General features: G+C 52.0%; 111 protein-coding genes, 1 tRNA gene, 2 pseudogenes and 1 other annotated feature (1 of these 115 running past the window's edge). Of the genes and pseudogenes, 71 read left to right on the forward strand and 43 right to left on the reverse strand.

From position 1 onward, the window contains the following. From dnaA to G8S19_RS00045, 9 genes are all read left to right on the forward strand, one after another. On the forward strand, positions 1-1,404 hold the full coding sequence (gene dnaA / locus G8S19_RS00005; protein WP_101742128.1) for a chromosomal replication initiator protein DnaA: 1,404 nt from the start codon (positions 1-3) through the stop codon (positions 1,402-1,404). 4 nt (positions 1,405-1,408) lie between these two features. Beyond that, entirely contained in the window at positions 1,409-2,509 is a 1,101-nt protein-coding gene (gene dnaN / locus G8S19_RS00010; protein WP_005121477.1) for a DNA polymerase III subunit beta, read from the forward strand. Then, positions 2,509-3,582 carry a DNA replication/repair protein RecF gene (gene recF, locus G8S19_RS00015; protein WP_048213772.1) on the forward strand — a complete coding sequence of 358 codons (1,074 nt, stop codon included), beginning with the start codon at positions 2,509-2,511 and terminating at the stop codon, positions 3,580-3,582. Before dnaN ends, recF begins: the two co-directional genes overlap by 1 nt. A 28-nt stretch (positions 3,583-3,610) precedes the next feature. Further along, positions 3,611-6,025 (forward strand): DNA topoisomerase (ATP-hydrolyzing) subunit B, encoded by a 2,415-nt coding sequence (gene gyrB / locus G8S19_RS00020; protein WP_048213771.1) that lies wholly within the window; start codon positions 3,611-3,613, stop codon positions 6,023-6,025. 213 nt (positions 6,026-6,238) lie between these two features. Next, positions 6,239-7,051, forward strand: a complete 813-nt coding sequence (gene yidA, locus G8S19_RS00025) for a sugar-phosphatase (RefSeq protein ID WP_048213770.1) — start codon at positions 6,239-6,241, stop codon at positions 7,049-7,051. 174 nt (positions 7,052-7,225) lie between these two features. Further along, positions 7,226-8,236 carry a hypothetical protein gene (locus G8S19_RS00030; protein WP_124021884.1) on the forward strand — a complete coding sequence of 337 codons (1,011 nt, stop codon included), beginning with the start codon at positions 7,226-7,228 and terminating at the stop codon, positions 8,234-8,236. Positions 8,237-8,241: 5 nt separating this feature from the next. Beyond that, complete coding sequence (locus G8S19_RS00035; RefSeq protein ID WP_253686656.1) at positions 8,242-9,363, forward strand: BamA/TamA family outer membrane protein; 1,122 nt, start codon at positions 8,242-8,244, stop codon at positions 9,361-9,363. Continuing rightward, positions 9,360-10,484: a DUF4056 domain-containing protein gene (locus G8S19_RS00040; protein WP_371925568.1), complete on the forward strand. Its 1,125-nt coding sequence runs from the start codon at positions 9,360-9,362 to the stop codon at positions 10,482-10,484. Before G8S19_RS00035 ends, G8S19_RS00040 begins: the two co-directional genes overlap by 4 nt. 64 nt (positions 10,485-10,548) lie before the next feature. Beyond that, on the forward strand, positions 10,549-11,775 hold the full coding sequence (locus G8S19_RS00045; protein WP_199969542.1) for a DUF3748 domain-containing protein: 1,227 nt from the start codon (positions 10,549-10,551) through the stop codon (positions 11,773-11,775). Position 11,776: 1 nt separating this feature from the next. Here G8S19_RS00045 and G8S19_RS00050 read toward each other — a convergent pair whose 3' ends face one another. Further along, the gene (locus tag G8S19_RS00050) at positions 11,777-12,109 is read right to left on the reverse strand and encodes a YceK/YidQ family lipoprotein (protein WP_162873168.1); all 333 of its coding nucleotides are present in this window, start codon (positions 12,107-12,109) and stop codon (positions 11,777-11,779) included. Between the two features lie 239 nt (positions 12,110-12,348). Beyond that, positions 12,349-12,421 (forward strand) — a sequence feature (ROSE (Repression Of Heat Shock gene Expression) occurs in the 5'-region of heat shock genes and acts as an RNA thermometer to modulate expression.). Between G8S19_RS00050 and ibpA the strand changes: the two genes are divergently transcribed. The 6 genes from ibpA to G8S19_RS00080 all read left to right on the forward strand — a co-directional run bounded on the left by ibpA (position 12,415) and on the right by G8S19_RS00080 (position 16,593). Next, the gene (ibpA, locus tag G8S19_RS00055) at positions 12,415-12,828 is read left to right on the forward strand and encodes a small heat shock chaperone IbpA (protein WP_040231504.1); all 414 of its coding nucleotides are present in this window, start codon (positions 12,415-12,417) and stop codon (positions 12,826-12,828) included. It overlaps the preceding feature by 7 nt. A 94-nt stretch (positions 12,829-12,922) precedes the next feature. Then, entirely contained in the window at positions 12,923-13,351 is a 429-nt protein-coding gene (gene ibpB, locus G8S19_RS00060) for a small heat shock chaperone IbpB (RefSeq protein WP_005121488.1), read from the forward strand. 124 nt (positions 13,352-13,475) lie between these two features. Next, complete coding sequence (locus G8S19_RS00065) at positions 13,476-15,137, forward strand: putative transporter (protein ID WP_048213765.1); 1,662 nt, start codon at positions 13,476-13,478, stop codon at positions 15,135-15,137. A 229-nt stretch (positions 15,138-15,366) separates the two neighbouring features. Then, a complete protein-coding gene (locus G8S19_RS00070) occupies positions 15,367-15,714 on the forward strand; it encodes a YidH family protein (RefSeq protein ID WP_005121491.1) in 348 nt (115 codons plus the stop codon). Then, positions 15,704-16,066: a DUF202 domain-containing protein gene (locus tag G8S19_RS00075; RefSeq protein WP_048213764.1), complete on the forward strand. Its 363-nt coding sequence runs from the start codon at positions 15,704-15,706 to the stop codon at positions 16,064-16,066. The genes G8S19_RS00070 and G8S19_RS00075 overlap by 11 nt, the downstream gene beginning before the upstream one ends. After that, positions 16,063-16,593 carry a radical SAM protein gene (locus G8S19_RS00080; protein WP_048213763.1) on the forward strand — a complete coding sequence of 177 codons (531 nt, stop codon included), beginning with the start codon at positions 16,063-16,065 and terminating at the stop codon, positions 16,591-16,593. The genes G8S19_RS00075 and G8S19_RS00080 overlap by 4 nt, the downstream gene beginning before the upstream one ends. A 12-nt stretch (positions 16,594-16,605) precedes the next feature. Here G8S19_RS00080 and dsdA read toward each other — a convergent pair whose 3' ends face one another. Both dsdA and dsdX read right to left on the reverse strand, forming a co-directional pair. Next, on the reverse strand, positions 16,606-17,928 hold the full coding sequence (dsdA, locus tag G8S19_RS00085; protein WP_253685893.1) for a D-serine ammonia-lyase: 1,323 nt from the start codon (positions 17,926-17,928) through the stop codon (positions 16,606-16,608). 17 nt (positions 17,929-17,945) lie between these two features. Next, positions 17,946-19,283 (reverse strand): D-serine transporter DsdX, encoded by a 1,338-nt coding sequence (gene dsdX, locus G8S19_RS00090; protein WP_115601261.1) that lies wholly within the window; start codon positions 19,281-19,283, stop codon positions 17,946-17,948. 228 nt (positions 19,284-19,511) lie between these two features. Between dsdX and dsdC the strand changes: the two genes are divergently transcribed. Together dsdC and G8S19_RS00100 are read left to right on the forward strand one after the other, a co-directional pair. After that, a complete protein-coding gene (dsdC, locus tag G8S19_RS00095) occupies positions 19,512-20,438 on the forward strand; it encodes a DNA-binding transcriptional regulator DsdC (RefSeq protein WP_126320222.1) in 927 nt (308 codons plus the stop codon). 78 nt (positions 20,439-20,516) lie between these two features. Beyond that, the gene (locus tag G8S19_RS00100) at positions 20,517-21,599 is read left to right on the forward strand and encodes a cellulase family glycosylhydrolase (RefSeq protein WP_048213760.1); all 1,083 of its coding nucleotides are present in this window, start codon (positions 20,517-20,519) and stop codon (positions 21,597-21,599) included. On the opposite strand, the gene emrD is transcribed toward G8S19_RS00100, so the two are convergent. The 3 genes from emrD to tisB form a co-directional block, all read right to left on the reverse strand. Then, positions 21,526-22,710 (reverse strand): multidrug efflux MFS transporter EmrD, encoded by a 1,185-nt coding sequence (gene emrD / locus G8S19_RS00105; protein WP_124021887.1) that lies wholly within the window; start codon positions 22,708-22,710, stop codon positions 21,526-21,528. The genes G8S19_RS00100 and emrD overlap by 74 nt on opposite strands. 193 nt (positions 22,711-22,903) lie before the next feature. Then, complete coding sequence (locus tag G8S19_RS00110; protein WP_253685895.1) at positions 22,904-23,737, reverse strand: DMT family transporter; 834 nt, start codon at positions 23,735-23,737, stop codon at positions 22,904-22,906. Positions 23,738-23,860: 123 nt separating this feature from the next. Further along, positions 23,861-23,950, reverse strand: a complete 90-nt coding sequence (tisB, locus tag G8S19_RS00115; RefSeq protein ID WP_003023909.1) for a type I toxin-antitoxin system toxin TisB — start codon at positions 23,948-23,950, stop codon at positions 23,861-23,863. 520 nt (positions 23,951-24,470) lie between these two features. Between tisB and ivbL the strand changes: the two genes are divergently transcribed. From ivbL to ilvN, 3 genes are all read left to right on the forward strand, one after another. Continuing rightward, a complete protein-coding gene (ivbL, locus tag G8S19_RS00120) occupies positions 24,471-24,569 on the forward strand; it encodes an ilvB operon leader peptide IvbL (protein WP_124021888.1) in 99 nt (32 codons plus the stop codon). Positions 24,570-24,676: 107 nt separating this feature from the next. Further along, a complete protein-coding gene (ilvB, locus tag G8S19_RS00125) occupies positions 24,677-26,365 on the forward strand; it encodes an acetolactate synthase large subunit (RefSeq protein ID WP_124021889.1) in 1,689 nt (562 codons plus the stop codon). A gap of 3 nt (positions 26,366-26,368) precedes the next feature. After that, entirely contained in the window at positions 26,369-26,659 is a 291-nt protein-coding gene (ilvN, locus tag G8S19_RS00130; protein ID WP_003023914.1) for an acetolactate synthase small subunit, read from the forward strand. A gap of 36 nt (positions 26,660-26,695) precedes the next feature. On the opposite strand, the pseudogene G8S19_RS22440 reads toward ilvN, so the two are convergent. Further along, positions 26,696-26,788, reverse strand: a pseudogene (locus G8S19_RS22440) (hypothetical protein); the annotation flags it as partial. A 26-nt stretch (positions 26,789-26,814) separates the two neighbouring features. Here G8S19_RS22440 and uhpA point away from each other — a divergent pair. The 4 genes from uhpA to uhpT all read left to right on the forward strand — a co-directional run bounded on the left by uhpA (position 26,815) and on the right by uhpT (position 31,779). Then, the gene (uhpA, locus tag G8S19_RS00135; RefSeq protein WP_005121502.1) at positions 26,815-27,408 is read left to right on the forward strand and encodes a transcriptional regulator UhpA; all 594 of its coding nucleotides are present in this window, start codon (positions 26,815-26,817) and stop codon (positions 27,406-27,408) included. After that, positions 27,405-28,907, forward strand: coding sequence for a signal transduction histidine-protein kinase/phosphatase UhpB (gene uhpB, locus G8S19_RS00140; protein WP_048213755.1), 1,503 nt, complete (start codon positions 27,405-27,407; stop codon positions 28,905-28,907). The genes uhpA and uhpB overlap by 4 nt, the downstream gene beginning before the upstream one ends. A 9-nt stretch (positions 28,908-28,916) precedes the next feature. Then, positions 28,917-30,245 (forward strand): MFS transporter, encoded by a 1,329-nt coding sequence (locus tag G8S19_RS00145; RefSeq protein WP_253685897.1) that lies wholly within the window; start codon positions 28,917-28,919, stop codon positions 30,243-30,245. Positions 30,246-30,387: 142 nt separating this feature from the next. Beyond that, positions 30,388-31,779 (forward strand): hexose-6-phosphate:phosphate antiporter, encoded by a 1,392-nt coding sequence (uhpT, locus tag G8S19_RS00150; RefSeq protein ID WP_003023929.1) that lies wholly within the window; start codon positions 30,388-30,390, stop codon positions 31,777-31,779. A gap of 47 nt (positions 31,780-31,826) precedes the next feature. Here the strand turns inward: uhpT and G8S19_RS00155 are convergent, their stop codons facing one another. Then, entirely contained in the window at positions 31,827-32,732 is a 906-nt protein-coding gene (locus G8S19_RS00155; RefSeq protein WP_106107931.1) for a LysR family transcriptional regulator, read from the reverse strand. Positions 32,733-32,837: 105 nt separating this feature from the next. Here G8S19_RS00155 and G8S19_RS00160 point away from each other — a divergent pair, with 105 nt between their 5' ends. The 3 genes from G8S19_RS00160 (at position 32,838) to nepI (ending at position 35,249) form a co-directional block, all read left to right on the forward strand. Beyond that, on the forward strand, positions 32,838-33,290 hold the full coding sequence (locus G8S19_RS00160) for a DUF1198 family protein (RefSeq protein WP_003827141.1): 453 nt from the start codon (positions 32,838-32,840) through the stop codon (positions 33,288-33,290). A gap of 99 nt (positions 33,291-33,389) precedes the next feature. Further along, positions 33,390-33,926 carry an SRPBCC domain-containing protein gene (locus G8S19_RS00165; RefSeq protein ID WP_124021890.1) on the forward strand — a complete coding sequence of 179 codons (537 nt, stop codon included), beginning with the start codon at positions 33,390-33,392 and terminating at the stop codon, positions 33,924-33,926. 129 nt (positions 33,927-34,055) lie between these two features. After that, positions 34,056-35,249, forward strand: a complete 1,194-nt coding sequence (gene nepI, locus G8S19_RS00170) for a purine ribonucleoside efflux pump NepI (protein ID WP_116360319.1) — start codon at positions 34,056-34,058, stop codon at positions 35,247-35,249. Positions 35,250-35,295: 46 nt separating this feature from the next. On the opposite strand, the gene G8S19_RS00175 is transcribed toward nepI, so the two are convergent. Together G8S19_RS00175 and G8S19_RS00180 are read right to left on the reverse strand one after the other, a co-directional pair. Beyond that, a complete protein-coding gene (locus G8S19_RS00175) occupies positions 35,296-36,678 on the reverse strand; it encodes a glycoside hydrolase family 1 protein (protein WP_124021891.1) in 1,383 nt (460 codons plus the stop codon). Positions 36,679-36,772: 94 nt separating this feature from the next. Continuing rightward, positions 36,773-37,066 carry a YicS family protein gene (locus tag G8S19_RS00180; protein WP_124021892.1) on the reverse strand — a complete coding sequence of 98 codons (294 nt, stop codon included), beginning with the start codon at positions 37,064-37,066 and terminating at the stop codon, positions 36,773-36,775. A 130-nt stretch (positions 37,067-37,196) separates the two neighbouring features. Between G8S19_RS00180 and G8S19_RS00185 the strand changes: the two genes are divergently transcribed. The 10 genes from G8S19_RS00185 to nlpA all read left to right on the forward strand — a co-directional run bounded on the left by G8S19_RS00185 (position 37,197) and on the right by nlpA (position 47,112). Further along, positions 37,197-37,613, forward strand: a complete 417-nt coding sequence (locus G8S19_RS00185) for a GNAT family N-acetyltransferase (RefSeq protein ID WP_003023951.1) — start codon at positions 37,197-37,199, stop codon at positions 37,611-37,613. 90 nt (positions 37,614-37,703) lie between these two features. Beyond that, a complete protein-coding gene (gene dagR, locus G8S19_RS00190) occupies positions 37,704-40,502 on the forward strand; it encodes a transcriptional regulator DagR (protein ID WP_124021893.1) in 2,799 nt (932 codons plus the stop codon). 120 nt (positions 40,503-40,622) lie between these two features. Beyond that, entirely contained in the window at positions 40,623-41,048 is a 426-nt protein-coding gene (locus tag G8S19_RS00195; protein WP_040231533.1) for a PTS sugar transporter subunit IIA, read from the forward strand. 12 nt (positions 41,049-41,060) lie between these two features. Beyond that, entirely contained in the window at positions 41,061-41,546 is a 486-nt protein-coding gene (locus tag G8S19_RS00200; RefSeq protein WP_003023959.1) for a PTS system mannose/fructose/N-acetylgalactosamine-transporter subunit IIB, read from the forward strand. A gap of 25 nt (positions 41,547-41,571) precedes the next feature. After that, positions 41,572-42,321, forward strand: a complete 750-nt coding sequence (locus G8S19_RS00205) for a PTS sugar transporter subunit IIC (protein WP_003023960.1) — start codon at positions 41,572-41,574, stop codon at positions 42,319-42,321. Next, positions 42,318-43,178: a PTS system mannose/fructose/sorbose family transporter subunit IID gene (locus G8S19_RS00210; protein ID WP_005121522.1), complete on the forward strand. Its 861-nt coding sequence runs from the start codon at positions 42,318-42,320 to the stop codon at positions 43,176-43,178. Before G8S19_RS00205 ends, G8S19_RS00210 begins: the two co-directional genes overlap by 4 nt. A 3-nt stretch (positions 43,179-43,181) precedes the next feature. After that, positions 43,182-44,291: a D-glucosaminate-6-phosphate ammonia lyase gene (gene dgaE / locus G8S19_RS00215; protein WP_253685899.1), complete on the forward strand. Its 1,110-nt coding sequence runs from the start codon at positions 43,182-43,184 to the stop codon at positions 44,289-44,291. Further along, positions 44,278-45,021, forward strand: a complete 744-nt coding sequence (locus G8S19_RS00220) for a 2-dehydro-3-deoxy-phosphogluconate aldolase (protein ID WP_253685901.1) — start codon at positions 44,278-44,280, stop codon at positions 45,019-45,021. The genes dgaE and G8S19_RS00220 overlap by 14 nt, the downstream gene beginning before the upstream one ends. Positions 45,022-45,231: 210 nt before the next feature. After that, a complete protein-coding gene (locus G8S19_RS00225) occupies positions 45,232-46,170 on the forward strand; it encodes an Rpn family recombination-promoting nuclease/putative transposase (protein ID WP_137364198.1) in 939 nt (312 codons plus the stop codon). A 123-nt stretch (positions 46,171-46,293) separates the two neighbouring features. Next, on the forward strand, positions 46,294-47,112 hold the full coding sequence (gene nlpA / locus G8S19_RS00230; RefSeq protein WP_061066874.1) for a lipoprotein NlpA: 819 nt from the start codon (positions 46,294-46,296) through the stop codon (positions 47,110-47,112). A 28-nt stretch (positions 47,113-47,140) separates the two neighbouring features. On the opposite strand, the gene G8S19_RS00235 is transcribed toward nlpA, so the two are convergent. From G8S19_RS00235 to G8S19_RS00245, 3 genes are all read right to left on the reverse strand, one after another. Continuing rightward, positions 47,141-48,043 carry a carboxylate/amino acid/amine transporter gene (locus G8S19_RS00235; RefSeq protein WP_003827166.1) on the reverse strand — a complete coding sequence of 301 codons (903 nt, stop codon included), beginning with the start codon at positions 48,041-48,043 and terminating at the stop codon, positions 47,141-47,143. Between the two features lie 118 nt (positions 48,044-48,161). Beyond that, on the reverse strand, positions 48,162-48,467 hold the full coding sequence (locus G8S19_RS00240) for a putative quinol monooxygenase (protein ID WP_124021897.1): 306 nt from the start codon (positions 48,465-48,467) through the stop codon (positions 48,162-48,164). A 1-nt stretch (position 48,468) separates the two neighbouring features. Further along, positions 48,469-49,476 (reverse strand): zinc-binding alcohol dehydrogenase family protein, encoded by a 1,008-nt coding sequence (locus G8S19_RS00245; protein ID WP_124021898.1) that lies wholly within the window; start codon positions 49,474-49,476, stop codon positions 48,469-48,471. Between the two features lie 104 nt (positions 49,477-49,580). Here G8S19_RS00245 and G8S19_RS00250 point away from each other — a divergent pair, with 104 nt between their 5' ends. Beyond that, the gene (locus G8S19_RS00250; protein WP_124021899.1) at positions 49,581-50,483 is read left to right on the forward strand and encodes a LysR family transcriptional regulator; all 903 of its coding nucleotides are present in this window, start codon (positions 49,581-49,583) and stop codon (positions 50,481-50,483) included. Positions 50,484-50,519: 36 nt separating this feature from the next. On the opposite strand, the gene G8S19_RS00255 is transcribed toward G8S19_RS00250, so the two are convergent. The 3 genes from G8S19_RS00255 to G8S19_RS00265 form a co-directional block, all read right to left on the reverse strand. Beyond that, on the reverse strand, positions 50,520-52,016 hold the full coding sequence (locus G8S19_RS00255) for a C69 family dipeptidase (RefSeq protein ID WP_005121531.1): 1,497 nt from the start codon (positions 52,014-52,016) through the stop codon (positions 50,520-50,522). 342 nt (positions 52,017-52,358) lie between these two features. After that, complete coding sequence (locus tag G8S19_RS00260) at positions 52,359-52,823, reverse strand: hypothetical protein (protein WP_061066869.1); 465 nt, start codon at positions 52,821-52,823, stop codon at positions 52,359-52,361. After that, complete coding sequence (locus tag G8S19_RS00265; protein WP_061068783.1) at positions 52,820-53,593, reverse strand: winged helix-turn-helix domain-containing protein; 774 nt, start codon at positions 53,591-53,593, stop codon at positions 52,820-52,822. Before G8S19_RS00265 ends, G8S19_RS00260 begins: the two co-directional genes overlap by 4 nt. 573 nt (positions 53,594-54,166) lie before the next feature. Between G8S19_RS00265 and G8S19_RS00270 the strand changes: the two genes are divergently transcribed. Both G8S19_RS00270 and misL read left to right on the forward strand, forming a co-directional pair. Further along, complete coding sequence (locus G8S19_RS00270) at positions 54,167-54,784, forward strand: transcriptional regulator (RefSeq protein ID WP_048213740.1); 618 nt, start codon at positions 54,167-54,169, stop codon at positions 54,782-54,784. Between the two features lie 74 nt (positions 54,785-54,858). Next, positions 54,859-57,660: an intestinal colonization autotransporter adhesin MisL gene (misL, locus tag G8S19_RS00275; protein ID WP_124021900.1), complete on the forward strand. Its 2,802-nt coding sequence runs from the start codon at positions 54,859-54,861 to the stop codon at positions 57,658-57,660. Positions 57,661-57,775: 115 nt separating this feature from the next. Here misL and G8S19_RS00280 read toward each other — a convergent pair whose 3' ends face one another. From G8S19_RS00280 to G8S19_RS00290, 3 genes are all read right to left on the reverse strand, one after another. Continuing rightward, entirely contained in the window at positions 57,776-58,150 is a 375-nt protein-coding gene (locus tag G8S19_RS00280) for a Rap1a/Tai family immunity protein (RefSeq protein WP_016151201.1), read from the reverse strand. A 405-nt stretch (positions 58,151-58,555) separates the two neighbouring features. Continuing rightward, a complete protein-coding gene (locus G8S19_RS00285; RefSeq protein WP_044700470.1) occupies positions 58,556-58,732 on the reverse strand; it encodes a hypothetical protein in 177 nt (58 codons plus the stop codon). Between the two features lie 117 nt (positions 58,733-58,849). Then, complete coding sequence (locus G8S19_RS00290) at positions 58,850-59,140, reverse strand: SymE family type I addiction module toxin (RefSeq protein ID WP_044700468.1); 291 nt, start codon at positions 59,138-59,140, stop codon at positions 58,850-58,852. Positions 59,141-59,276: 136 nt separating this feature from the next. On the opposite strand from G8S19_RS00290, the gene G8S19_RS00295 reads away from it, so the two are divergent. Beyond that, positions 59,277-59,471: a toxin-antitoxin system HicB family antitoxin gene (locus tag G8S19_RS00295; protein ID WP_124021901.1), complete on the forward strand. Its 195-nt coding sequence runs from the start codon at positions 59,277-59,279 to the stop codon at positions 59,469-59,471. 8 nt (positions 59,472-59,479) lie between these two features. On the opposite strand, the pseudogene G8S19_RS22445 reads toward G8S19_RS00295, so the two are convergent. Further along, positions 59,480-59,991: pseudogene (locus G8S19_RS22445) on the reverse strand (DUF6680 family protein). Between the two features lie 145 nt (positions 59,992-60,136). After that, positions 60,137-60,231 (reverse strand) — tRNA-Sec (locus G8S19_RS00305). 291 nt (positions 60,232-60,522) lie between these two features. Between G8S19_RS00305 and G8S19_RS00310 the strand changes: the two genes are divergently transcribed. The 9 genes from G8S19_RS00310 (at position 60,523) to G8S19_RS00350 (ending at position 70,720) form a co-directional block, all read left to right on the forward strand. Beyond that, positions 60,523-61,905, forward strand: coding sequence for a glycoside-pentoside-hexuronide family transporter (locus G8S19_RS00310; protein ID WP_101742524.1), 1,383 nt, complete (start codon positions 60,523-60,525; stop codon positions 61,903-61,905). A gap of 10 nt (positions 61,906-61,915) precedes the next feature. After that, positions 61,916-64,234 (forward strand): alpha-xylosidase, encoded by a 2,319-nt coding sequence (gene yicI / locus G8S19_RS00315; RefSeq protein ID WP_253685903.1) that lies wholly within the window; start codon positions 61,916-61,918, stop codon positions 64,232-64,234. Positions 64,235-64,680: 446 nt separating this feature from the next. Next, the gene (locus G8S19_RS00320) at positions 64,681-66,234 is read left to right on the forward strand and encodes a transcription antiterminator (protein WP_124021903.1); all 1,554 of its coding nucleotides are present in this window, start codon (positions 64,681-64,683) and stop codon (positions 66,232-66,234) included. Positions 66,235-66,260: 26 nt separating this feature from the next. Further along, positions 66,261-66,731: a PTS sugar transporter subunit IIA gene (locus tag G8S19_RS00325; protein WP_003024008.1), complete on the forward strand. Its 471-nt coding sequence runs from the start codon at positions 66,261-66,263 to the stop codon at positions 66,729-66,731. 19 nt (positions 66,732-66,750) lie between these two features. Next, positions 66,751-67,071, forward strand: a complete 321-nt coding sequence (locus tag G8S19_RS00330; RefSeq protein WP_003844521.1) for a PTS fructose transporter subunit IIB — start codon at positions 66,751-66,753, stop codon at positions 67,069-67,071. Positions 67,072-67,097: 26 nt separating this feature from the next. Continuing rightward, positions 67,098-68,189, forward strand: coding sequence for a PTS fructose transporter subunit IIC (locus G8S19_RS00335; RefSeq protein ID WP_003837581.1), 1,092 nt, complete (start codon positions 67,098-67,100; stop codon positions 68,187-68,189). An 11-nt stretch (positions 68,190-68,200) separates the two neighbouring features. Continuing rightward, positions 68,201-69,052, forward strand: a complete 852-nt coding sequence (locus tag G8S19_RS00340) for a class II fructose-bisphosphate aldolase (protein WP_253685905.1) — start codon at positions 68,201-68,203, stop codon at positions 69,050-69,052. Positions 69,053-69,132: 80 nt separating this feature from the next. Then, on the forward strand, positions 69,133-69,993 hold the full coding sequence (locus G8S19_RS00345; RefSeq protein ID WP_253685907.1) for a ketose-bisphosphate aldolase: 861 nt from the start codon (positions 69,133-69,135) through the stop codon (positions 69,991-69,993). A gap of 49 nt (positions 69,994-70,042) precedes the next feature. Further along, positions 70,043-70,720 carry a D-lyxose/D-mannose family sugar isomerase gene (locus G8S19_RS00350; RefSeq protein ID WP_253685909.1) on the forward strand — a complete coding sequence of 226 codons (678 nt, stop codon included), beginning with the start codon at positions 70,043-70,045 and terminating at the stop codon, positions 70,718-70,720. 42 nt (positions 70,721-70,762) lie between these two features. Here G8S19_RS00350 and G8S19_RS00355 read toward each other — a convergent pair whose 3' ends face one another. Both G8S19_RS00355 and xanP read right to left on the reverse strand, forming a co-directional pair. Further along, the gene (locus tag G8S19_RS00355) at positions 70,763-72,472 is read right to left on the reverse strand and encodes an AsmA family protein (RefSeq protein ID WP_253685911.1); all 1,710 of its coding nucleotides are present in this window, start codon (positions 72,470-72,472) and stop codon (positions 70,763-70,765) included. Positions 72,473-72,593: 121 nt separating this feature from the next. Further along, a complete protein-coding gene (xanP, locus tag G8S19_RS00360) occupies positions 72,594-73,985 on the reverse strand; it encodes a xanthine/proton symporter XanP (protein ID WP_003024026.1) in 1,392 nt (463 codons plus the stop codon). A gap of 225 nt (positions 73,986-74,210) precedes the next feature. Between xanP and gltS the strand changes: the two genes are divergently transcribed. Continuing rightward, on the forward strand, positions 74,211-75,416 hold the full coding sequence (gene gltS / locus G8S19_RS00365; protein ID WP_003024029.1) for a sodium/glutamate symporter: 1,206 nt from the start codon (positions 74,211-74,213) through the stop codon (positions 75,414-75,416). 42 nt (positions 75,417-75,458) lie between these two features. Here the strand turns inward: gltS and recG are convergent, their stop codons facing one another. From recG to gmk, 5 genes are all read right to left on the reverse strand, one after another. Beyond that, the gene (gene recG, locus G8S19_RS00370) at positions 75,459-77,540 is read right to left on the reverse strand and encodes an ATP-dependent DNA helicase RecG (RefSeq protein WP_003837591.1); all 2,082 of its coding nucleotides are present in this window, start codon (positions 77,538-77,540) and stop codon (positions 75,459-75,461) included. Positions 77,541-77,545: 5 nt separating this feature from the next. Continuing rightward, positions 77,546-78,235 (reverse strand): tRNA (guanosine(18)-2'-O)-methyltransferase TrmH, encoded by a 690-nt coding sequence (gene trmH, locus G8S19_RS00375; RefSeq protein WP_061066857.1) that lies wholly within the window; start codon positions 78,233-78,235, stop codon positions 77,546-77,548. Between the two features lie 129 nt (positions 78,236-78,364). Continuing rightward, the gene (gene spoT / locus G8S19_RS00380; protein ID WP_003024038.1) at positions 78,365-80,479 is read right to left on the reverse strand and encodes a bifunctional GTP diphosphokinase/guanosine-3',5'-bis pyrophosphate 3'-pyrophosphohydrolase; all 2,115 of its coding nucleotides are present in this window, start codon (positions 80,477-80,479) and stop codon (positions 78,365-78,367) included. A gap of 18 nt (positions 80,480-80,497) precedes the next feature. Continuing rightward, entirely contained in the window at positions 80,498-80,773 is a 276-nt protein-coding gene (rpoZ, locus tag G8S19_RS00385; protein WP_000135058.1) for a DNA-directed RNA polymerase subunit omega, read from the reverse strand. A gap of 54 nt (positions 80,774-80,827) precedes the next feature. Then, positions 80,828-81,451 carry a guanylate kinase gene (gene gmk / locus G8S19_RS00390; protein WP_124021907.1) on the reverse strand — a complete coding sequence of 208 codons (624 nt, stop codon included), beginning with the start codon at positions 81,449-81,451 and terminating at the stop codon, positions 80,828-80,830. A gap of 261 nt (positions 81,452-81,712) precedes the next feature. Here gmk and ligB point away from each other — a divergent pair, with 261 nt between their 5' ends. Beyond that, positions 81,713-83,392 carry an NAD-dependent DNA ligase LigB gene (ligB, locus tag G8S19_RS00395; protein ID WP_124021908.1) on the forward strand — a complete coding sequence of 560 codons (1,680 nt, stop codon included), beginning with the start codon at positions 81,713-81,715 and terminating at the stop codon, positions 83,390-83,392. Here ligB and G8S19_RS00400 read toward each other — a convergent pair. Then, complete coding sequence (locus G8S19_RS00400; protein ID WP_003024049.1) at positions 83,389-84,006, reverse strand: trimeric intracellular cation channel family protein; 618 nt, start codon at positions 84,004-84,006, stop codon at positions 83,389-83,391. The genes ligB and G8S19_RS00400 overlap by 4 nt on opposite strands. A 258-nt stretch (positions 84,007-84,264) precedes the next feature. Next, the gene (locus G8S19_RS00405) at positions 84,265-85,128 is read right to left on the reverse strand and encodes a YicC/YloC family endoribonuclease (protein ID WP_005122606.1); all 864 of its coding nucleotides are present in this window, start codon (positions 85,126-85,128) and stop codon (positions 84,265-84,267) included. A gap of 125 nt (positions 85,129-85,253) precedes the next feature. Between G8S19_RS00405 and rph the strand changes: the two genes are divergently transcribed. Continuing rightward, complete coding sequence (gene rph, locus G8S19_RS00410; protein ID WP_003024054.1) at positions 85,254-85,970, forward strand: ribonuclease PH; 717 nt, start codon at positions 85,254-85,256, stop codon at positions 85,968-85,970. A gap of 65 nt (positions 85,971-86,035) precedes the next feature. Beyond that, the gene (gene pyrE, locus G8S19_RS00415; RefSeq protein WP_061066836.1) at positions 86,036-86,677 is read left to right on the forward strand and encodes an orotate phosphoribosyltransferase; all 642 of its coding nucleotides are present in this window, start codon (positions 86,036-86,038) and stop codon (positions 86,675-86,677) included. 82 nt (positions 86,678-86,759) lie between these two features. On the opposite strand, the gene slmA is transcribed toward pyrE, so the two are convergent. The 3 genes from slmA to coaBC all read right to left on the reverse strand — a co-directional run bounded on the left by slmA (position 86,760) and on the right by coaBC (position 89,129). Further along, positions 86,760-87,356 (reverse strand): nucleoid occlusion factor SlmA, encoded by a 597-nt coding sequence (gene slmA, locus G8S19_RS00420; RefSeq protein WP_048213722.1) that lies wholly within the window; start codon positions 87,354-87,356, stop codon positions 86,760-86,762. 116 nt (positions 87,357-87,472) lie between these two features. Continuing rightward, the gene (gene dut / locus G8S19_RS00425) at positions 87,473-87,931 is read right to left on the reverse strand and encodes a dUTP diphosphatase (RefSeq protein WP_061066835.1); all 459 of its coding nucleotides are present in this window, start codon (positions 87,929-87,931) and stop codon (positions 87,473-87,475) included. Further along, entirely contained in the window at positions 87,909-89,129 is a 1,221-nt protein-coding gene (gene coaBC / locus G8S19_RS00430; protein WP_253686658.1) for a bifunctional phosphopantothenoylcysteine decarboxylase/phosphopantothenate--cysteine ligase CoaBC, read from the reverse strand. The genes dut and coaBC overlap by 23 nt, the downstream gene beginning before the upstream one ends. A 171-nt stretch (positions 89,130-89,300) precedes the next feature. On the opposite strand from coaBC, the gene radC reads away from it, so the two are divergent. From radC to mutM, 4 genes are all read left to right on the forward strand, one after another. Beyond that, positions 89,301-89,966 carry a DNA repair protein RadC gene (gene radC, locus G8S19_RS00435; protein WP_124021909.1) on the forward strand — a complete coding sequence of 222 codons (666 nt, stop codon included), beginning with the start codon at positions 89,301-89,303 and terminating at the stop codon, positions 89,964-89,966. A gap of 218 nt (positions 89,967-90,184) precedes the next feature. Then, on the forward strand, positions 90,185-90,421 hold the full coding sequence (rpmB, locus tag G8S19_RS00440) for a 50S ribosomal protein L28 (RefSeq protein WP_002436699.1): 237 nt from the start codon (positions 90,185-90,187) through the stop codon (positions 90,419-90,421). A gap of 22 nt (positions 90,422-90,443) precedes the next feature. Then, on the forward strand, positions 90,444-90,611 hold the full coding sequence (gene rpmG / locus G8S19_RS00445; RefSeq protein ID WP_003024094.1) for a 50S ribosomal protein L33: 168 nt from the start codon (positions 90,444-90,446) through the stop codon (positions 90,609-90,611). Positions 90,612-90,709: 98 nt separating this feature from the next. After that, positions 90,710-91,519, forward strand: coding sequence for a bifunctional DNA-formamidopyrimidine glycosylase/DNA-(apurinic or apyrimidinic site) lyase (gene mutM, locus G8S19_RS00450; protein ID WP_061066832.1), 810 nt, complete (start codon positions 90,710-90,712; stop codon positions 91,517-91,519). Between the two features lie 49 nt (positions 91,520-91,568). Here mutM and coaD read toward each other — a convergent pair whose 3' ends face one another. The 3 genes from coaD to G8S19_RS00465 all read right to left on the reverse strand — a co-directional run bounded on the left by coaD (position 91,569) and on the right by G8S19_RS00465 (position 94,569). Next, entirely contained in the window at positions 91,569-92,048 is a 480-nt protein-coding gene (coaD, locus tag G8S19_RS00455) for a pantetheine-phosphate adenylyltransferase (protein WP_048213718.1), read from the reverse strand. Between the two features lie 8 nt (positions 92,049-92,056). Beyond that, a complete protein-coding gene (gene waaA, locus G8S19_RS00460; protein WP_048213717.1) occupies positions 92,057-93,334 on the reverse strand; it encodes a lipid IV(A) 3-deoxy-D-manno-octulosonic acid transferase in 1,278 nt (425 codons plus the stop codon). A 245-nt stretch (positions 93,335-93,579) separates the two neighbouring features. Next, positions 93,580-94,569 (reverse strand): glycosyltransferase, encoded by a 990-nt coding sequence (locus tag G8S19_RS00465; RefSeq protein ID WP_115601294.1) that lies wholly within the window; start codon positions 94,567-94,569, stop codon positions 93,580-93,582. A 310-nt stretch (positions 94,570-94,879) separates the two neighbouring features. On the opposite strand from G8S19_RS00465, the gene G8S19_RS00470 reads away from it, so the two are divergent. The 5 genes from G8S19_RS00470 (at position 94,880) to G8S19_RS00490 (ending at position 100,249) form a co-directional block, all read left to right on the forward strand. Beyond that, entirely contained in the window at positions 94,880-96,130 is a 1,251-nt protein-coding gene (locus tag G8S19_RS00470; protein WP_253685913.1) for an O-antigen ligase, read from the forward strand. Positions 96,131-96,410: 280 nt separating this feature from the next. Then, entirely contained in the window at positions 96,411-97,415 is a 1,005-nt protein-coding gene (rfaQ, locus tag G8S19_RS00475; RefSeq protein WP_253686660.1) for a lipopolysaccharide core heptosyltransferase RfaQ, read from the forward strand. 21 nt (positions 97,416-97,436) lie between these two features. Further along, positions 97,437-98,561 carry a glycosyltransferase family 4 protein gene (locus G8S19_RS00480; protein WP_199969567.1) on the forward strand — a complete coding sequence of 375 codons (1,125 nt, stop codon included), beginning with the start codon at positions 97,437-97,439 and terminating at the stop codon, positions 98,559-98,561. Then, positions 98,554-99,351, forward strand: coding sequence for a lipopolysaccharide core heptose(I) kinase RfaP (gene rfaP / locus G8S19_RS00485; RefSeq protein WP_048213714.1), 798 nt, complete (start codon positions 98,554-98,556; stop codon positions 99,349-99,351). Before G8S19_RS00480 ends, rfaP begins: the two co-directional genes overlap by 8 nt. 127 nt (positions 99,352-99,478) lie before the next feature. Next, on the forward strand, positions 99,479-100,249 hold the full coding sequence (locus tag G8S19_RS00490) for a glycosyltransferase family 25 protein (RefSeq protein ID WP_048213713.1): 771 nt from the start codon (positions 99,479-99,481) through the stop codon (positions 100,247-100,249). 128 nt (positions 100,250-100,377) lie between these two features. On the opposite strand, the gene rfaC is transcribed toward G8S19_RS00490, so the two are convergent. Genes rfaC through rfaD form a run of 3 tightly spaced genes read right to left on the reverse strand, consistent with a single transcriptional unit; the run spans position 100,378 to position 103,332 of the window. Next, positions 100,378-101,337, reverse strand: coding sequence for a lipopolysaccharide heptosyltransferase RfaC (gene rfaC / locus G8S19_RS00495; protein WP_253685915.1), 960 nt, complete (start codon positions 101,335-101,337; stop codon positions 100,378-100,380). A gap of 3 nt (positions 101,338-101,340) precedes the next feature. Continuing rightward, positions 101,341-102,387, reverse strand: a complete 1,047-nt coding sequence (gene rfaF / locus G8S19_RS00500) for an ADP-heptose--LPS heptosyltransferase RfaF (RefSeq protein WP_253685917.1) — start codon at positions 102,385-102,387, stop codon at positions 101,341-101,343. A gap of 12 nt (positions 102,388-102,399) precedes the next feature. Continuing rightward, positions 102,400-103,332 carry an ADP-glyceromanno-heptose 6-epimerase gene (rfaD, locus tag G8S19_RS00505; RefSeq protein WP_003827312.1) on the reverse strand — a complete coding sequence of 311 codons (933 nt, stop codon included), beginning with the start codon at positions 103,330-103,332 and terminating at the stop codon, positions 102,400-102,402. 297 nt (positions 103,333-103,629) lie between these two features. Between rfaD and G8S19_RS00510 the strand changes: the two genes are divergently transcribed. The 3 genes from G8S19_RS00510 (at position 103,630) to tdh (ending at position 107,166) form a co-directional block, all read left to right on the forward strand. Beyond that, the gene (locus G8S19_RS00510) at positions 103,630-104,781 is read left to right on the forward strand and encodes a glycosyltransferase (protein ID WP_115601299.1); all 1,152 of its coding nucleotides are present in this window, start codon (positions 103,630-103,632) and stop codon (positions 104,779-104,781) included. Between the two features lie 153 nt (positions 104,782-104,934). Then, positions 104,935-106,131, forward strand: coding sequence for a glycine C-acetyltransferase (kbl, locus tag G8S19_RS00515; RefSeq protein ID WP_101742506.1), 1,197 nt, complete (start codon positions 104,935-104,937; stop codon positions 106,129-106,131). Positions 106,132-106,140: 9 nt separating this feature from the next. Then, entirely contained in the window at positions 106,141-107,166 is a 1,026-nt protein-coding gene (gene tdh / locus G8S19_RS00520) for an L-threonine 3-dehydrogenase (protein WP_005120462.1), read from the forward strand. Positions 107,167-107,233: 67 nt separating this feature from the next. On the opposite strand, the gene rfaY is transcribed toward tdh, so the two are convergent. Continuing rightward, on the reverse strand, positions 107,234-107,920 hold the full coding sequence (gene rfaY, locus G8S19_RS00525; RefSeq protein ID WP_061066826.1) for a lipopolysaccharide core heptose(II) kinase RfaY: 687 nt from the start codon (positions 107,918-107,920) through the stop codon (positions 107,234-107,236). A gap of 247 nt (positions 107,921-108,167) precedes the next feature. Between rfaY and G8S19_RS00530 the strand changes: the two genes are divergently transcribed. Beyond that, positions 108,168-109,202, forward strand: coding sequence for a glycosyltransferase (locus G8S19_RS00530; RefSeq protein WP_124021915.1), 1,035 nt, complete (start codon positions 108,168-108,170; stop codon positions 109,200-109,202). Here G8S19_RS00530 and G8S19_RS00535 read toward each other — a convergent pair. The 3 genes from G8S19_RS00535 to gpmM are packed head-to-tail and all read right to left on the reverse strand — an operon-like array spanning position 109,189 to position 113,001. Then, positions 109,189-110,160 carry a divergent polysaccharide deacetylase family protein gene (locus G8S19_RS00535; RefSeq protein WP_124021916.1) on the reverse strand — a complete coding sequence of 324 codons (972 nt, stop codon included), beginning with the start codon at positions 110,158-110,160 and terminating at the stop codon, positions 109,189-109,191. The two genes, G8S19_RS00530 and G8S19_RS00535, sit on opposite strands and share 14 nt — an antisense overlap. 3 nt (positions 110,161-110,163) lie before the next feature. After that, positions 110,164-111,423, reverse strand: coding sequence for a murein hydrolase activator EnvC (gene envC / locus G8S19_RS00540; protein ID WP_232034726.1), 1,260 nt, complete (start codon positions 111,421-111,423; stop codon positions 110,164-110,166). A gap of 33 nt (positions 111,424-111,456) precedes the next feature. Then, positions 111,457-113,001, reverse strand: a complete 1,545-nt coding sequence (gene gpmM / locus G8S19_RS00545) for a 2,3-bisphosphoglycerate-independent phosphoglycerate mutase (RefSeq protein WP_061068778.1) — start codon at positions 112,999-113,001, stop codon at positions 111,457-111,459. Positions 113,002-113,250: 249 nt separating this feature from the next. On the opposite strand from gpmM, the gene G8S19_RS00550 reads away from it, so the two are divergent. The 4 genes in view from G8S19_RS00550 to gpsA are tightly spaced (at most 51 nt apart) and all read left to right on the forward strand, a layout consistent with a single transcriptional unit that may run on beyond the window. Further along, entirely contained in the window at positions 113,251-113,682 is a 432-nt protein-coding gene (locus tag G8S19_RS00550; protein ID WP_005120473.1) for a rhodanese-like domain-containing protein, read from the forward strand. A gap of 51 nt (positions 113,683-113,733) precedes the next feature. Continuing rightward, positions 113,734-113,985, forward strand: a complete 252-nt coding sequence (gene grxC / locus G8S19_RS00555) for a glutaredoxin 3 (protein ID WP_003024152.1) — start codon at positions 113,734-113,736, stop codon at positions 113,983-113,985. Between the two features lie 47 nt (positions 113,986-114,032). Continuing rightward, positions 114,033-114,500, forward strand: coding sequence for a protein-export chaperone SecB (gene secB, locus G8S19_RS00560; protein ID WP_003024155.1), 468 nt, complete (start codon positions 114,033-114,035; stop codon positions 114,498-114,500). After that, positions 114,500-115,343, forward strand: the 5' portion of a protein-coding gene (gpsA, locus tag G8S19_RS00565; RefSeq protein ID WP_061066824.1) for an NAD(P)H-dependent glycerol-3-phosphate dehydrogenase. 176 nt of this gene lie beyond the right edge of the window; 844 of the gene's 1,020 nt are visible here — the first part of the coding sequence; it begins with the start codon at positions 114,500-114,502; the stop codon falls past the right edge of the window. The genes secB and gpsA overlap by 1 nt, the downstream gene beginning before the upstream one ends.

A 115,343-nucleotide genomic window follows, 5' to 3' on the forward strand; every position in this document is an offset into this window, starting at 1 on the left:
GTGTCACTTTCGCTTTGGCAGCAGTGTCTTGCCCGATTGCAGGATGAGTTACCAGCCACAGAATTCAGTATGTGGATACGCCCATTGCAGGCGGAACTGAGCGATAACACGCTGGCTTTGTATGCGCCAAACCGTTTCGTGCTCGATTGGGTAAGGGATAAATACCTTAATAATATTAATGGATTACTCAATAATTTTTGCGGAGCGGATGCCCCACAGCTGCGTTTTGAGGTTGGCACTAAACCCGTTACGCAAACGCTGAAAACGCCGGTCAACAACGTTGTGGCGCCCGCCCAAGTGGCTCAGCAAGTGCAACCGCAACGTACCGTACCGGCAGCGCGCCCTGGCTGGGATAACGTCCCGGCTCCGGCTGAACCTACCTATCGCTCTAACGTCAACGTCAAACATACGTTTGATAACTTCGTTGAAGGTAAATCTAACCAACTGGCGCGCGCGGCGGCACGTCAGGTGGCGGACAATCCAGGCGGCGCCTACAATCCGTTATTCCTTTATGGCGGTACGGGTCTGGGTAAAACCCACCTGCTGCACGCTGTCGGTAACGGCATTATGGCGCGTAAGCCGAACGCAAAAGTGGTGTATATGCACTCCGAGCGTTTTGTGCAGGACATGGTTAAAGCCCTGCAAAACAATGCGATCGAAGAGTTTAAACGCTATTACCGTTCCGTTGATGCGCTGCTGATTGACGATATTCAATTCTTTGCTAATAAAGAACGTTCACAGGAAGAATTTTTCCACACCTTTAATGCCCTGCTGGAAGGTAATCAGCAGATCATCCTGACCTCGGATCGCTATCCGAAGGAGATCAACGGCGTTGAAGATCGTCTGAAATCTCGCTTCGGCTGGGGACTGACTGTCGCGATCGAGCCGCCTGAGCTGGAAACACGCGTCGCGATCCTGATGAAAAAGGCTGACGAAAACGACATTCGTCTGCCGGGTGAAGTGGCGTTCTTTATCGCCAAGCGTCTACGCTCTAACGTGCGTGAACTGGAAGGCGCACTGAACCGCGTGATCGCTAACGCCAATTTTACCGGCCGGGCAATTACTATCGATTTCGTGCGTGAAGCGCTGCGCGATTTGCTGGCTTTGCAGGAAAAGCTGGTCACCATCGACAATATTCAAAAGACGGTGGCAGAGTATTACAAAATCAAAATTGCGGATCTGCTTTCTAAGCGTCGATCTCGTTCGGTAGCACGTCCGCGTCAGATGGCGATGGCGCTGGCAAAAGAGCTCACTAACCACAGTCTGCCGGAAATTGGCGATGCGTTTGGTGGGCGCGATCATACTACCGTGCTTCATGCCTGCCGTAAGATTGAGCAGTTGCGTGAAGAAAGCCATGATATTAAAGAAGATTTCTCCAATTTAATCAGAACATTATCTTCGTGACGCTATGAAATTTACCGTTGAACGTGAACATTTATTAAAACCGCTTCAGCAGGTCAGCGGCCCGCTGGGTGGACGTCCTACACTGCCGATCCTCGGAAACTTGCTGCTGCAGGTTGCTGACGGTGCGCTTTCTCTGACCGGTACCGATCTCGAAATGGAGATGGTGGCGCGCGTGGCGCTGATCCAGCCGCATGAACCTGGTGCGACCACCGTTCCGGCGCGTAAATTCTTCGATATTTGCCGCGGGTTGCCGGAAGGCGCAGAAATTGCCGTTCAACTGGAAGGCGACCGTATGCTGGTGCGTTCTGGCCGCAGCCGTTTCTCGCTGTCCACGCTGCCTGCCGCCGACTTCCCGAATCTGGACGACTGGCAGAGCGAAGTCGAATTCACGCTACCGCAGGCGACGATGAAGCGTCTGATTGAAGCCACGCAGTTTTCAATGGCGCATCAGGACGTGCGTTACTATTTAAACGGCATGCTGTTTGAAACCGAAGGGGAAGAGCTGCGTACCGTGGCGACCGACGGTCACCGCCTGGCGGTCTGTTCAATGCCTGTCGGTCAGCCGTTGCCCAGCCATTCGGTGATCGTACCGCGTAAAGGCGTGATTGAACTGATGCGTATGCTCGACGGCGGCGATAACCCGCTGCGCGTGCAGATTGGCAGCAACAACATTCGTGCGCACGTGGGTGATTTCATCTTTACCTCCAAGCTGGTTGACGGTCGTTTCCCGGATTATCGCCGCGTACTGCCGAAGAATCCGGACAAACATCTGGAAGCAGGTTGCGATATCCTCAAACAGGCGTTTGCTCGTGCGGCGATCCTCTCTAACGAGAAATTCCGCGGCGTGCGTCTGTATGTCAGTGAAAACCAGCTGAAAATCACCGCTAATAACCCGGAGCAGGAAGAAGCCGAAGAAATTCTGGATGTCTCCTATCCTGGTACAGAACTGGAAATCGGCTTTAACGTTAGCTACGTACTGGACGTTCTGAACGCGCTGAAGTGCGAGAACGTGCGTATTCTGCTGACCGATTCCGTCTCCAGCGTACAAATTGAAGATGCAGCCAGCCAGAGCGCGGCTTACGTTGTTATGCCAATGAGACTGTAATGTCGCTGACCCGCCTGTTGATCCGCGATTTTCGTAATATCGAAAACGCGGATCTCGCTTTATCTCCCGGCTTTAACTTCCTGGTAGGCGCTAACGGCAGCGGCAAAACCAGCGTGCTGGAAGCTATCTATACGCTCGGCCACGGTCGGGCGTTTCGCAGTTTGCAAATTGGTCGCGTGATCCGCCACGAACAGGAATCGTTTGTTTTACACGGGCGTTTGCAGGGTGATGAGCGTGAGACGTCGATTGGTCTGACGAAAGACAAACTGGGCGACAGTAAAGTGCGCATTGACGGCACTGACGGGCACAAGGTCGCGGAACTGGCGCACCTGATGCCGATGCAGCTGATCACGCCCGAGGGGTTTACTTTACTCAATGGCGGCCCCAAATACAGAAGAGCATTCCTTGACTGGGGATGCTTTCACAATGAAGCCGGATTTTTCACCGCCTGGAGCAACCTGAAGCGCCTGCTCAAGCAGCGCAATGCGGCACTGCGCCAGGTAAGTCGTTATGAGCAACTCCGCCCGTGGGATAAAGAACTGATCCCGTTGGCGGAACAAATCAGCACCTGGCGCGCGGAGTACAGCGCCGGTATCGCGCAGGATATGGCGGATACCTGCCAGCAGTTTCTTCCCGAATTTTCTCTCTCCTTCTCTTTCCAGCGCGGCTGGGAGAAAGAGACAGATTACGCCGAAGTGCTGGAACGCAGTTTTGAACGCGATCGCATGTTGACCTACACCGCGCACGGCCCGCATAAGGCGGATTTCCGCATTCGCGCCGACGGTGCGCCGGTGGAAGATACGTTGTCGCGTGGGCAGCTCAAGCTGCTGATGTGCGCCTTACGTCTGGCGCAAGGGGAGTTTCTGACCCGTGAAAGCGGGCGGCGCTGCCTGTACCTGATAGATGATTTTGCCTCTGAACTGGATGACGCGCGTCGCGGACTGCTGGCCAGCCGCTTAAAAGCCACGCAATCTCAGGTCTTTGTCAGCGCAATCAGCGCTGAACACGTTATAGACATGTCCGATGAAAATTCGAAGATGTTTACCGTGGAAAAGGGTAAAATAACGGATTAACCCAAGATAAAATGAGCGAGAAACGTTGATGTCGAATTCTTATGACTCCTCCAGTATCAAAGTCCTGAAAGGACTGGATGCGGTGCGTAAGCGCCCGGGTATGTATATCGGCGACACGGATGACGGCACCGGTCTGCACCACATGGTATTCGAGGTGGTAGATAACGCTATCGACGAAGCGCTCGCGGGTCACTGTAAAGATATCGTGGTAACGATTCACGCTGACAACTCCGTGTCCGTTACCGATGATGGCCGTGGTATCCCAACCGGTATCCACCCAGAAGAGGGCGTTTCGGCAGCGGAAGTTATCATGACCGTTTTGCACGCAGGCGGTAAATTCGATGATAACTCCTATAAAGTTTCCGGTGGTCTGCACGGCGTAGGTGTTTCCGTCGTTAACGCCCTGTCACAGAAGCTGGAACTGGTGATTCGTCGTGAAGGCAAAGTGCATCAGCAAACTTACGTGCACGGTGTGCCGCAGGCGCCGCTGGCAGTAACTGGCGAAACAGAAATGACGGGGACTCAGGTCCGTTTCTGGCCAAGCCACGAAACCTTTACCAACGTCGTTGAGTTCGAATACGACATTCTGGCGAAGCGTCTGCGCGAGCTGTCATTCCTGAACTCCGGCGTGTCTATTCGTCTGCGCGATAAGCGCGATGGCAAAGAAGATCATTTCCACTACGAAGGCGGCATCAAGGCGTTTGTTGAATACCTCAACAAAAACAAAACGCCGATCCACCCGAATATCTTCTACTTCTCCACTGAAAAAGACGGTATCGGCGTTGAAGTTGCGCTGCAGTGGAACGATGGTTTCCAGGAAAACATCTACTGCTTCACCAACAACATTCCGCAGCGTGACGGCGGTACTCACCTTGCAGGCTTCCGTGCGGCGATGACCCGTACCCTGAACGCCTACATGGACAAAGAAGGCTACAGCAAAAAAGCGAAAGTCAGCGCCACCGGTGACGATGCCCGTGAAGGCCTGATTGCCGTTGTTTCCGTGAAGGTACCGGATCCGAAATTCTCTTCCCAGACCAAAGACAAGCTGGTCTCTTCTGAGGTGAAATCGGCGGTAGAACAGCAGATGAACGAACTGCTGAGCGAATACCTGCTGGAAAACCCGTCTGACGCGAAAATCGTCGTCGGCAAAATTATTGATGCGGCGCGTGCTCGTGAAGCCGCACGCCGCGCGCGTGAAATGACCCGCCGTAAAGGTGCGCTGGACTTAGCGGGTCTGCCGGGCAAACTGGCGGACTGTCAGGAACGCGACCCGGCTCACTCTGAACTGTACCTGGTGGAAGGGGACTCAGCGGGCGGCTCTGCGAAGCAGGGACGTAACCGTAAAAACCAGGCGATTCTGCCGCTGAAGGGTAAAATTCTTAACGTTGAGAAGGCGCGCTTCGACAAGATGCTCTCTTCTCAGGAAGTGGCGACGCTGATCACCGCACTGGGCTGTGGCATCGGTCGTGACGAGTACAACCCGGACAAACTGCGTTATCACAGCATCATCATCATGACCGATGCGGACGTCGATGGCTCGCACATCCGTACGCTGCTGTTGACCTTCTTCTATCGTCAGATGCCGGAAATCGTTGAGCGCGGCCACGTCTACATTGCGCAGCCGCCGCTGTACAAAGTGAAGAAAGGCAAGCAGGAACAGTACATCAAAGACGATGAAGCGATGGATCAGTACCAGATCTCTATCGCCCTTGATGGTGCTACGCTGCACACCAATGCCCACGCGCCGGCGCTGGCGGGTGATGCGCTGGAAAAACTGGTTTCTGAATACAACGCCACGCAGAAAATGATTGGCCGTATGGAACGCCGTTTCCCGAAAGCGCTGTTGAAAGAACTGGTTTATCAACCGACGCTGGCTGAAGCCGATCTCACTGATGAAGCGAAAGTCACTGCCTGGGTTTCCCAACTGGTTAACGTGCTGAATGAAAACGAAATGCACGGCAGCACCTGGAACAGCTTTGTGCGTAAAGACGCTGAACTGAACCTGTTCGAGCCGGTGATCCGCGTGCGTACCCACGGTGTTGATACCGACTATCCGCTGGATCACGAGTTTGTGACCGGCGGCGAATACCGTCGTATCTGCACGCTGGGTGAGAAACTACGTGGCCTGATCGAAGACGATGCGTTTATCGAACGTGGCGAGCGTCGTCAGCCGGTTGCCAGCTTCGAGCAGGCGCTGGACTGGCTGGTGAAAGAGTCCCGTCGTGGCCTCGCGATTCAGCGCTATAAAGGTCTGGGCGAGATGAACCCGGAACAGCTGTGGGAAACTACCATGGATCCGGAAAGCCGCCGTATGCTGCGGGTTACCGTGAAGGATGCGATTGCCGCTGACCAGTTGTTCACCACGCTGATGGGTGATGCTGTTGAACCGCGTCGTGCATTTATCGAAGAAAACGCCCTGAAAGCGGCGAATATCGATATCTAACATGTACCTCAGGCCTGCTCCTGTAGGCCTGATAAGCGAAGCGCCATCAGGCAGTTCGTCTGCGTTTGCCGGATGGCGGCTCAGGCCCTATCCGCCCTACCATCGATTGTCAAAAGGGGAATCCCGATTCCCCTTTCCATCCCCCTTTTCGTAGCTGTTTTTTGAGCGGAATCGCGTTAGCATGAGGATGGACTCATTTAATCCGGGGAACTCATGGCTATCAAACTTATTGCTATCGACATGGATGGCACACTTCTGCTGCCCGATCACACCATTTCACCAGCGGTCAAAACGGCGATTGCCGCGGCACGCGCGCGAGGTGTGAATGTGGTGCTGACCACGGGGCGCCCGTATGCTGGCGTCCACAGCTATCTGAAAGAACTGCATATGGAACAACCCGGTGACTACTGTATTACCTACAACGGTGCGCTGGTGCAGAAAGCCGGAGATGGAAGCACCGTCGCGCAAACCGCGCTGAGCTATGATGATTACCGCTTCCTGGAACAACTCTCCAGGACGGTCGGCTCGCATTTCCACGCACTCGATCGCAATACTCTGTATACCGCCAACCGTGATATCAGTTACTACACGGTGCATGAGTCTTTTGTCGCGACCATCCCGCTGGTGTTCTGTGAAGCAGAGAAAATGGACCCGGCGACCCAGTTCCTGAAAGTGATGATGATTGATGAACCAGAAATCCTCGATCAAGCCATCTCACGTATTCCAGCAGAGGTAAAAGAGAAGTACACCGTACTGAAAAGTGCGCCGTATTTCCTCGAAATTCTGGATAAACGCGTTAATAAAGGCACTGGCGTGAAATCGCTGGCCGATGCGTTAGGAATTAAAGCCGAAGAGGTGATGGCGATTGGCGATCAGGAAAATGATATCGCGATGATCGAATACGCAGGCGTAGGCGTTGCAATGGATAATGCTATTTCGTCGGTGAAAGAAGTGGCTAACTTCGTGACGAAATCCAATCTTGAAGACGGCGTAGCCTGGGCGATTGAGAAATACGTTCTCTCCTGATACACGTATGCCTGGCTTCGGCCAGGCATAAAACATTAAGAATGTTATAAAAATCATGTTTGTATTATCAGATGTGAAATCGCACATTAATCCCCCCACTTAGCACGTAACTTCTATACTCTCCCCCCCCTTCTTTTATATTCGGGCGATTCCTGCCTGCAACTATGTTTCCTTATGACTAACACACGCATCCGCCTGGTGTTGATGACGTCTTCCTGTTTGGCTTTTCAGGCCTGGGCTGCGACGGATTCTGGCTCAACATTGACACCGCTGTATGACTATCAGGACGATGGTCAGGCTACTTCTTTGCCGACAAAACCCGCGGCTAAACCAACCACAAGCCACTCTGTTTTGCCGTTTTTAGGTGAGGAGGCACATAAACGTGGCTACGACCTGCCTGAGCCGTTTGGCGTGAATATTAACTACATGAATATCAGGCAAAACATTAATGTAGACAGCATCAATTTCAACGGTCTTTCCCTGCGCGGTCACTCGTTGGATAACGCGTTTAAAATCAACGTCGGCAACACCCGGGAGAGAAGTAAAACCGAAACCTTAAAACTGGATGCCTGGCTGCTGCCCTTTATGAACGTCTATGGTCTGATTGGCTATACCGACGGACACTCTGTTTCGCAGATAGGTGTAGGAATCAAAGGACCACGTAAATACCGTACACCAGCCAATTTGCAGAATCTGGCATTTCAGCTCGACTTTAAAGGCACAACCTACGGTGTAGGAACGACTCTGGTTGGTGGAGTGGGCAACTGGTTTACGGCTTTTGATGCCAACTATACGCAAACACAGTTCGATATCCTTGATGGCAGTATTAATGCCTTTACCATCTCTCCGCGTGTAGGTTATCGCTTTACCACTCCCGGCATGGAGACCCTGCACATGCCATCCGGTAAGTTAAATCTGTGGGTGGGCAGCATGTATCAGGATGTGCAGCAAGAATTTAGCGGCAGCCTGAACGATCTCACGATGCCTTCTGCGGCGCTGCAAAAAATGGTGGATATTGCGAACAAGGATAGCAATGGTCGCTTCGATGTTAAACAACACCTGCAATCCCCCTGGAACGTGCTGGTAGGCGCGCAATATGAGTTGACCCGCAACGTTAATATCACCACCGAAATTGGCTTCGCCGACCGTAATAGCTTCTTTGCTGCGGGAGAGTATCGTTTTTGACGCGCATCGGCCTGCTTCTGTTTTTCTGCCTGTTTGCCGGATACGTTCAGTCGGCGCTGCCGACCCGCAATGAGATTGACGGCTGGCTGAATAAACTGGGCGCCAGCGATAACTTTAACGCCACTAAAGGTATCGACTGGGGAGTGATGCCTGGGCCGTTTTATACCCCAGAACTGGGGCTGGGGATCGGGACGGCGGTGGTGGGGATGTATCGACCCGATCCGAACGATACGGTGAGTCAAAACTCGACGCTGACGTTGAGCGGCTACTTTAGCTCAACGGGGGCCTTTGGCATCACGATGCAAAATTATGCTTTTTTCGCCGACGATCGCTGGCGTTTCTTTCTTAATGGCGCATTAACAGATACCCCAACCTACTACTGGGGGCAGGGTTTTAGCGCCGGAGATAAAGATAGCCAAAAACAGCAATATACCGCTCAGGTCCTGGATTTGCGTCCAACGCTATACCGGCGGTTAGCGCCTAACATCTATCTGGGGGTCGGCTGGTCGCTGAATACCCAGCATGCTGCCCAAATGGACGACAACGATCCGCCGAAAATTGAAACTACGCCGCAGGGGGCATCGGTTCTCAGTTCCGGGAGTAGCGTGGAACTGAGCTGGGACGATCGTGATTTCGTACCCAATCCGCGTAAAGGGCAGTATGCCGATGTGCGCTACACCCGCTTTACTCCTGAGGTGGGGAGCGATACCCGGTTTGATGAATACCAGTTGCATTACAGCCGTTACCACTCGCTGGACGATAAAAACGTGCTGGCATGGGAGGCAGATGGCACGTTTACCCAGGGAGCAGTGCCGTGGAGCACGATGCCGCTGCTCGGTAGCAATCAACGCATGCGCGGTTATTACGAAGGGCGCTATCGGGACAAGAATGTCGTCAGCGGGCAACTTGAGTATCGCCGCAAGCTCGATTGGCGGCACGGCGTGGTCGGTTGGCTGGGTGCAGGGACTATGGGGCCATCATTTAGTGCGCTGGACGACGGACGACTCCTGCCCTCGGCAGGAGTCGGTTATCGCTTTGAATTCAAGCCGCGCGTCAATGTACGCCTGGATTACGGCATCGGCAAAGGCAGCAGCGGTTTCTATTTTCAGGTCGGAGAGGCATTTTGAGCAGGTTGCTGAAAACTATGTCGTTACTGGCATCACTTCTCGCAGGCAGCGCTGGGGCGGCACTACCAGTGGCATTAGATCTGTCTCCGCAGGTAACAACGAGAGCGACCACCGCGTGGCCTGCTATGCCGCCACAGCCACTGCCTAAAGGGTTACGTCCTTGCTGTGCATTTGGCTACAACTTGCATGCGGAATTGCTGGGCATGCCGGTACCGTTTTATCAGCTGGATAACGTGGTCCCGGCGAGCCACCTTGGATTGCATCAGTACAACGATAGCATGCTGGCCGGGCTGGAAAACCTGACCGGCTTAAGCCGTGAAAATAACGGCATTCTCTACACCACGCACGGTGGCTTTATTGATACCGCCCACGTGCGTGATACCGCTGATATGACGGTCTATATCTTTAGTCAGATCCTGCCGAAACTGGGACAGGCTTTTACGCTCGATCTGGATAGCGAACTGGCCCAGCGTCGGTTAGTGTTTAATGCCTTTACACTACCAACCGATCCTGTCGCGCGTTACACGCTGGCAGCCTGGCTGGCCGCTCATCTGGCGTTTCAGGTCGCGGAGTGGCATGAAATTGCGCAATGGTACGGTTTTGAGTCTGTTCCCGGATTTTCTGAAGGTGTTTCTGCATTTTCGCCAGAGGATCTTTACTCCAATCTGCTTGGTGCCCGCCTGGCGGTGTCGCTGATTCTGGAGGGGCAAACAGTTTCTCAGGGGGTTTACGAGGTGGCGATGGGGACGGCACTTCGCCAGGCACTTGTCCATCTTGGCGCTCTGTCGCCGGAACTCACCCGTTTCCATTTCGATATGCTGGACGGCCGCTGGTGGAACAGTCGGCGTCGGGTGCCGGAAAAGTATCTGGTGCTGCGGCGTAACTATCAGATGGGGGATAATCGTTTGCCGACACGCGTGCCTGGCGAGCGGGCTGTTCTGCAGCGACTGGCGCTGCCGCACCACTGGCAGGGCGTTGATCTCAATGCTGTCGGAGAGTTGCAACTGTGGCCGGGTACAGCAATGGAGCAGTTACCGCCACCCATTCGTTACTATACGTTCGAGGACTTCCCCGCTTTGGCTGTGAACGCTCAGCAAGCTGATGCGCTTGCGGCCCGCTAAAGGCTTATGGGATACGCGCTGTGCGTGGTAAAAAGGAGCGGTATTTTTCGTCCGGGACACCACCATGAAACAAATCACCTTTGCAGCGCGTAATCATCAGCTTACCAATATCAACACCTGGACACCGGACAGCCAGTGGCTGGTCTTTGATGTGCGTCCTTCCGGTGCATCGTTTACCGGAGAGACGATTGAACGCGTCAATATTCACACCGGTGAGGTGGCGGTGATTTACCGTGCTACGCAAGGCGCACACGTCGGCGTGGTGACCGTTCATCCAAAAGCTGAAAAATATGTGTTCATTCATGGACCAGAAAACCCTGATGAAACATGGTATTACGATTTTCATCATCGCCGTGGAGTGATTGCTACGCAGGCAGATGTGGGGAATCTGGATGCGATGGATATTACTGCGCCGTATACCCCAGGCGCGCTGCGCGGAGGTAGTCATGTGCATGTTTTTAGCCCAAACGGCGAGTTTGTCAGTTTCACCTATAACGATCACGTGCTACATGAGCGCTCACCGGCGCTGGATTTACGTAATGTCGGCGTTGCTGCGCCGTATGGGCCGGTGAATGTATCTGCGCAGCATCCCCGTGAATACAGCGGGAACTCTTGGTGCGTGCTGGTGAGCCAGACGACACCAACGCCAAAACCGGGGAGCGATGAGATTAACCGCGCTTATGAAGAAGGCTGGGTGGGGGATCATACGCTGGCCTTTATCGGCGACACGTTGTCTGTCAGTGGCGAAAAAGTACCGGAACTGTTTATCGTTGATTTGCCACGCCATGAAAGTGGCTGGAAACAGCCTGGCGAGGCACCTCTGGAAGGAACGGAAGCAACAATGCCTGCGCCACCAGCCGGCATCGTTCAGCGCCGTCTGACGTTTACTCATGATCACGCCTTCCCGGGGCTGGTGAATCAACCGCGGCATTGGGTGCGCAGTAATCCAACGGCAGCCGAAATTGCGTTTCTGATGCGTGATGACAACGGTATCGTGCAGTTATGGTTGATTTCCCCACAGGGAGGAGAACCGCGTCAGCTTACCCGCTGTGACACGGATATTCAGTCAGCATTCAACTGGCATCCGTCGGGAAAATGGTTGGGATTTGTACTGCAGAACAGAATCGCTTGTTGTGATGCGCAGACGGGAGAGATTGAATTTTTAACGACCAGCCATGGCAACCCACCTTCAGCAGATGCGATCGTCTTCTCTCCTGATGGCCGACAGGTTGCATGGATGGAAGACGTCGACGGTTTCCGCCAGCTATGGGTGACAGAAACCAGACGTTAACTTAAGGCGCAGGCATTTGAGCTGGGGGGATAACGGCGTTGGTGGCTTGCGTTCTCTCCTCGCTCTTTTCTACGCGAGATCGAACCGAGTTATCTTTGCGAAAGAGATCCCACGGAAGCAGTACCGTATCCAGAACCGCGGTAAAAGGCATATCCAGAATCGCCAGCGACTTTGTTCCCCAGTTTGTATCACTTTCGCTAATCATTGTGGCGCTGGCGCGCGTGCCAGGATATATCCCTTCTTTCCCTCCGGTATGTGACATCACGCTGGAACAGCCGCTGATAAAAACCATCCCGCTGCACATCATCAGTGTTAACACTATTTTTTTTATCATCATTATTTCATCTGCTAATCATCGTGTTTGCAGGGTGAGTTAAAGCGATCCGTTGCGAAAATAACATCACCATCTTGTCGCACTGTGGCGGCAATCGCGATTTAACGATAACGACTGCTCCCCCCAGTGTATGCAATAGACAACAAACTGCAAAAAAAGTCAGAGGAGTACGCTTGAAAAGTTTGTATTAAGACCCATTTTTAGGGTGTAGACAAATGAAGGGCATGCCTGATGGGTGTCCTGGCTACCTGACCTGTCCAAGATGGAAGGTCCAACATTCTCGCTGATTTCAGGAGCTATTGATTATGCGTAACTTTGATTTATCCCCGCTATACCGTTCTGCTATTGGATTTGATCGTCTGTTTAACCTGCTGGAAAACAACCAGGGCCAAAGCAATGGTGGCTACCCTCCGTACAATGTTGAGCTGGTAGACGAAAACCACTACCGCATTGCGATTGCCGTTGCGGGCTTTGCTGAAAGCGAGCTGGAAATTACCGCCCAGGATAATTTGCTGGTGGTGAAAGGCGCGCATGCGGACGAGCAAAAAGAACGTACTTACCTGTACCAGGGTATTGCCGAACGCAACTTCGAACGCAAGTTCCAGTTAGCGGAGAACATCCACGTTCGCGGCGCAAACCTGGTAAACGGTCTGCTGTATATCGAGCTTGAGCGCGTGATTCCTGAAGCGAACAAACCGCGCCGCATCGAAATCAACTAATTTATCTGTCGGGCCGCTTGCGCGGCTCTGCTAAGCACAGGCTTGCCGTCAGGGAGCCGAAAGGTACTTACTCGCTTCTTAGAAGGAGAATATTATGCGTAACTACGATTTATCCCCACTGCTGCGTCAATGGATCGGTTTTGACAAACTGGCCAATGCATTACAAAACGCTGGTGAAAGCCAAAGCTTCCCACCCTATAACATCGAAAAGAGCGATGATAACCACTACCGCATTACCCTTGCGTTAGCCGGTTTCCGTCAGGAAGATTTGGATATTCAACTGGAAGGCACGCGTCTGACCGTAAAAGGTACGCCGCAGCAGCCGGAAAAAGAGACCAAATGGTTGCATCAGGGGCTGGTCACTCAATCATTCAGTCTGAGCTTTACGTTGGCTGAAAATATGGAAGTCTCCGGCGCAAGCTTCACCAATGGCTTACTGCATATTGATTTGACCCGTAATGAACCTGAAACCATTGCTCCACAACGTATCGCCATCAGCGAACGTCCCGCATTAAATAGCTAAATAGCTCCAGGCCTTTGCCCCGCCAGAAATGACGGGGCTTTTTTGTGCTTTACCCCCCATACATTGCGCTTGTACTCTGCGAGAATCCATTTACTTAATGATGTTATTCACAGGGAACAGAAGAATGAGTGATATAGCATTGACGGTCAGCGTTCTGGCATTGGTGGCGGTTGTCGGGTTATGGATCGGCAACATTAAAGTACGGGGCGTTGGTTTTGGCATCGGAGGCGTACTGTTCGGCGGTATCATCGTCGGACACTTTGTCGATCAGGCAGGGATGACCCTGAGCGGCGATATGTTGCATTTTATTCAGGAATTTGGCCTGATACTCTTCGTCTATACCATCGGCATCCAGGTAGGGCCGGGTTTCTTTGCCTCACTGCGTGTTTCGGGACTGCGTCTGAACCTGTTTGCAGTGCTGATCGTGATTATCGGGGGGCTGGTTACCGCGCTTCTGCATAAGATCTTCGCTATTCCGCTGCCTGTGGTGCTGGGGATCTTCTCCGGCGCGGTCACCAATACGCCCGCACTGGGTGCCGGGCAGCAAATTCTGCGCGATCTGGGTACGCCGGGGGATGTGGTCGATCAGATGGGGATGAGCTATGCCATGGCTTATCCTTTCGGTATTTGCGGCATTTTGCTCACAATGTGGCTGATGCGCCTCATTTTCCGCGTGAACGTTGAGTCCGAAGCTCAGCAGCATGAATCAACGCTGACCAACGGTCATACGCTGATTCAGACGATGAACATTCGTGTTGAAAACCCGAACCTCAATAATATGGCGATTCAGGATGTCCCCATTCTGAACAGCGACAAAATCATCTGTTCACGCCTGAAGCGAGATGAAACGTTGATGGTGCCGTCGCCGGGGACGATTATCCAGATGGGCGATCTGCTTCACCTGGTCGGACAGCCTGGCGATCTGCATAATGCGAAGGTGGTGATTGGGCAGGAAGTGGACACTTCGCTGTCAACGCGGGGTACGGATTTGCGTGTTGAACGTGTCGTTGTGACCAACGAACAGGTGCTTGGCAAGCGGATCCGTGACCTGCACTTTAAAGAACGTTACGACGTGGTGATTTCCCGTCTGAACCGCGCGGGCGTTGAGCTGGTCGCCAGCAGCGATGCCAGCCTGCAATTTGGCGATATCCTCAATCTGGTGGGGCGTCCTTCGTCGATTGATGCCGTTGCCAATGTTGTGGGTAACGCACAGCAAAAACTGCAGCAGGTGCAGATGTTGCCGGTGTTTATTGGGATCGGGCTGGGGGTGTTGTTGGGTTCAATCCCGCTGTTTATCCCCGGTTTCCCGGTGGCATTAAAACTGGGGCTGGCCGGTGGACCACTGATTATGGCGCTGATTTTGGGGCGTATTGGCAGTATCGGTAAGCTGTACTGGTTTATGCCTCCCAGCGCGAACCTGGCGTTGCGAGAGTTGGGTATCGTACTGTTTCTCGCGGTGGTTGGTCTGAAGTCAGGCGGTGATTTTGTTCATACCCTGACGCAGGGCGACGGTCTGAGCTGGGTGGGCTACGGTATTTTTATCACCGCAATCCCGCTGATTACCGTCGGTCTGCTGGCGCGCCTTCTCACCAAAATGAACTACCTGACGCTGTGTGGCATGTTGGCTGGCTCAATGACCGATCCTCCTGCGCTGGCGTTTGCTAACAACCTGCATGCCACCAGCGGGGCGGCAGCGCTCTCCTACGCCACCGTTTATCCGCTGGTCATGTTCCTGAGGATTATCACCCCACAACTGCTGGCGGTGCTCTTCTGGGGATTAGGTTAAAACTGACCTATCCAGTCAGCATATCCAGGAATGCCTGATGCGCTGCGCTTATCCGACCTACATCGTTCACTGTAGGCCGGATAAGGCGCCAGTCGCCATCCGGCATTTCAAAGCACATCTCTCTTTTCCATTGTCTCATCACATTACACTCCCTTTCGTTTGCGAATCAGGTTCATACTCTTTCACTGTTCCGGTATAACGACCAGACTACAATATTGAAGGAGTCGCCATGAAGATTTCCCGCCTTGGAGAAGCGCCGGATTACCGCTTCTCACTGGCAAATGAGCGTACGTTTCTGGCGTGGATCCGCACTGCGCTGGGTTTTCTGGCGGCGGGCGTTGGTCTTGATCAACTGGCCCCGGACTTTGCTACGCCAGTCATCCGTGAGGCACTTGCCTTGCTGCTGTGTCTGTTTGCGGGTGGTCTGGCGATCTACGGTTATCTGCGCTGGTTGCGAAATGAAAAGGCGATGCGTCTGAAAGAGGACATGCCGTACACCAACAGCCTGCTGATTATCAGCGTCATGCTGACGCTTGTGGCGGTGATTGTTATGGCGCTGGTGCTGTATGCCGGGTAGTCGTAAGGCCCGTCGCCAGTCCGATCCTGGTCTACAACCGGAACGGACATCGCTGGCCTGGTTTCGCACGTTGCTAGGCTATGGCGCACTGATGGCGCTGGCGATTAAGCATAACTGGCATCAGGCGGGAGCGTTATTCTGGGTTTCAATAGCGGTGCTGGCAATTGTGGCGATTATTCTCTGGCGCTACACCCGCAGCCGTAACCTGATGGATGTTACGCATAGCGATTTTTCTGAATCTCGTGCGGTGCGTGACAAATTTATGATCTCCCTCGCGGTGTTATCCCTTGCAATACTGTTTGCTGTAACACACGTTCGCCAACTTATCGTATATATCGGGAATTTTGCATGACAGTATGTGAGGACATGGATGTTAGTGAGGGTATTTTAAAGGTGGTGATTGATCACCAGAAGAGTTTGCAACCTATTGAACTGTACCGTGATTTACGACAAGGCGATGTTCGTCTCGTACAGTTTATCCCTCTGATTAAGCGCGATGAAGCAGGCAACCTGACGGCTGAATCTGTCACACCAGAAGGGTGGGGGCAGTTTTTAAATACGATATTTGATATCTGGGTTCGTGAAGATATTAATCGGGTATCTATTCAGCTTTTTGATAAAACTCTGCGTCGATGGTGTGGTCTGGCGGTTCAAATTGAACGGCAATCGACCTCACAGCAGAGCGTGCGTTGTCGGTCATGTTCCTTATCGCAATTTTACCGTGGTGATTGCCCGGTGCATGGGGATACTCACGGGGAAAATGTGCTGTGTGCGGGATATCAGGCCTTCTTTGAACACTCATCACCCCATATGCGCGTCATGCGCGATCTGATTAAACAGCATCGCTCACCGATGGAGCTGATGGCGATGCTGCGTTGAGATCAGAGGGGGTTAGCGCCCTTTCGCCAGGTATTGCGCCATCTCGGTTTCCGGCACCATGCCGCCGCCGGTCGCCCACACCAGGTGCGTGGCGTTATTGAGCTGATCCGCGCTCAATCCTTGCATCTGCTGGTAATTCGTGGAGGCGCAAACGTGCTGAGGGCCAGCCATGCCCGCCAGCGCCGATGGCTCAAGGCGAATACCTTCTTCCTGCGCCAGCCAGCCCAGCATATCGTACATAGTCTGATCGTCCAGGGTGTACAGTCCGTCGAGCAGGCGTTCCATCGCCCGGCCAACAAAGCCCGAGGCGCGACCGACTGCCAGCCCATCTGCCGCCGTCAGATTATCGATGCCGATATCCTGCACGGAAATGGTATCGTGCAGCCCGGTGTAAATCCCCAGCAGCATGCACGGGGAGTGGGTTGGTTCTGCGAAGAAGCAATGAACGTTGTCACCGAATGCCAGCTTCAGACCAAACGCCACGCCGCCAGGGCCACCACCCACACCGCATGGCAGGTAAACAAACAGCGGATGATCGGCATCCACCACGCGCCCCTGCTGGGCAAACTGCGCCTTCAGACGCTGTCCGGCCACCGCATAGCCTAAGAACAGCGTGCGGGAATTTTCATCATCGATAAAGAAACAGTTTGGATCGGACTGTGCCGCCTTACGACCTTGTTCAACCGCCACTCCGTAATCTTCTTCGTACTCCACCACCGTCACGCCGTGGCTGCGCAGCCTGGATTTTTTCCACGCGCGGGCATCGGCAGACATATGGACCGTAACGTTAAAGCCGATCCGGGCGCTCATGATGCCGATAGACATCCCCAGGTTGCCAGTTGAACCTACTGCGATGCTGTACTGGCTGAAGAACTGTTTGAACTCAGGAGAAAGCAGAATGCTGTAATCATCATTTGTCGTTATCAGACCCGCTTTCAACGCCAGTTTTTCAGCGTGGGTCAGGACTTCATAAATGCCACCGCGGGCTTTAATTGAGCCAGAAATTGGCAAGTGACTGTCTTTCTTCAGCAGGATTTCGCCGTTAATGTGCTGCCCGAACTCTTTTTCCAGCCGTTTTTGCATGGCCGGGATGGCGGCCAGCTCAGATTCGATAATGCCCCCAGTAGCGGCAGTTTCCGGGAAGGCCTGCGCCAGATACGGTGCGAAGCGCGTCAGACGCGCGTGGGCATCCTCAACGTCGTGTGCTGTCAGGCCAACATACGGTAAACCTTCCGCAAGAGAGGTGGTGCCAGGGTTAAACCAGGTTGTCTCTTTCAGAGCCACCAGATCTTCCACTAAAGGATGCTGGGCGATAAGTGTTTGAATGTTTTCCATAGTCAGTCTCTTCGCGCTTAGATAATAAAGGAAAGCAGGAATGTGCAAGCCAGTGCAATAACGGACGCGATAAATGTCGCGGTCGTATAGTATTTGAACGTTTCATTCAGGGTGGCGCCGCAATACTGCTTCACCAGCCAGAACAGGGAATCGGTGACGATCGTGCAGCCAATAGCGCCGGAACCGATGGCAATGGCGATGATCTCCGGGCTAACGTTGGGGTACAGCGGTAGCATCGGGGCAACGATTGCCGTCGCGCCCATCATCGCAACGGTAGCTGAGCCTACCGCCGCATGCAGAATCAGTGCGACCAGCCATGCCAGCAGAATCGGGTGCATATGCATGTTTGAGAGGATCAGCGCCAGAGTATCCGCCAGCCCGCTGCTCTTGAGGATAGCGTTGAATGCGCCGCCTGCACCGATAATCAGCAAAATGTTAGCAATCGAGCCAAAACCGTTTTCGGTGTGGGTCAGCAATGCCCCCATACCAATGTGCTGACGCAGACCGAGAATGTAATAGGCCACGAAAACGGCAATAAACATCGCGGTGATCGGGTTACCGATAAACTCCAGCAGCGTATACAGCGTACCGCCTTTTGCCATGTTCAGTTCCGCGACGGTTTTGACCAGCATCAGGCCAATTGGCAGCAGCACGGTAAACAGCGTGGCGCTCAGCGATGGCAACGTACTTTCATCGCGTACCTTGAGATCGGAAAACTCAGCCGGTACCGGTTTAAATGGCAGACGGTTACCGAGGAATTTCAGATACAACGGCCCGCCGATTAGCGATGCCATCAAGCCCACCAGTAAGCCGTAGACAATCACGGTGCCAATATCCGCGCCCAACTTGTTCGCCACGAACAGCGCCGCCGGATGCGGAGGTACGACGCAGTGCACCGCCATCAGCGCCGTACACAGCGGGATCGCCAGCTTCAGCAGCGAAGTGTTGGTCTTTTTGGCAATAGAGAATGCCAGTGGAATTAATAGCACCACGCCCACTTCAACGAACAGTGTGATCCCACAAATCAGCCCGACCAGCACCATAATGACGTCGGCGGAGAGCCAGCGGCAGCGCTGCAGCGTCAGACCGATGCGTTCGGCCGCGCCGGACACTTCCATCATTTTGCCCAGAATGGTCCCAAGGCCAATAACCGCCGCGAGGAAGCCCAGCGTACCGCCGATGCCGCTCTCAATGGCATTGACCATATCCAGCGGCCCCATCCCCATCATCGTACCCACGAAGAAACTGGCTAACAGCAGCGCCAGAAACGGGTGGAATTTGAACTTCACGATGGTCAAAACGATTAACACGATGCTTATCAGCAGCGTGCTCACAACCCAGATTTGAGAGTGCATAGCTCACCTTGCCCTGTGATTAATATAAGGTTATTGGACAAAATAAGGCACCGTCTGACAAACGATATAAATCTCCTTTCACATGAGCCAGATTGCATCAAATGAGTGATTTACGTCTAATTACGCTGCATTTATGCGATATGATTCACTTTGATTCATCTTTGTGCTGATTTTTACAGCGAACTTTTTTACACTCCGGCGCATGAATCAGGAGGACTGGAGGTGAGTTTGGATCCCCTACGCGAGGTCAGAAACCGGCTGCTCAATGGCTGGCAGCTGTCAAAGCTGTATACCTTTGAAGTGGCGGCCCGGCATCAGTCGTTTGCGCTGGCGGCAGATGAGCTGTCGTTAAGCCCCAGCGCCGTCAGCCATCGCATTAATCAGCTGGAAGATGAGCTGGGCATTCAGTTGTTTGTCCGTTCACACCGTAAAGTGGAACTCACCCACGAGGGTAAGCGGGTGTTCTGGGCGCTGAAATCGTCGCTGGATACGTTGAATCAGGAGATCCTCGATATTAAAAATCAGGAGTTGTCCGGGACGCTCACCGTCTACTCGCGGCCTTCTATCGCCCAGTGCTGGCTGGTTCCGGCGCTCGGCGACTTTACCCGTCGCTATCCGTCGATTTCACTGACCATCCTGACCGGCAACGACAACGTCAATTTACAGCGTGCCGGGGTCGATTTGGCTATCTATTTTGACGATGCACCCTCCGCGCAGCTTACGCACCACTTCCTGATGGATGAAGAGATCCTGCCGGTATGCAGCCCGGACTACGCTCGCCGCCATGACCTTACCGGTTCGCTGGTGAATTTGCCGCACTGCACCTTGCTGCATGACAGACAGGCATGGAGTAACGACTCAGGAACCGATGAATGGCACAGTTGGGCGCAGCATTTTGCCGTGAATTTGCCGACATCATCGGGTATCGGCTTTGATCGTTCTGATTTAGCGGTAATTGCCGCCATGAACCATATCGGCGTGGCGATAGGCCGAAAGCGGCTGGTGCAGAAACGTCTCGACAGCGGGGAACTGGTCGCGCCTTTCGGTGATATGGCGCTGAAATGCCATCAACACTATTACATCACCACGCTGCCCGGCAGGCAGTGGCCGAAAATTGAGGCGTTTATTGGCTGGCTTCAGGAGCAGGTTAAATAAGCGGGCCGCGAATATTTTTTACGCTTTCTCTCTACACGGAAAGTGAAAAAGCATGCTAAATACGTGATATCACTCCTGATGATTTGCGTAAGGACGACCGTGTTAAAGCCGATTGTTTCCCTTTTACTGTTAGCCAGCGCCACCGTGTATGCCGCGCCCCCTGTGCTGACGGCGGCGCTGTATGCGCAGCAGCTTGGCGTTGGAATGGACGTAGACTGGGCTCGCACAGATCGCGGTATCCGCGAGTTCGATCCGCTGGTGGTACGGGATTTCAAGGCGAAGGGGATCTCTCATGTGCGTATTCGTGTGGCTGGTGAGCCAACAGAAGCCAGGCTCATCCATTTGCGCAAGCTGGTAGAGGCTTGCGAGCAATACGGCGTGATCCCGATAATCGCCTATCAGGCTGACGAATATAAAAAAGACCCCAGCGCCGGTAACGAAAAAGAGGTGGTTAACTGGTGGGTGGCGGTGGCGCATTACTTTGGTCAAGGCTCGCCGTTGCTGGGTTTCGACCTGATATATGAGCCTGCCGATAAGCTTAATCACAATCAGACTTCGCTCAATCGGGTGTACGACAAAACGATTCGCACAATCCACGCCATTTCACCGCAGCGGATGATTTTCATTGCTCCGCGACTGCGCGCGGCACCGGAAGATTTGCCTAATCTGAAATTACCGCCGCAAAGTCAGAATACCGTTCTGGCTGAATGGCATATCTTCCCGTGGGGGCCGCTAAAAAATAACGGTAAGTATCCCTGGACGTCGGGGACTGCGGCAGAAAAAGCCGCCATTCGCGCCCGTATTAATACGGCCATTCACTGGCAACAGAAAACGGGTCATCTCAGTTGGGTGGGGGGCTGGTCGCCGGGAGAGACCATCAAAAACGCGCCTTCTGCCGCGCAAACTGCATTTGCACGGTTTATGGCATGTGAACTGCGCAAGGCGAAAATCCCCTATGCTATCAATGCGGATATGCAGTTCTATGATGGCGAAGAAGGGGCCTGGCGTCCGGCGCTGGAGCCGTTGCTGACGACGATGATCGCGCCAGAATGCGAAAAGCCCGGCGATAAGCCGGGCCATCATACGCTTAAACCGCCTGTCCCTGATGCGACACGCGTGATGCCAGCGGAAGCCAGCAAACAAAAATCAACAGCCCCATAAGGGTCATCAGCAGGCCCAGACTGGCTTGCCCGGTCTGCGGCAGCATGGCAGAAAACCATGCCAGCACGCCGGAACCAATGTTCTGTAATCCCCCAACCAGTGCGCCGGCAGTGCCTGCCAGGAACGGGAAAGGCTCCATTGCACCGCTGGTTGCCAGCGGAAACAACATTCCGGCACCGAAGAAAAACAGTGCGGCAGGAACCAGCAGCGTCCAGACGTTCATCACGTCAAACAGCCCTGGGAGCCACATCATTAAACCCGCTACCAGACAGCAGGTCACCGACTGCCACATTAGCGTCGAGAAACGCTTATTAGGGCGACCGGCGAACCATGCGCCGAAAAACGCCGCCGGGATGGGCAGTATAAACAGGATACTGACCACCATGCTGCTTAGACCGAGCCGTGCGCCTAACAATACCCCAGAGCAGGCTTCGAAGACCGCAACGCCCGCCAGGCCGCCGATCAACATCAGCACGTAACAGGTGAAAGCGCTATTACCAAACAGGGTTTTGTAGCTGGCGATCAGCCGTGGACGCGGCGCACCCGCAGGCCGTGTTTCCGGCATCCAGCGCGCCATGCTAAACGTCACACCCGCACACAGAATCAGCAGGAAAATATAGCAGGCGCGCCAGTTCCACACTGTATCCAGCATGCCGCCAATCAGCGGAGCTAACAGCGGACTGACCAGAATCCCCATGTTTAACAGACTATTGGCGTGGCGCAGTTGCGTGCCTTCGTACAGATCGCGCGGTAACGTTCGCGCCATCACACCGCCGACGCCCGTTCCCATCCCCTGGATTGCGCTGGCGATAATCAGTACCGTCAGGCTATGGGTGGTAATGGCGACCAGCGTGGCCAGCATAAAAATAGACATCCCGGCGAGGATCACCGGGCGGCGCCCTACGCGGTCTGAAAGGGGACCGTAAACCAGTTGCGACACGCCGTAGGTCAGCAGGTAGGCAGCCATTACGCTTTGCACCGCGCCTTCGCGAACGTTCAGTTCACGCGCCATATCAGCAATCGCGGGGATATAAATGGTTTGCGCCATTTGACCTACCGCCACCAGTAATACCAACATCAACAACAAATTGACGCTTCTATGCCTTTTCATTTCGCTGATTACTTTTAAAAAAGAGAAAAAAGAAGAATAAGGTGCTGCACTTTCCCGTAAATGCGCGTGGAATCTACCACAACAGAAAAAGAAGGCCAGATAGTGGGCTGGAATGTTTATGTGCTGGACGGCAGGAAATGTAAACAAAATCCGGCAACAAATGTTGCCGGATTGCATCGGGTTTACAACGACATCATGATAAGCGGAGTAAAACTGCGCCGGCGGCAATACCTCCGGCTGCGATAAGACGTATTCCGGCAACCTTTTCTTTCAGCAGCAGCCACGCGAGCAGTGCGCCAAACAGAATGGATGTTTCACGCAGCGCCGCGACCACCGCCAGCGGGGCCTGAGTCATCGCCCACAGTGCCAGGCCGTAAGACCCCATCGTACCAATCCCGCCAAGAATACCTTTTTTCCACTGCTGTACCAGATAACGTGACGCTTCCCGGCGTCGGGCGAACATCGCCCAACCCAGCAGGCAGGAGCCGTTCAGAAAGAAGGTCCACAGCGTGTAGCCCAGCGCGGTTTCTGAAAGCCGAACACCGGTGCCATCAACCAGCGTATAACCGGCGATAAAACAGGCATTAATGAGTGCCAGGATAATCCCACGTTGCGAGCCGCAGCGTCCGTTAAATGCCATCCCGAGAATAGCCAGACAGATGGTGGCAATCCCCACCCAGGCGAGTAGTGAGAGGCTATCGCCAAGAAACAGGACGCTGATAATCGCGACCAGCAGCGGCGCTGTGCCGCGCATCAGAGGATAGGTCTGGCTCATATCCGAAACCTGATAGGTTTTAGCGACCAGGACGGTATAGACCACCTGTAATGCGGTTGAGACAGCTAAAAACGGCAGGCTGGCGGCAGAGGGTTGCGGCGCAAAGGGTAAACAAATCAGCGCCATGATCGCAGCGGTTCCGCTGACGCTTATAGCCGAGTACAACTTGTCGTTTCCCGCTTTTACGATGGCATTCCAGCTGGCATGCAGCAGTGCGGCGAACAGCAAAATGCAGAAAACAGAAAGCGTCATGGCGGAATTCTTCCCTGAGGATGTCATAAAAACGTAACACATTGGCACGACACAAGCACCAGGGAGAAGGTGAAAGGGGAGCGGAGTGTTACCCGCCCCCCTTAGGTGCGACTTGAATCTGAATTACTTAACGTATTTCAGAACGGCATCAAGGAGTTGCAGTGCTGCAACAATGAGTTTGAGGATAAGAATAGCGATATCCACGAGGCTCATACGCTCTCCTTTTGGTACAAGGAGCACGGTGCTGGCGTACCTCGCCGCTGCCTGTTGCCAGCACCTTTGTTGACGTAACACAGTGTGCTCACTTAGGGGGTTAAGGCGCTGACGGCACCACCCGTTTCAGCCAGGACTTTGATGCGCCGGTAAAACAGCGGCCCCCTCGCGCACTGCGAACATTTACAGTATAGATATATACTGTATGTATGAACAGTATTTTATGGACAAAATCCGCAAAGCGATCCATACTCAGAAACGTCAAAATCCGTGCCTTAAATTGCGCGTTCGTTCCCGATCGCGTATACTTCTTGCGTTGACGTAACACAGTGTGTTCTGCGGTTACCAGCCGCAAACCCTGAAAAAAACCTCGCTCCGGCGGGGTTTTTTGTTTTTACATTGCGTACAGATAAACGTGATCTTTGGCGCATTTTTGCGCAGATGAAAAATTTTCCATTGTCACGCTGAAAAACCTGTGTTTGTATAAATCCTGTTAACCAACAAACAGACAAGGCCCCTAATGAACCATTCCATGCTGACTGCGACCCTACTAAAAACTGCGCCATCTCGCGCAGCGGTCGTCGTGCGTGTGGTGGTCGTCGTCGGCAATGCGCCGTAGGGTCCGGAACAACACACGATTCCAAAACCCCGCCGGCGCAAACCGGGCGGGGTTTTTCGTTTCAGAGACCTGCCCGGAGCAAAGGCCCAGAATAAAAGGACTGGAGCATGGCAAGTTCGGGCATAACATCCAAGCGTACGCGTTTTACGGGCGCAGAATTCATCGTTCATTTCCTGGAACGTCAGGGAATTAAAGTGGTCACCGGTATTCCTGGCGGCTCAATTCTCCCCGTCTACGACGCCTTGAGCCAAAGCACGAAAATCCGTCATATCCTGGCGCGCCACGAGCAGGGTGCGGGGTTTATCGCCCAGGGGATGGCACGAACCGAGGGTAAACCCGCCGTCTGTATGGCCTGTAGCGGACCGGGCGCAACCAACCTGGTGACCGCTATTGCCGATGCGCGCCTGGATTCCATCCCGTTGGTGTGTATCACCGGTCAGGTTCCGGCCTCGATGATCGGCACCGACGCCTTCCAGGAAGTCGACACCTACGGCATCTCTATCCCCATCACCAAACACAATTATCTGGTTCGCCATATCAATGAATTACCGCAGGTCATGAGCGATGCCTTCCGCATTGCGCAGTCAGGACGCCCTGGCCCGGTGTGGATAGACATACCTAAGGACATTCAAACAGCCGTATTTGACATTGAAGAGATGCCGGAGCCTGCAGAAAAAGCCCCTGCGCCAACCTTTAGCGCGGACAGCGTTCGCGATGCTGCCGCCATGATTAATGCGGCACAACGTCCGGTGTTGTATCTCGGCGGCGGCGTGATTAACGCACCTGAGCGCGTACGTGAACTAGCGGAAAAAGCGATGCTGCCCACCACCATGACCTTAATGGCGCTGGGCATGTTGCCAAAAGCGCATCCACTGTCGTTAGGTATGCTGGGCATGCACGGCGCGCGCAGCACCAACTTTATTCTGCAAGAGGCTGATTTACTGATTGTTCTTGGCGCACGTTTTGATGACCGGGCAATTGGTAAAACCGAACAGTTCTGCCCGAATGCCAAAATCATCCACGTGGATATTGACCGCGCGGAGCTGGGTAAAATCAAACAGCCGCACGTGGCCATTCAGGCAGATGTCGATGAGGTGCTGGAACAGCTGATCCCATTGATTGAGGCACAACCGCGGGACGCGTGGCATCAGATGGTGGCCGATTTACAACGCGAATTCCCTTGTACTATTCCACAGGAAAGCGATCCGCTCAGCCATTATGGGCTGATTAACGCCGTTGCCGCCTGCGTGGACGACAGCGCGATTATCACTACCGACGTCGGCCAGCACCAGATGTGGGCGGCGCAGGCTTACCCGCTGAACCGTCCGCGCCAGTGGCTGACCTCCGGCGGTCTGGGAACCATGGGCTTTGGCCTGCCTGCGGCGATTGGTGCGGCGCTGGCGAACCCGGACAAGAAAGTGCTGTGTTTCTCCGGCGACGGCAGCCTGATGATGAATATTCAGGAAATGGCGACTGCCAGCGAAAATCAGCTGGATATTAAAATTATCCTGATGAATAACGAAGCACTGGGTCTGGTGTATCAGCAGCAGAGCCTGTTCTATAAGCAAGGCGTGTTTGCTGCGACCTATCCGGGGATGATTAACTTTATGCAGATTGCCGCCGGTTTTGGTCTCGAAACCTGCGATTTAAATCATGAAGCGGACCCACAGGCGGCGCTGCAGGAGATAATCAATCGTCCAGGACCCGCGCTGATCCACGTACGTATTGATGCAGAAGAAAAAGTGTATCCGATGGTACCGCCGGGTGCGGCAAACACTGAAATGGTGGGGGAATAAGCCATGCAACAGCAGACTCATGACAACGTAATCCTGGAACTCACCGTACGCAACCACCCGGGTGTAATGACCCACGTTTGTGGGCTGTTTGCCCGCCGTGCGTTCAACGTGGAAGGTATCCTCTGTCTACCGATTCAGGACAGTGATAAGAGCCGTATCTGGCTATTGGTGAATGATGACCAGCGTCTGGAGCAGATGATAAGCCAGATCGACAAACTGGAAGATGTGGTGAAAGTGGCGCGCAACCAGTCCGACCCGTCGATGTTTAACAAAATCACCGTCTTCTTTGAGTAGTTCGCTCAAGGCTTGAACGGTAGAGCGCTTATCGTTAAGGTAAGCGCTTTTGCCGGATGGCGGCATAAATGCCTTATCCGGCCTACAGCGGCACCCGCCCGTAGGCCTGATAAGCGCAGCGCCATCAGGCGTTTTCCAGCACCAGGACATAACCCATGATTACCGTTGCCCTTATCGACGACCACCTTATCGTCCGTTCCGGGTTTGCCCAACTGTTGGGGCTGGAACCCGATTTGCAGGTTGTGGCTGAGTTTGGCTCAGGTAGCGAGGCGCTGGCAGGATTGCCGGGGCGCGGCGTGCAGGTCTGTATCTGTGACATCTCCATGCCTGACATTTCCGGCCTCGAACTGTTAAGCCAGTTGCCAAAAGGCATGGCGATTATCATGCTCTCCGTCCACGACAGCCCGGCGCTGGTGGAGCAGGCGTTGAACGCAGGGGCGCGAGGCTTCCTCTCAAAACGCTGTAGCCCGGATGAGCTGATTGCCGCGGTGCGTACCGTGGCAACCGGCGGCTGCTATTTAACGCCGGACATCGCCGTCAAACTGGCGGCCGGGCGTCAGGACCCGCTCACCAAACGCGAACGTCAGGTGGCAGAAAAACTGGCGCAAGGGATGGCAGTCAAAGAGATTGCGGCTGAACTGGGCTTGTCACCAAAAACGGTACACGTGCACCGCGCCAACCTGATGGAAAAGTTGGGCGTAAGCAACGATGTTGAGTTGGCTCGGCGGATGTTTGACGGCTGGCAATGAACACGTTCTTTTCCCGGTTAGTCACCATTGTTGCCTGCTTTTTTATCTTCTCTGCCGCATGGTTTTGCCTGTGGAGCATCAGCCTTCATCTGGTTGAACGCCCGGAGCTGGCAGTGCTGCTGTTTCCATTCGGCCTGCGCCTGGGCTTAATGCTGCAATGTTCGCGCGGCTACTGGCCGGTACTGTTGGGTGCGGAATGGCTGCTTCTGTTCTGGCTGGCGCAGGAAGTGGCGCTGTCCCATCTGCCGCTTTTGGTGATCGGTAGCTTTCTCACCTTACTTCCCGTCGCACTGACCTCACGTTTCCGCCATCAGCGTGACTGGCGCACATTGTTATTACAGGGGGCAGCGCTGACCGCAGCGGCACTGCTGCAATCGCTACCATGGCTTGGGCAAGGTGAAGAGGCGTGGACCGTGCTGCTGCTGACGCTCACCGGCGGATTAACGCTGGCGCCGATCTGCCTGGTGTTCTGGCACTATCTGACCAGCACCACCTGGCTGCCGCTGGGCCCTGCGGTGGTGTCGCAGCCGGTGAACTGGCGCGGGCGGCATCTGGTCTGGTACCTGCTGCTGTTTAGCGTCAGCCTGTGGCTACAGCTCGGTTTACCCGCCGAGCTTTCGCGCTTCACACCGTTTTGCCTCGCGTTGCCGATCATTGCGCTGGCCTGGCACTACGGCTGGCAGGGGGCGCTGATTGCGACGCTGATGAACGCCATCGCGCTGATTGCCAGCCAGACCTGGCACGATCATCCCGTCGACTTGCTGCTCTCCTTGCTGGTGCAAAGCCTGACCGGGCTGCTGCTCGGCGCGGGCATTCAGCGTCTGCGTGAGCTTAACCAGTCGCTGCAAAACGAATTAGCGCGCAACCATCGTCTGGCTGAACGCCTGCTGGAGACCGAAGAGAGCGTGCGCCGCGATGTGGCGCGTGAACTGCACGATGATATCGGCCAAACCATCACCGCCATTCGTACCCAGGCGGGTATTGTCCAGCGCCTGGCGCCGGAAAACGCAGGGGTGAAGCGTAGCGGGGCACACATCGAACAACTTTCTCTCGGCGTGTACGATTCGGTGCGTCGCCTGTTAGGCCGCCTGCGACCACGCCAGTTGGACGATCTCACGCTGGAGCAGGCCATCCGCTCATTGATGCGTGAAATGGAGCTGGAAAGCCGCGGCATCGTCAGCCATCTCGACTGGCGAATTGACGAATCTGCACTCAGCGAAAGCCAGCGGGTGACGCTGTTTCGCGTCTGCCAGGAAGGGCTGAACAACATCGTTAAGCACGCCAACGCCAGCGCGGTGACACTTCAGGGCTGGCAACAGGATGAACGACTGATGCTGGTGATTGAGGACGACGGCAGCGGCCTGCCGCCGGGGTCGAATAAGCAGGGATTTGGCCTCACCGGGATGCGTGAGCGCATTACGGCCCTCGGCGGTAAGCTTTCGATATCCTGTACGCACGGTACGCGGGTCAGCGTCTCTTTGCCTCAGCGTTATGTGTAAGGAATGGCAATGTTTCAGTTTCTAAAAGCCCCGGCTAATGCGCCACACATTACCAATAAAAGTGAGGTAGATGCCCGTTATCGCTACTGGCGGCGGCATATTCTGACCACCATCTGGCTTGGCTACGCGCTGTTCTATTTCACGCGCAAAAGCTTCAACGCTGCGGTGCCGGATATCCTCACCAGCGGTGTGCTGACCCGCAGCGACATTGGCCTGTTGGCAACGCTGTTTTACATCACTTACGGCCTGTCGAAGTTTGTCTCTGGTATCGTCAGCGATCGTTCCAACGCCCGCTATTTTATGGGCATTGGTTTGATTGCCACCGGCGTGGTAAACATCCTGTTCGGTTTCTCGACCTCGCTTTGGGCCTTTGCGCTACTGTGGGCACTGAATGCGTTCTTCCAGGGCTGGGGGTCGCCGGTCTGTGCGCGTTTATTGACCGCATGGTATTCGCGTACCGAACGCGGTGGCTGGTGGGCGCTATGGAACACCGCGCATAACGTCGGCGGGGCGCTGATCCCGATGGTGATGGCGGCGACGGCGCTGCATTATGGCTGGCGTGCAGGAATGATGATTGCCGGAATACTGGCGATTGTGGTCGGATTTTTCCTGTGCTGGCGGTTGCGCGACAGGCCGCAGGCGATTGGCTTACCTCCGGTTGGCGACTGGCGACATGATGAGTTAGAAATTGCCCAGCAGCAGGAGGGCGCAGGCTTAACCCGCAAAGAAATTCTCACTCGCTATGTGTTGCTGAATCCCTACATCTGGCTGCTGTCGTTGTGTTATGTGCTGGTGTACGTGGTACGTGCGGCGATCAATGACTGGGGTAATCTGTACATGTCAGAAACGCTGGGGGTCGATCTGGTGACCGCCAACACCGCGGTGACCATGTTTGAACTGGGCGGGTTTATTGGGGCTCTGGTGGCGGGTTGGGGGTCAGATAAGCTGTTCAACGGCAATCGTGGGCCAATGAACCTGATTTTTGCCGCCGGGATTTTGCTTTCCGTCGGTTCGCTGTGGCTGATGCCGTTCGCCAGCTACGTGATGCAGGCAGCGTGCTTCTTCACCACCGGATTTTTCGTCTTTGGCCCGCAAATGCTGATTGGTATGGCGGCGGCGGAGTGCTCGCACAAAGAGGCGGCTGGGGCGGCGACCGGGTTTGTCGGGCTGTTCGCTTACCTGGGCGCTTCGCTCTCCGGTTGGCCGCTGGCGAAGGTAATGGAAGTCTGGCACTGGACCGGATTCTTTGTGGTTATCGCCATCGCGGCGGGGATCTCCGCGCTGTTGCTGTTGCCGTTTTTGAATGCCCAGGCGCCGCGTGAGCTTGGTGAAGCGTGATGTACCTCACCTTTTTGCCCCGAGTGGGGTAAAACTAAGAAATTTTCCCGGTTTCACCTGGACGCTGTCTCAGGCGTGATCCCCGGCTGATTTTTACAATGCCTGCTATTCGCAGGTATAAAAATTAGCTCGGGAGTGTCAAATGCTGGCCTTTCTCAACCAGGTGCGCAAGCCGACCCTGGATCTGCCGCTCGATGTGCGGCGCAAAATGTGGTTCAAACCGTTCATGCAGTCTTATCTGGTGGTTTTCATCGGCTACCTGACCATGTACCTGATCCGCAAAAACTTCAACATCGCGCAGAACGACATGATCTCCACCTACGGGCTGAGCATGACGCAACTGGGGATGATTGGCCTGGGCTTCTCCATCACCTACGGCGTGGGAAAAACGCTGGTTTCCTACTACGCGGACGGCAAAAACACCAAGCAGTTCCTGCCGTTTATGCTGATCCTCTCTGCCATCTGTATGCTCGGCTTCAGCGCCAGCATGGGCGCGGGTTCAACCAGCCTGTTTCTGATGATCGCCTTCTATGCGCTGAGTGGTTTCTTCCAGAGTACCGGCGGCTCGTGTAGTTATTCCACCATCACCAAATGGACGCCGCGTCGCAAGCGGGGTTCTTACCTCGGTATGTGGAACATCTCCCACAACCTCGGCGGTGCGGGTGCGGCAGGCGTGGCGCTGTTTGGCGCTAACTATCTGTTCGACGGTCACGTCATCGGGATGTTTATCTTCCCGTCGATTATCGCGCTGATTGTTGGTTTTATCGGCCTGCGCTACGGCAGTGACTCCCCGGAATCTTATGGTCTCGGTAAAGCTGAAGAGTTGTTCGGCGAGGAGATCAGCGAAGAAGACAAAGAGACCGAAGAAAACGAGATGACGAAATGGCAGATCTTTGTTGAGTACGTGCTGAAAAACAAAGTGATCTGGTTGTTATGTTTCTCGAACATCTTCCTGTACGTGGTGCGTATCGGTATTGACCAGTGGTCCACCGTCTACGCTTTCCAGGAGCTGAAGCTCTCCAAAGAAGTGGCGATTCAGGGCTTTACCCTGTTTGAAGTGGGCGCGCTGGTCGGCACGCTGCTGTGGGGCTGGCTCTCTGACCTGGCGAATGGTCGCCGTGCGCTGGTGGCCTGCGTGGCGCTGGCGTTGATTATCGCCACCCTGGGCGTTTATCAGCACGCCAGCAACCAGTACGTTTATCTGGCTTCGCTGTTTGCGCTGGGCTTCCTGGTGTTTGGTCCGCAGCTGTTAATCGGCGTTGCGGCAGTCGGATTTGTACCGAAAAAAGCGATCGGCGCAGCCGATGGGATTAAAGGCACCTTTGCTTATCTGATTGGTGACAGCTTCGCCAAGCTTGGTCTGGGAATGATTGCCGACGGCACGCCGATTTTTGGCCTCACCGGCTGGGCAGGAACCTTCGCCGCGCTGGACACCGCCGCCATCGGTTGTATCTGTCTGATGGCCATCGTGGCCGTGTTTGAAGAACGTAAAATTCGCCGCGAGAAAAAGATTCAACAATTGAAAGTCGCTTAAGTTAAGTGTGCATTGGTAACTTTTGCCCGCCTTAATGGCGGGCTTTTTTATGCCTTAAACTGGCTGGTTTCATGTACCAGATTACGTAGCCACTGATGAGCGGCATCGCGGTGCGTGCGTTCATGCCAGGCCATGCTTTTTGTAAAACCGGCAATGGGCAGCGGGGGCGGCAAAACGCACATTCGTGTCTCGTCATATGCCAGACGGGCAGGAACCACGGCAATCATATCGCTGATGGCGAGGATGTCCGGCAATACCAGGAAGCTGCTAACCGACAAACCAATCTGCCGTTGGCGTCCGACGCTTGCCAGTGCCTCATCGGTGACGCCCCAGAAACTTTCACCCTCATAAGAAACCAGCACATGCTCCAGCGCGCAGAAGCGATCGAGCGTCAGCGTTTTTCCCGCGTCAGGATGCTCATGACGCATGAGGCAGACGTACTCTTCATCATATAACCCCCGACTGTGCAGGTTATCGGGCGTTGTATCCGGCGTCAGTAACGCCAGGTCGACTTTCCCCTGCTCAAACTGCGTGGTAAGTAGCGCTGGCTCAACCGGAACCACCCGCACACGGATGCCTGGGGCGCGCACGCGAAGCGCGGCAATAAACGGCACGATCACTGCTTTGAGCGCGTAATCCGTAGCGGCGACGGTAAAGGTGAGCGCTGCGGTGAGCGGGTCAAACTGTGTCGGTTTAAGCAGGGTATCGATGTCGCTGAGGATCTGTTTGACCGGGGCGGCCAACTGTTGGGCACGCAGCGTCGGGACAATGCCGTGCGGCGTGCGACTAAATAGCGGATCGTCAAAATAGTCGCGTAGGCGGTTGAGCATACCGCTTACCGCAGGCTGTGTGAGCGACAGCCGCTGTGCCGCCCGGGTTACGCTGCGTTCATCCAGCAGGGCATCCAGCGTTTTTAACAGATTAAGATCGAGCGTTCTGATATCAGATATCATGATGTCTGCCTGCGAGTTCAATAAGTCACATTATGACACGTTCAGTCGTCGACAGAGGTGAATTTGCCGCTATGATGGGCGTCCTGTCTGGTAATGGATGTGCGCATGATTTGGATAATGCTGGCCACGTTGGTGGTTGTTTTTGTGGTGGGATTTCGGGTGCTAACGTCCGGGTCGCGGCGGGCAATTCGCCGTCTGAGCGAGCGACTGAACATTGATGTCGTGCCGGTAGAATCGATGATCGATCAGATGGGAAAAGTACAGGGTGAGGCTTTTTTACAGTACCTCCACCGCCCTGATGAATCACATCTGCAAAATGCCGCCCAGGTGCTGTTGATCTGGCAAATCGTGATTGTCGACGGCAGTGAGCAGAACCTGTTGCAATGGCACCGCTGGCTGCAAAAAGCCCGGCTGGCTGCACCTATTACCGATGCGCAGGTACGTTTGGCGCTTGGTTTTCTGCGCGAGATGGAGCCGGATATGCAGGAGCTTAATGCGTTTCAGATGCGCTATAACGCCTTTTTCCAGCCCGAGGATGGCGTGCACTGGCTGCACTGATATCAAAATTTATGATGACGATTATTTTGAATCGTCATTATCTTTATATCTTACGCGAAAGCATGATGTACCTCGTTAACTCACACGACGAGGTACATCATGAATCAAGCGACTCAACAAAGTGCAATTATCTGGCCTGAAGCGTATCTGCCGGGGACGACCGATAACTTTGCCTCAAATGAAATTATCGTTGCCGGACTGAGCGCCCGTGCCGTCTGGGCACAGCTTAATGACACAACGCGCTGGCCAACGTATTACAGCAACGTGGCGGATATCCGGTTTCATGACGGTTCCGGTCCGTTGTTAAGCATGAATGCCCGTTTTCGTTTTACGACTTTTGGTTTCCCAATCGAAGCGCAAATCACCGAGTATGTGCCGCCGGTTGACGGCCAGGCCGCGCGTGTTGCCTGGCATGGCTGGGCGGAAGGTGATGCCACTACACGTCTGGATGTGATCCACGCCTGGCTCTTTGAGGATTTACCCGGCGGGCGCGTACGTATTCTGACCCAGGAATCACAAATTGGCGTTCCGGCACAAGAACTGGCGCGTACGCTGCCCAATCCGATGATCAACGGTCACCAGGAGTGGATAACCGGCCTGGCCCGGGCTGCGCGTGACGCTAAATTGAGCCAGTAAGGGTGCTCTGTCCTGGGCCGGATAAGGTGCAGCCGACATCCGATGAATAGTTGTCAAAACGTTAAATTCGTCACAAATTTAATGCTACACTGCGTAACTTTTCTACAATAACCCCACGCAGGTAACAAAATGAGTGAAGCTGTTGAACAAAAATCCCGCGCTGAGGCAAATTCCCGACCTAACTGGTCGGCGGTATTTGCCGTGGCGTTCTGCGTTGCCTGCCTGATAACCGTTGAGTTTCTGCCCGTGAGCCTGTTAACGCCGATGGCGCAGGATCTGGGGATTTCTGAAGGTGTGGCGGGGCAATCGGTGACCGTGACGGCATTTGTCGCCATGTTCGCCAGCCTGTTTGTGACGCAAATTATTCAGGCGACCGATCGTCGCTATGTGGTGATCCTGTTTTCGGTGCTGCTGACGCTTTCCTGTCTGCTGGTTTCCTTTGCCAATTCTTTTTCGCTGCTGCTCGTTGGCCGCGCCTGCCTCGGTCTGGCGCTTGGTGGCTTCTGGGCGATGTCGGCGTCGCTGACCATGCGTCTGGTTCCCGCACGTACGGTGCCGAAAGCGCTGTCGGTGATTTTTGGCGCAGTCTCCATCGCGCTGGTGATTGCCGCGCCGCTGGGGAGCTTTTTAGGCGGCATTATCGGCTGGCGTAACGTATTTAATGCGGCGGCAGTCATGGGCGTGCTGTGCACGATTTGGGTGGTGAGAGCGCTGCCATCGCTGCCCGGTGAGCCGTCGCACCAAAAACAAAATATGTTCAGTCTGCTGCAACGTCCGGGCGTGATGGCCGGGATGATTGCCATCTTCATGTCCTTTGCCGGACAGTTCGCCTTCTTTACCTATATTCGCCCGATCTATATGAATCTGGCGGGCTTTGACGTTGATGGCCTGACGCTGGTGCTGCTGAGCTTCGGTATTGCCAGCTTTGTTGGTACGTCGCTTTCGTCGATGATTTTGAAGCGTTCGGTCAAACTGGCGTTAGCCGGCGCGCCACTGGTGCTGGCGCTCAGTGCGCTGGTCCTGATTCTGTGGGGCAGTGACAAAGTGGTGGCGGCGGGTATTGCGATTATTTGGGGACTGTTGTTTGCGCTGGTACCGGTCGGCTGGTCGACGTGGATCACGCGCTCGCTTGCCGATCAGGCAGAAAAAGCCGGATCCATCCAGGTCGCCGTGATCCAGCTTGCCAATACCTGCGGGGCCGCGGTGGGAGGCTATGCGCTCGATACTCTCGGACTGCTGTCACCCCTGATGATTTCCGGCAGCCTGATGCTGCTGACGGCGCTTCTGGTGGCAGCAAAAGTTCGCATAAAGGGTATGCAATAAACTAAAGCTCGGTATGCCGGATCGCTATCCGGCATCCTGGTTATTTTTAATTAAAACCATTGTTTTCGGCAGTATGGGCAAACCATTCGCCGCTCTTTTTCACCGTACGTTTTTGCGTTGCTAAATCTAACTGAACAAAACCGTAGCGGTTTTTATATCCGTTGAGCCAGGACCAGTTATCAATAAAAGTCCACATATGGTAGCCAAGACAATTACAGCCTTCGCTGATGCCTTTATGTAGCCATTTTAGATGCTCAGAAACAAATTCAATACGATAGCTGTCGTTGATCTGGTCATGCTCAACGAAACGCTGCTCATTTTCCACACCCATACCATTTTCAGAAATAAAGCAGCGTGGGTTGCCGTAATTATCACGCAGATTAGTAATAATATCGTAAATACCTGGCTCATAAATTTCCCAGCCACGATAAGGGTTCATTTTCCGCCCCGGCATTTCGTAATAATCAAACAGCCACTCCGGCATAAACGGCGCGTTTGGATTGACGGCAGTATCACGACATTTCACGCGGCGCGGCTGATAATAATTGATACCGAGCAGGTCGATTTTCCCCTCGGCGATGAGCTGACTGTCGCCCGGCTGGCATACCGGTAACTGATCGTACTCTTTCAGCAGTTTGACCAGATCCGCCGGATATTCCCCTTTTAGTACCGGGTCAAGGAAGCTGCGGTTAAACAGCAGATCCGCATGGTGCGCGGCTTTCACATCCGCCGGGTGCTGAGAGCGTGGATAAGAGGGCGTCAGATTTAGGATCACACCGATCTCACCGCCGTAGTTTCCGGCGCGATACGCCCGCACCGCCGTGGAATGCGCCAGTACAGTGTGATACGCCACGGTGGCCGCGCGTTTGAAATCCACCACGTTTGGGTAATGGAAGTCATACAGATAGCCGCCTTCTACCGGAACAATCGGTTCGTTAAAGGTGAACCAGTGCTTCACCCGGTTGCCGAACAATGTAAAACACGTCTGTGCGTAGCGGCCAAACGCCTCAACCACGTCACGGTTTTCCCAGCCGCCTTTCTCCTGCATCACCATTGGCATGTCAAAGTGGAACAGGGTGATAAATGGCGTAATGCCTTGCGCCAGCAGCTCGTCGATGACGTTGTTATAGAATTCGACGGCTTCCGGATTAACCTCGCCGGTACCGTCCGGGATCAGGCGTGACCAGCTCAGAGACGTACGGAAGCTGTTGTGCTTCAGCTGCTTGAGCAGTGCGATGTCCTGTTTCCAGTGCTGATAAAAGGTTGAGGTGTTTGCCGGGCCAATCCCCTGATGGAAGCGCCCTGGCTGACGGTCGAACCACTCGTCCCACGTGGTCTGGCTTTTGCCGCCGTTCAGGCTATCCCCTTCGGTTTGCAGTGCCGAGCAGGCACTGCCCCACCAGAAGTTTTCTGGAAAACGGTATCGCATTGTTGTTGCTCCATTGCTATTTATACGTTCTGGCAACAATACGTGTTTTTGCGACACGGAAACCGGTTACAGTGCTCATTTTACAACAAGATGCTTATAAATCCGGGCATTCCACTTTGCCAAGTGCTTCCCAGTAGTTGTTCTGATTGTTTCTTTGAATTGCCAGAATGGCTTCGTGGATGTGCTGTTGGTTACGCGTATCAGCCATAATCGTTTTTTCCCACACCTCATCAGATGGCGAGCCTTGCGGGGTGCAAATTTTACGTAAGTCCTTCAAAACGGTATTTTTTTCGTGTACAGCCTGCAGACTGCCATATGCCGAGTCGGCTTGCGCCAGACCGGGTAGTGTGAAAAGGATGGCAATAATCGGAAAAATGACTCGTTTCATGTTAATAATCCTTGTTGTCTATGCGCATCATCTCAAGAGTAAGTGTAGACGGCATACGACTCACTCATCACCCTGTGTTAATGTCTAAAAATAAATCAGCCAGAAGTTGTAGTTATTTCAGGAGGATAGGATGCAAATACAGATTACGGATACGATTACCGAAGACGATCAAAATGCCCTGCTTGCCGGATTGCGCGCCTACAACCGCCAGTTCCTGAGAACCACCAATTTTGGCGACCTGGCGGTGTACTGGCGCGATGAAAGCAATGAAATTCTGGGCGGGCTGATTGGCAAAATCAAAGGCGAATGGCTGTGTATTGATTTCCTGTGGATGCATGATTCGCTGCGTAAAGGCGGTTACGGCACAAAATTGATGCAGGCTGCCGAGCAGACAGCGCGTGAGAGAGGATGCCTGCATGCGCTGGTGGACACGATGAGTTTCCAGGCGCTGCCGTTTTATCAGAAAAACGGCTATCAGCTGCAAATGACCCTCGATAACTTTCCGGAAACCGGCTCAGCGCGGCATTATTTGTCGAAAACGTTTTGATGACCGGAAGGTCTGGACGCCGCCTCACTGTCTTGCGTAGCAGAATAGTGTATGTTCTGAACAATCATTTATTTCTTAAGCGGTAAAGAGATGAGACGGATTGAGATAATACTGGGGGAGCTGGAACGGCTGACGCGAGGACTGAATCTTGCCCATCTGGCGCAGGAAACGGCGTTCACAGCGGAAGCTATCGGCTTTAACCTCGGACTGGCGCGCAACTCGGTCAGTAAAGATCTCAATCAGCTCTGGAACGACGGCCTGGCGATTAAAAGCCGCGGACGCCCGGTATTCTTTCTGCATCGTCAGGCGATTGAAACGCTGCTGGGGCGCAAACTGGATGAGTCCGAGCGCGAAGTGCAAACCGTTGCCGACCTGTTGCCTGTTCAGGAAAACCAGGCGACAGACGATCCCTTTTCCGGCCTGATTGGTTACGATCGCAGCCTGCGCGATGCGGTGGAAAAAGGCCGCGCGGCAGTGCTGTATCCCCACGGGCTGCACGTTCTGCTGACCGGCCCCTCCGGCGTCGGCAAAACCTTTTTTGCCGAACTGATGCACCGTTTCGCCTGCGAACGTGCAGCGGGAACGCCCCCGCCGCTGGTCTATTTCAACTGCGCGGAATATGCCCATAACCCGGAGTTGCTCTCTTCGCATCTGTTTGGTCATCGACAGGGAGCGTTTACCGGCGCAAACGAAAATAAACCGGGTCTGGTCGAGCAGGCCGACGGCGGCTATCTGCTGCTCGATGAAGTGCATCGCCTACCGTATGAAGGTCAGGAAAAGCTGTTCTCTATTCTCGACAAAGGTGAATATCGGCCGCTGGGCTCAAGCGCCGTGGCGCGGTCAATCTCGGTTCGCCTGATATGTGCGACCACCGAACCGGTAAGTTCGGCGTTGCTGCGCACTTTCCAGCGACGTATTCAGGTATGTATCGATTTGCCCGGCATCCGCCAGCGTTCGGTGGAAGAGCAGGTTGAACTGATCGTTGGCTTCTTACAGCGTGAGAGCCGCAAAATCGAGCGTACGATAAGCATCGACCGTACCTTGCTGCTCTGGCTGCTGAACAAGCCGCTGGAAGGCAACATTGGTCAGCTTAAAAGCGATATTCAGTTTCTCTGCGCCCAGGCCTGGGCTTCGGGAATGACGGAGCACAGCGATACGCTACAGCTGGATAAACGTCTGACAGAGATCCCCTTTAACGCCACGCCGGAACAACGTCTGCTGGTTGGCGCACTGTTCGAAGGCAAAGAGCATTTAAGCATCGATGCCCGCACGCTGCCGGCGCTGAAAAATTCGCTGGCCACCGGAGCTGAAATTGAAGAGAGCGATCTTTTCTACAGCTTCCTGACCCGCGAATATATCAACCTGCGTAACAGCAACGTGCCGCCAGCCGAAACGCTGGCAATCCTCAAAAACAAGCTCAGTTCGATATTTGAATATGGTCTCTATAGCCGCGACAGCGTGGCGCATCCTCCGCGCTATGGCGATCAGATTGAAGAGCGCGTCACGCTGCTGATCGGCTGCGTTGAGCAGGTGCTTGGTTTTACGCTGCCGGAAAATCTGGTTAACCCGCTGCGCAAACACTTCCTGGCGCTGATTGGCTATGTGCAGCGCGGCCTTATTCCGCAACTTTATTCTTCCAGCCTGATCCTCGATCGCTGCAAAGATGAATACGAAAACGCTACGCTGTTATGCCGAAAAATCAATGAACTGCTGCATATTCAGTGTCCGGCGACGGAAGTGGTCTGGCTGTGCCTGTTCCTCAAAGAGTGTCGCCATTACCGCCAACGGATTGACGCCAGTCCGGACTGCGGGGTGATTTTGATTGCCCACGGTGCGACGACGGCGACAAGTCAGGCGCAGTACGTGAATCGCGTGCTGGAGCGCGAGGTGTTCAGCGCTATCGATATGCCTTTCGAGCAGTCGGTGCATGACACGCTGGAAGCTTTGACACAGATGATCCAGACCCGAAAATATCGCCGGTTGATCCTGATGGTGGATATTGGCTCGCTGGTCCATTTTGGCAGCACGATCAGTAAGTTATTCCAGATAGACGTACTGCTGATGCCCAATATCACGCTCACCAGCCTGCTGGAAATCGGGCTGGATTTAAGCTACGAAACCAGCGACTTGCCGCAGCTGGCGGCGTTGATGCAGAGCAAAAATATTCCCTGTCAGCTGTGTACTCCGCAGCAGGAAAACAGCGGTAAGGTGCTGGTTATCTCCTGCATCACCGGAATGGGAACGGCAGAAAAAATCAAAAAGGTGCTGGAAGAGAGCTTCGGTGAGTTGATGTCGCAGGATACGCGGATGGTGATCCTCGATTACAACGAAGTCCGCAGTCTGGAGCGCGTGCAGCAGGCGATTAACGCCAGTGAACGCCTGGCGGGAATAGTGGGCACTTTCCAGCCAGGACTGCCGGATATTCCGTTTATCTCGCTTGAGGAGCTGTTCTCTGAACAAGGCCCCGAGCTGGTACTCAGCCTGCTGACGCCAGATCTCTCCAGCAGCGAACGCCGTCTGGAGATGGAGCGCAGCGCGATGCGCTTTATCAGCGCGTTGACCATGGAGAGCATCATTAACCATATTTCGGTGCTCAACCCGCAGCGTATTCTCAAAGAGATGGAAGGCGTGTTGAATCATCTGACCACCGCGCTTTCGCTCAAACCGAGCCGTCAGGTGACACTGCGCTTCCTGATCCACTGCTGCTGTATGGTCGAGCGTATCGTGATTAACCGCAAACCGTTACAGATGGCGCTGGAGAACAAGCCGGATCTGGATAATCGCGCGTTTAGTGTCATTAAATCCGCTTTCCTGCCGATCGAAGAGGCCTATGCCATTCGCTTATCGGACGCGGAATATTTTTATATCTACGAACTGTTGTATAGCTAATCCCTTTGCTGGCGCGGCTTTCTGCCCCGTCAGCACTCCTCTCTTCCCTGCGTGACACAAATTCTGGCACAGCCTTTGCTCTGTTTACTTATGTCTATGTAATCGAGCCAGGAGGCCATTTTGACTACCACTGAATCCTTGCCCCAGATCCTGCTGCTGACCCATGGCGGCTGGGGGCAACAGCTTTGCAACAGCCTGCGCATGGTGATGGGTGAAATCAAAGGCGTGACGGAAATTGCGCTGATGCCCGTTGATACACTCGGCGAGTTTTACCAGCGCGTTGAAGCTGTGGTGAAAACCATGCCGGAAGGTTCACTGATCCTGACTGATTTTATTGGCGGCACCACCTCTAACGTGGCGGCGCGGCTGAGTGCCGATTACCCGGTGGCAGTGATTTCCGGGCTCAATGCCTCTTTGCTGCTGGAGGCGCTCGACAAACGCGAGCATGGCCAGTTGACCACCTGCGTGGCTGAACTGGTCGAGGCCGGGCGTAGCAGTTGCCTGGACGTTGTCGCCCACGTGCGTCAATTACAACAATCACAATAAGGAATAAACATCATGGCAAACATCGTCTTATGTCGTATCGATAGCCGTCTGATTCATGGACAAGTGGTGACTAAATGGGTTGGACAATCTCAGGCCAACCGGATTGCGGTGGTCAGCGATGAGCTGGATGCCGATCCGTTTATGAAAAATATCTACCTGATGGCCGCGCCGCCGAACATCAAAGTGGATTGCTTCGGTAACCAAAGTTTTGCGGCAGCCTGGAAAGAAAACCAACTTGGTGACGGCAAAGTTCTGGTGCTGTTCCCTTCTCTGGCGGCGGTTCAGGAAGCGGTCCAGTTGGGGTTTGACGTCACTACCATTCAGGTCGGTGGACTGGGCGGCGGGCCAAACCGCAAAGCGGTATTCCAGAACATTACGCTGGATGAAAAAGACGTCGGCATTCTGAGCGACCTGAAAAATCGTGGGATTCAGGTGTTCTTCCAGACTATCCCGGAAGATAAGCCTCAGTCGCTGGACGATATCCTGAAAAAATTCTAACTCTTTGATAACAGGGTAACTAATTATGGATACTTTAGTCTTCGCAAGCCTGATGGGGTTGTATTACTGGTTTGCCCGTTTACGCCTTGGCTACACCTTCTCCGCCATGCTGCTACAGCCCGTCGTGATTGCCGTATTCGTTGGCCTGCTGTTAGGCAACATGGAAACGGCGATGATCATCGGTGCAGGCATGCAGCTGGTTTATCTCGGCGTGACCTCTACGCCAGGCGGTAACGTCCCGTCGGATCCTGCGCTAGCTGCCTGTATTTCAATTCCTATCGCCGTGAAGGCCGGAATGGATCCGAACCTGGCTATCGCGCTGGCGATCCCATTCGGCGTCATCGGCGTGTTCCTCGACCAGCTGCGCCGCACGTTAAACGCAGCGTGGGTGCATATGGCCGACAAGCATGCGGAAACGGCCAACATGGCGGGCATTATGCGCTGTGCATTCCTCTACCCGGCGTTGCTTGGCCTTGTACTGCGTTTCCCGGTGGTTTTCGCCGCCAACTATTTTGGTCAGGACGTGGTGGAAAGCTTCCTCAAGCTGATGCCGCACTGGCTGACGCACTCCTTTGAAATTATGGGCGGCATTCTGCCAGCGCTGGGCTTTGCCATCACCATTATGGTGATCGGTAAAAAGAGCCTGCTGCCGTGGTTTATCGGCGGATTCTTTGCGGTGCTGTACCTGAAGGTAGACATCATGGCGATGGCAATCTTTGGTACCTGCGTGGCCTTCCTGATTAAAGGTCTGGCGAAAAATGAAGGAGCAGCATGATGAGCAGCGACGTAATGCAACATGAACTGGTGGAGCGTGCGCGTGAAAGCGGTACGCTGACCAAAGCAGACATCACCAAAGCCTGGTTTATCTACTGGCTGGGCGCGGAAGTTTCCAGCTCCTATGAGCGTTTGCAAAGCCTGATTTTCTGTGCCTCGATGACGCCGATCATCAAAAAGCTCTACCCGCAAAAAGAGGAACAGGTAGAAGCGCTGAAACGCCATCTGAACTTCTTCAACTCAGAGCAGACGTTCGGGGCGGTAATTCAGGGGATCTCCATTGCGATGGAGGAGCAAAAAACGCGCGGTGAGCCGATCAGCGACGCCTCCATCACCGGGATAAAAACGGGCTTGATGGGGCCGCTGGCGGGGATGGGGGACTCGATCATCTGGGCCGCAGTGATGCCGCTGTTAATTGCTATTTTCATCCCATTCGCCGCCAATGGCAGCGCGATGGGCGGAATTGTACCGTTAATCCTCTACCCGGCCATTACGCTGGCAATCAGCTATGGCATGGTGCACAAAGGCTACACGCTGGGGCGTGACTCGATAATTGGTCTGCTGCAGGGAGGGCGAATAAAGGAACTTATCTACGGCGCGAACGTGCTGGGCCTGATCATGATGGGCGCGCTTTCTGCGAGCTACGTCAAGATCACCACACCGTTAAAACTCAGCGCCCTGAAAGGCTCTGAAGTGGTGGTCCAGCAAATCCTCGACTCTATTGCCCCCGGTCTGCTGCCGCTGGCGGCGGTGTTCGCCATCTACTTCTATCTGGTGAAGAAAGGACCGCGTTACACCACGATTTTGCTGTCGATTGTCGCGCTCAGCGTGGTCTGTTCGCTGCTGGGAGTGTTGTAAGCCATGACACAGAATATCTATCAACAATTGGGGCTAAAACAGGTGATTAACGCCTGCGGCAAGATGACGATTCTGGGCGTTTCCAGCGTCGCGCCGGAAGTGATGCAGGCCACCGCGCGGGCAGCTTCGGCCTTTGTTGAAATTGACCGGCTGGTGGACCGTACCGGTGAATTGGTTTCCCGCTACACCGGCGCGGAAGACAGCTATGTTACTTCGTGCGCCTCGGCGGGTATTGCGATTGCCGTTGCCGCGGCCATTACCCGCGGTGACCAGGCGCGAGTCACGTTGATGCCGGATAGCGCGGGTATGGCTAATGAAGTGGTCATGCTGCGCGGGCATAACGTTGACTACGGTGCGCCCATCACCAGCGCGATCCGCTTAGGGGGAGGGCGGGTGGTGGAGGTTGGCTCAAGTAATCTGGCGGCCTGCTGGCAGCTGGAGAGCGCGATTACCGACAACACTGCCGCGCTGCTGTATGTGAAATCGCACCACTGTGTGCAGAAAGGCATGTTGAGCATTGCAGACTTCGTACAGGTTGCGCAGGCTCACAACCTGCCGCTGATTGTCGATGCCGCCGCCGAGGAAGACTTACACGCCTGGGTGGCGAGCGGGGCGGATATGGTGGTCTACAGCGGGGCAAAAGCCTTTAACGCGCCGACCTCCGGGTTTATCACCGGGAAGAAACAGTGGATTGCCGCGTGTAAAGCACAGCACCACGGAATTGCCCGGGCGATGAAAATCGGCAAAGAGAATATGGTTGGGCTGGTGTATGCCCTGGAAAACTATCATCAGGGGCAAACCGTAGTCACCGCCGAAGAACTGCAACCTGTGGCGCAGGCGATTTCAGCGATTCGCGGACTGGATGCGGATATTGAGCAGGACGAAGCCGGGCGCGCCATCTGGCGGATTCGTATTCGGGTGAATGCACAAGAGCTGGGGATGGATGCTTACGCCGTAGAAGCGCAACTGCGAGAGGGTGATATCGCGATTTACACTCGCCGTTACAACCTTCATCAGGGCGTCTTTAGTCTTGACCCGCGTACGGTCGCAGAAGGGGAAATGGCACTGATCGTGGCGCGACTAAAGGAGATTGCAGACTATGCAGCACATTAATTTTTATCGTAATAAAGTGGCTATTAACGTGCTGGCGAAGGATATCGCCAACGCCCGGGAAATCTATGACGCTGCTGAAGGTCACGCGGTGATCGGCATTCTTTCGGCGCAGTTCTCCTCGGTTGAGGAAGGGGTTAAGGAAGTAAAACGCTGGATGGTCGACGTGCCGTCGATTTCCGTGGGGTTGGGGGCCGGTGACCCGGCGCAGTATTATAAAGCGGCGATGATTGCCTCACGGGTCCATCCGGCACACGTCAACCAGACCTTTACCGGTTGTGGTTTTGCGGCAGGCGCGCTGGCCGCAACGGGCGGTGAGCAGACCCATATCAACGCGTTAGTCAGTCCGACTGGAATGCCTGGAGAGGTGTTGATCTCCACCGGCGTCAGCAGCAGCCAGGGCACGCCAGCCCGCGTTTCCTGTGATGCAGCGGTACGTATGATGCTGGACTCTGGCGCGCATGCGGCGAAGTTCTTCCCGATGGGCGGTGAGAAATCGTTGCCTGAGCTGTACGCGCTGGCGACAACCGCGGCGCGCAACGGCATGACGTTGATTGAACCGACCGGCGGTATCGATCTCGATAACTTCGGCATTATCCTACAATCCTGTCTGGAAGCAGGAGTACCGCGCGTCATGCCGCATGTGTATAGCTCGATTATCGACTCGCAAACCGGTAATACCCGGCCTGAAGATGTCGCCAGGTTGATGGAGATAGTCAAAACCCTGGTGTGATGCCGCCATCGTTGGAGAGAGAAAAGAGAATGCCCGGAGGTGCTCACGCCTACCGGGCATTTTTGCGAACATCATTCATGGAAAATGAATGCATTGCAGCAGCATCTATTTATCCTCGAAAACGCCTCGCAAAGGGGTAATTTCCCTGATGTCGTCTGTAGCACTGGCGAGTAATGTCCCGTCATCTTGTTCTTCTGGTGACGGATCGCCATGCAAAAACCAACAACCTCTACGCCGCATGATGCGGTATTTAAAAAGTTCCTGGGCCATCCAGATACGGCACGGGATTTTCTTGATACCTATCTTCCGGCGTCATTACATGAGCTTTGCGATCTGGACACACTGAAGCTGGAACCCGGGAGTTTTATTGAAGAAGATTTGCGAGCGTGTTATTCCGATGTGCTGTGGTCGCTGAAAACGACATCGGGTAAAGGCTATATCTATGCGTTGATTGAGCACCAAAGCTCGCCAGATGCTCATATGGCATTCCGGATGATGCGTTACGCCATTGCCGCGATGCAGAAGCACCTTGATGCAGGACACAAAACGCTGCCGCTGGTGGTGCCGATACTTTTTTATCATGGCGTTGACAGCCCGTATCCATACTCGCTGTGTTGGCTGGATGAATTTGACGATCCACAAACTGCGCGGCAGCTTTATGGTTCTGCCTTCCCGCTGGTAGACATCACGGCGGTGTCTGATGATGAGATTATGCAGCATCGGCGGATGGCGCTACTTGAGCTTGTCCAGAAGCATATACGTGAACGTGACCTGATGGTGCTGGTGGATAACCTGGTTGCTCTGCTGGTTAAGGGATACGCTAATGACAGCCAGGTAGAAACGCTATTTAATTATCTGATGCAGTCTGGCAGCGCACCGCGTTTCGAAGCGTTTATTCGCGAGGTGGCTTTACGCGTTCCCCAACACAAGGAGAGATTAATGACGATTGCAGAATGTTTACGTGAATCAGGGCGAAGAACGGGTCATTACAGTGGCTTACAAGAGGGATTACAAAAGGGCAAGATTGAAGGCAAACAAGACGAAGCGTTGCGGATAGCCCATGCCATGCTGGAGAAGGGGATCGATCGTGAACTGGTGCTAATTATCACCGGGCTTTCAAGTGATGAACTAACGGCATCTTCCGACTAATGTATCTTTTTCCCGTTATGCTTTTTTCTTCTTGCTGATGCTTTTTCGTTTTTTAAACCGCAGCGGCCTTGCCGCTATAGTCATTTCATTACTCATCAGGCGGTTATTACAAAAGGATAAAACGTGAAACTGAAGATACCTCATTTCGGGGCCGGGGCGGCAGTATTGCTGGCGGGATTATTGCTGGCAGGATGCGATCAGCAGAGCAGCGATGCAAAGCATATCAAAGTCGGCGTGATTAACGGCGCAGAGCAGGATGTGGCGGAAGTCGCGAAGAAAGTGGCTAAAGAAAAATATGGGCTGGATGTCGAACTGGTAGGGTTTAGCGGTTCCCTGTTGCCTAACGATGCCACCAATCACGGTGAACTGGATGCCAACGTCTTCCAGCATCGCCCATTTCTTGAACAAGATAATAAAGCGCACGGCTATAAGCTGGTAGCCGTGGGTAATACCTTTGTGTTCCCGATGGCCGGTTATTCGAAGAAAATCAAAACCGTTGCGGAGCTTAAAGACGGTGCGACGATTGCGATACCTAACGATCCAACCAACCTCGGGCGGGCGCTACTGCTGCTGCAAAAAGAAAAGTTAATCACGCTGAAAGCAAATACAGGCCTGCTGCCCACGGCGCTGGATATTACTGATAATCCGCGACACCTGAATATTATGGAACTGGAAGGCGCGCAGCTGCCGCGCGTGCTGGACGATCAGAAAGTGGATGTGGCGATTATCAGTACCACCTACATCCAGCAAACCGGGCTTTCTCCGGTACATGACAGCGTATTTATTGAAGACAAAAACTCACCCTACGTGAACATCCTGGTGGCGCGAGAAGACAACAAAGATGCCGGGAATGTGAAAGAATTCCTGCAATCTTATCAGTCACCGGAAGTGGCAAAGGCGGCAGAAACTATCTTTAACGGCGGCGCGGTTCCTGGTTGGTAATCGTGACCCGTTGCCGCGCCGGTTGGGGTTAAACCGCTCTGGCGCGGCGACGTGAGTCCATTGAGATCAGTATTACCGATGAGAGGATCAAAAGCGTGCCCAGCCAGTCTGGCAGGGTAAAGGTAATACCTAACAACAGTAGGGACAGCAACGCGCTGCTCAACGGTTCTGCGCAGCTCAAAATGCTTGCTTTCGGTCCGCCAATCATCTGCGCGCCTTTCAGGTACAGGCTAAACGTCAGTGACGTGCCGATGACCACCAGATAGAAAAACGCCAGAATCAAACTGCCATTCACCACGAAATTAGTGCCCTGTCCGGCATAAAACGGCAGCAGGATCATGCCGCCGATTAACATACTCCAGCCGACGACCGGCAGCGTGCCGTAGCGCGCGATAAGCGTTGAGGGGTAGGTGGTGTAGAACGCGGCGGCAAACGCCGAGGCAATTCCCCAGAACAGCGCGGCAGGTGAAATAGACAGCGACGTCGGGTTACCGTGAGTGACCAGTAAGAAGGTGCCGATAAGCGAGGTGAAGATCGCCGTCAGCACTAAAATCCCCGGTCGCGCTTTGCGCACTACGGAAAACCACGCCACGATAATGGTCGGTGACAAAAATTGCAGTACCGTCGCGGTGGCGGCGTTGGATTTTTCAATGGTCAGCAGGAAGGTGAGCTGTACGGTGAGCGCTCCAACTACGGAAAAAATCAGCAGGCTGATGGCATCTTTGCGATTTTTGATAATGGAGAACACTTTGTCGCCGTGAACGAAAGAGAGCATCAGCAGAATCAGCCCGGCGAAAATCAGGCGCGTCATGGTCAGAAACTGCGACGACATCTGACTTTGCTCCATGATGTACTGCGCGCAAACGCCCGAACTTCCCCACAATACGGCAGCAATCAGGACGTTCATCATCCCTCTTCTGGTGGAACTCATCTTTCCCTCGGCATGTTGTTTTGTTTTATTTGTGTGCAGGCATCATAGCAGAGATAGCGAAGCGAGTGAGACATGACTGGTGCAGCCCCCCACGTGGCAGGGGGCTTCGGCAGTTATTTTATGGCGCAATCGGCGTCAGATAATCCAGCCGTAGCGGTTCGGCTAGCAGATCGTTCATTTGTAGAATGAACGCCTGGAAATGTGGCAGAGCGATATGCTCGTCCAGACCGGCCTGACTGTGCCAGGATTCGCGCACGTAAAACACATCCGGCGTGTCGCGTAACTGGTACAGCTCATACTCAATATTGCCCGGCTCCCGGCGAGTGGGTAACAGCAGAGCCTGCAGCGCCTGTTTCAGTGCGTCGATCTTCCCGGGTTGGGCTTTCAATACCGCAATAATTGAAATCACTTCTGAATCAGACATGTTAAAACCCCTCCAGCACAATCTTGCCGACCGAACGACCGGTTTCAATTTGCGCGTGGGCTTTTTGCAGATTCGCCGCAGTGATAGCGCCAAAATGCTCGCCCAGCGTGGTGCGGAGGGTATTGTCGTCGATCAATTGCGCCACGCGGGTCAATAGCTGGTGCTGCGCGATGATATCGTGGGTGGTAAACATCGAACGGGTAAACATAAATTCCCAGTGCAGCGAAATGCTTTTGGCCTTCAGCGGACGGGCATCGAGGAATTCAGGATCGTCAATCAGCGCCAGTTTACCCTGTGGTGCCAGTGCGGCAATAATTTGTTGATAATGCTGCTCAGTGTTGTTCAGGCTGGCAACGTGCGTCACCGCCTTAACCCCTATCCGTGCCAGCTCTTCCGTCAGCGGCTTGCTGTGGTCAATGACATGATGAGCGCCTGCTTCACGTACCCATTTCTGGCTTTGCGGACGTGATGCGGTGCCGATGACGGTCATTTTAGTCAGCTTACTGGCCAGTTGCGTCAGGATAGAACCGACGCCGCCAGCCGCGCCAACAATCAATAACACATCATCTTCATTGCTATTTTCCTCAACGCCCAGACGGTCGAACAGCATTTCCCAGGCGGTGATGGCGGTCAGCGGCAGCGCTGCAGCAGAAGCATTATCTAGTGTTTTTGGCTTCAGCGCGGTAATACGTTCATCAACCAGCTGAAATTCACTGTTACTGCCAGCGCGGCCCAGCGCTCCGGCGTACCAGACTTCATCGCCAGGTGTGAACAGGGTGACGGCTTCACCCACGGATTTCACCACGCCCACGGCATCCCAGCCCAGAACGCGCGGCACATCGGCGTTAAAACCTTCGCGGACCTTGGTATCAACGGGATTGACGGAAATGGCTTTCACTTCAACCAGCAGATCGTGCCCGGTAGCGACTGGCATGGGTAGGTCAATCTCTTGTAAAAATTCAATGTTATTGCCGTCGGTCGCGGCGCGGGTAATAGCGATGGCTTTCATGGTCTCTCCGGTCACAGGAATCAGTTGAATAATTCGATGGTAAACCGGTAGCAGAACGGGAAAAATAGCCCTACGGCGACAGGACTTATACTCGGGGAGTGAAAATGTTCCGGCTTGAAGATCTCACGTTGTTTGTCCGCGCCGCGGCGCTGAATAGTTTTAGCGATGCCGCGCGCGAAGTCGGCGTTCAGCCTGCTCAGGTCAGTTCAGCTATCAAGCGCCTGGAGTCTACGTTGGCTATCCGCTTGTTCGCCCGCTCCACGCGCAGCCTGCGCCTGACGCCGGAGGGCGAGGTCTGGCTACCCTATGCCCGCCAGATGCTGGACGTGATGCATGCCGGGCTGCAAAAAATACAGACCCCGGAAGATGAAGTGTCTGGCACGCTGCAAATTGCCGTGCCTTCCGATCTTGGTCGCAACCTGCTGCTGCCGGTCTTTCAGTCGTTTCGACGCCGCTATCCCGCGCTGCGCCTGCGGATTTTTTTCTCTGATCAGGTGACGGATGTCTTTAAAGACCCCGTCGATGTTGCGTTTCGCTATGGCAATACCGAAGACGCGTCATACATTGCGCTGCCCGTTGCACCGAGTAACCGACGTGTGCTGGTGGCATCACCGGAATGGGTTGCGCAAAACGGCGCGCCGCAAACCCCGGATGATTTAACACAGCTCAACGCCATGACCTTCGTATTACGCGGCCGTCTGCACGATCGCTGGACGTTTACGCGCAACGGCGAGGCCAGTAGTGTGCAGGTTAACGGCACCATTATGAGCGACGATGCGGAAGTGATCCGACGGCTGGCGATTGCCGGGGAAGGTGTGGCGTACAAGTCGTGGCTGGATGTCAGCGAAGATGTGCGTGACGGTCGATTACAACTGCTGATGCCGGATTATCAGGGAGAGACCGTTCCGCTGAATATGATCTGCCCGCATCGGCAGCAGCTTTCAACGGCAGTCCGTCTGCTGCACGACGCAGTGAAGGCGCGGTGTGAAATGCTGGCGCAAAGCTAATAAGCGCTTTACGCCAGAATACTATCGCGTCGTTACTCAGTCTTTTTTCGCTGCGTTGGCAAAGAAGATATCAGACTGAATGTCTTTGGTGCGGATGGTAAATAGCTGATTAGTCAGATCTTCCGTCAGCTTCTCGGCGTCGGCCATGATGCGCAGGTTGAAGTCATTCAGCATCTTATCGGCGGCTGGTTTATCGGTTTTCGCCATCTTCAGATACTCTGCTTCGACCTCTTTTTGCTCCTTCGCCACTTTGTCTTCCCATGCTTTGTAGGCTTTTTTGACGATTGGCGCGAGCTTCGGATAATCGGTCATCGTCAGCGTTTGTAATTTACGATATTTCCAGTAGATAGACTGATCGTCCGCTTTATCGGTGCCCATCGTATAGTTAGCCGGATACGCCTTCAGGCCGCTGTAGTACGGAACAAAGGCGGTGAGATCGGCCATGCCCAGACCAATGTAGGTCGTTTCACCGATCTCTTTTGGCAACCACGGACGGACCTGCATAACATGCGCTTCATAGGTGCGGAAGACGCTGACCGGACGCCATGGCTCTTTGCCGTTCAGACCGTTGGTGTAGGGGTCATGGCTGGTGCCTTCGTAATGGTTACGCAGTACGGCTTTCACATCGTCCAGCGTCATTTTCTTCTCTGGCGTCATGAAGACCGGGAATTCACGCCCTTTGGCCATATCCTGGTTTACGGAAGGATTGAACTCTTTCTGGATGGTCCAAACGCGAGGGTCGTTATACGTGCGGTCACGCTCGTCATCACGGGTATAGGCTTTGGAGAAGTTGAATTTGCCATCTTTCGCCGGTTCGTACAGACCCTTTTCGGTCGCAAATTGAATCAGGTTTTTTGACGCCATCATGTCCGGGTTTTTCGGATCGTAATCCTGTAAGCGGCCCTGGTTACCGGTGGCAAAATACTGGTTATTTGGCAGACGCTGCGCCATCCACTGATGGCCGCTGCCGGTTTCCAGATACCAGATCTCGTTATCGTCGACGACGGCAACGCCAAAGCCTTCGCCTGCGCCGACGGTCTCAACGATATGGCCCAGTAGCGCCACGGCTTCACGCGCGGTTTTACTCTGCGACAGCAGAATATCCGGGATATCGTCTTCGGTGATCCCTTTATCCTCAACGTACGGGTCGGCGGCCAGCGCTTTTGGTGAGGCAAAAATAGATTCTGTGCCGCTCACTCCAACGCCCAGCTCGTTAAATCCGGTCGCGCCGTGCAGTTGGGTTTTCCAGTTTGGAACCGTGGTATAACGCAGCGAGTTTTTGGGGAGCGGCCAGGTAAAGTCATTCGCGCCGTTATGTGCTTTGGTGCTGTATACCCCGGTCTGATTCTGTTTTGCCGGGTGAATGACAAAATGTTGCGCTTTCAGGGCATCGCTGTCAGCGCTACGCGCTACCAGCATGGAGCCGTCCGCTGATGCTTCGTTACCGACCAGCAGGGTCGTACAAGCAAAACCTGATGAAACAACGGCCAAATTTATAGAAAGTGCAATCAGGCACTTTTTAAAAGTAAACATTACGTATCCCTCATATGTACGCCAAAAATACACCGGAAACACACCGTTTCCTGAAATGCGATAACGCCTGAACCTTCAGACATTGCTCGCGAGAGAGATAAACGCCCCTGCCCACGTCTTCTCCAAATATCCATCCATAGGTTGAAGTCTTCTGGGCAAAATAAAACGCCCATTTCGCTTAATTGTTACGCAATGGATATTGTGGTATTCAGGATGTTTCCTGATTCGGGGAAAAGAATAGCAATGGGATATGAATGGATTCAGTGACCCATGTCGCGTAAGTCGATGATGACAAATATGAATTCCTGCGTGGGGGCACTCTTTTTGTATCCGGATATGACGTTACCTTTTACGGCAGTACAGCGAAGGAACAGTGGAACTCGCCACTATCCACGCCCCTTTATACTCCTCCATGACCAGACTCAGGCGCTGCCCGGTTTCGCGATAAAAACTGGGCAACGTCCCGTTGATATCGTCTTTATCGGCGGAGTCTGAGAAGGTTTTTACCAGTTGCGTCGACTGCAGCACGCGCGCGTCGTGGTGCTGGGTATAGGTAAAATAGATGTTTCTACTGATACCTGTGACGTGACGTCCGTACAGTTTGCCGGTTAAGGTTGCCAGCCCCTGATGGTCGTACAGCCGATACGACACCGTGCCGGTAAAGCGGTTGCTGCCAATATTCCACTCCACGTTACCGACGCAGTTCAACGGTCTGTCGGCGTAGCGTGAATACCATAGCCAGGCGCCTGAACCCAGCATCAATACCACGCCAATCGCCAGCAGGATAAGATTGTGTATTTTGTTCATTTCCCGCGCATCCAGTAGTAATGAGTAGAACAAAACGCGTGAACATCTATCCGCGCATCCTTATCGCATACAAAGGCCACCATCCTCTGTGCCTTACGGTAACCTGAAAGAAACACATGTTTGTTATATTCACAAAGATCGGGATGCGATTGCATCAGGCTGAAATAGCTTTCCAGATTGTGTTCATTCGGTGAGTAATAAATTTTACAGTTTTCCTGTGAGGGAATTTGCATAGAAACCGACACGAATTTACTAAACGGCATGACAGGGCGAGTCTGATACCAAACCAGCCAGATAATCAGAGTAGTAATAATCACTCCGGTGGTTAAGAAAATGTTCCACCAGGGAATCGACGTTGCTACTTGTGGTGGAGAGGGCATTACCTCGGGATCGTTGTTTTCCTTAATAAATGGTGCTAAAGGGGGCTCAGTTTGGGAATGTGTGATCGTCTCCACATGCGTACTCTCATTTAATCTGAGTCCTCGCCGGGAAATAGTTTTGACTGTATCACGGGGCAACCCGACATCCGCCAGTGCATTGCGCAACGTCAAAATTGCCTGGTAAAAAGTATTGGTCGTGGTCACATTGTTTCTTTCTCCCCAACCGACTTTGAGCAGCGTGTTCTGAGAAACAATGTCACTTGCGTGAGTAATTAAATAGAGAAAACAGAGCGAGGCTGGGATCTGCAGTTGAATTGCTCGCCCTGTCTGTCGATTGACCAGGCTTTTGTTATCAGGATTAAATTCGACCAACTGGTTGATAAGGTACAATGCCCGGCCCTCAGTAACGAAACGTCTCATATGTTGCATCAACATACCCATTTAATATTACATCGAAATGGATAAGACGCCTCTACCTTTGTACTTGATCAAAGATAAGAGTTTTACTCTTAAAAATTAAATCCTTTTAATACAATGACTTATAGTGCCTATATCTTAGGTGATAATTAACTAAGGTTAAATAATGAGAATTAATTACAGGTTTATCTGATTAGCTATTATATTTATCCCACAACATCACAAAGGTTTCTGGTTTTTAGGAATTTTGTGATTTACTAAAATCATTTCGCAAGGTTTTGTTTTAGCAAATAGTGCTGTATTTACGTTTACCGTGATGTCTGGATTTGTGTATAAAACTCCTAATATATGGGATTTTAATCTGAGATAAAGCTCCGTAATATTTATCAACATAACGATATTTACAGTTGGAGATTATTTTTCTATAGGATTTTATAACATTTTTACCACTCGACTGTTATTAGCGAAAACGGATTTCACCACCTGTCGGATTGACACATTTATTTACCGATGAAATATTTATGGAAAATAACAGGGGCATAGTAGATGAAGAGAAAGCCGCTACAGAGTGTTCGTTGCATAAGCTGTGAATTATCCTGTGAATTATTTCCGGATGCTGCCGTACGCGCACAATACTGCCACCGTGCCGCTTTTGCTGTCTGGCCAGAGGGTAATGATTATTTGAAAAAAGGCATTATTGAAAAGCTTTTACTTAATAATCACAATCATTTATCCCATGGATTTATTTTTATCGATTTTTCATTCCCGAATTTGCGTCTGTTCACCGATCCGCAATGGGTGGATCGCCTGACGCAGAGTGGTATGCATATTGTATTGATAGCGGATCGGATCCTGACGCCGTTAGCCAATTACTGGTTATCGAAAAGCAATAAAATTCAAGGGATTATTTATTCCAGTGATAGTGATGAAGTTCAGCATCAGAAAATACGTCGCTTATTCCGGGGGCATCTCGCCAACAGCAAACGTGGGCGTTCATTGAATTATACGGAAATGATATTACTCAAGCGATTTATTTCAGGGATAAGTATTCAGCAAATTACCCGAATAGATAATATTGATGTTAAGAGAATATATGTCTACAAACTTCGACTTGAAGATAAGTTAGGCCTAAGTATTCATAAAATACTCTCTAACATTTTATAGCTGATTCTCATTTTTATTATTTCCACATCATCGCGATGTGGTGGACGCCCTACGCCCGAAAGCAGGAGGCTATTATGAAAAAACCTAAGCATTACTCACGCATTGCTATAGCGGTATCAACCGCGCTAACGTCAATGGTATTTTCAACCCACGCGGCCTGGATTGATATTGACAGTTTGCCTTCCAGTGGACTGGTGAACAGTCTTTCGCCAGAGTTGCAGGCTTTATTTCCTGCACAGGCGAATGCCAGTTTCGCTAAAACCAGCGCTACGCCGAATTATGTTTATCAGTGGAGTGCCGGCACCATTCCTGTTTTTGGCCATGGATTAACGCTGAATGGGCCAGGAGCAGAAGCCTTCGAACACACCATTACCGTTATTCAGAACAGCGCGACGGGTAGCCCGGGCGTTATTTTCGGTGATGACCTGACGATCCGCACACAGTCGAAGAATGCCGCTAATAATGGTAAGGATGTTGATGGTATCCGCACACACGGGGTCAATTCACCGGATAACCCGGTCTTTATCATCACCGGAGATCGCACCAGCATTTATGTGGACGGTCAGGATGGCGACGGTATAAACGCCGGTTACAGCGCCTATAATCAGGGGCAGGGTTGGAAAGGTTCGGCCAACATTTACGTTGGCGACGATCTGTATATTCAAACCACCGGTTATCAGGGGCGCGGTATCACTGCAAACGCGATGAGAGACGAAACGCAGGCCAAAAATACGATTGTCGTCGGCGACCGGGCACACATTGTGACGATAGGTGACAGTTCAGAAGGTCTTCGTACCGGGCAGAGCGGCTCCTCGATCCGCCTTGGTGATGACGCCACTATCGAGACGTCGGGTGCTTCCTCAACAGGGATCTATGCCGCCTCATCTTCCAAAACGGAACTGGGCAACAATGCCACGATTACGGTCAACGGCGTCAGCGCACATGCGGTTTATTCCACCAATGCGACGGTGAATCTCGGCGAAAACGCGACGATCAACGTAAACAATTCGGCCAAAGCGGCGTCATACAGCAAAGCGCCACGCGGCCTGTATGCGGCTTCACGCGGTGCGATAAACCTGGCGGGCGGCGCTGCCATTACCATGGCAGGCAATCACAGCAATGAAAGCTACGCCATCAGCACAGAAACGGGCGGTATCGTCGATGGCTCCGCTGGCGGGCGTTTTCTCATCGACGGCGATCTTCACGCCGCCGGCGCGACTGCCGCGAACAGCAGCCTGCCGCAGCAAAACAGTGCGATTAAACTCAACATGACCGACAACTCGTTGTGGAGTGGGGCGTCATACATCACCAGCGTCACGGCCGGAACGGGCGTTATCTCGCTGCAAATGAGCGATGCGACCTGGAATATGACCAACAGCTCAACGCTCACTGATCTGACGCTGAACAGCGGGTCCGTCGTGAACTTTGGCCATGCTGACGACGAACCGTGGCAGACGCTTACCATTAATGAAGATTTCACCGGCAACGGCGGCAAACTGGTTTTCAATACCGTCCTGAATGACGATGCCTCCGAAACCGACAAGCTGAAAGTGCTCGGCAATACCGCCGGTAACGCGTTTGTGGCGGTGAATAATATTGGCGGAACCGGGGCACAAACTGTTGAAGGTATTGAGATTATCGAAGTGGCCGGTAATTCTGACGGTACGTTTGAGAAAGCGGGTCGTATTGTTGCCGGTGCGTACGACTATAACGTAGTGCAGAAAGGTAGTAACTGGTATCTGACCAGCTTTATTCCTGCTCCGCCGGATCCGGAAGACCCGGACCCGGTAGATCCCATCGACCCAGACCCTGTTGACCCGGATCCGGTTGACCCTATTGACCCAGACCCGGTCGATCCGATAATCCCTGAGCCGGAAATACCTGTCGCACCTCCGGTCACCGAGCAGCAATACCGCCCGGAAGCAGGCAGTTATCTGGCGAACAACTACGCCGCTAATACGCTGTTTATGACCCGACTGCACGATCGTCTGGGTGAAACGCAGTACGTCGATATGCTGACAGGCGAGAAGAAAGTTACCAGCATGTGGATGCGTAACGTCGGGGCGCATACCCGCTTTAAAGACGGTAGTGGGCAGTTGAAAACCCAAAGCAACAGCTATGTGATGCAGTTAGGCGGCGATCTGGCGCAGTGGAGTAGCGACGGTCTCGACCGTTGGCACATCGGCGCAATGGCAGGTTACGCCAATAGCCAGAACCGCACGCAGTCCAGCCTGACCGGCTACCATTCACGTGGTCAGGTTACCGGTTACAGCGTGGGGCTGTACGGCACCTGGTATGCCAATGACGCCGACAAGACCGGCACCTACGTAGACACCTGGATGCTGTACAACTGGTTTGATAACAAAGTGATGGGCCAGGAGCAGGCGACAGAGAAATACAAATCCAGCGGGATAACAGCCTCTGTTGAAGCGGGTTACAGCTTCAAACTGGGTGAAAACGAGCGCAACAGCTACTGGCTGCAACCGAAAGCGCAGGTGGTATGGATGGACGTGCAGGCCGACAGCCACCGCGAAGCGAACGGTACCCGCGTGAAAGACAACACCGATGGTAACCTGATGACCCGTCTGGGTGTGAAAGCCTTTATCAACGGTCACAACGCCATCGACGACGGTAAATCTCGTGAGTTCCAGCCGTTTGTTGAAGCCAACTGGATCCACAACACCCAGACCGCCAGCGTGAAGATGGACGATGTGAGCAATGACATGCGTGGCACGAAGAACATTGGCGAGCTGAAAGTCGGCGTTGAAGGTCAAATCACCCCGCGCCTCAACGTGTGGAGCAACGTGGCTCAACAGATCGGCGACAAAGGCTACAGCGATACCCGCGGTATGCTGGGCGTGAAATATAACTTCTGACGGGATTGTAAGTAACAGAAAAGCCGCTGATTAATAGGTCAGCGGCTTTATTTTTTGGGGAAGCGGTAGGTCGGATAAGCGTTAGCGCCATCCAGTAAATAAGCTGCGTACAGCGCTAGCTATTACTATTTTTGTTACAAGCAAGTTCTTTGCCCAAAGCAATCATGGCCAATTCAGAAGGACTGTATTTTGTTCGTTCTTTAGGATGGGTCTGGAGGTAATTACCAACAATATCAGCTTCCTGTCCAATGGTTATGCTTTCATTACAGATGATATTTTCTTTTGATAGTGTCCCCGCTACACCGGCAACAAAAGACATATACATCACTGCTGTCTGTTCATCCCGAACATTCAAATAATCAAAACCTTTCTCATACAACTGATAACCGTGATAAAGCGAGTTGCCGTCGATATTCAATGTCGATTTTGCCAGTACAGGCGTTGAAAAACAGAGCAATAACAAGACAGGAATGGCAATTTTACTGATCATACGAGCACCAGCCGCCCTTATGGTGTGAGCCAGTACCGCCGTGCGGGTGTTCTCCTTTCGGGCATGCGAAAACAGTAGATGATGCGGTGATAGTGACGAGAGCGATAACCATTGCCATGAATACGTTTTTCATATGTAACCCAATAATCTAATTTATTAGAAACGAGGCTGTCCCTTCCTGATTAAAGAAAAAGGATGCCTGTGTATTTTTAGCGGGATTATAATATGGTGTTTATTGTGCTGTCATGTTTATCGTTTGGCATAGGCCATCAGGATAGTATTTTTATTATGATTTTTAGTGTAGTGATTGAATCATTTCTAATGCGTTTCTGATTCATGAATAATGAGTTGCTGCTTCAAATATCATAATTATTGATTATTGCCCGTAAGTTTATATTGCTTTTTTCATTTATCAGGCTCCATTAATTCATCAAAGAAATTATCGCCGTTAACAATATTATCAGAATGAATATCACATTGTGCACATTGAATCTTGGCTTTCAGTAACTGAATTTTTATTTCTTCGACTTTTTCATCGTCGTCAATCGAAAAGATGGTGTCTGGTTTTTCGTGGTGATTCATTTGTTTGGGTTCCCGTTACACTTTGGCTTCATTTTCCAGGAGAGTAGGCCGGATAAGCGTAAGCGCCATCCGGCACCAAGTGAACCTGTAAGTACTGCTTGCAGGTTCAGCTGTACTTCACTGGAGAGTCGCCAACGTGCTCTCAATTCTTTTTAACTTCTGATTTGCTTCTTGCAGCTCATCCTGCAACCGTTGTTCCTGCTCGCCGTAGACCATCAGGACGATACAGCCGTTCATCACTTTTACGCTAATCTGTTGCCCGGTATCAAACCCCGCTTCGCGTAGCCACTTGCCGGAAAGAATAATTTTGGGTGTGGATTTGTCGAAAACATTCGGGCGATATCCCACAATTACCGAACGTTCGGTTCCGGATTGGTCGGTGTCTGGGGTAGAATGCGAATCAGCCATAATCAACTCCTTGATAGTTGGTGAGGTTAGCTCTCGTCGGGTACTGCGAATACCGGGCGAGGGCGTTTATAAGTCAGGTCGTCAGGTGTAAAGGTACGTACCTGATTGGTGATATATTGTGCTTGTAGGTACGTACATGTCAACGGCTAAACGCGACCCAAATCAGTCCAAATCCGGAAAGGCTCCAACTTTTCAGATTCGTATCACGCCTGAGTTAAAGGCGCAGTTCGAGGCTGCGGCAAAGGCTGAGGGGATGAGTTTGGGGAACTGGCTCAAAACCTTGGGGAGAAGAGAACTGGCAAAATTGGGTATTGAGCCACAGGATAAGTAGAGAATTGATTAATTTTCCTGTCTATTCGGAATATTTATGATTTCCATTTTTAATGCATCCTGCCCAGAAAAAATTGCAGCTAGGCCCTTCCTAATTTTTAACTGAACGTTTTCTATTGCTCCGTGAGCTACAGGAGAATATATGGCTGTAATTGCACTCGCTCAAAGTCATAGCCAATATCTTTTGCGATTTCTGATAATAGGTCTAAGAAAAGATTGTTACTTGTTTGGTTCCATATGGCACCTAAGGTGTTATCGTTATCAAGGTAAGGTGTATTTAAATGTGCAAAATATAGCTTCCATGAGGATAATATATTACCTTCAGAAGCACTTCTTTTGGCTTTTCCTCTTTTAATTTTCCCGTAAAATGCTAAGTCGATCATGTTTAGTGCACGAACATGTTCACTTGACAGTCTGGCACTCTGAGATCTGGTAGCCATAAGCTGTTTGAATATGTCAACTTTTAATGATTTTTCTGGGAATATCTTTCTATAAATTTTTGTGTCTGAATGGCTAATAATGGGCTAATTACAGTAGCAGCAATAGCCATAATTGTAAGAGCAGTGTTCATATTAGATTCTCGCTATGAAAACATTTGGGCGAGGATCATAAAGGAATTTGTGTGCTGAAAAGATATTGCAAATGACTGGGATAAGGTAAGGATTTTGGCGGAAGATCACAGGAGTCGAACCTGCCCGGGAACGCTGGCGTCCCCAACTGGATTTGAAGTCCAGCCACCTCACCGGAGATGACGATCTTCCGCGCCTCGATTGCTACATGGAGGCGGGGCGCATTATAGCTACTTCCAAACGTTTCCACACCCCCTCACTCACTTTTTTAACTTCCGTTTATCTATACCATGACCAGTTTCATATAAATCCTCAATAAATCCGTTAGTTACATTTCATCACATTTTTTCGACGCTACCCCGATCACAGAAAACAAGAATCGTAATTTGATAACGAGATATCGGAATACCCGCGCTCACAGGGATGGTTTACAAGAACTGTAACCGGTATCAGTGCGTGTGAAAGTGCTAACAAGGATGCGTAATGAAAAGTGAGATTCTGTCTGTTAAAGAGAAGATTGGCTACGGAATGGGCGATGCTGCCAGCCACATTATCTTCGATAACGTTATGTTATATATGATGTTCTTTTATACCGATATTTTTGGTATTCCGGCCGGATTTGTCGGCACCATGTTCTTACTGGCGCGTGCGCTGGATGCCATCTCAGACCCTTGTATGGGGCTGCTGGCCGACCGCACCCGCTCGCGCTGGGGGAAATTCCGCCCGTGGGTGCTGTTTGGCGCGCTCCCGTTTGGTCTGGTGTGTGTGCTCGCCTACAGCACGCCGGATCTCAGCCTGCATGGCAAAATGATTTATGCCGCAATCACCTACACGCTGCTGACCCTGCTTTATACCGTGGTGAATATTCCCTACTGTGCGCTGGGCGGTGTTATCACCAATGACCCCACGCAGCGTATCTCCCTGCAATCATGGCGCTTTGTGCTGGCGACGGCGGGCGGCATGCTCTCCACCGTGCTGATGATGCCGCTGGTGGATCTGATTGGCGGCGAGGATAAAGCGTTCGGCTTTCAGGGCGGGATTGCCGTGCTCTCGGTTGTGGCCTTCCTGATGCTGGCGTTTTGCTTTTTCACCACCAAAGAACGCGTGGAAGCGCCGCCGAGTACCACCTCGATGCGTGAAGACCTGCGCGACATCTGGCAGAACGATCAATGGCGCATCGTCGGCATGCTGACCATCCTCAACATCCTGGCCGTCTGCGTTCGCGGCGGGGCGATGATGTATTACGTCACCTGGATTTTGGGTACCCCGGAAGTGTTTGTCGCTTTCCTTACCACCTATTGCGTCGGCAATCTTATCGGCTCTGCGCTGGCAAAACCGCTGACCGACTGGAAATGCAAAGTCAGCGTCTTCTGGTGGACCAACGCCGCGCTGGCGGTCGTCAGTCTGGCGATGTTCTTCGTACCGATGCACGCCAACATCACCATGTTCGTCTTCATCTTCGTGATTGGTGTACTGCATCAGCTCGTGACGCCAATTCAGTGGGTCATGATGTCCGACACAGTGGATTACGGCGAGTGGTGCAACGGAAAGCGTCTGACGGGGATCAGCTTTGCGGGCACGCTGTTCGTACTCAAGCTGGGTCTGGCGCTTGGCGGGGCGATGATCGGCTGGATGCTGGCGGGCGGGGGCTACGACGCCGCAGCGAAAACCCAGAACAGCGCCACCATTAGCATCATCATCGGGCTGTTCACCATTGTTCCGGCTATTTGCTACCTGCTGAGTGCCGTGATTGCCAAACGCTTCTATACCCTTAAAACCCCGTATCTGACTGAAATCATGAGCCAACTGGCTCAGGGGGCGCGCCGCAATCAGCAGGATTTCACGACGAAAGAATTACAGAACTAAGGAACCGACAATGAAAATTAGCGATGGAAACTGGCTGATTCAGCCCGGTCTGAACGTGATTAACCCGATTCAGGTGTTCGAGGTTGAACAGCAAGGAAATGAGATGATTGTCTACGTTGCGCCACGCGATGTGCGTGAACGTACCTGGCAACTGGATACCCCATTGTTTACCCTGCGCTTCTTCTCGCCGCAGGAAGGTGTGGTCGGTGTGCGTATGGAGCACTTCCAGGGGGCGCTGGATACCGGTCCGCATTACCCGCTCAATGTGCTGCAGGATGTGAAGGTCGAGATGCACAACACCGCCGAATTTGCTGAGCTGAAGAGCGGTAACCTGAGCGTGCGCGTGACTAAAGGTGAGTTCTGGTCGCTGGACTTCCTGCGTAACGGCGAACGTATTACCGGCAGTCAGCTGAAAAATAACGGCTACGTGCAGGATACTCACAGCGGGCGTAACTATATGTTTGAGCGCCTGGATCTCGGCGTCGGGGAAACGGTATACGGCCTGGGCGAACGCTTTACCGCGCTGGTGCGTAACGGGCAAACGGTAGAAACCTGGAACCGCGACGGCGGCACCAGCACCGAGCAATCTTACAAGAACATCCCGTTCTATATCACTAACCGCGGCTACGGTGTACTGGTGAACCATCCGCAGTGCGTGTCGTTTGAAATCGGCTCTGAGAAAGTGTCGAAAGTGCAGTTCAGCGTGGAAAGCGAGTATCTGGAATACTTCGTTATCGACGGCCCAACGCCGAAGGACGTGTTGAACCGTTATACCCAATTCACTGGCCGTCCCGCGCTGCCGCCTGCCTGGTCGTTCGGCCTGTGGCTGACCACGTCGTTCACCACCAATTATGACGAAGCGACGGTCAACAGCTTTATCGACGGGATGGCCGAGCGCAATCTGCCGCTGCACGTTTTTCACTTTGACTGCTTCTGGATGAAAGCCTTCCAGTGGTGCGACTTTGAGTGGGATCCGGTGACCTTCCCGGACCCGGAAGGCATGAACCGCCGCCTGAAAGAGAAAGGGCTGAAGGTTTGCGTGTGGATCAACCCGTATATCGGGCAAAAATCACCGATTTTCAACGAGCTGAAAGAGAAGGGGTATCTGCTCAAGCGGCCGGATGGTTCCCTGTGGCAATGGGATAAATGGCAGCCGGGCCTGGCGATTTATGACTTCACTAATCCGCAAGCCTGTGAGTGGTATGCCAACAAGCTGAAAGGTCTGGTGGATATCGGCGTTGACTGCTTCAAAACTGACTTTGGTGAACGCATTCCTACTGACGTTCAGTGGTTTGACGGTGCCGATCCGCAGAAAATGCACAACCATTATGCGTACATCTACAACGAACTGGTGTGGAACGTGCTGAAAAAGGCTGTCGGTGAAGAAGAGGCGGTCCTGTTTGCCCGTTCAGCTTCGGTCGGCGCGCAGCAGTTTCCGGTGCATTGGGGCGGCGACTGCTATGCCAACTATGAATCGATGGCCGAAAGCCTGCGCGGCGGGTTGTCCATTGGTCTGTCCGGATTTGGCTTCTGGAGTCACGATATTGGCGGCTTTGAGAATACCGCCCCTGCGCACGTCTACAAGCGCTGGTGTGCGTTCGGGCTGCTCTCCAGCCATAGTCGTCTGCACGGGAGCAAATCCTACCGTGTGCCGTGGGCGTACGATGACGAATCCTGCGATGTGGTGCGCTATTTCACCGAGCAGAAATGCCGCATGATGCCGTACCTGTATCGCGAAGCGGCGCGCGCCAATGAGCTCGGAACGCCGATGATGCGCGCAATGATGCTGGAGTTCCCGGACGATCCGGCATGTGATTACCTCGACCGCCAGTACATGCTGGGTGATAGCGTGATGGTTGCGCCGGTGTTTAGCGAGGCGGGTGATGTGCAGTTCTACCTGCCGGAAGGACGCTGGACGCATCTGTGGCGTAACGACGAGGTGGCGGGCAGCCGATGGCATAAGCAGCAGCATGACTTCCTGAGCCTGCCAGTCTACGTGCGTGAGAACACCCTGCTGGCGCTGGGCAGCAATAACCAGAAGCCGGACTACGCCTGGCACGAAGGAACCGCGTTCCAGCTGTTCCATCTGCAGGAGGGCCGGGAAGCGGTGTGTGAAGTGCCTGCGATGGACGGCTCGGTTATCTTCACGCTGAAGGCGACGCGTGTAGGTAATACCATCACTGTGAAAGGGAACGGTGAGGCACGTAACTGGACGCTGTGCCTGCGAAATATTCAGAAAATTGGCGGCATTAAATGCGGGTCGCATATGGGCAGCGAGCTGGGTGTAGTTATTACTCCACAGGGCAGTGAGCTGACGATTACCTTGTAAGCATGTGTCGACGTGGTGCCGGATGCGTTTTATCCGGCCCACGCTGCGAGCAGCATTCCAGATCTGAAAATCCAAAACATCCTGAATTAAATTTTTATCTCTGCATATTTGCGAGCGGTATCACTCTGATTCCCGCGAAAAATGTGATCTGCGCCGTAAATATCTCACTATTTCCTCTTTTTGTCTTATTTCTGTCCGGATTACTGGACACGATTTAGTATTGTTGGCGCATCGTAGTCCTCTTATATTTATCATCACGGATTACACGTGGAGCATAAATGCTTCTTTATAACCTAAATAATTCGAGTTGCAGGAAGGCGGCGACGCAGCGAATCCCCTGAGCGTACATAAGTACGTGACTGGGGTGAGCGAGGAAAGTCAACGCACATGCAGCTTGAAGTATGACGGGTATAGATATTTAATCTGGTATGTAATAAGGGTAAATAATGCAAATGATTACCTCGCGACAAAACAGATTATTAAAATTTCTTCTGTCCCGGAAGGAATATGTCACGCTGCTGAAAATTGCCGAGTACTTATCTGTTTCAGAGAAAACTGTGCAGCGCGATCTGCGCTTACTGGAACCATGGTTATCAGAATGGAAAATAACCATCGATAAACGTGCTGGTGCTGGGGTGATATTAAGTTCCGATAATATTACCGACCTTTTATATATGGACCAGTTATTAGGATCGGAGGGTGATGATACTGACGGCATGATGAATAATTCACGGCGAGTCAAGATAGCCTCACAATTATTAAGCGAAACGCCGCATGAAACGTCGATCAGTAAATTATCCGAACGTTATTTCATTAGTAGCGCATCGATTGTTAATGATCTGAAAGTAATTGAATCCTGGATTACCCCACTGGGCCTGTCGTTGATTCGCAGTCAGAGCGGCACGCATATCGAAGGCAGCGAGAGCGGTGTACGCCAGGCGATGGCGTCGCTGATTAACGGCGTGATTAACCATAATGAGCCTGGTAACGTGGTTTATTCACGTCTTGACCCGGGCAGTTATAAAGCCTTAGTGCATTACTTTGGCGAAGAAGATGTTTTATTTGTCCAGACGTTATTGCAGGAAATGGAGAACGACCTGTGCTGGTCTTTGGGCGAGCCTTATTACGTCAATATCTTTACCCATATTTTGATCATGATGTACCGCATCACGCGGGGCAATGCGCTACCGAGAAAAGATGAAAATATCACCTCATGTGACGAGAATATTTTTTCCATTGCCAGCCGGATGATTCTACATATTGAAAAACGCATTGCCCACCCGCTACCGGAAGACGAAGTCTGGTTTATATATCAATACATTATCTCCTCCGGCGTGGTAATTGAAGAGCATAACGACGTGAGCGTGATTGGCCATATGCACTCCAGCGACGAAGCGCGTTTGATTACCCATCGGTTGATTGCCTCCTTTGCCGAGATGGTCGACAGCGATCTTAGCCAGGACACGGCGCTGTATGACGGATTGCTGATCCACATTAAGCCGCTGATTAACCGCCTGAACTACCAGATCCGCATTCGTAATCCGCTGCTGGAGGATATTAAAGGCGAGTTGCAGGACGTGTGGCGTCTGACCCAGTGCGCGGTGAATCGGGTGTTTAGCGGTTGGGGCGAGCGGTCCGTGTCGGAAGATGAGGTGGGATATTTAACCGTGCATTTTCAAGCCGCAATGGAGCGGCAGATAGCGCGTAAGCGCGTGCTGCTGGTCTGCTCAACCGGTATTGGCACCTCTCACTTACTCAAAAGCCGTATTCTGCGCGCCTTTCCGGACTGGACTATCGTCGGCGTGGTATCGGCAGGCAGCCTGCCCTCCGTACTGACGGACGATATTGAACTGGTGGTATCGACGATAAATTTACCTGCCGTTGCTATGCCGGTCGTGTATGTCACCGCCTTTTTCAATGATGCAGATATTAAGCGGGTAACAGAAACGGTTATTACGGAAAAATTACATCGGGCGACGTCGCTGGTCGTCGAAAATTAATGTCTGAACTCCATGAGGTATGATTGATGGACATCACGAAAATACTCAATACAAATCGCGTTATTTTGGACATGAAGGCCACAAACAAAACGGAGGCTATTGAGGAACTGACGGATATTCTGCAAAAAGATGGGGCAATTAGCTGTCGGGAAACGTTTATTCAGGATGTCTGGCAGCGTGAATCAGAAGGCTCGACCGGCTTCGAAAATCATATTGCGATCCCGCACGGGAAATCCTCGGCAGTGGTCAATACCACGCTGGCAATTGGGCGTACCCGTCAGGATATTCCCTGGGAAACCCTGGATGGCAGCAACGTGCGCTGCATCATTCTGTTTGCCGTACGTCTTGAAGATCAAAACACTACACATATTCGTCTGCTTTCGCAGGTTGCCGGCGCGTTGGCGGATGACGACATTATTGAACAACTGTTAGTCGAAAGCAGTCCACAGAAAATTATTGAGCTTTTTAGTCAATATGCTGAATCCAATGTCTGCTAAATAAAAAGTGGAGCATGTTATGAATATTGTTTGTGTTGCCGCCTGTACGGCGGGTATTGCGCACACCTATATTGCTCGTGAGAAGCTAATTAAAGGTGCTAAAGCGCTTGGTCATAATATAAGAGTTGAAACCCAGGGAACTATCGGCACGGAAAACGAACTGCTGACAGAGGATATTTCTGCAGCTGATGTCGTAATTCTTGCTGTCGATGTCAAAATAAAAGGGGAGGAACGATTTTCAAATAAACGCATTGTGCGAGTGAAAACCGAAATCGTCATAAAATCGCCCATTCAGTTTCTTGAAAAGGTCGAAAAATCATTAGTTAATAATAACCAGTAGCGATCCTCATTCTGGAGGGATTTCACATGAGTGAAAATAAAATTCCGCTATCTCAGGAAATAAAAAGACATTTATTAACGGGGATTTCGTGGATGATCCCGTTAATTGTCGCCGCCGGGATCTGTATTGCTCTCGGGCAAATACTTGGCGGCACTAACGTGGGTGAAAAAACAGGAACCATACCCTGGATGCTCAACCAGATTGGCGGCTGGGGGATGGGGTTAATCGTACCGCTGATTAGTGCGGCGATTGCGTACTCCATTGCCGATCGTCCCGGATTTGCGCCGGGCCTGATTGTCGGCTTTGTTTGCGGCGAAATTCATACCGGTTTTATCGGCGGGATGTTGGGCGGGTTCCTGGTCGGTTATACCGTACTGCTTCTTAAGCGCTATATCCGTTTGCCACAGTCGATGCAGGGGCTGATGCCCATCATGGTGTTGCCGGTACTGAGTACCGTCATTGGCGGCCTGTTGATGATGACGCTGATTGGCAAGCCGATAGCCTGGCTGCAGGACGCGTTGATTCATCTGCTGGAGTCCATGCAGGGCGGATCCCGCTTTCTGATGGGCGCTATCCTCGGTGCGATGGCGACATTCGACTTCGGCGGACCGGTGAATAAAACCATGTCGCTGTTTGCTGACGGCATGCTGGTCAGCGGTGTGTACGGTCCGGAAGCGGTGAAGTTTGTTGGCTCGATGATCCCTCCGTTCGGCATTACGCTCTCTTTCCTGCTGACGCGTCACAAATACACCCGTGCGGAGCGCGAGGCGCTGAAAGCGGCATTCCCGATGGGGATCTGCATGATTACCGAAGGGGTCATTCCGATTGCAGCGCGCGACCTGTTGCGTGTGGTGGGCTCCTGCGTGGTGGCCTCGGCGATTGCGGGCGGCCTGATTATGGTGTGGGGTGTCGAAAGCCCAGTACCGCACGGCGGCATGTTTGTGGTCCCGCTCTTTACGCATCCGCTGCTGTTTTGCCTGGCGCTGGGGATCGGCACAGTGATTTGCGGTGTCATGTTGTCGCTGTGGAAGAAACCGGTGACCGAGCGTGACGAAGAGTTTGATGAACTCAGCGATCAAAAACTGAAAGACGAAGAGATCACCTTCACCCTGGAATAACCGGAGGCCGTATGTTTGCCGATATGAAAAGCATGGTGGCGAAAGCCTGGCGCGAGCAGTACGCGCTGCTGGCCATCAACTGCATGAACCTGGAAAGCGCCCGCGCGGCGGTTCGGGTGGCAGAGAAACACCGTGCGCCCATCATTCTGAATCTGTATCAGGGGCATCTGGAGCATTTTCCGGCCCCGATAGCCGCTGCGGTCGTCAAAACGCTGGCAGAGGAAGCCTCGGTACCGGTCGCGCTGGCGCTGGATCATGGAAAGGATCCTGTACGCATTCGCCAGGCTTTTCGCGCCGGATTCAGCGGGTTAATGATCGATGCCTCCGCCTTTGCGCTGGAGGAGAATATTCGCCAGACCCGTGCAGTGGTTGAGCTCGCAGCCAGCGTTTCTCTGTGCGTGGAAGGCGAGCTGGGCCATCTGGCCGATGCTCCGCGCTATGACCATGCCGCTAACGCTGATTTGATGACTCAGGCCGCCGACGTGGAACCCTTTATCCAACAGACCGGGATCGATTTGCTGGCGGTGTCGGTGGGTACGGCGCACGGCATGTACGCGCTGGGCGTTACGCCAGCCATTGATTTCCAGCGGCTGGAGGAAATTGCCCGGTTATCAACGGTACCTCTGGCGCTGCATGGCGGCAGCGGGACGCCGTTTGATCAGCTACAGCGCTGTCCGATGTTTGGCGTCGCCAAGATAAACGTTGGCGCAGCGGTCTTTGAAGCCGGAAAGGCTGCGCTGCTGCATACCCTGTGTCGTGACACATCCGGTGAACTCGTTGATGCCCTCGCCCTGATGGAGCAGGCCTGCGAGGAAGCCATTATTCCGTACCTGCAGGCCAGCGGCGCTATCGGCAAAGCCTGATTCATTTTCTGTAACGCCTTCTATGCCTCTGCGATGACGCACTGGCAGGGCTTTCTACACCCTGAAACTGGAGAATTAACATGTTAGTTTCGATGAAAGAATTACTGCAACCTACCCGTCAGCACGGTTTTGCCATCGGCGCATTCAACGTGGCGGACAGCTGCTTTGTACGTGCAGTTGTGGAAGAAGCGGAAGCGACCAACACCCCGGCGATTATCTCCATTCACCCCAGCGAACATGATTTTGTCGGCGATGCGTTTTTTAGCTACGTCCGTGATATCACGATGCGTAGCCCAGTGCCGTTTACTCTGCATCTGGACCACGGCGCTTCGGTTGAGCATGTGCTGCGGGCGATTCAGTGTGGGTTTACCTCGGTGATGATTGATGGCTCGCTGCTGCCGTATGAAGAGAACGTGGCGCTGACCCGCGAAGTGGTCAAGCTGGCGCATGCGGTAGGTGTTTCTGTGGAAGGGGAGTTGGGTACGATTGGTCAGACCGGGACGTCAGTGGAAGGCGGCGTGTCGAAGGTTACTTATACCGATCCTGCTCAGGCAGAGGATTTTATCGCCCGAACCGGTGCAGACACGCTGGCGGTGGCGATTGGAACCGCGCACGGGATCTACCCGAAAGGGATGCAGCCAGAGCTGCAAATGAACATCCTGCGCGACATCGCCGGGCGTGTGGATATTCCGCTGGTGCTGCACGGTGGTTCCGCGAATCCGGATACGGAAATTGCCGAATCCGTCACGCTGGGTGTTGGCAAAATCAACATTTCCAGCGATATGAAATATGCCTACTTCCAGAAAGTCCGCGAAATCCTGGCGAAAGAAACCTGGTGGGACCCGAACGTAATCTACCCAGAAGCCATTAGCGCCGCGCGTGACGTGATCCGCCACAAAATGAAATTGTTCGGTTCAACCGGCAAAGCATCACTTTACTAACGGCATGCAGGCGGGGCGACCCGCCTCTTTCGCAACAAGGAAAAGTGGAATGAAGCGTTCACATATTAATTATGCCGTCGATAAAGCGCATGCCATCGCCGAGACTTTTCGGGTCTGTCTGCCTGATTTTGCATATTTTACGATCGATGCCTGGCGACAACAGGATCAATCTCTGTGGCGTGAAGTGTGCGATCTCCAGCTGGGCTGGGATATTACCGACTTTGGGCGTGGAGATTTTGCGCAAACGGGACTGACGTTACTGACGTTGCGCAATGGTCAGCCAGGCTCAGCAAATTACCCCAAACCGTACGCCGAAAAGATGCTGCAAATTCAGCAGGATCAGCAAACGCCATGGCATTTTCATCGCCATAAAATGGAAGATATCGTTAATCGCGGCGGCGGTGACTTATGTATGCAGCTGGCATGGGCCACGCCTGATGACGGGTATGACGCACGGCGTATTGTTGAAGTTAGCGTCGATGGTCAGCGGCGTACCGTTGACGCTGGCGAGACGCTGGTATTGAAACCGGGACAGGGGGTGTGCCTGCCGCCGCGCTTGTATCATCGCTTTTGGGCGGAGAAGGCGTTCGTGCTGGGCTGGGAAATCTCGATGGTCAATGACGACCTGCATGACAACCACTTTCTGGAACCTGGCGGTCGCTTCCCGGCGATTGAAGAGGATGAGCCGGTGAAGTGGCTGTTGTGCAGTGAATATATTCGTTTATGAGCGTGAGTAGGCCCGGTAAGCGAAGCGCCACCGGGCAATAAATTATTGCGCAGGTGGTGGTGCTGTGACTTCACTCCCTGAAACCACGCCCGCCTGCATGGTCTGCGTGACCTGCTGTTTCTCCACGTTCACCGCATGCAGTTGGCCGCTGACCGTTGGCTTGAGCGGCGCATCGGCCTGAATATTGCCGCTGGCGGTAAGCTGAATATTACCATCGCCGGAAAGCGGCAATGCGGGCCAGCCCCACTGCTGCAGGATCGTCATTGGCACGCCGCGTCCGTTCAGGCTGATCTGAGCCTGGCGCTGAGGCAACTGCGAAATGCTGGCGGTGGCCTCCAGCAGCCCTTTTTCCGTATAGGCGCTCAGTTCGCTGATATTGATGGTGCTGTTGTTCGCCGTCAGCGCCAGCGAAGGACGACGTACATCCGTGCGGTTAAAGGTAGCAGCAGCGGCGTTGAGGGCGGCGCTCCCGCTCCAGATCCCCCACTGATTGTTCTGTACCAGCCCGAGGTTAGCGCCGTAACCGTCAAGCGCGGTGAGCTGCCACGGGAAACTCGGGTCGATATCAATTACCAGATTGCGGCTGGCGCTAAATTTCTTCAGCGTCAGGCTGTTTAGCCATGTTGGCAGAGGTTTCATCCACTGCTGCTTCCAGTTTTCCGGCAGCGTGTATTCCAGACCGGCAATAGCGGCATCATCGAGAACCAGCGCTTTGTTGCTGCGTAGCCAGTTTCCGGATGTTCTGACCATACCGCCTTCCCAGCGGGTGGTGAACTGGCGCAGCGCAATGCCCTGGGGTGAGAACTCGGCGTTCAGAATCGGATCGAAGAAGTGCAGAGAGCCGTAGATAAACTCGCTGGCGTTCATCGACAATTTTCCTTCCTGAGTTTGCCAGTCGTCCTTGCTGAAGGTCATGTTGCGCAAGCTCAGATCGAGATCCGTCACCGCCCAGTCGGGGCCTTGCAGACGGGCATCCGTTACTTCCAGACGACCAATTTGCAGGGAAGGAATGGTGCTTAACGGGGCAAAAAAGTCGGCCAGCGATTTGTCGCTTTGCAGCCGGATATCGTTCAGGCGCAGATTCTCCACTACCCAGCTCCCGTCGGCATTGCGTTGCGCTACGCCGGTTAATGCTCCACGCGCTACGTCTGCGCCAATATTGCTAAGCGTCACCCGGTCATGGTCAATGCTGCCTTCAATCAAGACGTTGGTGGTCGGGACATCGTTGAGCGTCAACGAACTGGCGCTGAGCTGAATTTGCGCTTTGCTGCCGAGAATTTTACCTGCCTCAGGGCTCCAGGGAATGACGCCGCCGTTAACGCGCTGGGCGCTGAGGTTCCACTCGCTACCGGGGCTGTTAAGCGCCATATCCTGCAATTGCAGGCGATCGGCCTGAAACGGCAACGGCGCGGTTTGCTGGGAAAGATTCAGCGTGCCGTTTTGCAACAAAATGGTGTCTACGTGCAGCGGGTCGGTGATTTGTCGGCTACTGAGTCCAATATCGACCGTTTTGGCGACCAGCGTGGCGGGCTGACCATCCCGGCCAAAGGTGACGTTTTCCAGCAGAATATGGGAAGGGGAAGAAAACCGGTGATCGATGGCATCAAAGGCCAGATGGTAGCTGCTGTTCTGTGAAACCCAGGCGCTGACGTGCTCTGCGCCCCAGCGGGTTTGCAGTAGAAAATAAAGGCCGAGGATCGCCACTGCAAGGGCGATCAGCACGTAAAGAAGCAGCTTTCCAATAAATTTCATGGTCTTCCATCCCGCGAAGTGCACATAGTCAAGTTATGCACGATTTAGACGCAATGCTCAAGGCGGGAATGGTGAAAGAGCGTTACAACGGCGTTGATTCTGAATCAACGCCGCATTTTGCTTATTGCTTTTCTGGTGGGAACACCAGGTTCAGAACGATAGCGGTAATACCGCCTGCGGCAATGCCGGAAGAGAGCAGGTTTTTCACCCAGTCCGGGGCGAACTGCAGGATCAACGGCTGCTGGGAGACGCCCAGGCCGACGGCCAGCGACAGCGCGATAATCAGAATCGCGCGACGGTTCAGCGGCTCGCGGGACACAATACGCACGCCGGATGCGGCGATAGTACCGAACATTACCAGCGTTGCCCCGCCCAGTACTGGCTCAGGAATATGCTGTACAAAACCGCTGACCGCCGGGAACAGGCCCAGCGCGATCAACATCAGCGCCACCACAAAACCGACGTAGCGGCTGGCAACGCCCGTTAACTGAATAACCCCGTTGTTCTGTCCAAAACAGGAGTTCGGGAAGGTGTTGAACACAGCGGAAACAAACGAGTTCAGACCGTTCGCCAGCACGCCGCCTTTCAGGCGTTTCATATACAGCGGACCAGAAACCGGCTGCTCGGAGACATCAGAGGTGGCCGTAATATCGCCGATGGTTTCCAGCGAGGTGATCATAAAGACCAGCATCAGCGGCAGCAGTAAACTCCAGTCGATACCCAAGCCATAATACAGCGGCGTTGGCACCATTAGCAGGTCCTGGCTTACCGGTGCGGTATTTTGCGGCAGCATGTCCATAAACCAGGCCAGCAGATAGCCTGCCGCCATCGCAATCACCAATGACGCAACACGCAGGTAAGGGTTGCGTTGACGGTTAAGCAGGATGATTAGTGCCAGCACCACGCCTGCCAACAGTAAATTCTTCGGTGCACCAAAGGTGTTGTCGCTCATTGCGGCATAGCCACCACCAATTGATGTCAGACCCACCTGAATCAGCGACAGGCCGATAATCATCACCACCACGCCTGAGACCAATGGGGTAATGATCCGCCGCGCCAAATGCAGTACGCGTGAGATAACCATCTCGGTGCAGCTTGCCAGCATCAACGTACCGAACAGCGCCGCCATCATGGTTGGGACATCTGCGCCACCGGTTTTTAGCGCCGTACCGCCCATAATCAGTGGCGCAACAAAGTTAAAGCTGGTGCCCTGAATGGATAGCAGCCCTGAGCCTACCGGCCCCCAGGCTTTGATCTGAATGATAGAAGCTACACCGGAGGCGAACAGCGACATACTGATAATGTGTTGAGTATCCTGAGCCGGTAAACCAAGCGCCTGGCAAATTAACAGAGCGGGAGTAATTACCGCGACGAACATGGCCAGCAGATGCTGACAGGCGGCAAACAAGGTCTGGGCTAACGGGGGGCGATCTTCAAGACGGTAAATCAGTTCACTGTTGTGAGTCTGCGCAACCGGTTGCGCATTTGTTGACTCTACGGCGTTAACGGACATCAGAGGCAATCCCATGGTGGAAAAGCGGTGATTTTATCTGACCAGGGCAGAAAAGCAAACGTTTGCTAGCAGGTGTTTTTAATATTTAAAACGGATAAACAAACATTTTTATATAACTTTTCATCATTTTCTGCTTAAAATCCACCCCGAAAACTCAATAAGAGCTAAAAATCGGTCTGGAATGCATCGTGCGTGATTGTGCTAAACGCACTAATGGAGCTGTAAATGTTTTATCTCGATACGTTATCAACGCTGGTTGCGGCAACCCTTGTGTTGCTGCTGGGACGTAAGCTCGTCCAGTCTGTTTCCTTCCTGAAAAAATACACCATTCCCGAACCCGTAGCGGGCGGCCTGCTGGTGGCGATTGCGCTGCTGGTGCTGAAAAAAAGCATGGGTTGGGAAGTTAACTTCGATATGACCCTGCGTGATCCGTTGATGCTGGCCTTCTTCGCCACTATCGGTCTGAACGCCAATATCGCAAGTTTGCGTGCTGGCGGCCGCGTGGTGGGTATTTTTCTGATTGTGGTTGTTGGCCTGTTGCTGATGCAAAACGCAATCGGTATTGGTATGGCGACCCTGCTGGGTCTGGACCCGCTGATGGGTCTGATCGCTGGCTCGATCACCCTCTCTGGTGGACATGGAACCGGGGCAGCATGGAGCAAGCTGTTTATTGAACGTTATGGCTTCACCAATGCGACTGAAGTGGCGATGGCTTGCGCAACGTTTGGCCTGGTGCTGGGTGGGCTGATTGGCGGTCCGGTGGCGCGCTATCTGGTCAAACACTCCACCACGCCAGACGGTATGCCGGACGATCAGGCTGTGCCGACCGCATTTGAAAAGCCGGACGTTGGGCGCATGATCACCTCACTGGTGTTGATTGAAACCATCGCGCTGATCGCTATCTGTCTGACGGTGGGTAAAATCGTTGCGCAAATGCTGGTTGGAACGGTGCTGGAACTGCCGACCTTCGTTTGCGTGCTGTTTGTTGGGGTGATCCTCAGTAACGGTCTGGCACTACTGGGCTTTTATCGGGTGTTCGAGCGTGCGGTTTCTGTGCTGGGTAACGTTAGCCTGTCGCTGTTCCTGGCGATGGCGCTGATGAGCCTGAAGCTGTGGGAGCTGGCTTCTCTGGCCTTGCCGATGCTGGCAATCCTGGTTGTGCAGACCATTTTCATGGCGCTGTATGCGATATTCGTTACCTGGCGCATGATGGGTAAGAACTACGATGCCGCTGTGCTGGCTGCCGGACACTGCGGTTTTGGCCTCGGCGCGACGCCGACGGCGATTGCCAACATGCAGGCGATTACCGAACGCTTTGGGCCATCCCATATGGCGTTTCTGGTGGTGCCGATGGTGGGGGCATTCTTTATCGATATCGTCAACGCACTGGTGATTAAGCTGTATCTGCTGTTACCGATTTTTGCGCAATAACGGCTGTGCGGCGGGGTAACATCCGCCGCCGCTATGAATCGACTATGCGTTGGAGTAGCGTTCGGTTTCCGGCATCCAGCGCTCTATTAGCGCCACGGCCTGTTGCGGATAACGTTCGTGAATATGGCGAGCAATGCGCTGAACTTCCGGGATAATCGCCTGATCACGCAGTAAATCTGCGACCTTGAATTCTGCCGTTCCGGTCTGGCGAGTACCTAACAGCTCGCCGGGGCCGCGGATCTCTAAATCTTTTTGCGCAATCACGAATCCGTCGTTGCTGTCGCGCAGAACCTGCAGGCGTTTTTGCGCAGTTTTTGACAGCGGTGATTTGTACAGCAGGACGCAGTGGGAGGCCACCGCGCCACGACCTACGCGGCCACGTAGTTGATGCAGCTGGGCCAGGCCCAGGCGCTCCGGGTTTTCAATAATCATCAGGCTGGCGTTTGGCACGTCCACGCCCACTTCAATCACCGTGGTGGCAACCAACAGATGCAGTTCACCCTGCTTAAAGGCCGCCATTACTGACTGCTTCTCGGCGGGCTTCATACGGCCGTGTACCAGGCCAATATTGAGTTCTGGCAGCGCAATCTTAAGCTCTTCCCACGTTGCTTCTGCTGCCTGAGCTTCTAACAGATCAGACTCTTCAATCAGCGTACAGACCCAGTATGCCTGGCGCGCTTCGTGGGTACAGGCGTTGCGCACGCGATCAATAATATCGCTGCGGCGGGTATCCGGAATGGCGACCGTGGTGACCGGCGTACGTCCCGGAGGCAGTTCGTCAATGACCGATGTGTCGAGGTCAGCATAGGCCGTCATCGCCAGGGTGCGCGGAATCGGCGTGGCGGTCATGATGAGCTGGTGCGGGTGGAAACCCTGCTGCTGACCTTTTTCCCACAGCGCCAGACGTTGATGCACCCCGAAGCGGTGCTGTTCGTCGATGATAACCAGTGCCAGACCGTTGAACTGAACCTGTTCCTGGAAAATTGCATGAGTACCGACAATCATCTGCACCTGACCGCTGGCGATGGCTTCCTGTTGCGCCAGACGCGCTTTGCCTTTCTGTTTGCCCGCCAGCCAGCCCACTTCAACGCCCAGTGGCGCGAACCAGCTGCGGAAGTTATTCGCATGTTGTTCAGCCAATAATTCGGTGGGGGCCATCAGCGCAACCTGCTTACCATGTGCGATAGCTCGCAGGGCGGCTAACGCTGCAACCAGGGTTTTACCGGAGCCGACATCGCCCTGCACCAGGCGCATCATCGGCACATCCAGCGCCATGTCGCGTTCTATCTCCGCGGTGACGCGGGCTTGCGCGCCAGTAGGTTTGAACGGCAATGCTGCCAACAGCTTATCTTTTAGCGCGTTGTTAGCACTTAACGGCTGGGCATGAAAACGCTGCGCCCCGGCGCGTAATGCCAGCATGCTGAGGTTATGTGCGAGCAGTTCTTCGAGAATCAGACGTCGCTGCGCCGGATGTTGTCCTGTTTCCAGATCGCTGAGTTGCAGCGACGGTGGGGGGCGGTGCAACGTGCGCAGTGCTTCGGGCAGGCTCATCATGCCCTGTAACAGCTCTGGTGGCAGCAGTTCGGCAATGGCGCAGGTATCGAGCAGATCCAGTGCCTGATCGGTCAGCTTGCGCAGCGTGGCCTGCTTCACGCCTTCGGTTGTCGGGTAAACCGGAGTGAGAGTTTCCTGCAATTCCGGCGTGCTGAGATCGCCCTGCACGCGGTATTCCGGGTGGATCATCTCTGCGCCGTATTTCCCGCGTTTGGCTTCGCCATAGGCCAGTACCCGACGCCCGGTGGCGAGACTGTTTTTCATTGCTGCGCTGAAATTGAAAAAGCGCATGGTGAGAATGCCGGAACCATCGCTGATCTGACAGGTCATCATCCGGCGACCGCCGAAGGTGATATTGCAGTTCAGCACTTCGCCTTCAACGGTGGCATAGACGCCCGGCAGCAGTTCGCCAATTGGGTACAGATGGGTACGGTCTTCGTAACGCAGGGGGAGGTGTAGCAGGAGGTCCTGTACGGTGTGCAGGCCAATTTTCGCCAGTTTACTGCTTTGCGCTGCGCCAACGCCGGTCAGAGAGTTGAGTGGGATGGCATCCAGTAAACGGCCTTTCATCGCGTTTATCTCGCAGACTGCATAGTGGCCCACCACGTTGCATCGGCTTCAATTTCGCCCTGCGTGTTTACGTGAGGGTAGGGAAGGCCTTTGCGCTTAGCGACATTCGCCAGCACCGGATAGCCGCCTTCAAACAGTAAGCGCTGCTGCTCGTCTTGTGGCAGCATGCTGTTTTCTCGTCGGTACATCCCAGCGTTTTGCCGCTGGCGCTGTGCTTCGTACAGAATCAGCGCGGAGGCGACCGAAACGTTCAGCGACTGCACCATGCCAGTCATGGGAATGATGATGTCCTGATCAGCCAGATCCAACGCTTCCTGAGTGATGCCGGTTTTCTCCTGGCCCATCAGGATGCAGGTGGGACGCGTGTAATCAATCTCGCGAAAATCCACGGCTTTATCTGACAGATGGGTTGCCAGGACCTGCATGCCCTGGCTTTTTAAATGTGTGACCGCATCGCCAATGGTAAGGTGAGTTTTCACCTGCACCCAACTGTTGCTGCCTGCGGCAGAAGAGGCCATGGTGCGCATACGACTACCCGGCCAGACGGCGTGGACTTCATGCACGCCGACCGCATCTGCAGTACGAATAATCGCAGAAACGTTATGAGGTTTGTGAACCTGCTCCATGCAGACGGTCAGATCGGGCTGACGACGTGCGAGCATCTCGCGGATACGTGCATAGCGCTGTTCATTCATATACACATCATCCTTCAAATTGCCTCGGCGTTAGCTGCTCTCACTCACCCCAATCACGTACTTTAGTACGCTCATGGGGATTCATTCGTTTGCCGCCTTGATGCAATTCGAATGATTTCGTGTAGAAAATTAGTTTCGGTTACGGGTGACTTTTATCACGTCCGGCATGACGCGAATTTTGCGCATGATATTCGCCAGGTGCACGCGATCGCGAGCGGTCAGGCGAATAAAGGCGCTATAAACGCGGCCATCTTTCTCTTCCGTATTCAAACTTTGAATATTGGAGGTGGTCGTGTTAATTGCCGCCGTCAGGTTCGCCAGAGCACCCTGGTGGTTAAACATATCCACCTTAATCTCGGTGATGAATTCCTGCTCTGTTTCTTTATCCCATTCCACCGCCATAAATTTCTCTGGCTCTTTCTGGTAGCCACGAATATTACGGCAGGACTCATGGTGAATCACCAGACCTTTGCCCGGACTGACGTGGGCAATGATGGGATCGCCTGGAATTGGACGGCAGCATTTCGCGAAGGTGATCAGCACGCCGTCTGCGCCTTTGATCGGCAGATGACCATGGCCAGATTGTGCTGGGACGTTCGCTGTTGCTTCGCCCTGCTGGAGGTTTTTCGCTACCACCACGCTCATGGCGTTACCCAGACCGATTTCTGCGAGCAGATCGTCAAGCGTGGCGAGCTTCATGCGCTCAAGCTCACGCTGGATGCTCTCTGGCGGGATCTCAGCCAGTTTACGGCTACCGCCCAGTGCATGGTTGAGCAGTCGACGACCCAGACTCACGGAATCATCGCGCTTGAGGTTTTTCAGCAACTGGCGAATTTTGGCGCGCGCTTTCGAACTGACGACGAAGTTGAGCCATGCTGCATTCGGGCGCGCACCCGGGGCGGTAATAATCTCAACTGTCTGACCGCTAAAGAGCGGTTGTGAAAGCGGGTAAGGCTGTCTGTCGACGCGCGCGCCGACGCAGGCGTGACCGATATCGGTATGCACGGCGTAGGCGAAGTCGACAGGCGTTGCACCAGCGGGCAGTTCGACAATGCGCCCTTCCGGTGTGAAAACATAAATCTCATCCGGGAAGAGATCAGATTTGACGCTTTCAATAAATTCAAATGAGCTACCGGCGCTCTGCTGCAGTTCCAGCAGGCTTTGCATCCAGCGCTGAGCGCGGATTTGCGCAGTGGTGCTGCTTTCGCCGCCGTGTTCTTTGTAAGCCCAGTGCGCTGCGACACCCATCTCTGCCATCTGGTCCATGTCTTCAGTACGAATCTGTACTTCAACCGGAACGCCGTGAGGGCCGATCATTGAGGTGTGCAAAGACTGATATCCGTTCGCTTTTGGAATGGCGATATAGTCTTTCACGCGACCAGGACGTGGTTTGTACAGGCTATGCATCTGGCCGAGTACGCGATAGCAGGTATCGGAATCATGAACGATAACGCGAAAAGCGTAGATATCCATGATGGAGTGAAAACGCTGCTCTTTGAGCACCATTTTGCAGTAGATAGAGTACAGGTGCTTCTCACGCCCGCTTACGCGACACGGAATGCCTGCCTCTTGCAAACGCCCTTCGATTTCCGAGAGGATTTTTTGGATCATCTCTTTACGGTTACCGCGAGCGGCTTTAACCACTTCTTTAATCACGCGATAGCGGTTCGGGTACAGCGCTTCAAAACCCAGCTCTTCCAGCTCGGTTTTAATGTGATGAATACCTAAACGGTGTGCCAGCGGACTATAGATTTCGAGGGTTTCACGGGCGATGCGGCGACGCTTGTCCGGGCGTAATGAGCCCAGCGTGCGCATATTGTGGGTACGGTCAGCAAGTTTGATGAGAATGACGCGGATATCCTGCACCATCGCCATAATCATCTTGCGAAAGTTTTCAGCTTGCGCCTCTTTCTTATCGCGAAACTTAAGCTTATCAAGCTTCGATACCCCCTCTACCAGCTCTGCAACGCTTTTACCAAAAAGCTGCTCCATGTCCTGGTAGGTGGCTGGGGTATCTTCAATCACGTCATGCAGCAGCGCAGCCATCAGCGTTTCGTAGTCGAGTTTCATCTCGGCCAGAATGCAGGCTACCGCTACCGGGTGCGTGATATAGGGTTCACCGCTTGAACGTGTCTGGCCCTCGTGAGCGTCACGTGCAACGAGATACGCCTGCCGAAGACGCTTAATCTGGTCTTCCGGCAGGTAGTTTTGAATCAGTTGATTCAGGCTTTCAAACAGATACAAGGGCGACCCGCTTTGTGATTAACGACGACCTTCAGCAATAGCGGTAACGGCTTGTAATTCAGCGGCTTCCTGCTCTTGCTGTTCCTGGCGCTCACGCACGTCGAGGATCTGGTTGTTGATCAGACCTTCTTCGATTTCGCGCAGCGCGATAACGGTAGTTTTATCGTTTTCTTCCGGTACGAGCGGATCCTTTCCGCCTACCTGCATCTGACGAGCGCGACGCGCGGCGACCAGTACCAGGTCAAAACGGTTACCAATTTTCTCTACAGCGTCCTGAACAGTTACGCGTGCCATACTTAAAATGCTCCACAGGTGAAGAAATGACTGGGCATGATACTGAATGTGGGTTCAGTCTGCCAACAGTTTGCTGATTAAAGCGTCATGACGCTGCTTTTGGCGGTTCATGCGCAGACGTTCGGCGCGAATGATGGTTTTCAAATCGCCCAGGGCGGTATCGAAATCATCGTTCACAATAAGATAATCATATTCGGCGTAATGGCTCATTTCTGCAACAGCTTGCGCCATACGTTTTGCGATCACGTCTTCGCTATCCTGACCGCGGCCACGCAGACGGCGATCCAACTCAATCTTAGATGGCGGCAAAATAAAAATACTGCGCGCATGCGGCATTTTTTCACGAATTTGCTGCGCACCTTGCCAGTCGATATCTAAAAAGACGTCTACGCCGGATGCCAATACTTGCTCAATGGTTTCACGTGAGGTGCCGTAGTAATTACCGAAAACCTCCGCGTGTTCCAGGAACGCGTCTCTGCCAATCATGGTTCTGAATTCATCATGGTTCACAAAGAAATAGTGTTCACCGTGCACTTCCCCCGGTCGCGGTGCGCGCGTGGTGTGCGAAACAGAAACCTGGGTGTCATACAACGGTTGGGTCTTTAATAAAGCCTGAATCAGGCTGGATTTACCCGCGCCACTGGGGGCAGAAACAATATAAAGCGTGCCTTGAGCCATGAGTATCTTAATGTATGTGATTGTCGAAAGAGAGCCTACATACGGGCTTATTATACACGTAGCCGCTTTGCTACGTAGCCTTTGTCACACTTTTTGCGCATGTTTATTGCGTTTTGCGTACCAGTTTCCTGTTTTATCCGCGATTTGCAGCAATACGTGCAAATGTCAGGAATGCTGCCCGCAGAGTGAATATTTGCCGCTCTGCTTCCCTTTCACTTCGCGCTATATCTGCCGGGAAATGCAGTGTTCAGCGGAGGTAGCATGGGATCATGGAAATGCATAGGGCTGGTTTTGCTGGTCTGGAATTTACCTGTATGGGCGGTTTGCCCCGTCTGGTCGCCTGCCCGGGCAAATGAGGAAATTTCACGACTACAGCAGCAGATAACACAGTGGAATGACAGTTACTGGAAACAGGGTGAAAGTGCCGTAGACGACGGCGTTTATGACCAGCTCAATGCGCAACTCATCCAATGGCAACGTTGTTTTGGCGATGAAGCCAAAACAGATCTGTCTGCGCCCCCAATAAGTGGCACCGTCTCGCACCCTGTTCCCCATACGGGAGTTCGAAAACTTGCCGATAAGCAAGCGCTACAGCAATGGATGAAAGCCCGCAGCGATCTCTGGGTACAGCCGAAGGTGGATGGTGTGGCGGTGACGCTGGTTTATCGCAATGGCAATTTGGTCCGGGCGATTAGCCGTGGTAACGGCCTGAAAGGTGAAGACTGGACGCAAAAGGTTCTTCAGATCCCTTCCGTACCCCATATCACCAAGGGACAGCTCGCTAACAGTACTCTGCAGGGTGAGATATTTTTACAGCAGGAAGGGCATATCCAACAGCAGAGAGGGGGAATGAACGCCCGTTCAAAAGTTGCTGGAATGATGATGCGCCAGAGCAATCCGGAAATGTTACGCTCGCTGGCTATTTTTATCTGGGCGTGGCCCGATGGACCGGCTGCCATGTCGGAAAGACTGGAACAACTCACTGCTGCCGGTTTCAGTTTTACGCAACATTTTACCAGGGCCGTGAAGAGTGCAGATGATGTCGAGCAAGCACGCGCCAGTTGGTGGAGTTCAGCATTACCTTTTGTGACGGATGGCGTAGTTGTGCGAACGGGAAAAGAGCCGCAGGCGCGATACTGGCTCCCTGGACAGGGAGACTGGCTGGCAGCGTGGAAATATCCTCCCGTGGCCATAGTGTCTGAGGTGACGGGTATTCAGTTCTCTGTTGGCAAAAGCGGGAAAATTGCCGTTGTTGCTATGTTGAAGCCCGTCATGCTGGATGATAAGCGGGTGCAGCGCGTCAATATTGGCTCTGTCCGACGCTGGAATGAATGGGATATCGCACCTGGCGATCAGATTCTGATAAGCCTTGCCGGGCAGGGGATCCCCCGTATAGACGAAGTCGTCTGGCGCAGTACTCAACGTACTAAGCCAACGCCACCTGAGGGTCGCTTCAATTCATTAACCTGTTTTTATGCTACCCGGGAGTGTTATGCGCAGTTTGTCGCAAGGCTGGTCTGGCTGGGGGCCAAAGAGGTCTTAGGGCTCGAGGGCATCGGCGAGGCGGGATGGCGGGAGCTCCACCAGGCGTATCGCTTTGAGCATATCTTTTCCTGGCTCGGGCTAACTCAGGAACAACTACAATCCACATTTGGTGTAAGCAAAGGGGAGAAGTTATGGCATCAATTCAACCTGTCACGCGATCTTCCGTTCACGCGCTGGGTGATTGCCATGGGAATACCGTTAACACAGGCAACGCTGAATGCCTGCAGGGATGGTTCGTGGCAGCAATTGCAAGAACGCGATGAACAAAGCTGGCGGCAGCTTCCTTTCATGGGGGAGCGGCGGGCTCGGCAGGTGATGCAGTGGCTGGAGAATAGGGAGATCACAGCGCTGAGCAACTGGTTAGCTGCTCAGCGGATCGCGGGCTTTATGCCTTAATGGCCTTCATGGCGATAGTAAAATACCGGCAGACCTAACTTCAGGCGCAGCGCCAGTAGTCGGGCGGTAAAGCCGAAAAGCAGGGTGGAGATAACTACTACATCGTGGCTGGAGACATAATGCTGCAGCACGATGTACAGCACGGCAGCGGCAAATGATACGCCGGCATACAGTTCTTTCTGGAACACCAGCGGGATGCGTTTACAGAACATATCGCGTAATACGCCGCCGAAAACCCCGGTAGTGACCGCAGCGACCACGGCGATAATCGGACCATGGCCCATATCCAGCGCCACCTGAGCGCCAATAATAGAAAAGACCACCAGGCCCAGCGCATCCAATACGAGGAATATTTTACGCAGATAGGGCATAACGGGAGCAATAATGGTGGTCAGTACCGCGGCAGTGGCTACGATAATGACGTATTCAGGGTGCTTTACCCAGCCGAGCGGATAATGGCCGAGAAGAATATCGCGTACTGAACCACCGCCAATGGCTGTCGCGGTGGCAATGATAATGACGCCAAATGTATCCATACGACGACGCCCAGCCGCAAGCGCACCGGTCATGGCTTCGGCAGTAATACCAATTAAATATAAAACGTGTAACAGCATGTATTCCCCCTGATTTGCTGGGGGCTAAGGTTAACGATTTGTGCGCACTGTCACGATTGAGATTTTCTAAGGTGAAGTGATTTTAATAACTACAGCTAATGCGAAATTGTTGTAAACACGTTATGGCATGCGCTTTGTGATATGGGTGGTGATGATAAATGATGAGAAAATATAATTCTGGTCGCATAGATGAGAACTGAAGCGTCGGGAAAGGCACGTAGCGCCGCCGTTTATTGACGGGCTACGTGAGATGGTGACTTACTCGATATTCTGAATCTGTTCGCGCATTTGCTCGATCAATACCTTCAGTTCAATCGCGGAATTAGTCACTTCGGCATTGATAGACTTTGATGCCAGAGTGTTCGACTCACGGTTGAATTCCTGCATCATGAAGTCCAGACGACGGCCAACGGCCTCTTTTTTCTTCAGGATGTTGTAGGTTTCTTTGACGTGGGCTTCCAGGCGATCCAGTTCCTCAGCCACGTCGATACGCTGTGCCATCAGCACCAGCTCTTGCTCAAGGCGGTTATTTTCCAGCTGCACCTGAGCATCTTCCAGTTTGGCTACCAGACGCTCGCGCTGCCATTGCAGGATTTCCGGCATATGTGCGCGCACTTTGGTGACTTCAGCGCTGACGCCTTCCAGACGCTGCTCGATCAGCGCTTTTAGCGCCTGACCTTCGGTTTCACGCGCGACGACGAAGTCATCCAGCGTACCGTCAAGCGCGGCGAGGATTTCGGCGGCAATGGCGTCCAGATCTTGCTCCTGGGCTGCCATTACGCCAGGCCAACGCAGGATATCAACCGGGTTAATTTCACCTTCATCACTCTGCATTTTGACCCAGTTAGCAGCGCTAACGAGCTGTTTAGCGAGTTTTTCATTCAGAATCAGCTCGCCCTGAGCGCTGGCATCAGGCTCAAAACGCAGCGTACATTCGACTTTACCGCGCGTCAGACGCGTGCGAATACGTTCGCGAACTACGGGTTCGAGACTACGGAACTGTTCCGGCAGGCGAAAATAAGTTTCCAGATAACGCTGGTTTACCGAGCGCATTTCCCAGGTAGCGCTACCCCATTCACCCTTGATTTCACGCCGGGCGTAAGCGGTCATGCTGCGGATCATAGACGTTCCTGTTTTTAAAGATGAGATGGGAGGATTATAGCCATCCACGTCTTGTCAGGATAGGAATAACAGTCGGAAGTCCGTATAATGCGCAGCCACATTCGTTTCAAGCCGGAGATTTTATCATGCGTCCAGCAGGTCGTAGTGCCAATCAGGTGCGTCCCGTCACCCTGACCCGTAATTATACAAAACACGCTGAAGGCTCCGTGCTGGTCGAATTTGGTGATACCAAAGTGCTGTGTACCGCTTCTATTGATGAAGGCGTACCGCGTTTTCTGAAAGGTCAGGGCCAGGGTTGGATCACCGCAGAATATGGCATGCTGCCACGCGCCACGCACACCCGTAACGCCCGTGAAGCGGCAAAAGGTAAGCAGGGCGGTCGTACCATGGAAATCCAGCGTCTGATCGCTCGCGCGCTGCGCGCCGCTGTTGATCTGAAGACGCTCGGTGAGTTCACCATTACGCTGGATTGCGATGTTATCCAGGCAGATGGCGGTACGCGCACCGCATCAATTACCGGTGCATGTGTTGCGTTAGCTGATGCGCTGAACAAGCTGGTCGCGAGCGGTAAACTGAAAACTAACCCGATGAAAGGGATGGTTGCAGCGGTTTCCGTGGGGATTGTTAACGGTGAAGCGCTCTGTGACCTCGAGTACGTTGAAGATTCTGCCGCAGAAACCGACATGAACGTGGTGATGACTGAAGACGGCCGTATTATTGAAGTACAAGGCACGGCGGAAGGCGAGCCATTCAGCCATGAAGAACTTCTCACCCTACTGGCGTTGGCCCGAGGGGGAATCGAATCCATTGTAGCGACGCAGAAGGCGGCGTTAGAAAATTGATTTTAAAGGCGACTGATGAGTCGCCTTTTTTTTGTCTGTAATAAAGTGAGATGAGGAGCGAATCCATGAAACCGTATCAGCGCCAGTTTATTGAGTTTGCGCTTAGCAAGCAGGTACTAAAGTTTGGCGAGTTTACGCTGAAATCCGGGCGTAAAAGCCCCTATTTCTTCAACGCCGGACTGTTTAATACCGGGCGCGACCTGGCTCTGTTAGGCCGTTTTTACGCTGAAGCGCTGGTGGATTCCGGTATTGAGTTCGATTTGCTGTTTGGCCCAGCGTACAAAGGTATTCCGATTGCGACTACAACGGCCGTTGCGCTGGCTGAACACCACGATAAAGATTTGCCGTACTGCTTTAACCGTAAAGAGGCGAAGACCCACGGTGAAGGTGGCAATCTGGTCGGTAGCGCACTTGAGGGGCGTGTCATGCTGGTGGATGACGTGATCACTGCCGGTACTGCGATTCGTGAATCCATGGAGATAATCCAGGCAAATGGCGCGACGTTGGCAGGGGTACTCATTTCTCTCGATCGTCAGGAGCGCGGCCGCGGCGAAATTTCAGCGATTCAGGAAGTGGAACGCGATTATGGTTGCAAGGTGATTTCTATCATTACCCTGAAAGATCTGATTGCTTATCTGGAAGAAAAACCTGAAATGGCAGAACACCTGGCCGCAGTACGGGCGTATCGCGAAGAGTTTGGGGTATAAGAACTGCCGGATGGCGCTGCGCTTATCCGGCCTACGCACTTACCGGGCCTACGGCTTACGTAGGCCGGATAAAACGAAGTCGTTACTGCAACTGTGCGGCAACCAACGGCCAGCGGGTGTCAAAGTCATCCGTTGGACGGTATTTAAATTCGCTGCGCACGAAACGAGATAACATACCTTCACAGAAAGCCAGTAACTGACTGGCCAGCAGCGTTTCATCTACGGCGTAACCTTCGCCTTCACGCATTCTTTTTTCTCGCAGAACCTGGCGCAACTGTGCCTCAATACGTTCAAAAAGCTGGTTAATACGGCCTTGCAGACGATCCTGTTCAAACATGAGCGCATGCCCGGTCAGAATGCGCGTCAGACCGGGGTTACGTTCACCGAACCCTAAAATCAGCAGAACGATCAGACGCAGACGTGCGCCGGTGTCCTTTTCATCTTTTAAGATCAGATTGATACGGGTAATCAGACTATCTTCGATAAACTCAATCAGGCTATCGAACATGCGGGTCTTGCTGGGAAAATGGCGATACAATGCCGCTTCGGAAACGCCCACAGAGGCTGCCAGTTTTGCTGTCGTGATACGCTGGCTTCCATCACTGGATTCCAGCATCAGCGCCAGCGACTGAAGTATTTCTTCGCGACGATTCCTTTTCGCAGTTTGCTTTTCTACCATGTTACAAAATACCCCTGAAAATAAGCACTTGCCAGGCAGGCATCCACACAGCGACCGCAAACGACTGTTTGCGGTATGTTATTGCGTTATTACGCTACGGGATGCTTCTTTACGGGTTACTTGCGCCCGGAATGGCCGAAGCCGCCTTCGCCACGATCGGTGGCTTCAAACTCTTCCACCAGATTAAATTCAGCCTGCACAACCGGTACAAAGACCATCTGTGCAATACGTTCACCTGGTTCAATGGTGAAGCTATCCTGGCCACGGTTCCAGATGGATACCATCAGCTGGCCCTGATAGTCGGAATCAATCAAACCGACCAGGTTACCCAGTACGATACCGTGCTTATGACCCAGACCAGAGCGTGGCAACATCACCGCGGCCAGTGAGGGATCGGCGATATGGATGGCTAACCCAGTTGGCACCAGCGTCGTTGCGCCAGGCGCCAGTTCTACGGCGTCATCAAGACAGGCACGCAGGTCAAGTCCGGCAGAACCAGAGGTGGCGTACGTCGGGAGCGGAAATTGTTTCCCTACGCGCGGGTCCAGAATTTTAACGTCGATTTTTTTCATCATAACGGGTCACGATCTCGTCGAGTAATAATTGGCCCAGGAGTTCTTTGCGCTCAAGCGGTAAGACTTTATCTCCATCCTGCCAAAAAAGGTGTAATGCGTTGCTATCGCTGTTAAATCCTTGAGTAGAAAGCGAAACATCGTTTGCACAGATCACATCAAGGTTTTTGCGGAGGCGTTTTTGCCGGGCATATTCTTCCACATTATTTGTTTCGGCGGCAAACCCAACGACAAAGGGACGGTTAGCATCCAGTGCGGCAACGCCGGCAATAATATCCGGGTTTTTGACCATTTTTACTGTTAATTCATCGCCCTGCGTCGCCAGCTTTTTGATTTTTTCGTGGGCGACAGTTTCAGCGCGGTAATCCGCGACTGCGGCGCAGCCGATAAAAATATGCTGTTGTTGCACCGCAGATTGCACGGCGGCTTCCATTTCCAGTGCGGTCACCACATCAACGCGCTGGACAAATGGCGGTGTGGGTAACGAAACCGGACCCGACACCAGCGTGACGTTTGCTCCGCGCTTTGCGGCCGCGGCCGCGATAGCAAATCCCATTTTTCCGGAGCTGTGGTTGGAAATATATCGCACGGGATCAAGCGGTTCACGCGTCGGGCCCGCCGTAATCATGATGTTGAGATGTTGCAGGGAGTTGACAGGTGAAAAATGTTCTGCCGCCATATCCACAATCGTTAACGGATCCAGCATACGTCCAGGACCGATATCACCACATGCCTGGCTACCGCTGTCAGGGCCCCAAATGAGCAAACCGCGCGAAGCAAGAATGCCCAGATTGTGCTGGGTCGCGGCAGCGCGATACATCTGCTGGTTCATGGCCGGCAGCACGGCAACAGGCGCGGGTGTTGCCAGACAAATCGTAGACACCAGATCGTTAGCCATACCGGCGGCAACGCGGGCAATCAGGTCTGCCGTCGCAGGGGCCAGGATAACCAAATCGGCCCATTTCCCCAGCTCAATATGGCCCATCGCGGCTTCGGCAGCGGGGTCGAGCAGGCTGTCAGATACCGGATAGCCCGAAACTGCCTGTAAGCTCAGGGGAGTAATAAAGGCTTTTGCCGCTTCGGTCATCGCCACGCGGACGTCTGCGCCGCGTTCCCGTAAACGACGCACCAGCTCAGGGGTTTTGTACGCAGCAATACCGCCACTGACGCCAAGTACGATTTTTTTACCGGCCAGGCTCATCATGATCTTTCCTGTTGGGTTACACCAGAAGGCGGATATTTTATCACACTCCATCATTTATCGTGCTTTTGACCGTGATCCACTTTGCGAAGCGCCACGAGGAATGGAGAACAGAACGTCGATCTGCCGCTGGTGTTATGCCACCATGCGGATGCGAAAGGAGGGGAAAGCATGGAAAATACAGGACGTATAATGCCTCGGGAAAAGCTGTTGGCGCAGGGGGCAGGCTCGCTGACCGACGTTGAGCTGCTGGCGCTTTTTTTACGCACCGGGATGCTGGGTAAAGATGTCCTGACGCTGGCGAAAGAAATGCTACAACAATTTGATTCGCTTTACGGTCTGTTGTCGGCTGACTACATGGATTTTAGCCTGGTCCAGGGCATTGGCCTTGCGAAGTACGCTCAGCTTAAGGGAATTGCTGAGTTGGCAAGACGTTACTACGACGTGCGGGTGATAGAAGAAAGGTCGATACTTAGCCCGGAAATGGCACGTGAGTTTCTGCAAAGTCAGCTGTCGCAAGAAGAGCGCGAGATCTTTTTGGTGATCTTCATGGATTCACAACATCGAGTGATAAAACACAGCAAACTTTTTTCCGGGACGCTTAGCCATGTAGAGGTGCATCCGCGAGAAATTGTCCGCGCAGCGATAAAAATGAATGCTTCCGCGGTGATCCTTGCGCATAATCACCCTTCGGGGTGTGCAGAGCCGAGCAAAGCAGATAAACTCATCACCGAGCGTGTTGTGAAATGCTGTCAGTTCATGGATATCCGGGTGCTTGATCATCTGATAATTGGGCGCGGAGAGTACGTTTCTTTTGCGGAACGCGGTTGGATTTAACACACTTTACGCGATCCATCGGGATCTTTGTCTGTTCGGGACTTGAGCATAACGCCGGGTCAGCGTATACTACGCCACCTTTGAGAATCTCGGGTTTGGCATTTGGGCCTGGCAATCGAGAGTTCACTTAGAACTATGCGATGACCGGGCTGTAAAGCCTGACGAGGCGCCGATACCCCATACGAAGCTCGAGCTAATTTGATTTTTGGAGAATAGACATGTCCCGAGTCTGCCAAGTTACTGGCAAGCGTCCGGTGACCGGTAACAACCGTTCCCACGCACTGAACGCGACTAAACGCCGTTTCCTGCCGAACCTGCACTCTCACCGTTTCTGGGTTGAGAGCGAGAAGCGTTTTGTCACCCTGCGCGTATCTGCTAAAGGTATGCGTGTAATCGATAAGAAAGGCATCGATACAGTTCTGTCTGAACTGCGTGCCCGTGGCGAAAAGTACTAAGTACTTAAAGAGGAAATAAATCATGGCTAAAGGTATTCGCGAGAAAATCAAGCTGGTTTCTTCTGCTGGTACAGGTCACTTCTACACCACCACGAAGAACAAACGTACTAAGCCGGAAAAACTGGAACTGAAAAAATTCGATCCAGTTGTACGCCAGCACGTACTGTACAAAGAAGCGAAAATCAAATAATTTTCGTTTTGATGTAAAGAAAAACCCTGCCTCGGCGGGGTTTTTTGTTTTCTGGCCGTCCCCATATTAATGAGACCTGATACAGCGCCGGAGATGCTATGCCTGAATTACCTGAAGTCGAAACCAGTCGCCGTGGTATTGAGCCGCATCTGGTAGGGGCGAAGATTTTACACGCCACTGTGCGTAATGGTCGTTTGCGCTGGCCGGTATCCGAGGAAATCTATCGCCTGAGCGATAAACCTGTCCTGAGCGTACAGCGCCGTGCGAAATACCTGCTGCTGGAGCTGACGGATGGCTGGATTATCATTCATCTGGGGATGTCGGGTAGTCTGCGTATTCTTCCTGAAGAACTTCCCGCAGAAAAGCATGATCACGTCGACTTAGTGATGAGTAATGGCAAAGTTCTGCGGTATACCGATCCTCGGCGTTTTGGCGCCTGGCTGTGGACAAAAGAACTGGATGGACATAATGTGCTCGCTCATCTTGGCCCAGAGCCGCTGAGCGACGATTTCAACACTGCTTATCTCCAGCAGAAATGCGCAAAGAAGAAAACGGCGATAAAACCCTGGCTGATGGATAACAAGCTGGTGGTGGGGGTGGGAAATATCTACGCCAGTGAGTCTCTCTTTGCGGCTGGTATTCATCCTGACCGCCTGGCATCATCGCTGTCGAAAGATGAGTGTGAGCTGCTGGTACGCGTTATTAAGGCTGTATTGCTGCGCTCTATCGAGCAGGGTGGAACGACGCTGAAGGATTTTCTGCAAAGTGACGGTAAGCCAGGCTATTTTGCTCAGGAGCTGCAGGTCTATGGGAGAGAAGGCGAACCCTGTCGCGTATGCGGAGCGTCAGTCATTGCGACAAAACACGCTCAGCGTACAACGTTCTACTGCCGTCGCTGTCAGAAATAATATTCATTGCAGGCCGGATAAACCTTGTTGGCTTACCCGGCTAAATGCGCTACTTCAACTTATCCATTAGCGCCTGGTGAACATTTTTCGGCAGGAAGTGGGTTACGTCACCCTGGTGGCGGGCGACTTCTTTAACCAGTGATGATGAAATAAACGACCACTCTTTAGATGGCATCAAAAAGACGCTTTCCAGTTGCGGCATGAGATGACGGTTCATATGGGCCAGCTGCATTTCATACTCAAAATCAGCCACGGCACGCAGGCCACGAATCAGAATATTAGCCTGATTATCGCGGGCAAAGTTTGCCATTAAATCGCTAAATCCCATGACTTCTATATTACCCAGATGCGCCGTTGCCTGCTGTGCCAGCTGAACGCGTTCTTCCAGCGTGAACATCGGTTTTTTACTGGGGCTTGCGGCAATTGCCAGGATCACGTGATCAAACATGCTCGTCGCACGTGTCACGATATCAAGATGGCCGTTAGTTATGGGATCGAAGGTTCCTGGATAAATCGCCCGTTTTTGCATGACAGCCCTCAATGCGTTTTGGGTGGCAGGTAAGGTTCCAGCAGCTGCAGCAGACGCTGTAGCGCGCCCTGATTTTGGTACAGTACTTCAACAGCATGGCGACCATAAAAATTACGATAATCTTCATCGGTCAGAAGGGACGAAACCTCTTTCACCAGCGTGGTGACGTCAGTGACGGTGATCAACCCACTTGCCTGTTCCAGTCGGGCGCAAATGTCTTTGAAGTTAAAGGTATGCGGGCCCATCAATACGGGAATGGCATGTGCCGCTGCTTCCAGTGGGTTGTGTCCACCACGCTCAACCAGAGAGCCACCGACAAAAGCAAGATCGGCAATTCCGTACAGTAGCATCAGCTCACCCATCGTGTCGCCAATAACCACCTGGGTACTTGAGGACGGCACTTCGCCTGAAGAACGTGTGGTAAAGCTTAGACCAGCCTGGCGTACGAGGTTAATGGCATCCGGGAAGCGCTCAGGGTGTCTGGGAACCAGAATCAATAAAAGATTCGGGAACTGGTGTAACAGCGCCTGATGAGCAGCGATGATGATGCTTTCTTCCCCGTCATGCGTGCTGGTCGCAATCCATACCGGGCGATGCGGTGCCCACTGGCGTCGCAACGTAACTGCTTTAGCGGCCAGCTGTGGGGTGACAGAAATATCAAACTTCAGGCTACCGGTGACGGTGACCTGATTGCTTTTGGCACCCAATGTAATGAAGCGAGCGCCATCCTCTTCGTTTTGCGCAGCAATCAGCGTAATGCGGCGTAATAGCCTGCTAACAAATTTTCCTAATTTAGCGTAGCCAGCGGCTGAACGCGCGGAAAGGCGCGCGTTGGCGATGACCAGCGGGATATGGCGCTTATGCAGTGCAGCGATCAGATTTGGCCAGAGCTCGGTTTCCATAATTAACACCAGTTTGGGGTCAACTTTATTCAGGAAACGGTTCAACGCATCCGGTAAATCATAGGGAAGATAAATATGTTGAACGTCTGTGCCAAAAGCAGATTGCACGCGCTCTGAACCGGTTGGCGTCATGGTGGTTACCGTGATCGGCAAATCCGGGTAACGATGTCGCAGAGCGCGGACTAATGGGATTGCTGCCAGCGTTTCACCCACGGAAACTGAATGGAGCATGATACCGCCTGGTTTCAGTGGGCGGCGATAAAAACCGTAGCGTTCACCCCAGCGTTTACGGTACGCCGGAGCTTTACGTCCGCGCACCCAAAGCCGTATCCAGATCAAAGGCTGAATAAGGTAGAAAAGGGCGGTGTAAAGCAATTCTAGCATAATAGTAGCTGGCTTATGGATGTGCTGGGGATTCTATGTATTTAACTATGGCTTTACCATCATTTTTGCTGATTTTTTGAGGAAACTGTACGGATCACGAGAAAGGGGGCCTGAGTTGTGTTGTCCCGCTTGGTAATCTCAGCAGTGGAAGGCTAAAAACGGAATGGTTATGGTCATAAAAACCGATCTTTTTATGGAATATGCCAGAAACATAACCATTCCTAAAAGACAATAATATCAATGCATTAGCGTTTTTTCTGTGTTTGGTATTTCTTAACTAAATACTTTACATAGAAAATAAAAGCACCGAAGAGTTGCCCATTGTGTTTTAAATGTGTGCTTTTTCGTGATAGCTGTTTATACGTAGTGGGTGCCAATAAAGGAATATCTTTCCACGGCGAATTCTCTCTGGCTATTTTGAAGTATTCGACTTCAGCATAATATTGTGCCCAGTCATGCCAGGGTTTAGTGACGCCGACATAGTGAATGAATACCGTTTGTGATGTGATTTTAAAGGCATCACCCCCTTTCCTGGCTAACGTATCGATGTTAAAGAATGAATTGAATTTATGGTCCAGGATTTTTACGTGATCATTGAAGAGGACGTTCAACGCATCCTGATCGGGATGTGAGAAACGGTTTTCATTAACCTTTGAAATGACTTGCAGAGTCAAATTAGTATCTTTTAATTCTGAAAGGTTAAAATACATGAAGCCTGAGTTGAAGTACCGGCCTGGATTTATGCCGACAACAGCAGATGTATCGACAAAGCTATCATGGACAGCCATTAATACATTGCCATTAAATTCTTCCGTGAGTAACGAGGCAAGGCTTCCTTTACATATAATATCAGAGTCAAGATATATAATGCTGCTGAGCTTATCGGCAAAGTAATCTATTGCAATAAGTCTGAAATAGATTGAATAATTCCATGCCTTAGATGCAGTAGGTAGATTTTTTAATTCATTATCATCCAGTACATAAAACGTAATGCGGGTATTATATTGGCTTGCCAGGACAGAAAAAAGATGAAGTTGATGTTCGTCAAGATAATTAGTGAAAATATGGAAATGGAAGTTCAGGTCCCGATTATTTAAAAGTACCGATGTAATTGAAACGCCCGTACCGTAAAGAAAGGGTCTGTCAGCGCCATAGGTAATATTGATACATGTGTTTTTTTTATCGTCATTTTCAATATGTGCATTCTTAATATATTTTATTATATTTTCTTTCACATCTTTTTCCTTTTGATTCTTTCAGAGTGCACGCGTGTTTATGTAAGACAAAATGGCGCTCCTGTCGGCATAGAATAGAACAAACTGTAAAGGAAGGAAAGAGATACTTGGTGATTAAATTTCTTTATTAATCATTATGTTATGTGAAAATATTTTTGTGATTAGAGTGAGGGTACACAGTGAGAGGAAGAGACTAAAATTAATGGGGGATTTTTACGATGTTATATAATAAGATATGCCCCATAAATCGTGCTAGCGAGTGTTTGTTGTTGATTAACAAGGCAATTTGAAGAAGTGAGATTTGAATTTTATGAATCAAGTAAGATACAGTCAAAATGGTAATATCTTGATTTTAAGCAAAGTTGTATTGGTTTTAATGATTTTTGGGTTATTTACGATAGATAATCAAGGGGTGCTAAATATGACCTCTTTGCTCGCTGTAGTTTTATCTATTTACTATATTAAAGCCAATAAAATAGATATTAAAAACATTGTGCTCGATCTCATGCAGAAGAGAAAACTATTGTTACTCTTCACGTTGTGGTGTGTTTTTTGTATTGTATTTTTCACCTATGAAGATAAATCTCTTGATGCCTTTATCATATTGATAAAAGACTGGCGTTACCCGTTAGTGATGATGTTATTTTTTGGAGCATTCAGTAAGCATATAACCTCACTGAGACAGGTCTTTGTCATTGGGGCGATACTTACTCTATCCTATATTGTCTTAGTAGTGCCGATTTTAAGAATTATAAAAAATAACCAGCAGGAACTGTATCTACAGCTTCGCTATGGTTTCGCATTCTATGTTGTTATGCTATTTCCTTTTGTATTAACAGGAGCGATTTTATTCAAGAATCACTTCCTGAAAACAGTATTATATATCATTTCTGCGCTTGCATTCGTCTTTTTATCATACACCGGGAGCCGCGCAGGGATCTTGGCAGTTGTTGTAGAGATTTTCCTGATTTCATTTCTGGTGAGTAAAACCATCAAGAGATTTATGGCTGCTACCTGTGGTTTGCTATTTATAATGGCTGCTTTGCTTATCGGGGTCTACAACACAGTGGGTCAGGTAAAAATGAAAGTCGATCAAACTCTGCAAATGAATAACGTCACATCCAGTCGTGATGAAATCATCTTAGACCGTTTCCCTTTAGTAATGGAGAATATCAACAATGCCATCTTTGGTATTGGATATGGGAATTCTACATACAATCAGTATTTAGAGGACCATAATGCGCCGAAAAATGGCGGGGTATATTCTGAGCGAAATAACGGCTATAATATAGATGAACCATTTTTTATGATAATTCTTTATAATGTTGGGGCTATTGGTCTCTTCTTATTTACTGCGGCTTTTTTCATTACATTTAAAGACATATATATCCGAGCCAGAAGCCAAAAAGATATTTTTAGCATTTCATTACTGTGCTCTCTTGTTGGCTATATTCTGGTATATTGTTTATTTGAAAAGATGTTCATAAATGTCTTTTTATTATACAGCATAGCCATCCTGATGTTGTATGGCAAAAATGAGCCAGGAAAAATAACAAATTAACATCAAAATGAGCCTATGTGATGTCGTTGAGAATATAGGCTCAATTTTCATAATATGATAAATAGTCTCATATATTGTAAATATTAATTTTCCTCTAATTCACATAGAAAATTTCCATAGATATCGAATTGTCAAGTGAATAGTGGTATAATATAAGCGATAAAATAAGATGGTGTGATCTGCAGTACACAGGTAGCTGTTGAGCCTGGGGCGGTAGCGTGATTTGAAAATTAACAATAACCTGAAAGGGTATAGTGTGAAAAAGATCCTGGTAATAAAAATGCGCTTTCACGGCGATATGTTGCTAACCACACCGGTCATCAGCACGCTTAAAAAAAATTATCCTGATGCTGATATTGATGTTCTACTCTACGAAGATACCATTCCTATTTTATCTGAAAACCCCGATATCCATGCTTTGTATGGCATAAAAAATAAAAAGAGCTCTGCTTTTGAGAAAGCAAAAAATTTCTTAGCGCTGATCAAGGTACTACGTGGCAATCATTATGATTTAGTGGTCAATCTTACCGATCAGTGGATAGTTGCTTTATTGTGTCGTTGTTTGGATTGCCCAATAAAGTTGACACATGATTTCTCACACAGAAATAAAAAATTCTGGCGCGACAGTTTTACTCATCACGTTCCTCTAAGTGGCGATCATTGGGTTGAACGCAATTTGTCTGTGTTGATGCCATTAAATTTAAAAGAATCAGTCCCGGTACTGAAAATGGTTTATGGTGAGCAAGTCTGGCAATCTGTTCGGAAAAAACTTCCTCAGGTTGATACCCAGAAGTATGTCGTTATACAGCCTACGGCGAGACAAGAATTCAAGTCGTGGGAGAATGATAGATTCTCCCTGGTGATTGATGCGATACATCATTTGGGGTATCAGGTTGTACTGACTTCTGGACCCGGTGCCAGCGATATTGCCTGCGTCGATGAGATTGCCAGGGCATGTGAAACCAAACCTTTACCTGAAATTGCCGGGAAGACAACATTCCCTGAGCTTGCTGCATTAATTGATCATGCTGTACTTTTTATTGGTGTCGACTCTGCCCCGATGCATATTGCTGCAGCTGTTAAAACCCCCATCATTTGCCTTTTCGGCGCCACCGATCATATCGCCTGGCGACCATGGTCTGATGATGTGGTTCAATTTTGGGCTGGTGATTACCAACCAATGCCAGTGCGTGAAAAACTTGATCGAAGTAAGAAATATTTATCTGCTATACCTGCGGAAGACGTGATTGCAGCCATAGCGTCACGGTTACCTAAACTCGACTAATAAAGCATCCGGATATATAAAATGGTTATTGCTTTCTGTTTGTATAAATATTTCCCTTTTGGTGGGTTACAGCGTGATTTTTTGCGTATAGCGTCGACAGTCGCATCACGTGGACATCATGTTCGGGTTTACACACAATCATGGCAAGGAAATATTCCAGACAGCCTGGAGATCATCATTGTTCCTGTGAGGTCATGCTCCAACAACGGGAAAAATGCTGAGTATCATCGGTGGGTAAGTAAACATCTTGAGAGTAATCCAGCAGATCGGGTTGTTGGGTTCAATAAAATGCCTGGATTAGATGTTTATTATGCTGCTGATGTCTGCTACGCAGAAAAAGTCGCGCAAGAAAAAGGTTTGCTCTATCGTCTGACACCACGATACCGACATTATGCCGCCTTTGAGAAAGCAACATTTGCTGAGGGAAAATCAACACAGCTGTTGATGCTAACAGATAAGCAAATTGCGGATTTTCAGAAGCACTATCATACTGAGTCAACGCGTTTCCATATCCTTCCGCCGGGGATTTATCCTGACAGAAAATACAGCTCTCAGGCAGCAAATTGCAGAGCTAGCTTCAGGAAAGAAAATGATATCAGTGATTCCCAGTATTTAATTATACAAATCGGTTCTGATTTTACCCGTAAAGGTGTCGACAGAACTATCAAGGCGATTGCTTCCTTACCGGAAGCTGTCCGCAAACAAACGATTCTATTTGTTGTGGGTCAGGATAAGCCTGATCGCTATATAAAGCTGGCAACAGAGAATGGTGTTGCTGACAATATCAAGTTCTTCCCTGGCCGTAATGATGTCTCAGAGTTAATGGCAGCGGCCGATCTATTGATTCATCCGGCATACCAGGAAGCCGCAGGGATCGTGCTGGTTGAAGCAATTGCAGCAGGTTTACCTGTCATAACAACGGCAGTTTGCGGATATGCTCATTATGTTAAAGATGCTGAGTGCGGCATTGTTATTGATGAACCGTTTGAACAAAAATTATTAAATGAAGCTGTTTATTTTTCTTTAACTGACTCAGAGCAGAGAAATGCATGGAAAGAGAATGCACGACACTTTGCTGATACTCAAGACCTTTATAGTCTACCTGAGAAAGCAGCTGATATTATTATAGGTGGTGCCCATGGTTGAATTAAAAGAACCATTTTTATCCTTGTGGAAAGGGAAAGATGCTTTTTCTGAAGTGCAGAAGCTGCAGGGAGAAACATTTAGACAGCTCGAAACGCGTAGAACGATAAGGTTTGAGATTGCAGGTAAAAGCTATTTCCTGAAATGGCACCAGGGAACTAAACTGAAGGAAGTTATCAAAAACTTGTTCTCTTTACGTTTGCCGGTACTCGGAGCTGATAGAGAGTGGAATGCTATACACCGTTTGCAGGAACTGGATGTTGATACAATGCACGGTGTTGGTTTCGGGCAACAAGGTATAAATCCGCTCAACCGTATCTCATTTATTATAACTGAAGATCTGAGCCCGGCGGTTAGCCTGGAAGACTATTGCGCAGATTGGTTGGTGAATCCACCTTCGCGGAAAATTAAAATGGCATTAATTGAGCGTCTTGCCATTATGGTCAGAAGAATGCATCAGGGAGGCGTTAATCACCGTGATTGCTATCTCTGCCACTTCTTATTGCATCAACCGGCCAATTTTGAGGATAATACGTTCAAACTGTCGGTTATTGATCTGCACCGAGCTCAGATAAGAAATGCGGTTCCTGTTCGTTGGCGCAATAAAGATCTGATTGGTTTGTACTTCTCCTCGTTGAACATCGGGTTAACGCAAAGAGACTACTTCAGATTTTTGAAGATATACTTTGAAAAAGACATTAATAAAATTATTCGTGATGAGTCTGATCTCTTTGCAACCTATGCAAAAAAAACTGATAAAATTATTAATCATACATCAAAGAATAAACTATAAATATGAAATAATAGACTTTGTATAGCTACATAGAATAGTTAATTAAGTTTATTCAGCTGGCCAGCAATTGTTAACCTTTATTTCACGATGACTGTGCTGGCTTAATTATATTAGAGGGTTTGAACTCATGTACGTGCTGGTCATTTCGCTTCCTTTTGACGATGCCCGACGAAAACGCGTATCAGATATAATGAATGAATTAAATATCGAGTATTCGTTCGTTGATGCTATCTATGGGAAAAATTTGTCTGCCGAAGAAAAGCGCAAGATACCGTTAACTGACTTTCAGCACAGGGAAAACCATACGCCTACTGATGGTGAACTGGGTTGCTCACTAAGCCATATGAAGGCATTTAAACAGTTTGGGCAGAGTGGACAAGATTGGGTTTGTATTCTTGAGGATGACGCAATAATCGATCAGAATTTTAAGGAATTTATATCGACAATTGATGAAAGTGTTCTCAATAAAGATGCGTTATACCTACTTGGTGGGCAAGATGGTTTAAGGTATAAGAATAAAGTTGTCTTAAATTTGCTTAAACTCAAAAAAATTGGTGGCCAGACCTTCGGCAAAGTCATATTTGGTCATGGATATGTTTTGCGAGCCTGCGGTTATTTGATGAATTCGGTAACTGCTCAAAAACTTGTTTCCCGTTTTGAAAATAACTTTTTCATCATAGATGAATGGGCATATCTGATGCGTCAGGGATATTTTTCTGATATATACTTGGCAAACTTTGTCCATCATCCTGAAGAGTTGTCCGGGAGCTGGTTAGAGAAAGAACGTAAAGAGATAAAGAGTCACAAGAAAAAGCAGAAATCACTTTTCAGACGTAAAATTTCATCCTCATACTGGCATGCCCGACGAATTATTCTTGGATTATGTTGGTGGAAGTAGATGAACGCAATAATGCTTAATCGTGGATGAAATACGATATAGTGCATAGTTTTAGTCAGCTGCAGATATGTTAAATAGCAAAGCGACTGTATAAGAACGAATTTAACATATCTGCGATACCTGAATAATTACAGCAGCGCTATGTGAGAATAAACTTGAGTGGGTTCAAGCAAAGCAAGCTTTCCTTCCGGGGCACGACATGTGACCTGATTCTTCCCGTATCCCCCAATCAACCCCGGGTCCGTAGGGCCATATAGCGTAACATTTGGCCGATCCAGTGCGGCGGTCAAGTGGCTTAATCCGGTATCAACGGATACCACAAATTTAGCGCCGGCTAATATCCGGGCTACATCCCCAAGACTCATTCGCGGTAAAACATCTACGTAATCAAATCCTTCTGCCAGTCGTCTGGCTCGCGCTTCTTCATGCGGAGCCCCCCAGGGGAGCTTAATACGTATTTCTGCTTGATTTAATAAGCCAATGAGCTCCCGCCACTTCGCTTCCGGCCAGTGCTTGTCATCACGAGTGGTGGCGTGCAGGAAGACGGCATACTGCCCTGCATCGACATTGCGTTCATTCAGAAAATGCTGCGCAATAGCGTAATCCCCCTGCGACTGGGATTTGATATATCCCAGACTTTTCGCGAACAGCTCACGAGTACGTTCAACAGCATGCTGTTGTTTGGCGATATGATGCTTACGGTTATAAAACAGACTCGCCAGCGGTTCGCGCGCGGTACTCCAGTCCATACCATGCTTAATGCCATGCGCCAGACGTGTGACCAGCGCGGCGCTTTTTACCAGCCCCTGCGCATCGATAACCACGTCATAGTTCTGTAAACGCACCGCCTCGCGAAAAGCTTTGCGCTCAGCTTTAATGGGGGCGGAAAACCAGGCTTTACGCCAGCGGCGAATCGCCACCGGGATCACACGGTCAACGGTCGGATGCCAGGAGGGGATTTGAGCAAACCCTTCTTCCACTACCCAATCAAACTGAATATCCGCAATGGCCTGCTGCGCATCGGTTAATGCGGGCAACGTATGCAGTACATCGCCCATTGACGATGTTTTAACGATCAGAACCCGCATCCGTCAGACTTCCTCTTGTAACAACAGGTCATTCAGTTCTTCCAGTACGCGCTGAGGTGTGATGTCAATCAGGCTCTGGTGATACCCTTGTGCAGCATCCCCCCTACGCACTTTATGATAGCCCGTAATCAGGCGAATCACGCGAGCTTTGTGGGAGAGTGGTGGAGTGAAATCCGGGCTACTAGGGCCATACAGAGCGACCAGCGGACGATTTAGTGCGGCAGCCACGTGCATCAAACCGGAGTCATTGGTGACCACGGCTTTGCAGGCGGCGAGCAGAATAACGGCCTGCTCCAGCTGCGTTTCGCCCGCCAGATTACGACACCAGGCCTGCTGCTCAACGCTTAACGTTGCCAGGATTTCATTTCCGGCTTCATGATCTTTTGCCGAGCCAAACAGCACAATCTGATGACCTTCGTCGATCAGCTGTTTTGCCAGTTCAGCATAATGGTAGTGTGGCCAGCGTTTCGCCGGACCAAATTCCGCACCAGGGCAAAAACCGATGATGGGGCGTTCGGCAGAAAGGGAGAACTGACTACAGGTCAGAGACTTTTCACCTTCACTGACCTGCAATTGTGGCCACAGCAGAGGCTGCGGCAAATCTTTAGCCGACAGCATCACGCCTTTATCGTAGGCCAGGGCCACATAGCGTTCGACCATCAGCGGCCATGCATCTTTATCCAGCACACGCGCATCGTTCAGCAGACCATAGCGCATTTCGCCACGCCAACCGGTACGATGAGGAATACCCGCGAAGAAGGGTACCAGTGCGGATTTAAACGAGTTCGGCAGGACATACGCGCGATCGTAGCGTTTATCACGCAAACTGTGGCCCAGTTTGCGGCGCTCGCCAATCTCCAGCGCGCCGTGTCCCAGCGGCATGGCGATGGCGTCGTTGACTTCAGGCATACGCGACAGCAGCGGACGGCACCATGCAGGTGCCATCACGTCGATTATGGCCTGGGGATAGCGCGCCTTGAGCGTGCGATAGAGACTTTGCGACATCATCATGTCGCCCACCCAGGACGGGCCAACCACCAGAATCCTCATAGATTGCCTGCCTTAAGCGTCGCGGTTCAGCCAGGCCATATATTCCGTTACGCCTTCAGCAACGGTCTTAAACGGCTTGTCATAGCCCGCAGCGCGCAGGTTAGTCAGATCCGCCTGAGTAAATGCCTGATAGCGGCCCTTCAGTTTTTCCGGGAACGGAATGTACTCAATGCTGCCTTTTTTGTGGTATGCCAGCGTGGCATCCGCGACGGCCTGGAAAGACTCTGCGCGACCAGTACCGAGGTTAAAGATGCCGGAAACCCCGTTTTCCAGGAACCACAGGTTTACTGCTGCAACATCGCCGACATAGACGAAATCACGTTTGAAGTTTTCACTTCCTTCGAACAGCTTGGGTGTTTCGCCGTTATTGAGCTGAGTATTGAGATGGAAAGCGACGCTCGCCATGCTGCCTTTGTGACCTTCGCGCGGTCCGTAGACGTTGAAATAACGGAAGCCAACGATCTGAGAATTTGCTTCTGGCAGGATCTGGCGTACATATTCGTCGAACAGGAATTTTGAGTAGCCATAGACGTTCAGCGGCTTCTCATATTCACGAGATTCGATGAAGTCAGAGGTACGACCGCCGTACGTTGCTGCAGAAGAGGCATACAGGAAAGGAATTTCACGCTCCAGACAGTAGTGCAGCAGCTCTTTGGAGTATTGATAGTTGTTGTCCATCATATACTTGCCATCCCACTCGGTAGTGGAAGAGCACGCGCCTTCGTGGAAAATCGCTTCGATATCGCCGAAATCTTCCCCGGCCATAATCTGGATCAGGAAGTCTTCCTTGTCCATATAGTCAGCAATATTCAGATCTACCAGATTCACAAACTTGGTGCCGTCTTTCAGGTTGTCCACCACCAGAATATCGGTGATGCCTTTGTCATTCAGGGACTTAACGATGTTGCTGCCGATAAAGCCCGCGCCGCCGGTAACGATGATCATAAATGTAACCTTCGAATTATGGAGTCAGAGACAATCTCAGACACGAATACCTCTAATCATATCACTACATGGCTTCGGCTTCAGCAGTACGTCGCGCCATGTGGCGTGTGACATGTGTACTGATTATTGCTTCAGTCATTCTTAATTGAAATAGTTAGGGTCTGGTGGTGTATGATTCACGTCGTAAATGGATGTTCAGGCGCGCGGTGCCGGCTTTTTCGGAGCCATCAACGAATGAATAAGCAAGGTAAAGCACTGTGTTGGGACTGACAATAGTCGTTGGAATGAAAATAATATATGCAACTTAAGAAGATAATTATTACAGGTTATGAAACCAGTGGCCTCGGAGGTATGGAGACGGTATGTATTAATTTGGTGAAGCTGCTGCGAACGCAAGACCCTGATATTGATGTCTCTTTTGTTTTTTTTAAGAAAAATAATAATAGCAATGTCAATAATGACTGGCTCACAGGGCAGCGCTATTGTCATCTATCTTCTAATATAAAAATAACTAAATTAAGAAGACTAAGTTTTGCTTATGGTTTGCGAAAAATTATTCTTCAGGAAAGTCCAGATATAATTGTTTCCCTGGATACGCTTTCATGTTACATCAGTCACGTTGCAAGGAAATATACAAGCAAGCAGGTGAAAATATTTTCATGGTTTCACTTCTCTATTTTTAACTTCTACAAAAATAATTATAAGAAAAAAATCAAGTATATTAATAAAGCTGACTATCATCTTTCAATTAGCTCAGGGATAACTCAGCAGCTCATTGAGATGGGAATAGAAAAAAGCACTATTGCAACGATTTACAATCCCGTTGCGCGATGCGATATCCGTATCCCTACCCCTGAGAAGCATGCCCGGTTTGTGTATGTAGGCAGGGTTGTGGCAGATGGACAGAAAAATGTACGCAGTCTTTTCAACGGGTTGGCTAAACTAAAAGGGAAGTGGTCCTTAGATATTGTCGGCACCGGCCCGGATGTTGATACCTTAACGGCATTAGCTGAAACGTTGGGGATTAGTGGAAATATTCACTGGCATGGTTGGCAGAAATCACCATGGGAATATATTCAAAATACGCTAAAAAATATCACCTGCCTGCTGCTAACTTCTCATTTTGAAGGTTTCGTTATGGTTTTGGTTGAAGCCAGTGCTCACGGTGTTTATGCCATTAGCTCTGATTGCGAAACGGGGCCTGCAGACATTATCAAAGAAGGGATAAACGGTAATTTATACCCTACTGATGAACCGGAAAAATTTGTTTCCTTGCTACAAGGTATTGTTGATGGAAAAACGTTGCCTGCCGGCGAACAGATTCAGCAGGCGATTGAGGAATTCTACGAAGATAACTATATCATTAAGGTTAATAAGGCCTTTGCTATGGCAGGATTTACTCTGGCACCGTCATCAGCGTCTCAGGCCATTGATGACGCGACAACGTAAGTCAGGTTGTGATGCCAGGTCTGTCATTCCTGAAAGGTTATGTGGGTACACGTGATTTATGCTGCATTTTAGACAAGTCATGATGAGTCATCTCGTACAAACCAATAGCATTGGGTAATATGTGCTGAAATTTGCCCAGTCTGGAGAATTGCAATGCGTGGGAATTTTTATAAGCAGTTAACGAACGATCTGGAAACCGCACGCGCGGAGGGGTTGTTTAAAGAAGAGCGCATTATTACGTCTGCTCAGCAGGCTGATATCACCGTGGCTGACGGAAGCCATGTTATTAACTTTTGTGCGAACAACTACTTAGGGCTGGCTAACCACCCGGAACTGATTGCAGCGGCAAAAGCGGGTATGGATTCTCACGGATTTGGTATGGCCTCGGTGCGCTTTATTTGTGGCACTCAGGACACCCATAAGCAACTGGAGCAAAAACTGGCGGCATTCCTCGGTATGGAAGATGCCATTCTTTACTCTTCTTGCTTTGACGCCAACGGCGGCCTGTTTGAAACGCTGCTGGGAGCAGAAGATGCCATTATCTCTGATGCTCTGAACCACGCTTCTATCATTGATGGCGTTCGTCTGTGTAAAGCGAAGCGTTTCCGCTACGCCAACAACGATATGCAGGAACTGGAAGCGCGTCTGAAAGAAGCACGTGAAGCGGGCGCTCGTCATATCCTGATCGCCACTGATGGCGTGTTCTCTATGGATGGTGTGATCGCTAACCTGAAAGGCGTTTGCGATCTGGCGGATAAATACGACGCGCTGGTCATGGTTGATGATTCCCATGCCGTCGGTTTTGTCGGTGAAAATGGTCGTGGCTCCCATGAATACTGTGACGTGATGGGTCGTGTGGACATCATCACCGGCACGCTGGGCAAAGCACTCGGCGGCGCATCTGGTGGTTACACTGCGGCACGTAAAGAAGTTGTTGAGTGGCTGCGTCAACGTTCCCGTCCGTATTTGTTCTCTAACTCACTGGCTCCGGCAATTGTTGCTGCTTCCATTAAGGTGCTGGAGATGGTTGAGGCGGGTAGCGACCTGCGCGATCGTCTGTGGGCGAATGCGCGTCAATTCCGTGAGCAAATGTCCGCAGCAGGCTTCACGCTGGCAGGGGCCGATCACGCGATTATTCCGGTAATGCTGGGTGATGCGGTTGTTGCGCAGGCGTTTGCCCGCGAACTGCAAAAAGAGGGGATTTACGTTACTGGATTCTTTTATCCAGTGGTTCCAAAAGGCCAGGCGCGTATTCGTACCCAGATGTCTGCGGCACATACCCCTGAGCAGATTACGCGTGCAGTCGACGCGTTCACACGCATTGGTAAACAACTGGGCGTAATTGCCTGAGGATGTGAAATGAAAGCGTTATCCAAACTGAAAGCGGAAGAAGGCATTTGGATGACCGACGTTCCTGAACCGGAAGTCGGCCATAACGATTTGCTGATTAAAATCCGTAAAACAGCCATCTGCGGGACTGACGTTCACATTTATAACTGGGATGAATGGTCGCAAAAAACCATCCCGGTTCCAATGGTTGTAGGGCATGAATATGTCGGTGAAGTTGTTGGCATCGGCCAGGAAGTTAAAGGCTTCAAAATCGGCGATCGCGTTTCCGGTGAAGGCCACATTACCTGCGGACATTGCCGTAACTGTCGCGGTGGCCGTACTCACCTGTGCCGCAATACCACCGGTGTCGGCGTAAACCGTCCAGGCTGTTTTGCACAATATCTGGTGATCCCGGCGTTTAACGCCTTTAAAATCCCGGACAATATCTCCGATGATTTAGCTTCCATCTTCGATCCATTCGGTAACGCGGTACACACGGCGCTGTCGTTTGATTTGGTTGGCGAAGATGTGCTGGTTTCCGGTGCGGGTCCGATTGGCATTATGGCTGCAGCGGTAGCGAAGCACGTTGGTGCTCGCCACGTAGTGATTACAGATGTTAATGAGTACCGTCTGGAGCTGGCGCGTAAAATGGGCATTACCCGCGCAGTCAACGTCTCGAAAGAGAACCTGACCGACGTGATGGCCGAGCTGGGGATGACCGAAGGGTTCGATGTGGGTCTGGAAATGTCTGGGGCGCCGCCAGCGTTCCGCACCATGCTGGACACCATGAATCACGGTGGCCGTATTGCTATGCTGGGTATTCCGCCATCTGATATGTCCATCGACTGGACGAAAGTTATCTTTAAAGGACTGTTTATTAAAGGTATCTACGGTCGTGAGATGTTTGAGACATGGTACAAAATGGCTGCACTGATCCAGTCTGGTCTGGATTTGTCGCCGATCATCACCCATCGATTCTCCATCGATGAATTCCAGCAGGGCTTTGACGCGATGCGTTCAGGCCAGTCAGGGAAAGTGATCCTGAGCTGGGATTGAATGCGCAAGGTGCATTCAATGTTAATTACGGCCAGATATCGCTATCTGGCCGTATAAACCATAGATTTTATTTTCCGCGGATCTTTCTGGATAACGATCTTATATTTTCTTTAAGCAGGATGAGTTTATAAATTAACCCTCTGCCTTTAACGTTAATATTATATTTTCGTTGTAATGCCAGAATGTCATTTGCCTGGCAGACCTTCATATTTCCCTTACAGGACAGGTCAATAATCCTTAACTCACCCGTTGGTGTGCGAATGAAATTCCCTGGGTGAATGTCATTTGATGCCAGTCCTGCCTTGTGAAGACGCAGTACGCATTGCTTTACCTCGTCAGCATTCTGCTGGTTAATTTCCCTTAAAGGAACCCCTTCAATATATTCATGAATAGTATAAACATCATGGCACTGGCGAAAACGTGTTTTCTCAGCAGCATAGTAGAGATCGGCAGTGCAGATGCGCATTTCCGGCGGGAGCCTGTCCAGCTTCCTGATCAGTCGGGAATAGAAAGGGCCGGAGGTAAAGTTCTGTAATTTTTTCTCAAATCGTGGATCAACTTCACGGTCGTTTTTGATGATAAATTTTTGTGAGTTGTACTCGACCAACTCCACGCTGCGCAATGCGTTACCACTGCTCAGCGGTTTGCCACTGATTTCTTTTTTGATGTATTTATTCATCAGTGACTTAAGATCTTTTCTGGTCTCTTTGCAATAGACCGTAAAACCTTTTTCGTGTGTCTTACTGATGGCCATCTTTTCCCTCAATATCAGCCTATAGAGTACGTTAATTCATAGGGATAGAGTATACAGGTTGTGTACCTCAATATGTAGACGATCTGAGCTATCATCAACCTGCTGAACGCAGGCGTAGCAGGGTATCTTTCTCAAACCGGACGCTTTCGCTGCAGCGTTTCTGCCCATAAATACGTTCTAACCTTAATAATTCCTTAATGAAACTGTAGTAAAAGTCATCAGCGTAATGACAAACCTGGGTTAGCTGATGAGAAACTGCACAAATATGTTGAGTGTTATTATTCCGTTATATAACGTGGGTGATAGTTTTCGGGATTGCATGGAATCTTTGATCGTACAGACATGGACTGCGCTAGAGATCATCATTGTGAATGATGGTTCAACGGATAACTCTGTTGATATTGCACAACATTATGCGGATAACTATCCCCATGTGCGGTTGTTGCATCAGGCTAACGCAGGGGCATCCGTAGCGCGTAACCGTGGCCTGGAAGCGGCCAAAGGGGATTATGTTGCATTTGTCGATGCCGATGACCTGGTTTATCCCAATATGTACGAAACCCTGATGACCATGGCAATTCAGGATGACCTGGATTTAGCTCAGTGTAATTCCGACTGGTGCATTCTTGAAACGGGGCACACCTGGCAATCAATACCGACGGATCGTCTTCGGTCTACGGGGGTGTTGACCGGCCCTGACTGGTTACGTATGGCGTTGGCTTCACGCCGCTGGACACATGTGGTCTGGATGGGAATTTATCGCCGGGATGTTATTGAGAAAAATAAAATAACATTTATTCCGGGGTTACATCACCAGGATATTGTCTGGACGACGGAGTTTATGTTTAACGCTGTACGAGTGCGATATACCGAGCAATCTTTATATAAATACTTCTTACATGATCAATCAATCAGCCGTCTTAAACGACAAGGTTTAAAAAATCTCAACTACCAGCGGCACTATATTAAAATTACGCGGTTATTGGATAGGTTGAATCGTGAATATGCCGATCGGATTACTATTTATCCGGAATTTCATCAGCAAGTTACCTATGAAGCATTGCGCGTATGCCATGCAGTCCGTAAAGAACAGGATGTGCATATTCGTCAGCGTATGATCGCAGAGATTTTTGTCTCTGGTATGTATAAGCGCATGATAACTAACGTCCGCAGTGCCAAAGTATTGTACCAGGCACTGCTATGGTCATTCCGTCTATGGAAATGGCGCGATAAAAAATCAACGCCTTCGCGTATTGCCCGAAAAGCGCTTAATCTACGTTAGCGTTCATGGTGCTGGGTGAAGATGTGTTCCCCCAGCCTTGCCACTGCAGTCTCATATACTGCACCAGCGTGCTTTGTGTGATGCTTTCTCCTAGCACGCTAAAGAATCGGCTGGCGTAAACCGGCTCTAACGGCTGCTTCGGCTTGCATAATTTCACCCCGCGGAAAGGATTACGCGGCGCATCTGGCGTACCGTTTCTCGGTGGAGTGAGATTAGGTCTGGAAGTATCTACCTGCGGCTCATTAAGCAGGCTGCTCGGACGAACCAGCATAATATCGGCTGGCAGGCTATACAGCATCTGCTGCAACACTCGTACCGTAGAAGGGTGGGGGTGCCCGATGGCAATCGCTGACCCGTTACGACGCGCAAGTTCGACGGCACGATTAAACTGACGGCGAATATCCGCTTCGTTTTGTGTATCGTCGAGGAAGACTTTGCGTTTGATGACCTTCACCCCGGTTCCTGCCGCCGCGCGCATGGCCTGGCTGTTGCCGATGGTCATACTGTCGAGGAAGTAGAGGTCGTAGCGCTCCAGAGCTTGCATCACCTTCTGCATGCCGAACAGGCTGGACGTCATCGCACTCCCCATGTGATTGTTCAGTCCCACTGCATACGGCACTTTGCTTACCGCGTCGCGAATAATCCGTTCAATTTCTTCGCTGCTCATCTCCGGGCGTAACGTGTCTTTTTCCAGCGGTTGCTTGCTCAGTGGGGCCATCGGCAGATGGATCAACACTTCATGTCCACTGTTATGCGCTTTAGTCGCCATTTCACGCGCATGTGGCGCGTTTGGCAGAACGGCAACAGAGACAGTGGAAGGCATTGCCAGCACCTGATTTTCTGTGTGCGGACGGTAGCCGAAATCATCAATAACGATAGCAAGTTTGCCGGCGAAAACAGGTGTTGCGAATGCCAGCAGGCTGGCGAGTGAGAGCAAAGTACGACGAAACTGAGGCAAAACTTATCTTCCCAACCACGGCTGTGGATTGACCGCCTGACCCTGGCGACGAATTTCGAAATAGAGCGCCGGCCTGCCCTGACCGCCGCTGCTACCCACAAGTGCAATAGGCTGCCCGGCGCGAACCTGCGTACCGACGCTGACCAGCGCGCTCTGGTTATAACCGTAGAGGCTCATATCGCCTTTACCGTGCTCAACGACGACCACCAGGCCATAGCCCTGCAGCCAGTCCGCCAGAATGACGCGACCATCGGCGATGGCTTTGACTTCGGTACCTTCGGATGCGCCAATAACCATCCCTTTCCAACGTAGCTCACCTTGCAGCTGTTCGCCATAGCGATGCAGCGTTGGACCACGAACGGGCCAGAACGCCTGACCGCGTGGTGAACCTAACCCGCCGGTACGAGACATCAGTGATTTCTCGCTTTCGGTTGGCTTATAGGTCGAGCCTTTGCGTGATGCTTCCTGTTGCTTATCACGTACAGCCTGCGCCTCACGTGCTTCACGCTCTGCGCGTGCTTTGGCTGCGGCTTCGGCGCGAGCAATGCTGTTGCGCAGGCGGGATTCGTTGGCGCGCATCTCGCCTAACTGCTGCTGACCTTGTTGAATCGACGACTCCAGACCCGCGAGCGTTTTTTGGCGTTCATTTCGCGCCTGCTCCAGTTTCGCCTGCTGTGCACGCTGTTCGTACAACAGCGTCTGCTGTTCGCTTTGCTTATCTTCCAGCTCGGCTTTCTGCGAGTCGACCTCTTCGCGGGTTTGCTTCAGCTGTGCGATAGTCTCCTGGCGCGCCTGGTTCAGATAGCCGAAATAGGCCTGCAGGCGTTGCCCGCGCTGAGTCTCTTCACCGCTGAGGATGAGCTGAATACCAGTATGTTCACCCTGGCGAAACGCAGCATCCAACTGGGCTGCCAGACTGCGCTCTTGCGCTGCCCGCTGCTTTTCCAGCTTCGCGAGTGCGGCATTCATCTCAGCGATTTGCGCATTCAGCTGTGCCAGGGAGTTTTGCGTTTCGCGCAGCTGCCTTGCGGCAACGGCGATAGCCTGTTCCTGAGCTTTAAGCTGAGCAAGGAGGGTGGCGCGTTGTTGTTGCTGTTGGCGTACCGCGCGTTCTTTTGCCGCGATATCGGCCTGAATAGATTTGAGTTGATCGCGTTCGTCCGCGTGGGCGGAAAAGGCGCACAACAATACGCCAGCGCTAAGCGCGCTGGCGTAGAACAAGGACCTGACTGAAAACTTACGCAGTTTCACGGCCCGAGTGATGGTATTAATCGCCTTTCCCCTCATGGGGAGGGATTATTCCACGATGAACAGCGGCTTACCAGTCATCTCTTGCGGGATTTCCATACCCATCAGCGTCAGCATGGTTGGGGCGATATCAGAAAGTTTGCCACCTTCAACTGCTTTGACGTTTTTACCACCGACATAAATCAGTGGAACCGGCAGGTTGGTGTGCGCGGTATGCGCCTGACCGGTGGACGGATCGCGCATTTGCTCTGCGTTCCCGTGGTCAGCGGTGATCAGCAGCTGGCCGCCAACGGATTCAACCGCTTTAGCCACCTGCTCAACGCAGTGATCCAGCGCTTCAACCGCTTTAACCGCTGCTTCCATCACCCCGGTATGGCCGACCATGTCGCCGTTCGGGTAGTTACAAATGATGGTGTCGTATTTCCCGCTCTCAATCGCCGCAACCAGTTTTTCGGTCAGCTCTGCGGAGCTCATTTCCGGCTGCAGATCGTAGGTGGCGACTTTTGGCGAGTTGATCAGAATACGGTCTTCGCCTTTGAACGGCTCTTCTACGCCGCCGTTAAAGAAGAAGGTTACGTGCGCGTATTTTTCGGTTTCGGAAATACGCAACTGCGTTTTGTCATTCTTCGCCATCCACTCGCCAAGGGTGTTGGCCAGAGATGCTGGTGGGTAAGCAACCGCAGTTTTGATGTCTGCCGCGTATTCGGTCAGCATTACAAAGTTGAGGTTAACGACTTTCTTACGGGCGAAGCCGTCGAAATCAGCGTTAACAAACGCACGGGTGATTTCACGCGCACGGTCAGCACGGAAGTTCATGAAAATCAGCGTATCGCCATCTTCCATAGCAGCATCTGCCTGACCTTCGGCACGGATCACGGTCGCTTTGACGAATTCGTCGTTTTCATCGCGGGCATAAGCAGCCTGCAGACCTTCAACCGCCGTAGCGAACTGGAACTCGCCCTTCGCCAGCGTCATCAGATCGTAAGCCTGTTCCACGCGATCCCAACGGTTGTCGCGGTCCATAGCGTAGTAACGACCGATAATGGACGCTACGCGGCCTTTGCCCAGCGCGGCAAATTTCTCTTCGAATTTCTGCAGTGAATGTTCAGCGCTGCGCGGCGGGGTATCACGACCATCAAGGAAAGCGTGCAGATAGATTTTCTCAGCACCGCGTTCAGCTGCCATTTCTACCATCGCCATGATGTGATCTTCGTGGCTGTGTACGCCACCGGCAGACAGCAGACCCATGATGTGTACCGCTTTGCCGCTATTTTTTGCCTGATCAACTGCGGCGGTCAGCACCGGGTTAGCGAAGAAAGTACGTTCTTTAATTTCCACATCCAGACGGGTCAGATCCTGATACACGATACGGCCCGCGCCCAGGTTGACGTGACCCACTTCGGAGTTGCCCATCTGGCGATCGGGCAGGCCGACTTCCAGGCCAGACGCATCAATCAGGGTATGCGGACGTTTTGCCCACAGAGCATCCATTACCGGGGTTTTGGCATTAAAAATAGCGTTATCCTGGCTGTCTTCACGATAGCCGTAGCCATCCAGAATCACCAGTACCATAGGCTTTTTAGAAACCGACATTGCGACAACCTCACACTTAATAGATAAAAAATAATTGCGTAATTTTACTACAGCTGAATCGATAAAGTAGCCCCAGAAGATCAAATAATGAGGGATCGCGTGCCAGGGGGAACACTGATTTACATTTTTTTTTCCGTAGCGCCCCGCAAAAATGCAATCCAATGCACGCTCTGGCTGTATTTGCGCCAACGCGCAGGTATACTCCTTTCCTGGTTTTTTTAATCACTGAGTCGGGAGTTGTTACCCCCCATGCAAGAAATTATGCAATTTGTTAGCCGCCACCCTGTCTTGAGTATCGCCTGGATTGCGTTACTGGCGGCGGTATTGTTTACCACGTTTAAGAGCCTGACCTCAAAAGTGAAGGTGATTACACGCGGCGAAGCGACACGTCTCATCAATAAAGAAGATGCGGTGATTGTTGATTTACGTCAGCGCGACGACTTCCGCAAAGGTCATATCGCAGGCTCCACGAACCTGCTGCCGAGCGAAATCAAAGCCAACAATTTTGGCGAGCTGGAAAAACACAAAAACAAACCTGTTATTGTGGTTGATGGCTCTGGTATGCAGTGCCAGGATTCAGCAACTGCGCTGATTAAAGCCGGTTTTGAGCAGGTATCTGTACTGAAAGACGGCGTAGCGGGCTGGAGTGGCGAGAATCTGCCACTGGTTCGCGGCAAGTAATTTACCCGTCTTCTTTCGTACCGCTGGGTAAAAGAACACTGGAGATAAGTCATGGCCAATATTGAGATCTATACCAAAGCAACCTGCCCGTTTTGCCATCGCGCAAAGGCGCTGTTGAACAGTAAGGGTGTGAGTTTCCAGGAACTTCCGATTGACGGCGATGCCGTGAAGCGTGAAGAGATGATCAAGCGCAGTGGCCGTACAACGGTTCCGCAGATTTTTATTGATGCACAGCACATTGGTGGTTGTGACGACTTGTATGCGTTGGATGCGCGTGGTGGACTGGATCCCCTGCTGCGTTAAGGCGTACGGATAGTATTTAAAGGACAACACTAAAGGGTTTTCTCAACATGTCAGAACAAAATAACACTGAAATGGCTTTCCAGATCCAACGTATTTATACCAAGGATGTGTCTTTCGAAGCGCCAAATGCACCGCATGTTTTCCAGAAAGATTGGCAGCCAGAGGTTAAACTGGATCTAGATACCGCATCTACCCAACTGGCAGATGATGTGTATGAAGTAGTGCTGCGTGTCACCGTAACGGCTTCTTTGGGTGAAGAAACTGCGTTTCTGTGCGAAGTTCAGCAGGGCGGTATTTTCTCCATCAGTGGTATTGAAGGGACTCAGATGGCGCATTGCCTTGGCGCATACTGCCCGAACATTCTGTTCCCGTATGCCCGCGAATGCATCACCAGCCTGGTTTCACGCGGTACATTCCCGCAACTGAACCTTGCGCCGGTCAACTTTGATGCGCTGTTCATGAACTATTTACAGCAGCAGGCTGGCGAAGGTACTGAAGAACATCAGGATGCCTGATGAACCAAAGTAATGCTTCAATGACTGTGATTGGTGCCGGCTCGTACGGCACCGCTCTTGCTATCACCCTGGCAAGAAACGGCCACCAGGTTGTCCTGTGGGGCCATGATCCGAAACATATCGCGACCCTTGAGCGCGATCGCTGCAACGTCGCGTTCCTCCCTGATGTGCCTTTTCCCGAAACGCTGCGCCTGGAAAGTGATTTAGCCACTGCGCTGGCCGCCAGTCGTAATATTCTGGTGGTGGTGCCGAGCCATGTCTTTGGCGAAGTGCTGCGTAATATCAAACCGCTGATGCGTCCTGACGCGCGGCTGGTCTGGGCGACAAAAGGTCTGGAAGCGGAAACAGGGCGTCTGCTGCAGGACGTCGCGCGTGAAGCGCTGGGGGACTCCATTCCACTGGCGGTTATTTCCGGCCCGACGTTCGCTAAAGAGCTGGCTGCGGGCATGCCGACGGCGATTTCTCTGGCCTCGACGGACGACGCCTTTGCTGACGATCTCCAGCAGTTGCTGCACTGCGGCAAAAGCTTTCGCGTTTACAGCAACCCGGATTTCATTGGCGTGCAGCTTGGCGGCGCGGTGAAAAACGTCATTGCGATTGGCGCGGGGATGTCTGACGGCATCGGCTTTGGTGCAAACGCACGAACGGCATTGATCACCCGTGGGCTTACCGAAATGTCTCGCCTTGGCGCGGCGCTGGGTGCCGATCCTGCCACCTTTATGGGGATGGCGGGTTTAGGCGATCTGGTGCTGACCTGTACCGACAACCAGTCGCGTAACCGTCGTTTTGGCATGATGCTCGGCCAGGGTATGGACGTGCAGGGCGCGCAGGACAAGATTGGTC

Origin of the sequence: Citrobacter sp. SX206, from assembly GCF_024181025.1 — a bacterium.
GTDB classification, from domain to species: domain Bacteria; phylum Pseudomonadota; class Gammaproteobacteria; order Enterobacterales; family Enterobacteriaceae; genus Citrobacter; species Citrobacter youngae.

Coding starts and splice junctions, on each gene's coding strand:
- dnaN (WP_005121477.1), top strand. CDS start 1,409: ATGAAATTTACCGTTGAACGTGAACATTTATTAAAACCGCTTCAGCAG.
- recF (WP_048213772.1), top strand. CDS start 2,509: ATGTCGCTGACCCGCCTGTTGATCCGCGATTTTCGTAATATCGAAAAC.
- gyrB (WP_048213771.1), top strand. CDS start 3,611: ATGTCGAATTCTTATGACTCCTCCAGTATCAAAGTCCTGAAAGGACTG.
- yidA (WP_048213770.1), top strand. CDS start 6,239: ATGGCTATCAAACTTATTGCTATCGACATGGATGGCACACTTCTGCTG.
- G8S19_RS00030 (WP_124021884.1), top strand. CDS start 7,226: ATGACTAACACACGCATCCGCCTGGTGTTGATGACGTCTTCCTGTTTG.
- G8S19_RS00045 (WP_199969542.1), top strand. CDS start 10,549: ATGAAACAAATCACCTTTGCAGCGCGTAATCATCAGCTTACCAATATC.
- G8S19_RS00050 (WP_162873168.1), bottom strand. CDS start 12,109: ATGATAAAAAAAATAGTGTTAACACTGATGATGTGCAGCGGGATGGTT.
- ibpA (WP_040231504.1), top strand. CDS start 12,415: ATGCGTAACTTTGATTTATCCCCGCTATACCGTTCTGCTATTGGATTT.
- ibpB (WP_005121488.1), top strand. CDS start 12,923: ATGCGTAACTACGATTTATCCCCACTGCTGCGTCAATGGATCGGTTTT.
- G8S19_RS00065 (WP_048213765.1), top strand. CDS start 13,476: ATGAGTGATATAGCATTGACGGTCAGCGTTCTGGCATTGGTGGCGGTT.
- G8S19_RS00070 (WP_005121491.1), top strand. CDS start 15,367: ATGAAGATTTCCCGCCTTGGAGAAGCGCCGGATTACCGCTTCTCACTG.
- G8S19_RS00075 (WP_048213764.1), top strand. CDS start 15,704: ATGCCGGGTAGTCGTAAGGCCCGTCGCCAGTCCGATCCTGGTCTACAA.
- G8S19_RS00080 (WP_048213763.1), top strand. CDS start 16,063: ATGACAGTATGTGAGGACATGGATGTTAGTGAGGGTATTTTAAAGGTG.
- dsdA (WP_253685893.1), bottom strand. CDS start 17,928: ATGGAAAACATTCAAACACTTATCGCCCAGCATCCTTTAGTGGAAGAT.
- dsdX (WP_115601261.1), bottom strand. CDS start 19,283: ATGCACTCTCAAATCTGGGTTGTGAGCACGCTGCTGATAAGCATCGTG.
- G8S19_RS00100 (WP_048213760.1), top strand. CDS start 20,517: ATGATTTGCGTAAGGACGACCGTGTTAAAGCCGATTGTTTCCCTTTTA.
- emrD (WP_124021887.1), bottom strand. CDS start 22,710: ATGAAAAGGCATAGAAGCGTCAATTTGTTGTTGATGTTGGTATTACTG.
- G8S19_RS00110 (WP_253685895.1), bottom strand. CDS start 23,737: ATGACGCTTTCTGTTTTCTGCATTTTGCTGTTCGCCGCACTGCTGCAT.
- tisB (WP_003023909.1), bottom strand. CDS start 23,950: ATGAGCCTCGTGGATATCGCTATTCTTATCCTCAAACTCATTGTTGCA.
- ivbL (WP_124021888.1), top strand. CDS start 24,471: ATGAACCATTCCATGCTGACTGCGACCCTACTAAAAACTGCGCCATCT.
- ilvB (WP_124021889.1), top strand. CDS start 24,677: ATGGCAAGTTCGGGCATAACATCCAAGCGTACGCGTTTTACGGGCGCA.
- ilvN (WP_003023914.1), top strand. CDS start 26,369: ATGCAACAGCAGACTCATGACAACGTAATCCTGGAACTCACCGTACGC.
- uhpA (WP_005121502.1), top strand. CDS start 26,815: ATGATTACCGTTGCCCTTATCGACGACCACCTTATCGTCCGTTCCGGG.
- uhpB (WP_048213755.1), top strand. CDS start 27,405: ATGAACACGTTCTTTTCCCGGTTAGTCACCATTGTTGCCTGCTTTTTT.
- G8S19_RS00145 (WP_253685897.1), top strand. CDS start 28,917: ATGTTTCAGTTTCTAAAAGCCCCGGCTAATGCGCCACACATTACCAAT.
- uhpT (WP_003023929.1), top strand. CDS start 30,388: ATGCTGGCCTTTCTCAACCAGGTGCGCAAGCCGACCCTGGATCTGCCG.
- G8S19_RS00155 (WP_106107931.1), bottom strand. CDS start 32,732: ATGATATCTGATATCAGAACGCTCGATCTTAATCTGTTAAAAACGCTG.
- G8S19_RS00160 (WP_003827141.1), top strand. CDS start 32,838: ATGATTTGGATAATGCTGGCCACGTTGGTGGTTGTTTTTGTGGTGGGA.
- G8S19_RS00165 (WP_124021890.1), top strand. CDS start 33,390: ATGAATCAAGCGACTCAACAAAGTGCAATTATCTGGCCTGAAGCGTAT.
- nepI (WP_116360319.1), top strand. CDS start 34,056: ATGAGTGAAGCTGTTGAACAAAAATCCCGCGCTGAGGCAAATTCCCGA.
- G8S19_RS00175 (WP_124021891.1), bottom strand. CDS start 36,678: ATGCGATACCGTTTTCCAGAAAACTTCTGGTGGGGCAGTGCCTGCTCG.
- G8S19_RS00180 (WP_124021892.1), bottom strand. CDS start 37,066: ATGAAACGAGTCATTTTTCCGATTATTGCCATCCTTTTCACACTACCC.
- G8S19_RS00185 (WP_003023951.1), top strand. CDS start 37,197: ATGCAAATACAGATTACGGATACGATTACCGAAGACGATCAAAATGCC.
- dagR (WP_124021893.1), top strand. CDS start 37,704: ATGAGACGGATTGAGATAATACTGGGGGAGCTGGAACGGCTGACGCGA.
- G8S19_RS00200 (WP_003023959.1), top strand. CDS start 41,061: ATGGCAAACATCGTCTTATGTCGTATCGATAGCCGTCTGATTCATGGA.
- G8S19_RS00205 (WP_003023960.1), top strand. CDS start 41,572: ATGGATACTTTAGTCTTCGCAAGCCTGATGGGGTTGTATTACTGGTTT.
- G8S19_RS00210 (WP_005121522.1), top strand. CDS start 42,318: ATGATGAGCAGCGACGTAATGCAACATGAACTGGTGGAGCGTGCGCGT.
- dgaE (WP_253685899.1), top strand. CDS start 43,182: ATGACACAGAATATCTATCAACAATTGGGGCTAAAACAGGTGATTAAC.
- G8S19_RS00220 (WP_253685901.1), top strand. CDS start 44,278: ATGCAGCACATTAATTTTTATCGTAATAAAGTGGCTATTAACGTGCTG.
- G8S19_RS00225 (WP_137364198.1), top strand. CDS start 45,232: ATGCAAAAACCAACAACCTCTACGCCGCATGATGCGGTATTTAAAAAG.
- G8S19_RS00235 (WP_003827166.1), bottom strand. CDS start 48,043: ATGAGTTCCACCAGAAGAGGGATGATGAACGTCCTGATTGCTGCCGTA.
- G8S19_RS00240 (WP_124021897.1), bottom strand. CDS start 48,467: ATGTCTGATTCAGAAGTGATTTCAATTATTGCGGTATTGAAAGCCCAA.
- G8S19_RS00245 (WP_124021898.1), bottom strand. CDS start 49,476: ATGAAAGCCATCGCTATTACCCGCGCCGCGACCGACGGCAATAACATT.
- G8S19_RS00250 (WP_124021899.1), top strand. CDS start 49,581: ATGTTCCGGCTTGAAGATCTCACGTTGTTTGTCCGCGCCGCGGCGCTG.
- G8S19_RS00255 (WP_005121531.1), bottom strand. CDS start 52,016: ATGTTTACTTTTAAAAAGTGCCTGATTGCACTTTCTATAAATTTGGCC.
- G8S19_RS00260 (WP_061066869.1), bottom strand. CDS start 52,823: ATGAACAAAATACACAATCTTATCCTGCTGGCGATTGGCGTGGTATTG.
- G8S19_RS00270 (WP_048213740.1), top strand. CDS start 54,167: ATGAAGAGAAAGCCGCTACAGAGTGTTCGTTGCATAAGCTGTGAATTA.
- misL (WP_124021900.1), top strand. CDS start 54,859: ATGAAAAAACCTAAGCATTACTCACGCATTGCTATAGCGGTATCAACC.
- G8S19_RS00280 (WP_016151201.1), bottom strand. CDS start 58,150: ATGATCAGTAAAATTGCCATTCCTGTCTTGTTATTGCTCTGTTTTTCA.
- G8S19_RS00285 (WP_044700470.1), bottom strand. CDS start 58,732: ATGAATCACCACGAAAAACCAGACACCATCTTTTCGATTGACGACGAT.
- G8S19_RS00290 (WP_044700468.1), bottom strand. CDS start 59,140: ATGGCTGATTCGCATTCTACCCCAGACACCGACCAATCCGGAACCGAA.
- G8S19_RS00295 (WP_124021901.1), top strand. CDS start 59,277: ATGTCAACGGCTAAACGCGACCCAAATCAGTCCAAATCCGGAAAGGCT.
- G8S19_RS00310 (WP_101742524.1), top strand. CDS start 60,523: ATGAAAAGTGAGATTCTGTCTGTTAAAGAGAAGATTGGCTACGGAATG.
- yicI (WP_253685903.1), top strand. CDS start 61,916: ATGAAAATTAGCGATGGAAACTGGCTGATTCAGCCCGGTCTGAACGTG.
- G8S19_RS00320 (WP_124021903.1), top strand. CDS start 64,681: ATGCAAATGATTACCTCGCGACAAAACAGATTATTAAAATTTCTTCTG.
- G8S19_RS00325 (WP_003024008.1), top strand. CDS start 66,261: ATGGACATCACGAAAATACTCAATACAAATCGCGTTATTTTGGACATG.
- G8S19_RS00330 (WP_003844521.1), top strand. CDS start 66,751: ATGAATATTGTTTGTGTTGCCGCCTGTACGGCGGGTATTGCGCACACC.
- G8S19_RS00335 (WP_003837581.1), top strand. CDS start 67,098: ATGAGTGAAAATAAAATTCCGCTATCTCAGGAAATAAAAAGACATTTA.
- G8S19_RS00340 (WP_253685905.1), top strand. CDS start 68,201: ATGTTTGCCGATATGAAAAGCATGGTGGCGAAAGCCTGGCGCGAGCAG.
- G8S19_RS00345 (WP_253685907.1), top strand. CDS start 69,133: ATGTTAGTTTCGATGAAAGAATTACTGCAACCTACCCGTCAGCACGGT.
- G8S19_RS00350 (WP_253685909.1), top strand. CDS start 70,043: ATGAAGCGTTCACATATTAATTATGCCGTCGATAAAGCGCATGCCATC.
- G8S19_RS00355 (WP_253685911.1), bottom strand. CDS start 72,472: ATGAAATTTATTGGAAAGCTGCTTCTTTACGTGCTGATCGCCCTTGCA.
- xanP (WP_003024026.1), bottom strand. CDS start 73,985: ATGTCCGTTAACGCCGTAGAGTCAACAAATGCGCAACCGGTTGCGCAG.
- gltS (WP_003024029.1), top strand. CDS start 74,211: ATGTTTTATCTCGATACGTTATCAACGCTGGTTGCGGCAACCCTTGTG.
- recG (WP_003837591.1), bottom strand. CDS start 77,540: ATGAAAGGCCGTTTACTGGATGCCATCCCACTCAACTCTCTGACCGGC.
- trmH (WP_061066857.1), bottom strand. CDS start 78,235: ATGAATGAACAGCGCTATGCACGTATCCGCGAGATGCTCGCACGTCGT.
- rpoZ (WP_000135058.1), bottom strand. CDS start 80,773: ATGGCACGCGTAACTGTTCAGGACGCTGTAGAGAAAATTGGTAACCGT.
- gmk (WP_124021907.1), bottom strand. CDS start 81,451: ATGGCTCAAGGCACGCTTTATATTGTTTCTGCCCCCAGTGGCGCGGGT.
- ligB (WP_124021908.1), top strand. CDS start 81,713: ATGGGATCATGGAAATGCATAGGGCTGGTTTTGCTGGTCTGGAATTTA.
- G8S19_RS00400 (WP_003024049.1), bottom strand. CDS start 84,006: ATGCTGTTACACGTTTTATATTTAATTGGTATTACTGCCGAAGCCATG.
- G8S19_RS00405 (WP_005122606.1), bottom strand. CDS start 85,128: ATGATCCGCAGCATGACCGCTTACGCCCGGCGTGAAATCAAGGGTGAA.
- rph (WP_003024054.1), top strand. CDS start 85,254: ATGCGTCCAGCAGGTCGTAGTGCCAATCAGGTGCGTCCCGTCACCCTG.
- pyrE (WP_061066836.1), top strand. CDS start 86,036: ATGAAACCGTATCAGCGCCAGTTTATTGAGTTTGCGCTTAGCAAGCAG.
- slmA (WP_048213722.1), bottom strand. CDS start 87,356: ATGGTAGAAAAGCAAACTGCGAAAAGGAATCGTCGCGAAGAAATACTT.
- dut (WP_061066835.1), bottom strand. CDS start 87,931: ATGATGAAAAAAATCGACGTTAAAATTCTGGACCCGCGCGTAGGGAAA.
- coaBC (WP_253686658.1), bottom strand. CDS start 89,129: ATGAGCCTGGCCGGTAAAAAAATCGTACTTGGCGTCAGTGGCGGTATT.
- radC (WP_124021909.1), top strand. CDS start 89,301: ATGGAAAATACAGGACGTATAATGCCTCGGGAAAAGCTGTTGGCGCAG.
- rpmB (WP_002436699.1), top strand. CDS start 90,185: ATGTCCCGAGTCTGCCAAGTTACTGGCAAGCGTCCGGTGACCGGTAAC.
- rpmG (WP_003024094.1), top strand. CDS start 90,444: ATGGCTAAAGGTATTCGCGAGAAAATCAAGCTGGTTTCTTCTGCTGGT.
- mutM (WP_061066832.1), top strand. CDS start 90,710: ATGCCTGAATTACCTGAAGTCGAAACCAGTCGCCGTGGTATTGAGCCG.
- coaD (WP_048213718.1), bottom strand. CDS start 92,048: ATGCAAAAACGGGCGATTTATCCAGGAACCTTCGATCCCATAACTAAC.
- waaA (WP_048213717.1), bottom strand. CDS start 93,334: ATGCTAGAATTGCTTTACACCGCCCTTTTCTACCTTATTCAGCCTTTG.
- G8S19_RS00470 (WP_253685913.1), top strand. CDS start 94,880: ATGAATCAAGTAAGATACAGTCAAAATGGTAATATCTTGATTTTAAGC.
- rfaQ (WP_253686660.1), top strand. CDS start 96,411: ATGCGCTTTCACGGCGATATGTTGCTAACCACACCGGTCATCAGCACG.
- G8S19_RS00480 (WP_199969567.1), top strand. CDS start 97,437: ATGGTTATTGCTTTCTGTTTGTATAAATATTTCCCTTTTGGTGGGTTA.
- rfaP (WP_048213714.1), top strand. CDS start 98,554: ATGGTTGAATTAAAAGAACCATTTTTATCCTTGTGGAAAGGGAAAGAT.
- G8S19_RS00490 (WP_048213713.1), top strand. CDS start 99,479: ATGTACGTGCTGGTCATTTCGCTTCCTTTTGACGATGCCCGACGAAAA.
- rfaC (WP_253685915.1), bottom strand. CDS start 101,337: ATGCGGGTTCTGATCGTTAAAACATCGTCAATGGGCGATGTACTGCAT.
- rfaF (WP_253685917.1), bottom strand. CDS start 102,387: ATGAGGATTCTGGTGGTTGGCCCGTCCTGGGTGGGCGACATGATGATG.
- rfaD (WP_003827312.1), bottom strand. CDS start 103,332: ATGATCATCGTTACCGGCGGCGCGGGCTTTATCGGCAGCAACATCGTT.
- G8S19_RS00510 (WP_115601299.1), top strand. CDS start 103,630: ATGCAACTTAAGAAGATAATTATTACAGGTTATGAAACCAGTGGCCTC.
- kbl (WP_101742506.1), top strand. CDS start 104,935: ATGCGTGGGAATTTTTATAAGCAGTTAACGAACGATCTGGAAACCGCA.
- tdh (WP_005120462.1), top strand. CDS start 106,141: ATGAAAGCGTTATCCAAACTGAAAGCGGAAGAAGGCATTTGGATGACC.
- rfaY (WP_061066826.1), bottom strand. CDS start 107,920: ATGGCCATCAGTAAGACACACGAAAAAGGTTTTACGGTCTATTGCAAA.
- G8S19_RS00530 (WP_124021915.1), top strand. CDS start 108,168: ATGAGAAACTGCACAAATATGTTGAGTGTTATTATTCCGTTATATAAC.
- gpmM (WP_061068778.1), bottom strand. CDS start 113,001: ATGTCGGTTTCTAAAAAGCCTATGGTACTGGTGATTCTGGATGGCTAC.
- G8S19_RS00550 (WP_005120473.1), top strand. CDS start 113,251: ATGCAAGAAATTATGCAATTTGTTAGCCGCCACCCTGTCTTGAGTATC.
- grxC (WP_003024152.1), top strand. CDS start 113,734: ATGGCCAATATTGAGATCTATACCAAAGCAACCTGCCCGTTTTGCCAT.
- secB (WP_003024155.1), top strand. CDS start 114,033: ATGTCAGAACAAAATAACACTGAAATGGCTTTCCAGATCCAACGTATT.